We start from the raw sequence: 115,343 nt of genomic DNA on the forward strand, positions 1-115,343 counted from the left end.
GAAATTAGCCTCTTACCTTCTTGATAGACTTGCCGTTTTCGAATGGCGCGTCAACGGTTTGCTGGAAATTAGCCTCTTACCTTCTTGATAGACTTGGCGGAGGGGAACGCTCCAGAAAAGAAAGCTGGAAATTAGCCTCTTACCTTCTTGATAGACTTGAACGGTCTGCTCGAATCGCCGGAGGAGGGCTGGAAATTAGCCTCTTACCTTCTTGATAGACTTGGTCGAGCCAAAGCGTCAACGGAGCGTCTGCTGGAAATTAGCCTCTTACCTTCTTGATAGACTTGTTCCTGTAGGCCATCGTTGGGGCCGTAGGCTGGAAATTAGCCTCTTACCTTCTTGATAGACTTGGTCCTTGAGCTTGATGAGCGCGGTCATGGCTGGAAATTAGCCTCTTACCTTCTTGATAGACTTGTCGAAGTTAAGCCATCGTTTCAGCGTGTGCTGGAAATTAGCCTCTTACCTTCTTGATAGACTTGGAAAGGCTTATGGAGGCGCGCACGCTCAGCTGGAAATTAGCCTCTTACCTTCTTGATAGACTTGCAACGGCCGACGGTAAGGCCATGCGGGTGCTGGAAATTAGCCTCTTACCTTCTTGATAGACTTGTACAGGGCACCTACAACGAAAGTCCCTTGCTGGAAATTAGCCTCTTACCTTCTTGATAGACTTGCGAGCGACCTATGATAGGTTGCACGGAAGCTGGAAATTAGCCTCTTACCTTCTTGATAGACTTGTGCTCGCATGGAATTCGACCTTGACGAAGCTGGAAATTAGCCTCTTACCTTCTTGATAGACTTGTTTCGCGAGGATCAGCTTCTCGTCGTCCGCTGGAAATTAGCCTCTTACCTTCTTGATAGACTTGTCCACGGTCACCTGCCCCGTGTGCGCCAGCTGGAAATTAGCCTCTTACCTTCTTGATAGACTTGTGGGTGTCATGTCCGGCTGCGGCTCACCAGCTGGAAATTAGCCTCTTACCTTCTTGATAGACTTGTGGGAGAAAACCGAAAGCTGGAACTGCGGCTGGAAATTAGCCTCTTACCTTCTTGATAGACTTGGGATCATCTGGCCGGTATCCTCATGCACGCTGGAAATTAGCCTCTTACCTTCTTGATAGACTTGGCCTCCTTAGGCAATGCGAAATACGAGTGCTGGAAATTAGCCTCTTACCTTCTTGATAGACTTGGTCAGCAGCCACCGCCAGCCCTGCACGAGCTGGAAATTAGCCTCTTACCTTCTTGATAGACTTGTCAGCAGTATCATCTCGCGCCTCATGTAAGCTGGAAATTAGCCTCTTACCTTCTTGATAGACTTGGCAAAACGCACGTACACCGTGCAGTCCGGCTGGAAATTAGCCTCTTACCTTCTTGATAGACTTGCAGCAATATCATTTCGCTCCTCACGTAAGCTGGAAATTAGCCTCTTACCTTCTTGATAGACTTGATTAGCCTACAAGAAGGTAAGAATTCCAACGATTTTGGGCAAAAGATAATCAAAAAGTGTAAATACGTCTGGTGCTTCAGTATTATGCTGCGGAACATTATTGACATACCTTAAAGATTGTGCCCATTGATGATCGCTGATATGAAGCACTCTCACCTTTCCGCCTGATGGCAAATGCTTTTTAATCATGTTGATCGTTGATCTGTTACCGGATTGGGTGGGTGTGTATCTCGCATACACTGAGAACTGCACCATCATGTATCCCATGTCAAGAAGCAAGTTCCGAAACACGGTCGCTTCATGTCTCTCGCTCTTAGTCCCGACAGGAAGGTCGAACATCACTAGGCACCACATGCCACCACTATCCTCATCCTTCTTCATCATCCGCTCCAAAAACTGGCACAGATAGGGCACGCTGCTTGGATTCGCAGTACAAGCCAAATTGTTGAGCAAAATCATTGATCGAACTTGGAATGGTCAGCCCTGCATTGAATTGTGCGTTTACTGCATGCACAAGAGCCGCCTTGCTCTCTTGATTAAGCGTAGAATCTTGAATATCTAAGTTAGCGATTTGTGCATCGATTGCTGGCCTATATGGTTCAATCAAATCATCTGCTAAACAGAAGTAATTCGCACGATTATGATGATTGACCCCAAATGTCGGAGACAGTCCGGCTGAGAAAATTGCTTTTACAACAAAGCCTCGCAAAACTGCATATGCATAATCAAATTGCGAATTTCGTCCCTCTCCAGCGCCTGGTTTACGATGAAAATCCTCGCTCTCATCGAAAAGATACTGCCAATACTTCCTGGCTGCTTGACCTTCAACATTGGTGCTGTCACCAGAATGAACAGTTTTCGCAAGTTCTCTGAGCTCATTACCTCCTGAACGTTCACAGATATCAAGGCAGTGCGCTTGACCTCGTATTTTTGCCTTAACTATTTGCATCCACGCATTCTTCTGCCTTGGCAAGCTCATTGAAACCTGAGCATGTTGCCTGCGTGACACAAAAGTCGGCGTATTTCCCCAGCTGTGCATTGCCCCAACTGGAACTCCCCGCCAGTCGCAGAGCATAGTGCTGATACCATGCTCTGCGAATTCGAACAATAATGCGGTTGAGCATGTAGCATGCTGCCCCAGCAAAATCACCGCAATCTGGGTCAATGGGATTTGCGCGGGTTCCTCATTATCAGGGCAGACAAGCAAGCGCCCGCGAACGTACCGCAATCTGCCATGCATTTGTGTGCAGTCAATAACTCGCCAAGCGCTTTGCATGTCATACTCCTTCTAGTCGAAGCCCCAGCAAACAGACATATGTTTTTAGAGGTATATCGTTTCTCTCCGAACACATTCCGTCGGACCACACGCATCTTGTACTTGGAAGCAGTGCCAACCGCCATTCTCCAGCCTTTATCAAAAATGCTCTCAACGTCATGCAAGATAGAAGCGTCCACAGGATGTGCTTCTTTGATCCTGTCCATTCCCTCTTGAGAGAGAATAGATGGGCGAAGCCTGATTTTGGTGGGCTCCATCAGACCTGCTACTACCCATTTATTGACTACATCCGGAGAAACAGACAGCTCATGTTCGAAGAAATTCTTGAATGATGCAATCGCATTGTTACCTTGATCGTTGAATTCAACTTCAATCTCATCGCCAACAACGAGATATCCCCTGTATTCGGCGCGTCCGGACAAGATTGCATCTACCACCTTTTTATCGGCATATCGCATAGAAACCGACTGAACCGGTAACTGGCACGTGAATAGATCATCATGTGCAGCACGGAGCAAATCAGCTTGGAATACGCGAATCATTCCGTAGAAATATGTGCGAATGCCCTTCTTGTTTTCCTTGTAACATTTGTAGATTCGTGCATGATGGATGGCGCTTCCTATGTCGGCAGAACCGTTCTGCACGGCGATCTGGGCACTGCTCCCGCTGAAGAACGTGATATTGTCATGAGCGGAGTAGCGAATTCCATTGACACTAATCTCACGATTCTCAGATGCAGGAAGACCATCTGCTGCAGAATAGTCCGGCAGTCTGGTCAGCGCACAATACAATGCTGGAGTTGATGCCTTGTTGATGGTCTCCACACTGATGGCGCTCCCTAAAAGCACTCTATCGAGCGGTCTGATCGTCGCATCGTGAGCGATGGAGTTACCGAGTGAATAGCGTTGTGCATGAATCACTGGAATTCGATCGTTATCCAACGCATCATTGAGCAAGTCCAACAGCTTGTACATTGAATCCAACCATTTCGCGTAGGCCGCATACCCAGCGTTATGTTCTGCGGGATAGTCTCTCCACGCAATTTCATCAGGTTCAATATAGCCAACGGCATTCTGTGATGCGCGAAGATTCCTTCGAATCTGCAACGTTTGCGCTGCTCCCTGCGTCATCATCGCTATCACTGCGGCATCAATAGCGTGATGCCTGCGGTCAAGACGCGTCTTATAGCTTGCGCCAGCAAAATGAATTTGACCGTCAATTCCCGACGCTTTACGCGCTTCCGAGGTGAGGCTTCCTTGGTACACTCTCACCTTCGTTGAACCTTCTGTGCTCTCCGTGCCATGTCCCTCGTAGCGAGAGGAATTGTAATACCAGTCAATACGCCTATGGAGTTCATCTGCCATCCATGCGACGGATTCGATGGAACGGTTATCGATTGGCTCATCCCATTCCGTCTGGCTCAATCTTCTAATCACACCCTGTTCGAAGTTCCTTGCTTCGCGACCATTCATCTCGCCGGAATCAATGTTGAACATCCTGACACGACTAATGGCATCGCTCAGTGACACACCTCGCTGTTTCGCTGAATCGGTTCGCGCCCACGCTGCGAACGGCGTGTTCGATTTCATTTGATTGCACAGTTTGCAGACCGCTGCGAAATTGTCCCGCGTGTTCGTGGAACCAACTCCCTTGCGTGGGACGATGTGATCCATTTCGCAGGTGCTAAGCGTAATCGTTCTACCACAGTACAAGCATTGTCCGTTCTGTCGGGTTATCGCTTCCAAACGGCGAATGCTGTCTTCACGAATCTTATCGAGGCCGAACTCGTCTTTCAAACGTTCTGCCTGCTGATCACGATATTTCTTCCGTCTTTCAAGCGTCTTCTCATAGTCGCGCTTGTCTTTACGAGCCGAAGGAATTGAAGCGAACCCATTGCGCACATGTTCGATTTGCACGGCAACGGGAGCTCCCATCGTTTTGCGCAGCCATAAGGAATCGATCCACGATCTTCAGCACCCTATCTACCGAGGCATTCCCTAAAGGTGCACCTATAGCGGGCTGCGGCGGACGCCAATTATCATCGACGTTAAACAGGACCTTGCGAGCGGCATGTAGATCATCATCTGTGGTAAGCATGCGCTCAGTCAGTTTATTCAATGTGTCAGTTGAATAAGCAGCCCGGCCAGCAGGCAGATCAATTGTGTCCAACTTACTTAGAGCGCTATCGTCCAAACTCTCGATGAAATCAACTGCTGCAACGAAGGTCTGATCATCCTTTTATCGTCGATATCGACTGAATTTGACAGCAACGCGATCATTGCTTCTCGCGCGGAATCATCACTGTGATTCCACCAATCCAACAAACTCTTCCGAAGTTTTGAGTCACTCAGTCCGGCAATACGTTGTACAGAAGTCAGCTGTGGCGGGCGGCTTGTGACGCGTTCCTCACCGTCAGCAGTGAGAGATCCCACACCCTTGAGCTGGTTGCGAGATATACCAAGATCAGAGCAAATATCTGCCCACGTCAGATCTTTCTCGACCGCCTGTGAAGCAAGTCGGTCATAGATTCTCTGTTTCTCTTCGACTGTAAGCAAGCGTTCCTCGCCGTTCTCATTAACACGGAGATTCACAATCATGCTGGCGATACGATACCTCTGGAAAGCCAATGAAGCTTTCATCGCCCTGGACTTCGCCGGTGCAAGAGGATCCCTCCCCACATGTTTCTCCGCTGATCCCCGTGGAGACTTCGCGTCGAACACCCTAAACATCAATTCACGAGCCACATCATCAGGAACATGCTGCTGCTCGAAGATAGTGCGGAGCTCATATGCATAATCCGCTTGCATGAGCCTTGTCGAAATAAGTCCCGGACGATCACCTAATTTGCGACTGCCTGTTGAAGTGCGAATCCTCATAGCAGGACCGCTGCTCTCTGCCAGCACCGCATCAATGATCTGCGCTGGAGTGGCAGCATCCGGAATATATTCTCCACCTAAAACGCGTATCGCGTTGTCTCTCAGTTGCTGGTACTGGTCAGATTCTGGTGCTGCGACATTCAGCAGAGACTCCACGCGCGTATATGGATTTCTCCAACCACGATGGCGCGCAATATGTCGGTAAGCAATCGAGATAGCGCATTTACGCTCATTATCATCTTCGATGAAACCGCTTGCAGCTAGTGCACGGATCTTCCACACGTCGAAACCGTGAAGCGAAGACTCATTCACGATAGGGAAGCCGAGCTTCGTCAGAGTCTTGTCCAAGCGTTCCAGGCGAGCCTTCCTCCGTCTGCGCATACGCCGCGTACGGCGAGCTATACCTGCCTGCGACCTACGTGAATCACCTGTCTTCTGAGTATTTGGATCCACTCCCCCATCATGGATCTCGCTCGCTGCCTTCAGAATACGAATCGGCATACCCTGCTCATCAATCTCAATGGCAGCAAATCCAAGCGAATTCAAACCAACATCAAAACCCACATTATAACGACGTTGTTTCATTTCCCCTCCTTTGGAAAAACTAATGTCAAGTATATAGCTTTTAGGGCACTTACAAACCAAAACGGGTAAAAATACCGAATGCTGGTCTGACACAGTTCAGATAAAGAAAAACGGGGAAGCCGAAGCTTCCCCTGCGGAAAATTTCCGTTAGCATTCAAGATGGCTATCGAGTCCATCCTTACTGGAAATTAGCAATCACCATCATACGCCAATATTTGATTTTCGCAAAATGCACTCGCTACGCCTGAAATACCTCCGACCACTTCGCATCTCCCGGCACATCGGCCATTACGCCCTCGAGTCCCAAGAACTCGCGCCAGAACTCCAGCGAGTTTCCGTAAGGTTCTGCTGCGTCACCATGCGCGTTCAACGTGGCCTTCGCCGCGAACACGTCGGCCTCCCCGATGCCGTCGAAGTAGTCGGCGAGCTGCGCCAGTCGTGCGGGGTCGTAGAACAATGCCCCAACGATCTCCATGAGCCGTTGCGCGCGCTCGATCGGCAGCGAATCCCAGTGCCGCATCTCAATGAAGTTCTTGAGTCGCACGTCATTGAAGTGTGTGGAGAGGATGTGCGCCACCTCGTAGTCGTTGAGCTCGCGGTCAGGGTACACATCGTCGGCGGTTTCGCGGAACGCCGCGAACTCCTTCCGTTCCACCGGCAGACCCGCCGCCTCAGGCGTGTGCGTGAGGTCCGCGAACATGAGCGGCGTGCCCAGCACACCCACCGCGTAATCCTCCCAGCCGAACCCATCCTCGTAGAGTCCCGGAATCAAGTTCGTGCGCTGGCAATCCAGGAAATTCCACATGCGCTGGCGTCGCAGTGGCATATGGTTCACTTCGCCTTCGAAAAACGGCGTATTACGGAAGAAATAGTTGATGATTGGCCCGACCGCGCTCCCCAACCTCAGCTTCTCAATCGCGTCCTGCTCGTTCGCATAGTCGATGCTCACCTGCGTAGACGCCGACGCGCGCATCATGCACGGCCCGTACTGCCCGATGTGCCCGAGGTACTCGTTCATCGCCGCATATCTGCGCTTCGGATTGATCGGAATATCCAGCGCGCACGACTTCGGCTGATACCCGTAATTGACCAAGCGGAACCCGAGCTCGTCGAGAATCGGATCGATCTCACGCCGAAACTGCTCGTAGATCGCACCGAGCTCACTGCTGTTGCGCACAACACCGATCGACGTTTCGATCTGCCCGCCCGGCTCCAGAGAAATACCGATGCCGTCGCGCGCGAGTCCGACGAGCTGGTCGTCCTGCCAATATTCGCGCGACTCGTCATAATACTCACGCAACCTCAGCATCAGCGTTTCGATACCGTTCGCTTCGCCATACGTCACCGCCGTGTCATCACTGTTATGCACGGGCAGATGCTCGATTTCCACACCGAACCCGTCACGTGATTCCGGCTTGGCCCCCTGCTCGAAGAAATTGACAAGGCTGCGAACATGCTTGGCGTTTGGCTTGGCGAGCATGTGCGCGTACGAAGTTCGTGCTGATGTCATAACTGCTCATAGTAACGCGCGCGGCGGGAAACATGTCGGGACTGTTCTAGAAAAAGCTGATAATCCGCACAAAATTCAGCTTTCAACGCACGTTTTGCTCTGCCGGCGTATGCCAATACTCTTTTGCCGCACAACCACTATACAAAAGAGTCCAAGCTACGACTTGCAGCTTGGACTCATAAAACCGGTTATGTAGCCGATTACGCGGCGATCTCCTCCGAGCTCGCCGACTCAGGCATCTCGGAAGAACGTGCTGCCTTCTTGGCGGCGGCGATCATCAGCTTGATGCGGTTGAGCTGGTTCGCTTCGCTCGCGCCGGGGTCATAGTCGATCGACACGATGTTGGCCTGCGGGTAGAGACGGCGAATCTTGCCGAACATGCCGCGGCCGGTCACGTGGTTCGGCAGGCAGGCGAACGGCTGCGCGCAGATCACATTCGGGCAGCCGGATTCGATCAGCTCGATGATCTCTCCGGTCAGAAGCCAGCCTTCGCCAGCTTGCACGCCAATTGATGTGACGGTGGACGCCTTCTCGACGAGCTTCTCCATCGGCAAGTCCTGCTCGAACTTGCCATGACTCGACGCGATGGCCTTGCGCACCGGCGCCATGTATGCGTTGAGTCCGGCTTTGAACGCGCCGTACATGAGTTTGCTGCGCCCCATGCCGAGGTTGTGTGCGTTCCAGTCGTTGATGTACGGGCGCGTGGTCATGAATTCCATGATGCCCGGCACCACAGCTTCGCAATCCTGCGACTCGATCACATCGACCACATGATTGTTCGCGTCAGGCTGGTATTTCACCAGAATCTCACCGACGACGCCGACACGCACCTTGCGCGGAACATCACGCAGCGGCAGCGCATCGAACGCTTCGACTATCTTCGCGACGAGCTTGCTGTATGTCCAGTGAGACTTGCCGTAATACTTCTTCGCCGTCGCCGAATTGCCGTGGTTGAGCAGCGTTTCGCGCACGATCGCATCCCAGCGCTCATACAGCGCGTTCGCGGAGCCCGGCACTTGCTCGTACGGGCGCACGCGATACAGGCACTTCATCAGCAAATCGCCGATGATCAGAGCCTTCGCCGCACGGTGCAACATCGGCAGCGTTGGCGTGAAGCCGGGGTTGTCAACGAGTCCCTGCGTGGAGATGGCGAGCACCGGAATCTGCGGGTATCCGGCGTCGATCAGCGCCTTGCGAATCAGACCGAAGTAGTTCGTCGCGCGGCACATGCCGCCGGTCTGAGTGATCGCGAGCGCCGTGTGATCGGCGTCATATCTGCCGGATTTGATCGCTTCGACGAGCTGGCCGACGGTCATGATCGCCGGGTAGCAGGCGTCGTTGTTCACATATTTGAGACCGGTTTCCACGTCGGTTTTGCTCGCGTGCTTGAGAATCTCGAACTTGTAGCCGGAACCGCAGATCGCCGCCTCAACCAGACTGAAGTGGATCGGGCTCATCTGCGGCGCGACGATCGTGTAGTCACGCATATTCTTGCCGAACGGCACGCGGTTCGCGTAGTTCGACATCGTGGCCGTCTGCTTGCGCGCATGCTTGGTGTTCTTCGCATTCTTCTGCGCGTTCTTCGACGTGCGCATCACCGCGTCGAGCATGGCCTGACGCCCTGGCGTCGGCGCCATGCTGCCGGTACGGCGGAACGACTGCGTGTTCTGAGACTGCACGTCCGCGGATTGAGCGGTTTCAATCTGCGCGGACTTCGCAATTTCGGTCGGCTCTTGCTGCGCGCGCTTCTTCGTGTTACGCTCGCGCTCCTCAACGGCGGCCTTGAGCGAGCGCAGGCGAATCTTCGCCGCACCCAAATTAGACACTTCGTCGATTTTGAGCATGGTATACACGTCTGCTTTGTCGGCGAGGATTTCACTCACCTGATCGGTGGTGATCGCGTCGAGTCCGCAGCCGAAGGAGTTGAGCTGCACTAGTTCGAGTCCCGGGTACTGCGAGACGAAGTTCGCCGCTTGGTAGAGTCGCGAGTGGTACGCCCACTGGTTCGTGACGCGCAACGGCAGCGTCGTCTTCAGCTTGCGGTCTTCGACGTGGCGGAATCCCTGGTTGTTCTTCGCACGCGGGTCTTCCTCCCCCTCGCTCAGGTATTCGGTGAGGTTGAGTTTTCCTTCGGATCGATCCAGCTGACGGAGTCTTCGGAAAGAACGACCATGCCGAGCGCGCAGATGGTCTCCGGAATACCGTGGTTGATCTCCGGGTCCACATGGTAGGGGCGGCCTGCTAGCACGATACCGCGGCTGTTATGTTCCTTCATATAGGCAAGCGCGCGCAGACCTTCCATCTGCACGTCGTGCTTGAACACTTTGTCTTCCGCATATGCCGCTTCGACTGCGGTCTGCGCTTCCTCACGCGTGACACCCGCCCACGCGAACTCCTCGGCGATGCGGTCGACCATGAGATCGTGCTTGGCGAGGTTGAAGTACGGGTGGATGTAGCGCACGCCGTCTTCGCGCAATTCGGGCATGTTCGCGCCGACGACTATCGGGTAGTTCGCGACGATCGGGCAGTTGAAATGATTGTCAGCGCCGGGCACGAGGTTGTCTTCGTACGAGACGCACGGGTAGAAAATCGTGTCGATTCCCTTGTTGAGCAGCCACTTGATGTGCCCGTGCACGAGTTTCGCCGGGTAGCAGATGTTCTCGGAGGCGATCGACTCGATGCCGGTTTCGAACAGTTCGTGGCTGGAGCGGCCGGAGATCACGACCTTGAAGCCGAGCGACGTGAGCAATGTGAACCAGAACGGGTAGTTCTCATACATATTGAGCACGCGCGGAATGCCGATCGTGCCGCGCGTCGCCTTCTTGTCGGTGAGTCGGCGGTACGCGAACGCGCGCTTGTATTTGAAGTCGTAGAGATTCGGGCGGTCGGAACGCTTGCGTTTCGCGTCGCCGCCGCGTTCGCAACGGTTGCCGGTGACGTAGCGCGAACCATCGTGGAACGTGGTGATCGTGAGCTTGCAGTGGTTCTGGCACAGTTTGCACACGTCACGTTCGGTGGTCATCGACAGGTCGTCGAGTTCCTGACCGTGCAGGATGCTCGACACGGTGTGCGTCACGCCGTCGATGACGGCGGTGTGTGCGGCGGAGGTTTCGCCGTCTCCGTCGGTGTCGTCCGCCACATCGTCGTAGTGCATGCGCGCGGTGAGCGCCGCGCCGTATGCGCCCATGAGTCCGGCGATGTTCGGGCGCGTCACTTCGCGTTCGGTGAGCAGTTCGAAGGCGCGCAGTACGGCGTCGTTGAGGAACGTGCCGCCCTGCACCACCACGGTGTCGCCGAGTTCGCCGGAGTCGCGCAACTTGATCACCTTGTAGAGCGCGTTGCGCACGACCGAATAGCACAGGCCGGCGGCGATGTCTTCGATGCTCGCGCCCTCTTTCTGCGCTTGCTTGACCGACGAGTTCATGAACACCGTGCAGCGGGAGCCGAGGTCCACCGGATGAGTGGAGTTGAGCGCGGCCTGCGTGAACTCCTCGATGGTGAGTCCCATCGACTGCGCGAAGGTCTGCAGGAAGGAGCCGCAGCCGGACGAGCAGGCTTCGTTGACGGCGATCGAATCGATCACGCCGTCGTTGATTGCCAGGTACTTCATGTCTTGGCCACCGATGTCGATGACTGCGGTGACGCCCGGGCTCACCATTTCCGCACCACGGTAGTGGGCCATCGTTTCCACAACGCCTTCGTCGAGGTGCAGGCCGGTGGTGATGAGGCCCTCGCCATAGCCGGTCGCGCAGGCACGCGCGATCCACGCGCCTTCGGGGAGTTCGGATTGGATCTTGCGCACGATGTCAATGGCGGCGGTCAGCGGCGAGCCGTCGTTCGTAGCATAGGAGCTCCAGACGATTTCGCGATCGTCGTTGACGAGCGTTGCCTTAATCGTGGTGGAGCCGGCGTCGATGCCGAGGAAATGCGGGCCTTGCGCACCGTCGAGCGTGCCGATGTGCACGTGCTCGCGGTGGTGGCGGGCGTTGAAGTCGGCGCGATCCTGCTCGGTGTCGAACAGCGGCGGCATCGTGTGCGTGTTCGCGGGCAGATTGCTCAGGTCTTCGAGATCGGCGATGATCTCACGGCACGGGCGTGCCGGTGCGAGGTTCTCGCCCTCCCACTGGTCGGGTTCGCCGGCGATCAGCGCGGCACCGTAGGCGACGTAGAGGTGCGCGTCCTTCGGCGTGATGAACTCGTCCACCTTGCCGTCGAGCGCACGGTGGAACGCCTCACGCAACTCCGACATGAAGAACAGCGGGCCACCGAGGAACACGACGGTGCCGTGAATCGGACGGCCGGAAGCCAAGCCCGCGATCGTCTGCGTGGCGACTGCGGTAAAGATGGAGGCCGCGAGATCGGGCTTCGCCGCACCATCGTTGATGAGCGGCTGCAGATCGGTTTTCGCGAACACACCGCAACGCGAGGCGATCGGATACAGCGTCTTGTATTCCTTCGCCATATCGTTGAGGCCGGCGGCGTCGGTGTCGAGCAGCGTGGACATCTGGTCGATGAACGCGCCCGTGCCACCTGCGCACGAACCGTTCATGCGCTGTTCCGGGGTCGGCTTCAAGTATGTGATCTTCGCATCCTCGCCACCGAGTTCGATGATGACGTCCGCCTGCGGAATCTGCTCGTCGATGGCGCGGGTTTCCGCAATCACCTCCTGCACGAATGGCACGTGGATGCTGTCGGCGAGCGCGAGGCCACCGGATCCGGTGATCGTCAGGTTCACCGGCTCGTCTTCGCGGCCGAGGTCTTTGAGCGTCTTCTCGATGTCTTGCAGCAGGCCTTCCATCGTCGTGCGCACGTTGGCGTGGTGGCGGCGGTAGTCGGCGAACAGCGGCGAGCTCAGATCGTCGGAATCATCGAGTACCACGGCTTTGACGGTGGTCGAGCCGATGTCAAGGCCGATGCGCAGCGTGTGCTGCTTCGGTGTGGTCTGGGATGCAGTGTCTGCTAAGACGGCGGAATCAGCCGTCTGTGCCGGTGGATCAATACTGGTATGACCGTCCGTCAGATAACCGTTGTTCGACATTGCATCGGATGCCGTGTGGCTCATCAGTACCTCGTTCATTCCATCGATTCTCGGGCTTGTTCACCTTACGCCCGTAACGTCTTTCAGCATGTTTATTCACCAGTCGGTGAATCAGCTCATAATCTCTTCAGTTTAATGAATACGCAGTACGTTTGCAATGGGTTTCGTGTGAATTTGCTAACGTTGCGCATCACTTGCTCATTATGCGTACAATACCTATGAATCTTTATGCATTACCGTGCATACAAATGCTATTGTTTTACCCAATTTCACGAAAGGACACCACATGTTCATCGCACTGAACATCGCAGCCGTATTCGCACTACTCGCCGGATGCCTTCACGGGTACATTTTCATTCTCGAATCCTGGCACTGGACGGAACCGCAAACGCGCGCCGTATTCTCTATCAGCTCCGAGCAGGAGGCCGAGAACACGAAAGAGATGGCATTCAATCAGGGCTTCTACAACATGTTCCTTGGCATCATGGCAATGGCTGGCGCCATCGTGTTCTGGTGCGGCGCACATACCGTCGGCGTCACGTTGATGACGGCGGGCACCGCCTCAATGTTTGGCGCCGCCACGGTGCTGTTCGCCGGCTCGCCGGATAAGCGTAGCGCCGCCATCAAGCAGGGTGCTCTCCCCCTCGTTGCGCTTGTGGCTCTGGCAGTGGCGTGGGCTCTCGCCTAGCACATCGATTTACGGCACCAAAGGAATCCACAATCCAGATTCCTTGTCACATCTGCAGTTGCAACCGCAGCAACGACAACGAAGCCTACCCTTCAACGTCACTTCTGCGGGGCATACCGCAAAAATGATAAATTTTCAATATCCTAAGGTTATACAAGGCGCGCAACACATTCCTGTGGCGTTAGAGCCGGGACTTGTGACGCACGAAACGCAGCTGCGTCACGCGTCACAATCACGTCACAGTGCAGCTTCTCTGCCATTGCGCGAATAAGACCATCTTCGAAATCTGGCTCGTTTGAATCCACGGCAGTGTTCGCATACGACACCAGCATCGGCTGCACATCGAACAACTCAAGCAGACCGGCGACGGACTGCTGGGCGAATGGCTCACCATAGCGTTTGGCGAGAATGTAGTAGGCGTCGTTCAACGATGACACAGATGCCAGCGTCGCCACATCGTTGTTCACGCAGGCGCGAAGCAGGGTCAGGCAGTCATCGTGAAACGGTTGGCGCGCGCTGTCGCAGAAATCGAGCAGCACATTGGTGTCAAGCAGAACTTGCATGGCTATGCCTCGAATCGGCTGAATCGTTCGTCGCGAGACTCGGCCAGCAACGCTTCGTCGGACCGGTCATCGAGAACAGGCGGCACGGGACGGTTCGCGAACGCCTCCAACTGCGCGATGCGCCGCCGTTTCTCCTCGTTTTCTATCAGTTCCAACGTCTGCCGTTCGAACAGCGGCAGTTCACCTGTACGTGCGAGATAGTCGGTCAGATCACGAATCAGATCGGAATATGTGCGTCCGTGCTTTTTCAGCACACGTTCGGCCTCGCGTTTGCGCTCGCTGTCAACGCGAGCTGTAATCATCGCACTGCTCATCGCAACCTCTTTTCTACCAAACCACTGTGTATTACGTGTAATACACAGTGTAGCAAAAGGAAGACTGCTTGAGAATACCGACGCGTCGCATGGAACAAGATCGAGGTTATGCTAGATCAGCTGGCGTCACCTTCGCCGGCGGCACGCTCCTTGCCGTAGATTTCCGGGATGAAGCGCTCCTGATCGTGCAATTTCGCCCAGATCACCGGCTTGCCTTGCTTGAACGACTCCGGTACGTCGAGGATGCGCTGGTTTCGAGAACCACGGAACTGGAGCAGCGAGTCATGTTCATCCTTGAGGTAGCGGCCGTCTACGAGGATGTCGATTTCGTGCAACAGGTCGAGCTTGTCTTGCGTCTCCCCTTCGCGCATCAGTTCTTCCCAGGTGTAGCCGGTCCAGCACCAGATGTCTTTGGTGTGGCCGAAGCGTTCGTGGATCTTACGCGCAAGAGGTAGCAGCACGCCGGTGTTGAGCAGCGGTTCGCCGCCGAGGAACGTGATGCCTTGCACGAAGCTTTGGCTCAGATCGTCCATGATCTGCGCTTCGAGTTTCTCGGTGTATGGGTGCCCGGCCTGGAAATCCCAGATCGACGAGTTGTAGCATTCGACGCAGTGGAACGGGCAGCCGGAGACGTAGATGGAGCAGCGGATGCCTTCGCCGTCGGTCATCAGGAATCGCTTGTAGTCGGCGATCATGTTGTGGCTCATCTTGTTCGTCCACTGACCGGCACGCGGATTGTTCGACAATGGCGATGGAATCGAAGGCCCACGATTCGTCTCCCCCGCCGCGAAATCATGCAGCTTCGGAGCAGGCTTCACTTTTTGCGCCGTCGACTGCTCTGACTGTTGCGGCTCCCCTGTTGCTCGCCAAATCGATTCCTGCTGATGTTCCACCCTGTGCTCCTCTTCACTCAATGCCGTCATCTTACCCGTTCGCCACAATCCCTGCAGGCGAACCGTGGCGCGGCAAGCCACATACGTTTGTCAGTTTTGACGTTTCTGGTTGCTGTTTTGCCGTTCCTACCAAACATTTTGACGTTTTACCGCTTTTCCAGCTGAAAAGTATGCATAAACAGCAAAAGCATTGGCAAAAACGTCAAAACAGCATATTTTTGACGTTTTCACAGATAGATTTGACGTTTTATACGGTTCAATAGCCAAAATGTGGGTATAAACGTCAAAAGCTGTAGTTAAAACGGCAAAACCGCAAAAGCCCGTTAGCACAAATGCCGACAAACACGACGGAGGGCAGGCACGAAGCCTGCCCTCTGCGATGTTTGCGATAGTTCAGCTCAAGCTCACTTGGTCTCTTCGAACCATTCGCGGGTCTCGCCGTCTTTGAGCGTCACGTGACCGGTTTCGCCAGCCATGTGCTTGACGCGGTGGGCGATCTCCTCGTGACGGCCGTGCACCATCGGGCGCTGCACCGGGTTGCCGAGGTAGCCGCAGGTGCGCTTGGTCACGTTGCACTTGTCGGGATCGGAATTGCCGCACTCAGGGCACTTGAAGCCCTCTTCGGTCGGTTCGAAGTCGCCTTCGAAACCGCAGACGAAGCAGTGGTCGATCGGGGTATTCGTGCCGAGGTAGCCGATGCCGATGTTGTAGGCGTAATCCCACACGGCTTCGAGCGCCTTCGGGTTGGCCTGCAGGCACGGGAACTCGCAGTAGTTGATGAAGCCGCCCGATGCGTAATACGGGAAGTCCTTCTCGTAGTCGAGCTTCTCCATCGGAGTCGGCTGCAGCCACACCGGGTAGTGGAAGGAGTTGGTGTAGAAGTCGTGGTCGGTCACGCCTTCGACCTTGCCGAACTTCTTGCGATCCATGCGGTTGAAGCGGTCGGTCAGCGATTCGGCTGGCGTGGAGTAGACGGAGTAGTGGTAGCCTTCAGCCTTGCTCCATTCCTTGCACAGCTCGTTCATGCGCTTGACGATGCTCAGTGCGAAGTCCTTGCCCTGTGGATCCCAGCCGTGGTCGCGCATCCAGTTCTTGCCGTAGAACACGCTGGTGGCCTCATACAGGCCGATGTAGCCGAGCGACACGGTGGCGCGCTCGTTACGGAACAGCTGGTCGACGTTCTCGTTCGGCTCCAAGCGGCCGAATGCGCCGTAGCGGAACAGCGTCGGGGCGTTCACCGGCGTGGCCTGCTTGCAGCGCATGATGCGGAACTGCAGTGCCTGGTGAGCCACTTCCATGCGCTCGTCGAAGATCTTCCAGAAGCGATCGACATCGCCGTGCGATTCAAGGGCGATGCGCGGAATGTTGACTGTGACGACGCCGAGGTTCATGCGGCCGTCTTCAACATCCTTGCCGGTCTTCGGGTCGATCCAGCCCTGCAGGAAGGAACGGCAACCCATCGGGGCCTTGAACGAACCGGTGATCTTGACGATGTTCTCGTAGAACACCACATCTGGGTACATGCGCTTGGTGGCGCACTCCAGTGCCAGCTGCTTCAGGTCGTAGTTCGGATCGCCCGGGTCGGCGTTCACGCCATGCTTGATGGTGAACACGAGCTTCGGGAAGATGGCCGTGTGGCGTTCCTTGCCGAGACCGCGGATGCGGTTGAGCAGAATGGAACGCTGGATCTCACGGGCGAACCAGCTGGTGCCCAAGCCGAAGCCGACGGTGACGAACGGGGTCTGGCCGTTGGAGACGCGGTTCGAATTGATCTGATATTCCATCGTCTGCATGGCGTCGTAGATGGCCTTGCGCGTCATGATCTTCGAATAGACCTCGCGCAGCTGCTCGAGTTCAGGAACATCGGTGTGGAACGGCTCGTCTGCCGGAAGCGGGTCGCGGTTCTCGAAGTGGAGCCAACGCGGTTCCTGCTCCTTGAGGCCACGCACCATGTCGCGCGCCACTTCAACAGGGGTCGAATCTGGAATCATCGCGTGTGCCATGTCGAGATTCTTCACATAGTCGCGCTTGGCGAACTCCTCGAGCATTTCATCTGCGCGATTCACCGTCTGGCCGCCGTACTGGGCGCCGGCGATGTCTTTGATGATCTGCGTGATCTGCGTCGACGCGGTGCCGATCGACTTCGGCGAATCCATCATCGCGTTGCCCAGCGCGAAGCCGTGGCGCAGCATGTCGCCAAAATCAGGCAGCGAGCAGTTGTTCATCGAGGTGAACGGCGAATAATCGGCGTCGTGGAAGTGGATGTCGCCCTTCATATGCGCGTTCGACACGGCGTCGGGCAGCATCGAGAACGCGGACGCCTTGGAAACCGCGCCGGCGAGCAGATCGCGCTGCGTGGCATACACGTTGGAGTCCTTGTTCGCGTTCTCGCGCACCAGCGACTCGTCGCGGTTTACCAGGCGGCTCACAGCCTCGTTGATGTCGGTGGCCTTTGCACGCTGAATGTCTTTGTTCAGGCGGTAGTTCGTGTATGTGCGCGCCACGTCATACAGATGATCTTCAATCAGCGCGTGCTCAACCAGATTCTGGATGTCTTCGATCTTCGCAGGGCCGTTGTAACGCTCGCGAATCTCGCCCTCGATCTGGTTGGCGATGTCGAGGATCATGCGCTCCTCCTGCGGGCCAACCTCCTTGTCGAGATCCGAGAACGCGGACTTCACGGCGACCACAATGTTGATCGGGTCGAAGTCAACGATGCGACCATCACGCTTCTCGACGAGCACCTTGCCGCCGAGAACTTCGCTGCCGTCGTCAGTGACACGCTGAGTCAGTGTGTCACCCAGAACCTGAGCTTCCATTGCTACCTCCAGAACGCTTTCGCTTGTGTACTATAGACGAGGTTCACACACGCGCCGAAGCGGTCTGCAACCTCATTGCTCATACGAGCTTACGACAAGACCACACCCTACATCTAGTACGAAACGCCGTGCCAAACTCCTATATCTCGTGTTTTCGTTGGAATGGCGCATAAAAGAAAAAGCTGTGAGATTTATCACTGAAAGTTATTTTCGCCGTTCGCGCAGACGTCCAGACCATCATCAAACACCCGTCAATCGGCGCGAATCGCCGAGTTCTCAAGGCGGCACCTCCCGACACGCCGTCAGGGGTGCTTTACTATGTCGGCGAACTGATGGAATCTAGACACATGGTTTGGAATAACAGCTACCAATCGGGATATCAGCAGGGTCCCATGCAGGCCGGTGGAACACCGAGTTCCTCCGGTTCTCCAGGTGCGCCTGCCGCACGCGAACTCCCCCGCATGGCGTCAGACACGACGGCGGAGAACCCGTGGCCGGTGAGCATGGTGAGCCAGAAGTTCCATAGCGCCGTGGAACGTTGGCCCGCACTGTGGGTTGAGGGGCAGATCACCGAGATCAACACGCGCCGCGCCTCGTCCGCGTATTTGACGTTGCGAGACAACAACCAAGACATCGCGATGAGCGTCAACGGCTTCGGCGCATTCGCGAATATGGCACGCGAGTTCAAGCAGGGCGACCGCGTGGTGATTCATGGCAAAGCCGACCTGTGGATGAAGGCGACTCGCCTGAGTTTACGCGGAGACATGATTAAACGCGTTGGCGCGGGCAACCTGCAGGAGCAGATCAACGAACTGCGCATGAAGCTCAAAGGCGAAGGACTCTTCGACGCTGAGAACAAAGTGCCGCTGCCCGAGTTTCCGAAGAACATCGGTCTGATCTGCGGCCCCGGCGCACGCGCCGAAGGTGACGTGGTGATGAACGTGAACCTGCGCTGGCCGGGCGTCCGCTTCACGATCGCGCACGCGTATGTGCAAGGTGAAAAATGCCCTCCGAGCGTGATCGCGGCCATTGAAAAGCTTGACGCCGACCCCAACGTCGATGTGATCATCGTCGCGCGCGGCGGCGGCAGCTTCGAAGATCTGCTCGGATTCTCCGACGAAGGCGTGGTGCGCGCAACTGCTGCCTGCGTAACGCCGATCATCTCTGCAATCGGGCACGAAGACGATTGGACGCTCATCGACCTCGCCGCCGACGTACGCGCCTCCACCCCCACCGACGCGGCGAAGCGCGTAGTGCCGGACGTGCGCGAGCAACAGCAGCTGATCGCCGAGGGCATCAACCGCATGCGCACGTTCATCTCGAACCGCGTAGGCAATGAGGAACGACTTATCGAAGGCTATGTGAACCGCCCGTCGCTCACGCAACCGCAAACCATGCTGCTGGCTTACGAACGCGACATCGACGATGCCGTGCGTGCCATGCGCATTGGACTCACCCGCATTGTCGACGAAGAGCAGTCGCGCATCGAACGACTCTCTGCTACATTGCGCGCATTGAGCCCGCAGTCCACGCTCGATCGCGGCTATGCGGTGCTGCAAAACGCCAACGGCGATATCGTCGACTCCGCTTCACAGGTGAATGTCGGCGATGAACTGACCCTCACGCTGAAACGCGGCAAGGTCGTGGCGCAGGCGCAGGCCGTGCACAACGAATAAGTAATTCAGAAACGTTTTGTAAAGGAACATTGATATGGCAGACGAAAATATCGACATCACCGAAGTTGATGAAACGACGGCAAACACCAACGATGAGAACAACGAGAACGCGCCGCAGGCGCAGGTTGCGTCAAGCCTGAGCAAAGAGGAGCGCGAGCGCATCGCCAGCCTGCCATATGAGCAGGCGCGCGACGAACTCATCCAAGCGGTGCGCGCATTGGAGAACGGCGGCTTGAATCTCGAGGATTCGATGAAGCAGTGGGAGCTCGGCGAGGCGTTGGCCCAGCGTGCGCAGTCTCTGCTCGGTGACATTCGTGCGAAACTCGACGCCGCGCAGCAGGCGCAAGCGCAGACCGCGAACACTGCGGGTACGCAGTCCAATCTCGAGCAGTGACGTTCACATACAGTCTCAACTGAATCTATAGTAAGTGGCGAGGTCAGTTTCCTTCTGGCCTCGCCACTTGCGTTGTGCCGACTATATGCCGTATACACGTGACACCAATAATCAGCATTACCCCCAGTATCCCTTGGTACGTTATGTCTAATTGGAAAATACGCGCGCAACTTGGAAAACGGCATTCTAATTGGAAATTACGCGTGATATTTGGAAAATACGTCACTTTTTCGGCGTAAAACTGGATTTTTCTACAACTAGAGCGCGTATTTTCCAAATACGGCGCGCGTTTTCCAATTAGACATAACGTATTAGACATAACGAACCAAAAATTGGAACGGAATGGAGCCGGACGATTACCGGCACAGGAAGGAGGGATGATCACAGTCACACGAAGAGACTATTCCCGCAAGCGTGCCGATGCGCTAGTGCATGAAAATGCCAGTGCAGAAAGCAACTTCACCGCCAAGCCAGTCTACCGTTCCGTTATTTGAGGGCGGAGACGTCGACGGTGGCGAGGAGCGCTTTGTGGTCTGAGCCCGGAATCGTCAACGCGTTCACCTGCCCCACCGTCACGCCTTTGCTGGTGACGATGTGGTCGATGCCCGCGAATGCCGGCATGTATTTGCGGTCGGCGGGCCAGGTGAACACGAGTCCATGCCCGCTTTCTTCAGCCGCGTCTTGGAAGCGTGTGCCAAGCAGGTCACGGAACACCGCGTGATCCCACGTCGCGTTGAAGTCTCCCATAAGAATGTAGTTCGTGTCAGGGTGATCGTAGATCTGCTTGATCTCAGCGATCGACTGACTCCACTTGTTGAACCGCCCGTTCGTGGGCGACTGCGTGTGCACGGAGATGAAACGCACTGGAATCTCGCCGTTATCGAACCCTACCGTGCCGCCGGGCATGAACGAGGCGATCGAATCGACATCTGTTTTCGAAGTGTCTTCCAGCGGCAGCATTGAATACAGCGCGTTGCCGAACGTGCCATCTGCACTAGAAATCTGGGAGTATGGCAAGATCTGCTTGATCCCAGCCTCGTCAAGTTTCGTGATGAAATCGTCGGTCGTCTCCTGCAACGCGAGCACTTCGACGTGGTTGGAGCGCACGGCACGCACGATGGCCGTGGGATCAGCCTGACCTTTATACACATTGCAGGTCATGAGTCGCGCCACCGCATCGTTCGCATCGGTGTCGGGCAACGACTGCGTAGACAGTGCCTCATTGCTCAGCGCTGGCCCATTGTGGTAGAACGGCAGCTGCCAACACACTTGAATCACCATGCACACGCCTGCCACGATCGCCGTCACCCAGCGCTTGGAAAGCATCGCCAGCAACAGTGCGATAAGCGACAGGATCGCAAACCATGGCATCGCCGCCAGCACAACAGACACATATGGCAGAGTCTGCAATTCAACTGGAAGCAGGCGCGCCACGCACGCGAGCAGCGAGGCGAGCGTGAGAATTCCGGCGAACGCTCCTAAGACTCTGTGTTTGCGTACAACTGCCATATTCCTCCTCTATGCCCCACTCGCACAAGTGTAGGCAAAATACTGTGCTCAGCCTAGCGGCAGCATGGCACAGCGCGGTTTCCGCGGGGCGTGCGGCAGCGCAATATTCTGCGCCGCCGTGTTGCGCCGCCCACATCTGTTGTATACTAGCTAATTGTTGCCCTGGTAGCTCAGTGGATAGAGCACCGCTCTCCTAAAGCGGGTGTCGCGCGTTCGAATCGCGTCTGGGGCACTTTTTAATGCCCGAATACATGCCCGAGCAGTCCACGGAACGAGGATACGAAACAAACTCGCTGCCGCATGCGCTAGAGTCTAAGAAAACTAGAATCTCAGAAAACACCGGCGTTGAAAATACTTACGAATTATTTACTCACTGCCGGCGAACCGCGTGGAAAGGGCAGACATGACTGGCGAGGCACATTGCGGATCCGTGAGCGCACTGACGTTGGGGCTTCCCCGTTCCTGCGCGATTCCCGAGGCGAAGGGCACACTGCCCAAAGGACTGTTCGCGCGCACGCCGCTTTCCGCGAAAACTAAGCAGCATTTGGCGCATGCAATCGATTCGATTACGATGCTCGCACTGCTGCGCCCCGCGAACACCGGCGTCACACTTGGCAAGCGAGTGCCTGAAATATTGGTGATGGGTCTACGGCTTGCCGACGGCACGCATGATGTTCCCGCCGATATCGTCGAACTCATCGACGCGCAACGCAAGTCGGGCATCGTATTCGTGTGCGTGAGAACCGCGGAATTTGAAGGAACTACGCGTGAAGAATCTTGCTTCGTGATTCGCCGGCCGATGAGTGCGCGAGCCGGTCACGCGCCGACGTTCCTCCAATTCTGCAGCGACTGGATTCCCGCAGGCGAGGCGACACTGGAGATTGGCGGCACGACAACCGATGAACTATGGGATTGCCTGTGCTCGCAAGTTATTTTCGGCACCGCTGATTACATGGATCTCGACGTGCGTATTGTGCGCGCCGGCGAGATCACTGTGTTGCGCGCGCAGATCGCGAAACTCGAGGCCGCGCATCAGCGCGCGAAAACACAGGATCAGCGCAACGAGGCGCACGCCAAGCTACGCAAGGCACGCCAGCAGCTTGAATCCCTCGAGCAGATGGGCTCGAACGATTAAAGGCAACTCCGGAGTGCCAAGAATGGGTACGGGAGATCAACTACGTTTTGAGTATCCTGCTTACGAGGAGACATTATCGGGCAGATTCACGTATAACGATGTTGGTATTTCAACGTTTTCCGGCGATTGTACTTGCCGAATACACCGTTAATGTCTCCTCGTAAGCGGAATACCGCCGTACCAGCATTCGGAGCGGTCACGCGCGCAGAGAGCTCATAAAATCACCCAAGCGCGCCAAGCCGACTTCGAGATCAGCCATCGATGCGGCGTAGGAAAGTCGCACGTGCGTCGAACCAGTCGCAGGCCCGAAATCACTGCCAGGGGTCAGCGCCACGTGAGCCTCGTGCAGGGCGCGTTCGCAGAACGTCTGCGAATCCAAGCCGGTGGAGCTGATATTGAAATACGCGTAGAACGCGCCGTTCGGAGCCACTTCCAACGGCAGGCCGATGTTCGCGAGTCCAGACACCACGAACGCGCGGCGTTCCAATAATTCCTGACGGCGCTCCTCGCAGATGCGCAACGATTCGGGCGTGAAGCATGCCAACGCCGCGTATTGCGACGGCGTGTGCGCACCGAGGAAGAAGTTCGTCGCCAAATTGTCGACGGCGTTCAACGCGAACTCCGGCACGACCATCCAGCCCAAACGCCAGCCCGTCATGCCGAAGAACTTCGAGAAACTGCCGCACACGATCGCGTCCGGGTCGACGGCGAGCACCGACTGCACGCGCGAGCCGTCTTCTTCCACGTCTGCCAAATCCAAATATGTTTCGTCCACAATCCGCCACGCGCCATGCTGTTTCGCATATGCGCACACGTCCGCGAGAGTGTCGGGCAGAATCGTCGTGCCGGTCGGGTTCGACGGCGAAGTGATCATCACCGCGCGAGTGCGTTCGCTCCAATATTCTTCCACCAACTGTTTGTTCAAGTGGAAGCGTGTGGCCGCACTCGTCGGCACGTCGACGACCACGCCGCCGAAGGAGCGCACAAGTTCGCGATTCGACGGGTATGAGGGGTCGGCGAGAATCACTTCGCTCCCCTCGTCCACGCTGAGTGCGGTGGCCAGTAGCAGCGCCGCCGAGCCGCCTTCTGTGATCACGATGCGTTCCGGATCCACGTCAAGCCCATGCTCGGTGCGGTAGAACCGGCTGATCGCCTCGCGCAGTTCGCGCAAACCCAGTGACGCGGAGTATGGCAGCGGCCTGCCGTCATAGAGGTCACGCATCGCCAGGCGCACAGGTTCCGGAGCGCCGAAATCCGGTTGCCCCAGACTCAGTTTGATCACATTGACGCCCTGCGCGATCATGCGGCTCGCCTCATTGCTGATGCGCATGCCTTGGAACGGTTTGACCAGCGCCGCACGTTTCGCGAACGCCGGATGCTTGCTCACCGCTGTGGTATCTGCGCGATTGGTGTTCTGCTTGTTATCCGTCATAATTCACCACTTCCCCTACCTGCCGCTGCCATTGTTCAGCGTTTCCATCGTATGCGTTGTGTTCGATTGCTGCGACTCAATATCCAGATTCTCAACGCGCTCCCATCAATGCCAATCAGTCCGCGTGGGTGTCGAGAATCTGCGCGAGCAAATGCTCGAGTGTGCTTTCGCGCGTCTTCTTGCCGAGCTCGCACTCCCACACGTCGATCACGTGCCACCCCATGGCGCGCAGCTGCTCGTGCTGCTGGCGGTCGCGTTCGCGGTTGCGCAGTAATTTGGTTTGCCAAAACTCCACGTTCGACTTCGGCATCGAGTGATGCGAGCAGTTCTCGTGCATGTGCCAGAAGCAGCCGTTGACGAACACGATCGTGTGGTATTTCGGCAGCACGATATCGGGGTGACCGGGGTAACGCTTGTCGTTTTTGCGAAAACGCAAGCCGTGCGCGAACAAGTAGCTGCGCACCATCTTCTCAATCGACGTGTCTTTGCCCCGAATGCGCGACATTGTGTAGCTACGCGTGCCACGAGCATATTTCGCTTGCGTTTTCGTCACGCCCTCATTATCGCTCATGCGGATCGCGCGCCAGCGCGTCGCCCGCCTCCTCACATAGTGGGCAGTATTCGCTGCGCGCATACCGTTTCGCGGACGATTTCGCACGCGCGACACAATAAGATACAACAATGTGATTCAAGGGCCAGGCATAAGGAGGAAACGTGAGCAAATCCGAACGCCACACCCAACCGGTGTATTACAACGAGTTGTATGACATTGAGGATTTCATCGACTCGAGTTGCCTGAACAACGAAGATCTGCAGGCGCCAACGTTTTTATGGGACTCCTCCATCTGCGAAAGCTCCCGTCAGGATGACGCGCAGCGGTTGAGCACGCCGGTGGCTCCGGCCAATGAAGCGGAAAGCGTGATGACGCTGTCGATGCAATGGTATTTCGACTCGCTCGCCGCCGTCGTGCCCGGTGCCACGCGCACGAGCGATGGCATTGAGATGCCGATTCGCGAGATGCCGACGTTCCGCATCGATTCGCAGGCTCTCGCCGGAGTCAGCAGTGTGGTGGGCAACGCGGTGGCGAGTAATCATTGGCTCGACGCAGTGAATAATCTGGCACGCGCGCTCGAAGTAACCGCTGATTTTCTCAACAATTGTGCGGATCGCGACAACGAGGGACTCGATTTTCTCAAAGACGTGATCATGCAGGTGCAGGTCTACATGGATTCGGTGGCTCGCAACGCCGACCCAGACACCGCTGCGCAAGCATTGCGGCGCATCACCGACGTCGCCTGCAGCAAGTATTTCCATTTGAACGCGACGAAGATGGTCGAATTGCTCGCCTGCGCGTTGAGTTTCGCATATTACGATGACACGCGCGTGTTCGCATACGAGTCGCTCGACCGTGCCGTGGCATACATGCGCGCGAATATGGATGAGATCGAGCATTATGATATGCCCGCTGATCCGGATACCGCGCGGGGGCACGGCAGTGCAGCCGGCATGAGCAACGCGGACAGCGCGAACAATGAGGAACTCGATCGCATCAACGAACAGTTCGAAGAGATGATGGCTGAGGAGTTCGATTCCGACGACAATCTCGACATGCTGCTCTCCGGCACGCTGCCAGCCGATTCCGCGCTGAACCTGACACTTGATCCGGTGGAATTCAACCGGCATCTGCACCAGCTCGCCCGCGAACAGTTCGAGCAGGCCGTGCTGTTCTTGCAGCACGATCTGGCGCGCATCAGTCACGAAGACGCCGAGGCTGACGAGCTGCTGCGCGCGCATATCGATATGGAGCCGTTCGCAGACATGCTCGCGTTGCGGCTCATTAGCACGCAGCGGTTCGACGATCTGCTGGAGTTGGCGAACACGATCGAGCATGATCACCCGAACCAGCTGATGATGCTGTTTCCCGAAACGTTGGTGCCCTACCAGTGGGATTCGATCCGCGAAATCGCGTTGCAGGGACTCGACAGACGCGAGGATCTCAAGCACATGTATCGCGAACGCATAATCGAGGCATATGATCCGTCTGACACTCGTGCGCTGACCAACTTGCGCGCGTTGTGCGAGGATGATTGGGATGAGCAGGTGCGCGAGATCGTTCGCGAATACGCGGACGGCAACGACCGCTACGCGCGCAACATGATCTACGAGCAGATGATGATCGCCGAAGACTTGGTGGATGAGGCGCAACGCTACGTTCGGAACTTCCCCGAAGCCAAGGAAGACTTGGCGCTCCTCCTCTGGTAGCCCACCACTTTTTCGACCAATATATATTGGTCGAAAGGCTCGTAGAAATCAGCTAGAACGTGCGGCGTCCCACATGCTTGCCGCCCACTCCCGAACGGCCGGCGGCACCCCACGGGCCTTCGTTGTGTTCGCGCAACCAATGCAGATGGTTGCGCATGGCGACGAGCATGATATGCGAATCCTCCAAGCCGAGATGCCGTTCATGGCTGCTTGGGTTTAACGCACCCTGCCGTTTCGCGTAGGCATCCAACGTGTTGTCGCCGTATGGATGCTGCTCGCTCGCCACCGACTCCTCGTCCCAGAACCGGCTCATCGGCAACGTGTCGATTATCGTGATGTTGCCGTCGCGGTAGGCTTCCGCGTACCCAGCGACGTTCGCCATGAAATACTTGTGCTCGAATGTGGCGTTGTGGGCGACGTATGGTTGCTTGACGAGTCTCGCCAGCAATGCGCTTTGCATCACGCCCCACTCATCGAACAGCGGCTCGTTCGCGCGCTTCGATACGTCGATTCCTGTCAGTTGCAGAATAAAGGGATTGCCCAGCACAGCTGCGCGCGCAGGCACGCCGAACGAGAGGCGCGACTGGTCATAGGCTCCGTCTGCGGCATAGTCGGCTTCCGCGTAGATGTTGTTGACCTGCGCATCCTGCGGCTGCGGGGAACTCATGTTCATACGTTCGAATCCGACGTCGAGAATATAGTCTCGCCAAGCGTTCGTGCCGGTGGTCTCGATGTCGATGCCGAGCACTTCGTCCACGTCGCGCCCCGGCAAGTATGCCTCACGCCAATCATGCGAGGACTTCGAACGCGCAGGTTTCACAACTTGTTTCACATCGGGTTTCTCAGCCAGCACGGAGTCGTCGCTGAACGCCGACAAACTCGCCTGCTGCATCATCTGTGAGCCGCTCGAACGCTGGCGCATCAACTGTTTGCGCCGTTGCGAACGCTCCTGTGAGAGCTGCGCGCTGCGATCTTCAATGTCGCGCGCATGCTCGTCTTCGATGCCGTGCAGCACAACGACGGCAGTTCCGTGATCGAATCGTCGTTCCACCGTCCACAAGTGGTCTCGCACGCCGCGCTCGATCAGCAGCGCGATCTCGTCGTTCAATCTGCGATTCGCATAGGCGAGCGCGCGTGCCAAACGAAATGAGCTGATGTTCCTGTCGAAGTCGCCCATGAACACGCTTGTCATATCGGCGAGCATCGCTTCGATGCGGTCGCGTATTGCGTAGTCGCGCGCCAGCAGTTCGTGCACGTCCACGTTGTCGTGCAGCAGGTCGAGCCCCGCGCCTGCACCCACTCCCCCGGCGAGGTTCAGCGCACGCACCCAATCCCAGTCGATGGGCTTGCCATCGGCGTCATGCGCCATCACCGCAGCCCATTGCCCGGTGTCTTGCAGGCTGTCTGCCAGCCAAGTCAGCTCCGTAGTCATTCCTCCATCGTAGGTCAGCGTCTACGCAAACAGCAACGGTGCACATACTGCTGTGGATAACTTCGCGAGTATATGCACCGTTGTGGATGACTTGTGTAAATTATTGAAATCCGCGAATTATTACAGCTCGAACCCGAGCTCTTTCGCCGCCTCGGTGGGCACTGGATCTTCGCACCAGAAGTCCTCGAGATTTTCGACGGTGGTGAGCGAGCGGATCTCCGCCTTGTCGATGTAGAGTTCACCGCTCAGATGGTCGGTTTCGTGCTGGAAGATGCGCGCCGGCCACCCGTGCAGACGCTCCTCGTGCTGGTTGCCGTTCTCATCGTGCCAGTGGGCGATGATATCAAGGTAGCGTTTGCGCACCGCTTGATACCCGTCGAAACTCAGGCACCCCTCATAGAACGATGCGGTCTGCTCGCTCGCCGGCTTATAGACCGGATTGATGATCGCATGGAACGGGAATTCCGCGATTTCACGCGGATCATCGTCGCCATCGGCGTGATCTTCGACGACGGCGATCGCCAGATTCAAACCGATCTGCGGCCCCGCCAAACCGACGCCCGGCGCTTCGAGCATCGTTTTGCGCATCGTTTCGATGAGCTTGTGCAGTGTGCGCTTGCTGAGCTGCCCGTCGTAGGCCACGCATTTCGCGCGCAACACCGGTTCACCCGCTTCGACGATCGGCAGCACGCCGTCTTGCGCGGTTTTAAGGAGTCGTTCGACATCGGCGTTGAGCTCAACGTCGATGCGGCTGTTCTTTCCAAACATGAAGGGTATTCGCCTTTCCGATTACAGTGCGAGTTCGTCGGCGACGATCTTCGCAAGTCGTGCGGTCACTTCGTCAGCCTGCTCCTGTGTGGCGGCCTCCGCCATCACGCGCACGAGCGGCTCGGTGCCGGATGGGCGCAGCAGCACGCGGCCGGTGTCGCCGAGCAGCTCCTCTTCGCGGGCCACGGCGTCGAGCACCACCTTGTTGGTTTTCGCCGCCATTTTGTTGACATTCGGAACGTTGATGAGTTGCTGTGGCAACTGCGGGAAGTCGGCAGCCAGCTCCTTGAGCGTGCGGCCGGATTTGACGACCTCATTGCACAACGTGAGTGCGGTGAGCGTGCCATCGCCGGTCGTCGCGAATTCGCGGTTGATCACGTGGCCGGACTGTTCACCACCCAGGCTGTAGTCTCCACGCAGCATCTCTTCGAGCACGTAACGGTCTCCGACGTTCGTCTGCACGGTAGTGATGCCCATGTCTTTAAGCGCGAGCTTCAACCCGAGGTTGCTCATGACAGTGACGACGAGCGTATTGTGGTTGAGCTTTCCTTCACGCTTCTTCGCACGGGCGAGAATGCCCATGATCTGATCGCCGTTGACCATCGTGCCATCGGCATCAGCGGCAAGGCAACGGTCCGCGTCACCGTCGAAAGCCACACCGAGGTCGGCGTTCGACGCCTTGACCATCGCCTGCATCTGCTCAGGATGCGTGGAACCGGCGTTCTTGTTGATGTTGTAGCCATCCGGGCTCGCGTTGATGACGATCACGTCAGCGCCAGCGCGACGCAACGCTTCAGGGGCAACCACCGACGTCGCACCGTTCGCGCAGTCGGCCACCACTTTGAGTCCCTTCAACGGCTGTTCGGTGCCCTCGGGGCGATCGCAGCGACCAGATGGTCAATATACAGGTTCGTGGCGGTGGTGGTGTCGTGGCTGATGCGGCCGACGCCTGCACCGGTTGGGCGCTCCCAATCCTGACCGAGCACCGCCTCGATCTCGTCTTCCTTAGTGTCTGGCAACTTGAAGCCGCCGCGCGCGAAGAACTTGATGCCGTTGTCGGGCATCGGGTTGTGCGAAGCGGAGATCACCGCACCCATCTCGACGTTGAGCACGCTCGTCAGGAACGCCACGCCAGGAGTCGGAATGATGCCGGCGTCGATCACGTCGAAACCGCCTGCGCTCATGCCGGCTGCCAGTGCGTGCGACAGAAAATCGCCGGAAACACGCGTATCGCGACCGATAAGCGCACGGCGACGGCTCGATTCATGCCCCTCATCGTCTCCCAGAACGCGTACGGCCGCATCTCCCAGATCCAATGCAAGCTGGGCTGTCAGATCTCGATTCGCCAGACCGCGAACGCCATCGGTTCCAAACATACGTGGCATAGTACCCTCTATTCACCAATACAAGCGATAACTTTCAACTGTTTCAGTCTACGCCACAACGTGTTTCTTCGCAGAACGGATGCCGCGAAACGCACTCGCTTCGCGGCATCAGACCAGCCAATCAGCTTATTCTGCTCTCCGGCACCATCGTCTTCAGCTTGCCTGCTGGCAGGTAGTGATCTTCATAGACGCGCCGGCCCACTTCACCGGAGCCATTGACATCGGCCATCAGATAGTCGGTTTCCGGCGCCTCACCCTCTGGGTCATCCCATGTGACGTCTACGACCTTATAGCCGTTCCCCACATTCACCAGGTTCCATGCGTGCGATCTCGTACTACCACTGTCGCCAGTGGTATCGCCTATGAGCCCTACCACGTACCATGAATCGATGCCCGCTTGCTGCAGCAGCAGTTGGTACGCCTGCGCATACCCGGCGCATACCGTCTTATTGCCCATATCGGCTTTCCCATCGGCGGACAGCAGCACCAGAACACTCGAATCCACCGCCTGTCCTATATACCTGCCGGATTCCTTCGCATCGTAATCGTAATCCACCAGATTGGCGAGCGCATCGTGGTAATACTTCACTTGATCAGCCGGATTCGATGGAGCACTCTTCTGGTAACGATGCACCAGATCCATCACCCCATCACGGGTTTTCTTGAACGCATCGACGGTCTTCAGTTCGTCGACGATTGAATTATATTGCACACCTAGCAGCACTTTGCTGCCATCCACGTGAATATCCGGCGATGTCTGGGAACCGCAGAGCAGAGGATTCTGGAACACTGCCTCCCGGTATGCATCTTGAACAAGCGTGTCAGCCTCGTTGACGTTCACGTATGCCGACACGTCCATCACTCGGTGACCCACCAGCAGGTTGGCAGCTATGTATTTCACTAACTCGTTGGATCCACTGACCTTGATGCCGGGAAGTTCCTTGTCGATGTCTGGCATACTGGTAGCCACCGTGTTGTTCTTCGTCACCTCATGCCAGTCCACGTTCTTGTCAGGAGTGTATGGCGTCAGATCACTCGTCTTGGGCCATGAAGCCACCACTTGGGCGGTGGCTTGATCCACCGACTTTTGGGCATCTTCAAGGCTGCTCCATTCGGCGTGCCTGAAACCGACCACGCCGCTGAGAATGGTGCCTTTCACCGTATATGGCACCTCCCAGAACGTTATGACCTGAGTGTCAGGGTTTCCGTATGCTTGGGCTTTGCTGAAGTCTAAGACCTTGAGGCCCTGCGTCAGGCTTCCATCCGCCATGCTCACGTATTTGGTCAGGTGTTCCTTCACCGTATCGTGGCTCATTGGAGTCGTCTTGGAATATCCGCTCTCGGGAGTGAACGACGCGACCGGGATCTGCGACAGCAAACTATTGATGTTCAGATATGCCAGGGGCGCATACTCGGCTTTCTTATCTCCCGAGGCTTCCTTGACGGCACGAACGATGATGGAAACGTCTTTGACCGTATTCCTGTCGGCAACATAGTCCGCAACCATGTCTTCGGTTATGCTCTGATCTCCACCCTTGGCTCGCAGTCGATTGTTGTAGACGTTTTCTGCGTTGACCGACGAATCCACCAATATTCCGCTGCGGAACATCTTGTTTTGGTAGAACGTGCTTTCCTCGTCCGCGGAACTTTCGGCTTCGGTGAAATCGGCTTTCGTCTCCTTCGTTATACGCATGGTGGTCACATATGTGTCTCCGTCACCTTTTTCGGAAAGGTCGCGAGCCTGCAAAAACACTTGGTACGATGACGCCCCTTGAACCGGGTTCCACGACACGTGCAGGAATCCCTTGTCGTCAATTTTGGCGGATATTCCGGTGGCTGCGGGCAGCGACACATCGTCCTTGACCGTGAAATAGGTGACCTTGGGTTTGTCGAGTTTCTTGTTGTGCTTATCCACGTATTGCACGTGGTAGTAGCCGCCGCTCCCGAAGAAGCGATAAAGCTCATAATGCTCCTCGTCGGGGCGGTTTCAAGAACCGTCGTATTCCAGCGTCATATCTGGATTATGGAAATAGATCTGACTCTTCAGCGTGAGGTCATCGGTGGGTCTGCTCGCATCCGCGTATAGACCGGCGCCGCCTCTGGTGTCATCGTTATACACAGTCGGGTATTCGTTGGTCAATGCGGCATCAATGAACACACGTCCGGCTTCATGCACGTTGTCTCTGTTCGATCCCTCCGGAACCGGGAAACACGTCCACCAATCCAGATTGAACCGCGGCGCCTGCACATCATATTCGCCCGTCATCAGCACGCTCGGGTAGTGGAAGTCCCCATAAATGCCCTTGTCGTTGTCGGCTTTGCGCGCGAACCAGTACCATGCGCCGCCGCCTGCCAACACCACTGCCAGCACTGCCGCGATGATCACGACGAGCTTCTTCGGCACGCGATGCACTGCTGCTTGTACCGCCATGCCCGCCCGCGATTTCTTGCGCACACGCTTCGGCTTCACCGCACCGTTACGCGGAGTGCCGGCAGTAGCATACATGCCCATTGGCTGAGGCTGCTGCATGGAAGAAGCCGGAGACGCCGGAGGAGCCGCCCACTGACGACCATCCCAATACCCCATTGCCCCGGTTTGCGGATGCCTGTACCATCCGGCCGGAGGCAACGGCTGCGAAATCGGCTGCTGTAGTTGCGCTGATTGCTGATATATCGGTTGGGATTGCTGCGGCTGAGATTGCTGATGTGATGCCGACGGCGTATTGGGGTCATGTGGCGTAGATGGTTGCGTCATTGATGTTCCTTGCTCTGTCTCTCCTTGCGTCGCATCGTAAGATTTAGCAAATCTACAATGATACGAAGTATCTTTTCTGCGACATATAGCACAGTATTGTCTATCTTTGTTGCATAGACTTTCATTCTCGCGCATAGCGATGCAGACCGAATAATATAGACAGATATATTATTTATGTCTAATTAGGAATATCTCAATAGACCGTAATGCCAATGGAACTACTACAGAAATAACAACGGCGTGGGGGTTCGGCAATCAGCTGATTGCCGAACCCCCACGCCGTGCTTGCTCAGTGACGAAATATCAGTGTGTTACTGCGCGTCTTGCACTTCGGCGTCGAGCGCCGCGTTGAAGTCGCGCACCATGCGTGCGCGGTGCGACGATTCGACGTTCGCCTTCACCATGCGCTGCAACGCATTGTCGGCGTCCTTGTGCTCGGCGAGCCACTTGTCGCCGGCCTCGACGAGCTTGGCCGGATCCGCGTACACCGGGTAGAGGTCGCCGATAAGCGTCTCAGACATGTGGAAGGTCTTGTTCTTCCAGATCCAGTCCACAGCCTCGAAATACTGGTCGACGTACTGGTCCGCCAGTGCGCTGTCACGCGTCGACGAGAAGCCGCGAGCCACCTCTTCGAGCTGGCTGTTCGTCAGATCGTCGTTGTGCAGAGCCTGATCGAACGCCCAATCCTTCGCCTCCTTGCTGTGCAGCGAAGCGCGCGTGCCAACTGCGAACTCGCGATTCTCGGTCGTGTCGCGACGCTTGAGTTCGGCGTCGATGTCAGCCTGCTCGATCGCGTTCACCGAGGCAAGCGCGTGCATGATCGACCAGCGGAAGTTGTTGTCGAGCTCCAAGCCTTCGAACACGAGCGAGCCGCTGAGCAGTGCGCGCACATTGTCTGCGAACTCGGAGTCACCCTCAACACCGTAGGTGAGGTAGGCGCTCACCAGCTGGAACTGTTCGTCGGAGCCCGCCTTCGCCTGCTTTGCGAGCGTGAGCAGTTCGCCTGCCACGTGCTTGGCGATTTCGGTGCGGCGCGCCGGGTCGGTGTAGTGCCACACGGTGTTCGAGAGCATGGCGAGCGCGTAACGGAACGTCGTCGACTCGGTTTCGGTGGCGAGCATCTTCAGCGTCGTGTCGATGAAGTCGGTGGCGGCGAGTTCGCCGTCACGAGTCATGTCCCACAGCGACAGCCAGATCACCGCGCGGGTCAGCGCGTCGTCGAAACGATAGAGATTCGCCATCGCGAACGCCAGACTCGCGTCGTCGAAACGCAGCTTCGTGTAGGTCAAATCATCGTCGTTGGCGAGCAGCAGCGCCGGCATTGCCTTGCCTGCCGCCTCGGTGACGGCGGTGTGCTCGCCGTCCACGTCGAGTTCGATGCGGTCGGTGCGCACGATCTTGCCGGTGTTCGCATCTTCGTTGTAGAAGCCGACCGCCAAGCGGTGCGGGCGCAGCACCGGGTGCTCGTTCGGCGCGGTCTGGTCGAGCGTGAGCGAGGAGATCGTGCCGTCTTCAGCCACGTCAACCTGCGTGGTGATCGTGTTGATGCCAGCCTCTTCGAGCCACTTCTTGCTCCACGTCTTCAAGTCGCGGCCGGAGGTCTGCTCGAGTTCGGCGAGCAGATCGTCGAGCGTCGCGTTCGAGTATGCGTGGCGGTTCAGGTAGTGGTTGATGCCCTCGAAGAACTTGTCGCGACCCACGTAGGCGACGAGCTGCTTCAGCACGGAAGCGCCCTTCGCGTAGGTGATGCCGTCGAAGTTCACATAGGTGTCGTTGAGGTCGTTGATCGGCGCGACGATCGGATGCGTCGTGCTCAACTGGTCTTGAGCCAGCGCCCAGCTCTTCTCGCCGGAGCAGAACGTCGCCCAGGCGTCCTTCCAATCGGTCGCCTCGGCGGTGGCGAGCGTCGACGTGAACTCGGCGAACGACTCGTTGAGCCACAGGTCGTTCCACCACTTCATCGTCACATAGTCACCGAACCACATGTGCGCGAGCTCGTGCAGCACCGTCACCACGCGTCGTTCGGCGAGCGCGTCGGTCACCTTCGACTCGAACACATAGGAGTCGCGGATCGTGACCATGCCGATGTTCTCCATCGCGCCGGCGTTGTATTCGGGCACGTAGATCTGGTCGTACTTCGCGTACGGGTACGGCACGCCCCACGTCTTCGCGTAGAACGCGAAGCCTTTCTTCGTGATGTCGAACAGGTAGTCGACGTCTTTGGCGAACGCGTCTTTGAGTGCCTGGCGGCAGTATTGCGCCATCGGCACCGTGCGGCCGTCTTCGTTCTCGTAGGTCGTGTGCCAGCCGGCGTATGGGCCTGCGCAGATCGCGGTCAGGTAGGAGCTCATCGTCGGCGTCGTGGCGAAGTGCCACAGTTTCGTGCTTTCCGCCGGCTTATCGGCGAGCGTGCCGTCTGCGGTCAGGTCGGTGAGGTCTTCGGTCGCCTCGACCGGCATGTTCGACAGCACGGTCCACGACTGCGCGGCCTTGACGTTGAATGTGAACGTCGCCTTCAAGTCGGGCTGGTCGAACACGGCGTAGACTCGGCGCGCGTCCGGCACTTCGAACTGCGAGTAGAGATACACGTTGCCGTCGGAGGGGTCGACGCTGCGGTGCAGGCCCTCGCCGGTGGTCGAATAGCGGCACAGCGCCTTGACCGTGACCTCGTTGTGCTCCTTGAGATTGTTCAGGTCGATGCGATCGTCGTCGTAGACTTCGCTCGGGTCGACGCTTTCGCCGTTCACGGTGACTTCGAGCACGCGGTCGGCGATCAGGTCGAGGAACGAGCTTTCGCCGGCGTGCGAGTCGAAGCGGATCGTTGACGTGGAGATGAAGGTGGTCGGTCCTTGCGTCAGATCAAGATCGACGACGTATTCGATCGGTGCGTCGATGACTGCTTTGCGCTCCTGCGCTTCCACACGGGTCAGATTTGCTCCCGGCATGGCAACTCCTTCTGTCTGTTTGTATTCGTATTATTTCGCCGACTGTTCGAGATTGTTCATGTCGGCGGCGATGTCGGCTACGACCGGCACGATCATGGGCTTGCGCTTGAGTTCGCGCGACACCCAGCTGCCCAGCGTGCGACGCATGATCTGCTGGAGCTTATGCGTGTCTTTCGTGCCCGTCATCATCGCGTCGCGCAACTGCTCGACGATCTGGTGACGCACCTTCTCGAACTCGCTTTCGTCTTCGGCGACCGCGTTCAGGTAGATCTTCGGGCCGGAGATCACTTCGGCGGCGTCGGTGTCGACGACGGCGAAGCACGAGACGAAGCCTTCGGAGCCGAGAATACGACGCTTCTCGAGTTCCTCGTCGGTCAGCTCGCCGACCGAATCGCCGTCCACGTAGATGTAGCCGCATGGAACGGAACCGACGATCGCGGCCTTGCCGTGGTAGAGGTCGATCACGTCGCCGTCTTCGGCAAGCACCACGTTCTCCGGTTCGATGCCCGTCTTCACCGCGATCAAGCCGTTGGCCACCAGGTGACGGTTCTCGCCGTGGATCGGCATCGCGTTCTTCGGCTTGACGATGTTATACATGTAGAGCAGTTCGCCCTCGTTGCAGTGACCGGAGACGTGCACGGCGGCGTTGTCGCGGTTGACGACGCGCGCACCGAGCTGCACGAGCTTGTTGATCACCTTGTAGACGCCGTGCTCGTTGCCAGGGATCAGCGAGCTGGCGAGAATGACCGTGTCGAACTCGTTGATCGTGATGTCGCGGTGGTTGCCGTCTGCGATGCGGCCGAGCGCGGCCATCGGCTCGCCCTGCGAACCCGTGCACATATACACGAGCTTGTTATCGGGGTAATCCTTGGCTTCCTTGACGTCGATCACCGTGTCTTCAGGCAGGTGCAGGTAGCCCAAGTCGGCGGCGATCGCCATGTTGCGCACCATCGAACGACCGACGAACACGACCTTGCGGCCGTACTTGTGCGCGGCGTCGACCACCTGCTGCACGCGGTGCACGTGGCTGGAGAAGCTGGCGACGATGATCTTGCGCGTCGCCGTGGCGAACACCTGGTCGAGCACCGGGCCGATCGAGGTTTCCGGCTTCACGAAGCCGGGCACCTCGGCGTTCGTGGAATCCATCATCAGCAGGTCGATGCCCTGTTCGCCAAGCTTGCCGAACTCCACCAGATCGGTGATGCGGTGGTCGAGCGGCAGCTGGTCGAGCTTGATGTCGCCGGTGTCGATGAGCGAGCCGGCTGGCGTGCGTACGCACACGGCGAGCGCGTCTGGAATCGAATGGGTCACCGACACGAATTCGAGGTTGAACGGGCCGACCTTGAGCTTGTCGCGGCCTTCCACGTGCGTCATCACCGGGTCGATGTGGTGCTCCTTGCACTTGGCTTCCACGAAGCCGAGCGTGAGCTTCGAACCGATCAGTGGAATGTCGGGGCGCATCTTGAGCAGGTATGGCACGCCGCCGATGTGGTCTTCGTGGCCGTGCGTGAGCACGAGCGCGTCAACCTTGTCGAGACGGTCTTTGATGTAGTTGAAATCGGGCAAAATCAAGTCGACGCCCGGCTGCTCCTCTTCAGGGAAGAGCACGCCGCAGTCGATGAGCAGAATGTGACCGTTGTATTCGATCACGTTCATGTTGCGACCGATTTCACCGAGACCGCCCAATGGCACGATGCGCATCGAACCCTTGCGGTATTTCGGCGGAGCCACGCGAGTGGAGTCCTGGGTGTCGCTCGTGGCGAGCGGCTTGTTCACGTTGATCGATTTCTTCACGCGGCTTGACGTGCGCGTGGACCTCGTGGACTTGCCACGCGTGGCTTTCGCCGTTTTCGTTGACTTGCGTTTCGAGGCGGCCGAAGCCTTCGCGCCTTTTGCGGCGCGTTTTCGGCCTGTTGTTTTCGTTTCTTCTGTTGTTGCCATGCTACTTTCTCTTCGCATTTGTTGGTGCCGCTGCCTTTGCATGCGGCGAGGAAAATAAGAGCGGCAGGCCACCCCGTTCGGAGTCGGCCTGCCAGCGGTGTTCACGCTTATTCGGGGAGAAGCCCCGCGGCGCGCAGACCATCGCGAACAACGTCCAGTTGTTCGCTGTTCGGCCCTACGTTCGGCAAACGCATCTTCGTGCATTCCATGACGCCGCGAACCTTCATCGCGGCTTTGGCCATCACCGCTTGGAAGCCTGTGCCGTTCATCGCTTCGATCGCCGGTGCGATGCGGTTGGCGAGCGCCTGTGCTTTGGCGACGTCGCCGCAGTCGAACGCTTCGGCGAGTTCACGCATCGGCGCCGCGGCCGCATGCGCGACCACCGAGATGACTCCGACCGCGCCGATCGACAGGAACGGCAGGAACAACGCGTCGTCGCCCGAATACCAGGTCAATCCGGTTTCCATGCGCTTGCGCACAGCTCCGGCGATGTCGCCGGTGGCGTCTTTGACGGCCGTCACATGGTCGAGTTCAGCCAAGTGCACGTAGGTGTCGAGTTTGATGTGCACGCCGGTGCGTCCTGGCACGTCGTAGATAATAATCGGTTTGCTCGCCGACTCGTTCACCGCCTGATAATGGCAGAAAATGCCTTCCTGCGACGGGCGGGAATAATACGGGCACACAACCAGCACCGCGTCGGCGCCGGCCTCCTGCGTCTGCTCGACCATGCGCACGGTGTGCGCGGTGTCGTTCGAGCCGGCGCCGGAGATGATCGGCACATCTACTACTTCGCGAACGGCCTTGACGAGATCGACCTTCTCGTCCATATGCGTGGTCGGCGATTCACCCGTGGTGCCGTTGACCACAAGTCCATCAGCACCGTCGGCAACGAGTTGCTTGGCCACTTTCTGAGCCATGTCGAAATCCACATCGCCGTTTTCTTTCATCGGCGTGATCATTGCTGGCAACACGCGGCCGAATGGGGCCGGATCAAGAAGATGCATTGTACCGTCACTCATAATTGCAACGGTACTTGCTAGTTCGGACGCATATTGCGCATGTCTTGCACTGCGCCATAACTTTGCGACCAATAGTTATATTGGTCGCAAAGCGCGCGCTTTCGCAGATCAGAGCGCGAGGAAGTTGTCGAGTCCCACGGTCAGTCCGGGGTATGCGTGCGAGGCGATCTTGCGCACGGCGAGCAGCACGCCGGGCATGAAAGAAACGCGGTCGAAGCTGTCGGCGCGAATCACCAACTGTTCGCCTGCATTGCCCAGCAGCACTTCTTCGTGGGCGTTCAATCCGCGCAGACGCACGGCGTGCACGTGCACACCGTCGATCACCTGACCGCGTGAGCCACCGTCAGTCTGCGTGTTATCCGGCATCGCTTCCATGCCAGCAGCCGCGCGCGCCTCGCCGATCGCGTGCGCGGTGTGGATGGCGGTGCCGCTCGGAGCGTCCACCTTGTCGGGGTGATGCAATTCGATCACTTCGGCGGATTCGAAGTACGGGGCGGCGATACGCGCGAACACGTCGGCGAGCACCGCGGAAATCGCGAAGTTCGGCGCGATGAACACGCTCTGCTCGCGGCCGTGCGTTTCGCGAACCTCGATAAGCGCCTTGCGCACCTGGTCGAGCTTCTCATCGGTCCAGCCGGTGGTGCCCACCACCACGTTGACGCCCTGCTTGATGAGCGTCAGCACATTGTTCAGACTCACCGCGGGCACGGTGAACTCAACCACGACATCGGTGTTCTCCGGCGTGATCTGCGTCAGATCGTCGCCGGCATCCAACGCGAGCGCCAACTGCGTGTCTTCGGCGTCTTCCACAGCCTTGACCACGTGCGAGCCCATGCGTCCCTTTGCGCCGACCACCGAAACTCGAATCATATGCATCCTCCTCGAACTACTACACTCCGTCAGCTCAACCGGCTGCGCGGGAATACTATTCCGACGCCCAGTCTAGTTTCCGATCCGCCGATGTTGTGTAAATATGCAGCGAGCTCAGTTGGCGGAGGGGTTCTTGCGGGAGACGATATACCAGCCGAGGATGGCGAACGGTATCGCGGCGAGCGTGTACATCCACGTGGTCATCACGCCGGCGTGCGCGTCGATGTGGTCGATCACCATGCCGCCGAGCAGCGAGCCGAGCGCGGCGCCGATCTGACCGGCGGTGGTGAGCCACGACAATCCTTCGGTCAGCTGGTGTTCGGGCACGACTTCGCGCACGATCAGGTTGCCGGTGGCGAACAGCGGCGAAACGACCAAGCCGGCGAGCAATTCGACGGCACCGAGCACGAAATACCAGTCCATCGTCACGCGCATCAGAGCGAAGCCGACGACGAGAATGCTCAGGCAGATCAACATGCGGCGCCAATGCGAGCCGCGATGCTGGCGGGAGCCGAAATACAGCGCGCCGATGCACGAGCCGATCGCGATCATCGCCAGCTGCAGGCCGAGGAACTTGTCGAGATGATCGGCTTCCATCGCGGCGGTCATCGACACGTCGAAGGTCGTGAAGCTCATGTTGAAGCAGATGAACGAAAGCATAAGCGGCAGAATGCCGGCGCACAGCAACACATTGCGCTGCTTGGCGGGCGTGCGGAATCCGCCAATCCCTGATGCTTGCGCTCGACACCGGCTTTCTGCCCGGCTTTCGTCGTACCGTCTTCATTGCGAGCGAAGCCGTCGCGCGCCATCAGCACGTCTTCGTCATCGCTGGCAACCGCAACGGTTTGCACGGTCTGCAACACCGGCGGCTGCGTGCTTTTGAGCGAGAAGAATATCGTGCCACCGATCGCGCAGGCCGCGGTGGGCACGAACAGCTGCGAAACCGGGTGCACCGAAGTGGCGAGCGTGGCGGCGAGAATCGGGCCGAAGATGAACACGATCTCGTCGATGGCCGACTCCAGCGCATACGCCGTGTTGAGCAGATCCATGTTGCCAGTGCGTTCGAGCAGATACGTCCAGCGAGTGCGCACGAGCGCGCCGAACGAGAACTGCGTGGCACCCATCAGCACGGCGAGCACGAACAGCAGCGGAATCGGCACGCGCGCCAACGCCGCGAATGCGAATCCGAGCATGATGATCACCTGGATCGTCAGAGCCACGCGACCCACGCGGTATTGCCCGAAGCGGTCGAACAGCCTCGCATAGAACGGTGTGACGGCGGCTACCGCGAAAATATAGGCGGCGCTCATCGCGCCGGCGATAGTCCAATTGTTGTAGAGGTGGTTCAACGCGAGCACGATGCCCAGGCTCATCATCGACATCGGCAGGCGTGCGAGCGCAGCCGACGCGCAGAATGCCTTCGCGCCCGGCAAACGGAACATGCGCGCGTACGGAGAGCCACCCTTCTTCTTCGGTTGCTGAGTGCGAGCCGAGGTGTTGGAGGGTTGCGGACTCATTTGGCCGGCGTCTCCTGCACTGCAGCCGGCACATCGCCTCGATAGACGAACATGTCGTAGTTGAGACGGTAGATCTGATCGTCGTCTTCGGGGTGATCGGCGTGCAGGCGTTCCGCCACGCGTTTGAGTCCGTGGTATTCGTAATACATGTAGTCGCAGGTCGTGTCGGTGTGCAGGAAGAACGAGTGTACGCCTTCCTTGCGCAGCTCGTGCATGAGCGCCTTCCACAGTTTGCCGCCCACGCCCATGCCCTGCGTGGCGGGATTCACCATGTAGAGCAGCAGTTCGGCCTGCGTGTTCCTCTCGACCTCGCTGTCTCGTTCCATCTGCTGTTCGCCCTCGTGGAACGGGCCGTCGTAGAAATCGACGCGAGTTTGCCCATCGGGTCTTCGCTGATGAACTGCGCGGTTTCGCGAGCCATGTCGGAGGCTTCGGGGAACAGCAGGCGCTGGCCTTCGACGCGCGCGAACGTCGTGCCCGCGAACGTGCCATCCGCGGTGAACGCCATGTTCGCGAACGTGGCGCGAGACATGTAGCCGAGCGTCAAATATTTCGCCATCTCCAAGCCCATCGGCGTGTGCTTGAGCGGCTCTTCCTGCGGCCAGATCTCGTTGAACACGCGAGACAGCTCGGGCAGGTCGTTCAACGTGGCCTGACGGAACGTGAGTTGAGATGCCGACGCTTGCGTGGTGCCGAGCGCATCATTCATTCGTAACACTCCTTGCTCTATGTGCTGTGTGTTGCCGTATGCGCCCGCCCGCATAGTGCGGCTGCCGAGGAGTCGACGCGCGAAGCGGCGGTGACGTGCGTTTCCCCGTCACCGAACATCCGCGTCGCGCGCAATGAGCGATGCGAGATCCGTGATCTGCGCTGTTTCTTGCACTGGAAGCGTTCGACTCGACTCGGCGCCAATACCTGTTCGATATTATCTACCAGTGTAGATTCCACCAGATTCGCACGTATTGTCGAATTGCGTGGATCTTCAGTCGTTGTCGGAGGATTCCGGCACTCCCCTGCGCATTTCGTCGATGATCTCTCGCTCGGTTTTGCGCGGCGCGACGATCAGCGCCTGCTGTGGCTCCGGCTCGCTCACATAGAACAGCGCGGCGTCGATGCGTTCCATCGGCACGCCCGTCTGTTTCGACCAGAAATACCGATACATGTCGAGCTGTGCGAGCTTGTCTGCACGTTGCTTGGCGTTGTGTGGCCGCGCACCGGTTTTCCAGTCGATCACCGTGTAGGCGATGTTTCCGTCGGCTGGATCGATGCCTCCGTAGAACACCGCGTCGAGCTTCGCGTCGACGCGTTTGCCGATTCCGGTGACGAACGTCGACACCGCTTGTTCGACTGCCGCCGGCTCGCGATTCGGCCACGCGGATTCGAGGAATCGTTGCTGCCAGACTGTCAGATTGCTCGGCTTGCCGTCGTGTTCGGCCTCTTTGCTGGCTTGTTCTCGCACGCGCTGTGCCATCGCTGTGCGGCTCACCGTGGATTCCGGATCTCGCTCCGCTTGCAGGTAGCGCTGCGCCCACTCGTGGAACCGCGTGCCCGCCTGCGCTTCGACCGAACTGATCTGCGGCACTGGGCGGATGATTTCCAATGCGAATTCGGTGGCGTTCTCGCCTTTCGACGCGTTGCGCTGCAAGCCGGTGGTGGTCAGGCGAGCGTTGGCATCGAGCAGACGTTGCCCGCGTTTTCTCACAGCCGCTTCGATCTGCTGAGGCGTCATGTCTTCTCGGATCAGCGTCTCGTTCTCGGCGACGAGTAGGCGCGCACGCTGCAGCAACGACGATTGTGCGGCGCGCGGCGCTTCGTGCCGTGGCTCGGCTGTGTCGCCGCTCGCCGTTAGGCGTTTCAGCACGTTGCTGACACCCTTGTTCAACGCGGAGCGCACGTCGTCGCTCAGTTTTCCCGGCCATGGCAGATCAGCCGTTCCGCTGATCTCCTCGACCGGTTCGTTCCATGCCGCGTCGACTATATTCGCTTTGAATTCGTCGGCATGTTCCCCGATGATCACGCCTTCCGGAGTTTTCTCTCCGCGCGCACGCAACGACAGCGCCGCGTCAGTGTCTACCGCGGCGTTTTCTTGATGCTGTGACGGCTGATTGTCGAAGGATTGCAAAATGATGCGCTGCGAGAATTCCTCGGAGCTCTCTGATTCCGCGTCACTGGACTTCACTGGCAATGTGCAGAGCGCATCGTTCAATTCCACCCAGAAATTCGACGCGTTCTTCGGCCAACCGGTTTCCGGCGTGATGCGGCTCAATGTGGGGCGCCTACTGTAGGTGACGAGTGCATCGTGCTTGGCGCGCGTCAACGCCACATACATCAGGCGACGCTCATCGGCGTGCAGGGCACGGCCACGCTCCTCGCGTTGCGAGAGCGCCCAATCCTTGCGTTCACCCGGATCCATCGATTCGATGCCGAAATTGCGCAGTTCCTCACGGATCTGGCCGAATGCCTCGTCTTCCAACCCCAGCACATCGTCAATGCCTTGCAATGCGGCGATCGGCGTGCTGGGCTGGCTCGTTTCATCGGAATCCGGATTGTCCGTTGGCTGCCAGTTGGGGAATTTCGGCAGAATGTTCGCGTCCACTCGAATCGGCACAGGCACGGCCTGGGGTTGTTCCAGCCAACTGTGCGCACTTTCGCGGTACAGCGGCGGTTCCCAATCCGAGGTAGAGCCCTGCGCCTCGCCGGTGCTGATGCTCAGGTAGTCTCCCTGGTTCGACGGGAAGTCGCGCTCCTCGACGCCCACCACTGCCACGGCATCCCATTCCAAACCCTTGGATTGGTGCACCGTCATCAGAATGACGTCGGCAGGCTCATCGCTCATATCCATGCTCACTTCAGGCATGTCTTTGCTGCTCGCGCCACCGATGTAGGCCAAATATCCTCGTAACGTCGGGTGTTGCTGTTGTGCGATCTCACTCACATAGGTGTTCACCGTTTCAAGCAGCGCGTCGATAGGGGCATGGGCAACATCCTGCGGCACGGAACGCGCATCGGCAAGACTGCCGGCGAGCAGCATGTCGACGTCGAGGTTCAGGGCCTCCACTGCGGTGCGGATCACTTGGGCGATCGGCTGATACATCGCATCCTGCACCTGATGCATCGCCGTCACCGCCTGCCGCACACCGAGCAGACCTTCCTCACTCAAATGGGCCTGTTGCAGCTGGTCTTCCACGTCATCGCGCAGCAGCATGTCGATCAAATACACCATGTTCGGCGCATTCTGCGCATATTTGCGGATAAGTGGCACGCGTTCCTTCACCGGGGTGTTCTCGTCGGCGAGACCGGCTTCGACGAGCGCACGAAACCGGTATTCGGCGTTGAGGGCGTTCGCCCTGTCGCTCAACCGTTTGAGGTCGGCAGCACCCAGCGCGTATCGTGGCGTGGCAAGCAATCGCAGCAACGATTCCGAATCGCGGTGGTCGCTCACCACACGCAGCAACGACAACGTGTCTTGAATCTCCGGCCGGTCGAGCAAGGCAGACAAACCGACCGTTTGCACGCGCAGATACCGGCCGTTAGCCAACTCCACCTGCTTGAGTGCATCCTCATAGGCGGCCATTGCGGTTTTCCCACGGAACAGCACAGCTACGTGTGGATCCTGCCGGCCAGCGGCATCATGAGCACCGTAGCGTTCCACGCTGTGTTTCACGAATCGGCATACGGCGTCGATCTCCTGACCGCGCGTCTGGAACCCGAGCACACCCAGCGTGCCCTCATCCACACCGCCTTCGATGTTGCGCAGCTCCTCCACCCGCACTTCGCGCGCATTGGCACTGCTGGAACGTTTCTCTATGCGACGCAGCACTTTCGTGAGATTATTCGCCGCTTGCAGCACGATTCTTGAATTGCGGCGCGTACGCGTGATCGACATCGGCTCAGTGTTTTCGGCATATGGAAGTCGTCTATGAACATGCGGAATGCGCCTGGGCTAGCGCCTCGCCACGCGTAAATCGACTGGTAGGGGTCACCGACGGCGCTCACCGCTGCCGCATGATCTCCCTGTTGCGCGGGATCCGCATAGAACAGTGCGGATAATAATGCAGACTGCGTGGTAGACGTGTCTTGGAACTCGTCGAGCAGCACATGCGTGTATTGACGACGGTAGCGTGCGCCGATCGACGGGAAACGCGACACCAATTGGTAGGCGGCGATCACAAAATCGCTGTATTCGGCCATGTGCCGACGTTTTTCTCAGCCGCATACATGCGCACCAGTGAGAGCAGCAGATCGCGTTTCATGGCCACCATGTAGAGCTGGCTTGCACAACTGATCGCATCCAGTTGCATCGCCTCTTCGAGATTGGCTGCGTCTTCGGCGGTTTCCTGATAGGTTTCCCCTTTCTTCTCCTTGCGCATACGCTTGGTGTTCACCGCTCGTGCCGCCTTCGACGTGCTTGCGCCGGGATCCCCGGGATCGGCGCGCAGCACTTCCTCCTCACTGACGTTCAGCAGTTCGAGGATGCGCGCGCGGAACGCGAGATCCCATTCGTGAACGCGGTCGATGGCCTCTTCGAACGTGGTGCAACCGTCACCGATCATCGAATTCGCGATGTTGTTCGACAGCGCATACACGTTGTTGACTATCGAGTTGAACGATCCGGCGTCGAATCCGGCGCGCATGATGTCGTCGATGTGAGCGCCCACTACGGCGGTGATGATCTGCCGGGCACCCACTTCGCTCAATGGCTGGGTTTGCTGGTCGAAGCCGACGAGCAGACCGTATTGGCGCACGATCGATTGGAAGAACGCGTCGTATGTGCGCACGTCCGGTTTCATGAACGCGACGCGGCGCATATGTTCGGCGTCGCCCGGGTTGGAGCGCATGCGCTCGCGCGCGTCGTCGATAACCGCTTGCGAGACGCGCGACAACAGTTCGCCCGCCGCCTTTTTCGTGAAGGTGAGGCCGAGAATATGCTCCGGCGGCACGCCTTCGTGGATCAGTTGAACCACGCGCTCGGTCATCGTGAATGTTTTGCCCGACCCCGCGCCGGCGACGACGATCACGTTGGCGTCGGAGGGCGCCTCGATGATCTTACGCTGCTCGTCACTCGGCGTCTTCTTCTCGCTCATTGCATCCCCCTGTTCCGCTCTGTATATGTTTCCGTATGCGTATTCACTGCGCTTGTTCCGCTGTGCCAAGTTGCGTTTCGAACACGGTGGCCATCTCCTCGGCGCAGGCGGGCAGATCGGCCCATGCGTGCAATGCTGCATGTGCGCGGCCGTGGGATGCGCGATGATGGTTTGCGCGCGCGACGCCGCAGCCGCATAGAACACACGCGAGATCATCGACAACGCCCACAATGTCATCTCGTTGCTCGAGGCGAGCAGATGCTGCCACACCTCGTCGCGCACGCCTTCCGGAGTTTCCTGCGGCACGTTTGACGCGTCGAACAGTTTCTCCAGTTTCCGCACTGACGGTCTCGCGATGAACGGCATGCGGGTTATCGCACCGTCGACGATCAGCGCCGGCTGGTGGTACGATTCGACTCGCGTTCGCGTTCCCGCCGGCGCTGCCTGATCTTTCACATAGAACAGACCGGAACGGCTGATGCCCGGGATTGAGCTGACGATATTGTTCGGCTCGCGGTCAGTATTGAAGGCGACACCCAGCTGGTAGCAGACGAGCTGCAAATCATTGAACTGCTCGCCCATCTTGTGTGAATAGCCGGTTTTATAGTCGATGATGCGCCATGCCGTGCCGCCTTCAGGCATTGCGCGTTCTTCGATGCGGTCGATGCTGCCCGTCAGCTGGATGATCTGATCGTCGGCCAGGTCGAGCGGCCACCCTTGCATCAGTGTGCCGAGTATCGCGCGCATCTCGTCGACGCTCACCTTGTATTCGTCTGCCTCACCGCGATTGTATGCGTCGGTGATATCCGCCAGCGTGAACCGCCCACGGAACGTCTGCTCGGCAAACGACTGCTGTAGCTCACACGAGTCGTCTCCCAAGTATCCGGGTTCGTTCGAATACACGAAATAATGTGCGACGTGGAGCAGCATGCTCTGAGCTTCGGCGTCGCGCTGATAGGCCTGATAGCGTTCGGAGGCGTCTTGGATGCTCTGCGGGTCCATGCGGTTGGGCGCATAGTATTCGTTGAACATCTTCAACGTGAGCACCCGCACCACTTCGTCGCACCATTCGCCTGTATGCTCGCCGCTCTCCGGCAATGGGAAGAATCCCTCATACACGCTTGGCAGATCCCAATGATGCGCAGTGGCATATTGGGCTGCCCCGTGCACGAGCGTGCCGAAGTTCTGCGCTACGCCGCTCGGTGTTGGACCGCTGAATTCTCGTTCCATGCGCGAGCAGACGGCGCACGCCCACAGGTTATCGACTTGGGAGGGCAGCAGGTTGATCACCTGCTGGCGATTCTGCGCGAACGGGTCTGCCGGCTGTGTGTGAGCTGCCGCAATTGCGGACTGTGAACTGTGCGCTCGGTGATGTTGAACGCTGGCAGCGCTTCTCTTGCTCGCACTGGCAACGCTCGCAGAGCCTGGTGCGTCCTGCATGAACGGCCAATTGCGCGGATCGGCTTGGGCGATGCCATGTGAAGCGAGTTCGGAAAGCGCCGCCACCGCATCATTGAACTCTCCGCTGGTTTCGCTGGCATGCATGAGCGTCATGCGCGCGAGTGCGATCACACCGCGAATGCTGGCGTCAAGTGACTCGTCGCCATACAGATATCGGCGTTCGGTTCCATCACTGTCAGCTGTTTGTTCAACGCTCTGTTGCGTGCGGTCGAAGTATTCGGGCAGGTAGGCGTAGAGGAAGTCAGATGGCGTCATATCGTCGTTGACGCTGGCACTGACGAACACCTGCCCACTGGCACGGGTCAACGCCACCAGCCAGCTTTTCTGCTCGTTGGCAAGCACTTGTTCCAGTTGACGGTTGCCTTGGCGGTCTTCCTCTTCACGCGCCACACCGTGCATGATCAGATCGATGAGGTCTTCACCGCCGAACATCGTGTTGCGTGCCGCCAGATTCGGCCATACGCCCTGCTGCACCGATGGAATCCACACCTGCTTCCATGCTCGACCGCTTGTGCCTGCCGGGGTGGTTAACGTCACGGCTTGATCCACCGGCGCGGTTTTTGCCAACGAGTCGGCTTCGATCTGCAGTTGGCGCACCTGATCTATGAACGCGTTGATCGTGGGGGCATTCTCTTCGGATTGCGTGTAGGACTGCGCATAGCCGAACAATCGCATCGCCACGTCAAGACGATCGTTGGCGGCCCTGCCCGCAGGGGAATCGAAAATGGCTTCGGCACGCCATGCCGGTGCGACGTTGGTCGCCTGCCATGCCGCGTCCAATGCGAATTGCGGTGCTTGCGACGGCAGCGTGCGCAAGGAGGCGGCGAGCGCGCCCACCACCTGCCAGAGTCTGATGAACCCTTGCGTGTCGTCGTCAGCCGTCCCACACAGGTGTTCGAGCACCGTCAGCAGCGTGTCATCGTCACCCTGGGCGAGCAGCAGATACAGCGCATCCGTGCCGAACGGCAGGTCGTCGCCGGTTTTCTCCGTGTCGTCGAGCAGCGAATCGTCGATGACGATTGCGGACTCCCGCTCACGTTCGGCATGCGCCTTACGTACGGCGTCCGCCAAGGCGTTCCACTGGCGTTCCAGATCGGCGAGCGCGCTCGTCTGATCGGTCGCCGCATCGTCGGTGCCGTTACCGGTATCGACGTCGAAATGCATTGTGAACCCCGAGGATTCCTCTGCTGTTTCTGCTGGCTCCGGCGGCTGTTCGACGTCTGTTTTCGTGACTTTCGCCAATGCTTCCAGCGACAGCATGGCCGCGTTCACCGTGTCAAGGCGCAACGGGCGGGTCGGCTTGTGCTTATGCTTCACCTGCTGCGTGAGGTTCATACTGGGCGTGTTCGCCGGGTCGATGAGCAAGCTGTCCGCTATCTGCTGCACGCGTGAACGCACGTATTTCGCGGCGCTCGCCAACGTCATCGAACGGGTTTCCAGCCGTGCGTTGCGCAACTGTGCGAGTTCGATCAGCGCGAAGAGTCCGCGCACGAATGGTTCGTCGGCCAACGCTCTGGTCACTGACGAGTAGCGAACCGGAATGTTGTTGCTGCGCAGCGCTTCGCCGAATCGCCGCACGTCGGCGTTGTCGTGGCAGATAACCGCCATGTCGTTCCAATTCGTGGCGTCATCATCGAGATAGTTGGTGGTGATCTGCCACACGATGTCGTCGAGTTCGGCGGTGGCATTGCGGTACAGCCGGCCTTGCAGCGAACCGTCGTGGATTCGTGCGTCGTCTGCCTCCAATGGTTGCAATGACGCCGACCCCGCCACCGCGGGCAGTTTGCCGGGGCGGTTCGGCAGCGCCTCGTCACTGTGCTCGGGCGTGGCGATCGACAGGCTCACGCGTGAGGCCACGATGTCGCGATACGTGACCGGATCGGGCGTGGGCGCCGGCAAGCGCAGTTGCGTGGCGGCGAACACGCCGTTCGGGTCGAGGAAGCGTTCGAACAGGTATTCGGGGTATGAGCCGCGGAAGCTTTGCAACGCCTCATCAGGGTTGCCGATCAGCAGCAATCGCGCTCCACGTGCACGCAACGCGGAGAGGAACGCCAAGCCGGATAGCGTGAGATCTTGCACATCGTCCACGATCAGCACTGTTGGCAGATCGTCGTCGCCGTCACCGTCACGCAGCGCGTGCATGGCCGCGAGCGGCAGATATGAGGGGTCGAGACGGTATTCGCCGTGGTAGCGTTCGCCGATCAGATCGATGTATTCGTGCCGCAACGCCAAGGCGAGGCGCCACTGCAACGAGAGCCGCACTCCCGCAGGCCCTTCGGATTCAACCTGCGTGCATGCCACGCGGCGAATCCAATCCACCGCATCGCCTTGTTCGTCTAGATTGCCGTTCAACCGCAGCAACGCGCCGATCTCGTCGAGTCTGGCGAGCATGTCGCGCGCCTGAGCCACAAAATCCGCGTTCACATTCGCCGCGATATTCTCCACGTTCCAATCCGCGTCTGCATCACTGGCCGCATCGAGCACGATCGTCGCCCAATCCAGCGGGCGTTGATTCTCCTGCCCGTTCAACTCAGCCGCCTTCACGTCTGCGGGCGTGGCAGCGTCTTCGAAATATGCAGCCAGTAATCGGCAGGTCTCGCAGGAGCCGGATTCGCCTTCACGCCAATGCTTCACATGCACTGCGATCACATGATGCAGCAGCGCGTCTTGCTCGGCACCGTTGATGAGACGCGGATGGCTGCGCCCTGCGCGCTCACGAGCGTCATCGAGAATCTGGAAGGCGAGCGCGTTCAGCGTGGTCGCCGGTCTCATGCGCGTGCTTGAACCGAGCGTGCGAATAATCTCGTCGGAATACACGTCGGCGACGCGTCTGTTCGGCACGATCATCACGGCAGCCGTCTCACCGAGCCGTTGCATCGCCCGTAACGTCGAATGCACGGCGAGCGTGGTCTTACCCGAACGCGGAGCCCCCGAAACCAGCAGCGTCGCCGGTTCGCCGGCGTCGAGCATGCCGTCCACAGCGGCGCACACTGCGGTGTCGGCAATGTGCGCAGCGTCAATATTGTGGGCACTGCCAGCAGTGCGCGCAGTAAGCATATCCCCCATGTTCGCCCGTCCTCCTCGCCGAAATCAACAACGCAGCCAAGTCTACGTTCGCGCTGTGAGGCAGTCAACATGCCGGAGGTTCGCGAAAAATTTTTCCAGTATCGTTGGCACAACCTTGCACGGAAAGGAGGCTGGGCATGACGAACGTTTCACCGCCGCACATCGACGGCTACCACCATCTGCGCACGCTCGGCCGCGGATCCACCGCAACCGTGCACCTCTACCGGCAGGAAGGCACTGGCAGGCACGTCGCCGTCAAAGTCAGTGCTGGGCCCGCCGATTCCGCCACGGTCAACGCGTTCCGCGCCGAAGCGAACGCGATGACCAGACTCTCCGGCCACCCGTACGTTCTCGCCACCTATGGCATGGGCGTGAGCGACGACGGCCGCGACTACATCATGCTCGAATACGCGCCCGGAGGCACGCTCAGCAACGCGTTGCGCACGCGCACGCTCGATGTGCAGGAGATGCTTGCACTCGGCGTCAAATTGGCCAGCGCGCTCGCCACCGCGCATCGTGCGGGCATTGTGCACCGCGATATCAAAACCAGCAATGTGCTGTTCACCGCACGCAATGCGCCGGCGCTCGCGGACTTCGGCGTTGCCGCCGGCGCGTATGACCACATGAGCACCGGCTATTCGCTGCCATGGGCGTCGCCTGAGACGCTGCGCAGCGAGGGCGGAGGCAGCGAGCAGGCAGACGTCTATTCGCTGGCTGCGGTGCTGTATGCCTCGCTCGTGGGCATGTCGCCGTTTGAATACGGGTATCACCCGCGCACTGCGCAGCAGTTAACTGACAGCATCCTGCTGAAACCGTTGCCGCCGATCGCGCGAGCCGATGTACCGCGGAGCGTGTATCTCATATTGGCTGCGGCGATGAACCGTGACGCTGACCTGCGTCCGTCCGCATTCGCGTTCGCGCGCGAACTGCAGCGCGCGCAAATCGAATTGTATGGGAGCGTCACGCCGCTTCGCGTGGATGACGCCGACCCGTATCCGGCGAATATTTCGCGCATACGGCGAGAACGTCAAGCAGTGCTTGCACGCAACGCAGTCGGCGAGAGGAATCGGCGACATACCCGCTCCGGCAAACAGGGCAAACGTACGCTGGCAGTGCTCGCAATGATTGCGGCACCGGCTGTTCTCGTTGTGCTGTTCGCAGCGTGCATCGTGCCGAATGCCGACTCCGCGCATTCGGGCACGTCTATCGTCACCGATTCATTGCCCATGCCAACCGACCGGAGCATGGAAGATTCACTCACTGACGCTGGCGCTGTGCCGCCTGTGCAACGGCTGGCCGGCACGTATGTGAGCGCTACGACCGTGCGCTTCACTTGGACGAATCCGAGCCCGCGAAACGGCGACGCATACATGTGGTCGTTGGAATCGGACTCGTCCGCGCATACCACGCACGCCACTGAACTGACAGTGCACGCGGGCAATGACGCCCGCACGTGCATTCAGGTGAGCATTGTGCGCGTTGACCGCACGGTGTCGGAACCGTCTAGTGCGTGCGCCGTTCCATAACACATTCACGTTGACGCCGTTGCCATAACGGTGTTGACACGAAATAAGGAGGAGGCTATGGGGGAGCTTCCACAGCAACCGTCGCCGCACAGACCCGGTGCGAAGCGTTGGCTGCTGCCAGTGCTGATGCTGGCGGCTGTGTTTGCGATCACGTGCGGCGCGATACTCGTGCACGTAGTGTCGCGCAAACAGGTGCGGCTTGACGACGGCACGGTGTGGGTCACGTCGCAGGCGGATCAGAAGGCTGCCAGATACAATGTGCGGCTGCGCGAAGCGAACGCCGCCGTGAGCGCACAGTCTGCGAATTTCGATGTCGCTCAACACGATGACGTGATGTTGCTGAGCGAACAGCAGCGCACGGCATCTGTTGAGCAATCGTCGGTGACGATATCTGATGGCGTGCGAACCAATGCATCGATGCGCGCATATGCCGGCGCGGGTATTGCCGTGATATTCGATTCCAGCACCGGCAAAGTATGGGTTGGTGATTCCGATGATGTAGCTGCCATCTCTCCTGCCGGCACCGATCCGAATATGGATCTTGGCGCGGGCGGCATGGTTGCCGTCGCTCATGACGGCACTGTGTTCGGATTCGATGGCCGGAACGCGAAGGTGCACCGGCTGGATGGCTCTTCCACTTCGCCGAAAGAAGTGTGCACGTTGAATCATGGCGAGCGCGTGCACGCTGATTCGTTCACTGTGATCGACGGAGAGCCGGTGATTTCCTCCGGTAATACTGTGTTCTATGGCGATACCAGTGTTGCGGTGGATGGTGTGGACACGCTGATATTGCAGGAGCCGCCGAGTGATGGCGAGCAGCATGGCTGGGTGGCGGCGAGCGCAGACGGCGTTTTCGTCTCGTTGAAGTTGGATGGTTCCGCAACACCGCGGGTGCATGATACCGGCGGTACGGGTGCTGCGACGGCGCCGGTGTCGGTGAACGGTTGCGTGCATGCAGTGTGGGCGCAAAGCGCACGGAACTATCTTCATACCTGTTCGGCGCAGGAGTCTGCGCTGTTTCAGGATCTGCAATCGGTGGCATCGACCTCCGATCTGCGGTTGCGCGTCAATCATCGGCAGGTGGTGGTGAACGACGTCGCCAATGGCGATATCTGGGATCCAGCCAGCTCCACCGAAGTGATTCGTATTCAGTGGCATGCGCTCGACACCGATGCGAACGAAAGCGAAAGCGAACAGCACGACAGCACGAGTGCGCGGCATGAGTTCGCACAGCATTGTTCGCTGGATTCCGCTTCGATCAGGGCTGTGAATGATGAGTTCAGCATGCGGGTCGGAGCGCATATGGTGCTCGATCCGCTTCGCAACGATGAGCAGAGTGATTGTTCGGTTCTGCGCATCGCTGCTATACGTGGGGTCGATGACGGTCTGATCGCCGTTGCGTCGATTTATGACGGTCGTTTTCTGCAGGTGAATGCCATCAAAGCCGGGCGCGCCACATTCACCTATGAGATCACTGACGGGCATGGGCAGTCATCGTATGCCACGGTGGTCGTGACGGTGAGCGATGACTCGCGCAACCGCTCCCCCGAGCAAACGGAGAAACCTGAGAGCATCGACGTTGAGCAGGGTGCGATCTACACGGTGAACGCGCTCGGTGGATTCACGGATCCGGATGGTGACCCGCTCACGCTAACGGGCGCTGTGGTTGCCAACACCGATGCGGCGACCGTGTCCACGCGTGCGGATGGCCGGCTCGTGTTCAACGCCGGTTCGATGACCCAGGGGCGTGCCATCGTGAATGTCAGCGTGTCTGACGGCATGAGCGTTGGCGAGGGCACGATCTATTTCACCGTGCGCCCGGCGAACACGCTTTCCGTTTCCATCGATCCGGTGAGCAGAACGGCTGTTCCGAATACGCCGATCACCGTCTATCTTTCCGATGCCGTGCATGCCACGAGCATGAACGCACCCCAGCTCACACAGGTGGATGCCCCTGAACGCACGTCGGCCACCATGCTTTCCACAGACTTGGCGTTCACATTCCAGGCTACGGATGCCGGCACGTATCTTGTGCCATACACGGTCGAACAGGGTTCGGTGGCGGCCACGGGGCTGGTTCGCATTGACGTGCAAGCTCAACAACAAGAAAAAGCCGCTCCAATAGCGGTCACCGATGCGGCATTGCTCAGCGCCGATGGCACTGCGATCGTGGAGCCTTTGGGCAATGACATTGATCCGATGGGTGGAGTGCTGTCGGTGAGGACTGTGCAGACTCCTGCCGATTCGGGCATCGCTGTCGGCATTGCGGCCAACAAACGCGTGTATATCACGGCTCGTTCGCTTCCTGATTCGCCGGTGAGCCTGACCTATGCAGTGGCCAACGAAATGGGCGCGTCAACCGGCACGATTGTTGTACAGCCTCCGGTTACGTTTTCGAACTCGTCGGTGTTGAGAGCCGGTGACATCAATGCTTCTGTGCGCACTGGCGGCATTGTGTCGGTTTCGGTGTTGGATCATATAACGCCGAAAGGCGACACCGCAGTGGCACTGGATAGCGAACTGCTCACTGATGCGCAGGCGTTCTCAGGGCTGGCATTCGTTTCCGCCGACGCCGTGCGCTATCAGGCACCATCAGTGGAAGGTGACTTCCCGCTTACCTACACCGTCACCGATGCTTCTGGCAACCAAGCCTCCGGCACGATCACGTTCCATGTACACACATCGAGTGCCGAAACGAAGGCTGCCCCTCGCCCTGCAGATGTCGAAGCTCAGGTGGCGGCGGGGCGCACAATACGCATTCCGATCGCGCTCACTGGCATCGATGACGATGGCGACGACATACAGCTGCTTGGTTTGGGCAATACCGCCCCGAGTTTGGGGCGTGTGACGGAAACCGGAGCCGATTACCTGCTGTATGAGGCGTATGCGGATTCCGCTGGAACAGATACGTTCAGTTACGCCGTTGAAGATTGGACCGGCCGTCGCGCTCAGGCACACGTGCGCGTAGGCATTGTTGGGAATGCCGCGAGTTCAACGGTGTTGGCTCGTGACGATGCGGTTTCGTTGCGTCCGAACACTGCTGTGTCGATTCCGGTGCTGCTCAACGACATCTCATCTGACGGTGACGAGCTGGCATTGAGTAGCGACTTGGAATGCCAAGGCATCGAGCATGCGGAGGTTCATGGCTCTGCCATCGTGTTGACGGCGCCCGCACAGGCCGGCACCGCCTACGTCGTGTATACGGCACGCAATGCTGCGGGCATATGCGACCACGCCCTGTTGAAGGTAAGCGTGGATCCGGATGCGCCGATTCAGCCGCCCATAGCCTACGATTACCGTGTTCCAGCGAGCGCGACGATCGACAAGCGAACGGTGAATGTAGACGTGGCGGAGTGGATTGCGAATCCTTCCGGCAACTCCGATGAGTTGAGTGTGAGCGTCGACCCATCGGCTGCGGATCATGCTCGCGTCATCGGTCGGAGCACATTGTCGATCGACTTGACCGACGAAACGCAGTTCATTCCATACACGGTGTCGAACGTGAAGCACCATGTGTCGTCGACGGCATTTATCCAAGTGCCAGCTTACGGGGTGTTTGCGCCGATGCTGCGGCCGAAAGCACCGGAGTTGAGGGTGCATGCCGGCGAGTCGATAACGATTCCGATCGCCGACTATGTGCGTGTGGGTGCCGGCAAAACGCCGCGCATCGATCGCGGGGAATCGGTGAGTGCCACAAAATCGGCGGATTCCGACCATATTGTCGATGATTCGACTGTGCGGTTCACGGCTGTTAAGGACTATTCCGGCCCGGCGTCGATCACGTTCACCGTGGCTGATGGCATACGTGGATCGCAACGGATCGTGAATTCCGCGGTGCTCACTCTGCCCATCACAGTGGTGGGCAGCACGAATGCCGCTCCGATGTTCTCGTCGACGTCGATTGATGTGGCAGCTGGCGAAACCGTGACGATCGATGTGAACGCGTTGCTGCACGCCGATTCAACGGGCAACGCATCATACCGGTTCTTTGGCGGCACTGCTTCAACGCCGTTCACCTCGTCTCTCAGCGAGAGTGGCATACTCACCGTTGTGGCTGACGCCACAGCCACTGCGGGTGTCACGCAATCCATTCCGCTCAGCGTCGATTATGGCAATGGTGTTGTGCAGGCAGGCGTCACCGTGCGAACCGTCGCTTCCACTCGCCCATTGGCCAGAATCCAAGAGCGAACCGTGCCGTTGAAGCCCGGCGAATCCACGGATCTGCATGTGCTCGACGGCGCATACAATCCGTTCGACGCCCCGTTGAACATCGTGTCTGCCGCAGGCGATTATCCAAGCGAGCTGAGCGTACGAGTTGACGGCGATATCGTGCATGTGACGGCAGCGACCGGAGCTGCAGCAATAACGCATCATCTGACGGTCGTCGTGCAAGATGCCACGGAAAACGAGCATCGTCGCGCTAGAGCCACATTCACCATACCGATACAAGACGTGCCTGAGCCACCGTTGCTGCTCCCCACCGCCGTTGAAGCGCAAGATGAAGCTGTGACGCTGGGTTGGATGCCGGGTGATGCCAATGGCTCACCGATCAGCGAATACCAAGTGTTGTGGAATGGTGGAGACTCACATGGCGAACAGTCGTGCGGCATCGCCACCAATTGCCGTGTCACTGGCTTGACGAATGGGATCACCTACTCGTTGGCCGTCAAAGCCCGCAATGCCATTGGCTGGTCGCAAGATTCCGCATCGGTGACGGCTAAACCCGATCGCATGCCGACCGCACCACGAAACGTGCAGGTGGCTGGCGGGTATCGCACACTGACCGTGACGTGGAGCGAACCCGCGTATGAGGGCTCACGCCCCACATCGTATGTTGTGCATGCGAGTGCCTCGAATGGCTGGAGCGGCACGACAACCGTGGAACAAGCGCTGTCGGCAACCATCGACGTTCCGAATGCCAGTATCAGCGACAGCGCCCGATTCACCGCCACTGTTGCCGCCCGCAACGAGTTAGGCGAAGGCGAAGCAAGTGCCACGGCTGAAACCCGCGACGTATGGGGTGATCCTGATCCGCCGACTGTGCTGATCACGCAGAACGGCGACCATGTTGACGGTATCGTGACTCTGGGCGACATGCGCAATGCCGGCTGTGCCACCGTCACGCTATCCGATGGTGAAGCCTCATGCTCCGCACTCGAGTTCTCAGTGCCGATCGAGAAGTATTTCGCCGATGTGCAAGTGCGAGCAACGGTGAAAGCGCGGAAACAGCCGTCGCATGAAGCGAATGGCGTGTCGAACACCATCACGCTCAACGCCACGATCGCCGTGCCGAATGCGACCGTACGAGTTGAGAGCGGCAACAAATGCGTGGCTTCGTGGAGCGTGGGCGAAGGCAAAGCGGATGGCGTGCATCTGCGGTTCGGCTCCGCTGAACCACAAGACCAATCCGTGAGCGGCACGGCCTCGGTCACACTCAACCCATGGCAATCCTGCCCCACCGCCGAAGTCACCGCACACTTCCAAGGCCATATGGGAGAGCCTGTGCGTGCAACGTATGCCTACCAGTACCGGGTGAATCCGGTGATCGACGAGAGCAAAGTGCATGTCAGCCGTTCCGCCACCAATAGCAATGCGCTCGTCATGCATGCCGAGGCCGACGCATTCGAAACCTATGGTCAGGAAGCAGCCATCAGCGTGATGCTGAGCGACGGCCGCGCAATCGATTGGAAGCCGAACGCCGACATTCCGATGAGCAACCTGAAAGACGGCACGCGTTGGCGGGTGCAGGTGTGCTTCACGGCTGACCCGAACTACCGGAGCGTCACCGAATGGCACACCATCGAACCGGCCTCGATCCGCGTTTCACCGTCGAGCGTATGGCTCGACTCGCAGCGCAACCCATCAGTAACCGCTGTGCCGGCAATGACGCCAGCACATGCTGCCATCAGCCCACAGATCGTGAGGAGCACATATGACCAGCGATAACCGTCAATCAGCCATAGACGAGAGCACGATACTGCGCCGACCCGCTCGTCGCGACGTTGGCCGCAGTACCGACATCGATGCCACATGCCTGTCTGCATTCCCGTCGCCAGCCAAGCCCAAGCCGGAGCCAGCACTATCTCATAGTGCCCCAGCAGATCGGCAGTCCGACAATGCGATCGCAGGATTCCGTGACACGTTCAATGCGATCGTCAGCAATATGGCACAAGTAGTCGTAGACAGCCCCGATCCGATTCGCCTGTGCGTCACCGCAATGATTGTCGGCGGGCATGTGCTGCTCGAAGACAATCCGGGAACCGGCAAAACACAGCTTGCACGTGCACTTGCGCAATCCATTGACGCCTCGTTCAAGCGCATCCAGTTCACGCCTGACCTGTTGCCGTCAGACGTCGTGGGCATCACGTTCTACGATCAGCGCAGTGGAGAGTTCACATTCCGCCCAGGCCCTGTGTTCGCGTCGATCGTGCTCGCCGACGAGATCAACCGTGCATCGCCGAAAACGCAGTCCGCACTGTTGGAGGTCATGGAGGAACAGCATGTCACGGTAGATGGCGTTGAACATGCCGTGCCGCAACCGTTCACCGTGATCGCCACGCAGAATCCGGTCGAACAGGCAGGCACGTATGCACTGCCTGAAGCGCAAATGGATCGTTTTCTCATCGCCACACCTATCGGCTACCCGTCACGCAACCAGAGCATCAGCATTCTCAGGGAAGCGAACGTCAACGACCGCGCTTCCGCCATCGGAAGCGTTGCATCCGGGCGGGATGTGCTCGACATGCGAGGCATTGCCGAAAGCGTGCATATCAGTGACTCGATCTACGAATACATCATGCGCATCGTGGAGCAGACGCGGGCCAGCGAGTTTGTGAACGTCGGCGTATCGATGCGCGGTGCGCTCGCATTGACCCGTTGCACGCAAGTGTGGGCGGCGGCCGACAGCCGCACATACGTGATCCCCGATGATGTCAAGGCATTGGCTGTGCCTGTGCTCGCACATCGTTTGATGCTTACGCCGGATGCCATGTTCGCCGGTCGCACGCAACGAGACGTCATGGCATCGATTCTCGCCGACGTGCCTGTTCCGGGAGCCTGACATGAACAATTCGATTTCGCGCTATGTTCGGCAACGCTCACGTGGGCACATTCTGCAGAATGTGCGACAAGCAGCTTCCACAGTCTCACCTCTTGGCTGGTCGACGCTCATTGCGGCGATGCTCACGGCGGCATTGTTTGTCGCCTGGCAGTGGGTGGAAATGCTCGCGTGCGCGATCGTGTTCGCGGTGACGTTCACCACCGCCGTTGTGCTGTCGTTCGGCAATACCGCATTGGAGGCGACGCTCGACGTAGCGAGCACGCGTGCCCATATCGGGCAGACCGTCAATGTGCAGGCAGTCGTGAGCAATCCGAACACCCGGCCAACGGCGAGCGCAGCAGCCGACCTGCCGATCACGCAATCTGCCGTCATTCCCAGTGATTCAACCACCATGCATAAGCATTTCCATGTGCCGAGTCTGGTCGCCCGGCAATCTACCCTCATCACAGTGCAACTATGCGCAGATCGGCGCGCGATCATCACAATCGGTCCGCTCAGTGTGCGCAGAGGTGACCCGTTCGGTCTTATGCGCCGCGAGCAACGTCTCACTGAATCTCTCACCCTGTATGTTCACCCGCAGATCTGCGTGCTGCATGGCAGGCAGTCTGGTATTCCGCGTGATTTCGAGGGAACGCCGAGTCGCGATGTGGTGGATGACGATCTTGATTTTCATGGTCTGCGTCAATACGAGTACGGCGATGATGTGCGCAATGTGCACTGGGCGAGCACGGCGAAAACCGGCACTCTGATGTTGAGCCGGTTCGTGGCGACGCGACGCAGTGACTCGTCGCTTGTTCTCGACACCGACATGCAAGGTTACACGAGCGCCGATCAGTTCGAGACTGCGGTCAGTGTGTTCGCATCCATCGGCGTGCACTGGTTGACTGAACACCGCACCGTGTTCACGCAAGCCGGCGGTTTGCGCGCACGACCGCGAACCCCAACCGAGTTCCTCGACGCGTGCTGTGGCATCAAGCTGAGTGAACATCGCACAACGGATCTCGCGCGCGAAGCAATGCATCGCAGTCCACGCACATCGCTGTTGTGCTTCGTCATCTCTCCCGCGTGGTCTATCGACGATGTGAGGCGACTCGCGGTTGCGACGCCCATGTCGGCGCAGTGCATCATTGTGCAACTGAGTTCCACAGGCGAACGTGGCGTGCGCATGCTGCCTGAGTGCGCGCTCGTCACGATCGGCTCGCTTGAAGATATTCCGCATATATCGGGAGTGCTGCAATGAACGCCATGCCTCTCATCTCGCCAATCGCAGCACGCGCACACGCTACGCATACGAACACTGTGCGCGCAACCATGTCGCGCACGAATACAACGCGCACCTATGCCGTGTCCCTTACCGTCACCAGCCTCATCGTGTTGCTGGGCACTGCGAATCTCATCGACGTGTATGACACGGTGACGCTGTGGCTGCTGGCTGCAGCACCGGCCACGGTTATCGGCACGCTCATCGCGGCGATGGGCATGCGTGAACAGCTGCGCGGCTGGTGGCAGCTGCTTGCGCTCGCCGTTGCTCAATGCATCGTCGGGCCGCTTATTGCACTGCCGCACACCGCGATCTTCCACGTGGTTCCTTCTTTGGCAACGCTCAGCGAAGGTTGGCACGCCACGTTCAGCTCGTTCAAACTCATCGTTGCGATGACGCCACCGATCGGCTCCACAACCGGATCGTTGATGGCGGTGTGGAGCATCTGCATGTGGTCGAGCGTGCTCGCCGGCACGTTCGCCATATTCCCGAACCCCAGATTCTGCATACTCAGCGTGGTCATCGGCATCGCCGACTGCGCCCTCTGCGCATTGCTCGGCACGCAGAACGCATCTCATCGCACGCTGCTCGGGGTGGCGCTCGCGATCCTCATACTGTGGTGGTTGTCGTGGCGCTGGCAGCTACTGGAATACTCGCATTTGCTCAGCGCAACGCTCATCCTGCTGCTCGCCGCAGTGATCGCATTCGGGTACTGTTCGACGGTACATGTGCAGCGAGTAATACTGCGTGATTATTACGATCCGCCGTTGAGTTTGCAGCAGTATTCGAGTCCGCTCGCCGCCATGCGCGCCTATATCAAGGAGCATAAGGAACACGATCTGCTCACCGTGCACAATCTGCCGGCAGGAGCGAGTGTGCGTCTCGCCGTCATGGACTGCTATGACGGCAATGTGTGGAATCTCACCGACGGGCAGTCACATGCCAGTTCCGGTCATTACGTGCGCGCGGGCACGACGATCACACCGACCGAAGAACAACATGGCGGCGAGATATTCCAAGCATCGTTCACCGTGCACGACGGTATGCGTGATTACTGGCTGCCACTCGCAGGAGCAGCAACACAAGTCGCATTCGAAGGCGAGCATGATCGGTCGCGAGATGATTTCTTCTACAATAAGCCTGCCAATTCAGGCATTGTGACCTCCGGCATTCATGCCGGACTCAGCTACAGCGAAACCGGCATGCTCGCCGCACGGCCGAGCGACGGGCAGATCCGCCATGCGAATGCTGCACATATTGAGCAGGCGGCAATAGCTGACATGCCCGACGCTGTGTCTTCCATGGCACTCGCACTGGCAGGCGGGCAGAGCACGGCTGGGGCGCAAGCGCTCGCCTTGGCACACGGTTTGCGCGAACACGGCTGGTTTTCGCATGGTCTGGCGAATGATTACCCGTCGAATTCCGGTCACGGAAACTACCGCCTAGCACAACTGTTGGGTGGGACTGTGATGGTGGGTGACAGCGAGCAGTACGCTTCGGCCATGGCGTTGATGGCACGCTCGCTTGGCTTGCCAAGCCGCGTGGTGCTGGGATTCGTGCCGAAAGACGGCGACGGTGATCCCACTGAATCGCGTACCGAGCGCACGGCCGACGGGCAGACAACGGTCACGTTCACCGGCAACGACATCTGCGCTTGGGTGGAAATCCTGCTGGAAGACTACGGGTAGGTGGCTTTCTACCCGACGCCGCAAGAGACGAAAGTGCCTGACGAGAACGAAAACTTAACGCCGCCGAATCCCGAATCACTGGTGCGCCAACCACCACCGCCGCTCATGGATCCGTTGCGAGATGAACAGCGGCCCGCCAATGGTTCCAATGTTTCCGGCGAAGATGCCGAAGCGCCGACCACTCCATCCGCGTGGCAGATCGTCGCGCGGGTGCTGCACACGATCGCAGTGGTTGGTTCGCCTCTGTGGGCAGCACTGCTGATCTGCAGAACCATACTCGCGTTGAAAGCCGCACAACTGGCTCACATGCGCTCGCATGGCAGTGCGAATATGCGCGTGGAGTCTGGGTGGAGGTCGATCACACTGCTCGCCAGGCAAAGCGGCGTGCAGATTATCGGCACGCGTCGCGAGCAAAGTGCCGCTATTGCACGAACTTTGAATATCGACGAGCATATAGTGCAACAGGCTGCATATATGGCGGATTACGCTGCGTTCTCGGGAGAATCGCTGAGCGACGCCGATGCGAATGCATATTGGAAGTCGGCAGATGCCATACGCGAGGGAATATTGCGCGCACTGCCCGTGCAGCAACGCGTCCGCGCGCGTCTTGATCTGCGGGGTGTGTTTCATACTGTGCGGCATACCAATTCGTGGCGCCACCTAGTGCGCCGCCAGCTGAATAATGCTACGATGACGGCTAGTGCACCCCTGTGTCAGCGCCATCGACGACGAGGAGCTGCACAGCACAAATAACACGAGCAAGTCGCCATAAAGAGAGCAGGCATCATGGTTGATTATCAGTTGGCCGTCGCAGCCGTGCAAGATCCGAACGCCGACCCGATACTCTTGGCAAAATCGCATATGAAAATCCTGAGTTCGGAGCGAATGTAGCGGTGAATCCTCGAGCATACCCCGGTCTCAAACGCTGGCTTGCAGAATTCGGTGATGAGCGTGCGCGCACCACGCTCGCGCAAATGGGCATCATCAACACCGCCGGACCGGTGGTCGACCGGTATGAGGAGGCTGGTACTCCTGATAATTCCAGTAATCTTGCTACGAACTCCACTGTGAAACCTGCTGTGAAACAATCAGTGGAGCAGTCGTCAGAGCAAGCGGAGCAGGAATCTCAACCATCCACCGACGATGTGAACCAACTGTTCAACGTGTTCGCGCAAGAGTCACAGCAATTGCAGAACAATACTCAGCAGGAGTCGAGTCCGCAATACACGCCTGAGCTTGCGCTGAACACCTCGGATCCGGCGATCATGCACGACATCGCGCAATATGCGCCACAGTTGCATGTCTATTTGGCGCAGAACCCATATATCTACCCTGAGTTGCTCAACTGGTTGGCGTCGCTCAACGAGCCACAGGTCACTGCCGTCATTCAGCAACGTCAGCGGTGATCACGAATTCGGATCTTCGCTCACATCGATGGTGAAGAACTGGTCACCAATACGAATGGTGGCCGGCACGTGCAGTTCTTCCGGTTTCCCCTGCTGCACGCGAATATCTTCGCCATGCTCAGTCAGGAATGTGCCGTTAAGCGAGCCCATGTCTTCGAGCCACAACGTGCCATGTTCGCCGAAGCTGATCGCGCAATGATCGCGAGACACCGTTTTCGTCGGATCGAGCAACCGCACCGATTTCGAGCCTTCGGGAATGCTATGCGACGGCTTGCGCCCGAGCAACGTGTTCATGTCGATGGCGATCTGCTGATGAGTCACATCATTCGTCAGCGTGTAGTTGCGGTGGGGTTCGTGCACGAATGCCGTCGACAGCACTGTGCCATCCCACTCATCACTGCCTTGTGCGCCAGATTCGGCCACATATTCGTCTGGCTCGCCATGCTCAATATGCAGGTCTTGCAGATGCTGATGTGACGAGTTGGCAGACACCTGATCCAGTTCCTGCGTGCCGGTCGACGAAAGATCCACAGCGGCACTGCCATTCTCAGCGTTAGTGCTGGTAGACGTTGGCTGTTGAAGCGTTTGCGGAGTGATGACTGGTTTGCGTTCATCAATCGGAGTGCTGGTCACAACGTCGTCGTCATACCAGCCGGGCTCAGGAGCAGGCGGATACGGTATTTGCGCATACTCAAGTTCTAGCACACATCCTCCTCCCCTCCTTCCCTCCCCCTCAATCTTTGCGATCTCTCCTCTCCCTCTCCCCTCTCCGCTCTCCGCTTTTCCCTCAATCCTGCGTGGCCATCCCCGCTCCCTCCATTACTGGCCGTGCAAGCAATAGCACATAGATCGCAAGAGGTCTCGCTTGGGGGTGGCCGGAAATACTCGCTTCGTCAGGGGTATTCGTTCTCGCGGCGTGCCGTCGCTCGAGGCGAATGTTCCTCAGCGAGCATTTCCGGCCACCCCCAAGCACACGCAAACCTACTCGTCCACATATATTCGATTGCGCTCCAGTATGGGCGGTGATGCCTGCTGAGGAATATTCGCCTCGAGCCTCACGAAGTGCGGCGAGCACGAATACCCCTGACGAAGCAGGTATCACCGCCCACACTTGAGCGAAACCCTCTACGCATATCTATAAGGATCAAGGGAAAGACTCGGGCGGAAAAGGGCATAGAGGCAGAGCGCAAAAAGGAGGGAGGGAAAGAAAAAGGCCACGGAAATCCGTGGCCTTTTTCAGATAGATGAATTACTTCAGTTCATCTGGGTTGATCTGGAAGTCATTGCCGAAATCGACAGGATTGTCATTGTCGTCAATGAAATCGTCTGGATTGAAATCGTCTCCCAGCTTGAGATCACCGAAATCGATGTTCGAGAAGTCAACGTCGCCGAGATCGCCGTCGTTGAAGTCTCCACCCAAGTTGTCGTCGTTCAAACCGAAGTTCGGGTAGATCGTGTCGCGGATCGCCTTGTCTGGCTCGACGGTCGCGTTGCGGTAACGAGCCAAGCCGGTGCCGGCCGGGATCAGCTTACCGATGATCACGTTCTCCTTGAGACCCTTCAGGTCATCTTCCTTCTCGTTCAGGGCGGCTTCAGTGAGCACACGAGTCGTCTCCTGGAACGATGCGGCAGACAGCCAGGAATCGGTTGCGAGCGAAGCTTTGGTGATGCCCATGAGCTCCGGACGGCCAGCGGCTGGACGGCCACCGGCTGCAACGGTCTTCTTGTTCTGCTCACGGAAGCGAGCACGATCGACGAGTTCGCCCGGCAGCAGGTCGGTGTCGCCGGAGTCGATCACGGTCACACGGCGCAGCATCTGGTGAACGATGACTTCGATGTGCTTGTCGTGAATATCGACGCCCTGCGAACGATACACGTCGTGCACTTCGTTGACGATGTTCATCTGAGCCGCACGAGGTCCGAGGATGCGAAGGATCTTCTTCGGGTCGACGGAGCCTTCAACCAGCTGGGTGCCTGGCTCGACGTGCTGGCCATCCTTAACGAGCATTGGAGCGCGGCGGGTCACCTGGTAGGTGATCGCGTCGAGCGTCTCGTCGTCTGGCTGCAGAATCACTTCGCGGCCACGCTCGGTGTCTTGCACCTTGATCGTTCCTGCGAACTCCGAGATCGGAGCCTCGCCCTTTGGCGTACGGGCTTCGAACAACTCGGTGACACGAGGAAGACCCTGCGTGATATCGGATGCCGAAGCGACGCCACCGGAGTGGAACGAACGCAGCGTGAGCTGGGTACCAGGTTCGCCGATCGACTGGGCTGCGACGATGCCGATGGCTTCACCGACGTCGACGAGCTTGTTCGTGGCCAGCGACCAGCCATAGCACTTCGAGCACACACCACGCTTGGATTCGCAGGTGAGCACGGAGCGGCCGATGACTTCTTCAACGCCGTGGGCAACCATGTCGTTGAGCACGTCCATCGACATTGCGTCGCCAGCGTGGTAGAGCACGGTCTTGCCGTCTGCTGGGTCGATCACGTCTTGCGCGAGCAGACGCGAGTATGGGCCACCGTCAGCGGCCTTGACGAGCACGAGGTTGCCGTTTTCGTCGCGTTCCGCAACCTTCATCGGCAAGCCGTGGGTGGTGCCGCAATCCTCTTCGCGAACGATGATCTCCTGGGAGACGTCGACGAGACGACGGGTCAGGTAACCGGATTCTGCGGTACGCAGTGCGGTATCGGCCAGACCCTTACGTGCGCCGTGCTGCGAGATGAAGTACTCGAGCACTGACAGGCCTTCGCGGTAGTTCGACTTGACCGGACGAGGAATGATCTCGCCCTTCGGGTTTGCCACCAGACCACGCATACCGGCGATCTGACGGATCTGCATCCAGTTGCCACGTGCGCCGGACTGCACCATGATGTTCACATTGTTGTCGTCATGGAAGTTCTCACGCATGGCCTCAGCAACCTTGTCGGTGCACTCGGTCCACAGGTTGATGAGCTCCTGACGGCGCTCCTCTTCCGTGAGCAAACCGAGGTCGTACTGGTTGTTGACCTTCGCGGCCTGTGCCTCGTAGCCCTTGATGATCTCTTCACGATCAGGCGGGGCGACGATGTCGGAGAACGCCATCGTGACGCCAGACCAAGGAGCACGGGTGAAGCCGAGATCCTTCAACGCGTCGAGCGTTGCAGCCACCTGCTGCGTCGAGTAGCGCGTGGCGATGTCGTCGACGATCGTCGACAGCTTGCCCTTCGGCACTTGCTCGTTGATGTATGGGTAGTCCACCGGCAACGTGTCGTTAAACAGGATGCGGCCAAGGGAGGTTGCGAACAGCACGGAACCATCCGTGAAGCGCTCTTCCTTCACCACATCTGGGCTGCCCGGCTCAGGGTCGACCACGGTGAGCTCGCCCGGCTCCCAGTCCTTCGGCAGAACGAAGTCCTGCGGCAGGCGGATGAGCACCTTGGCCTGCATGTCGATCTCGTGCTTGTCGAGCGCCATCTGCGCTTCTTCGAGCGACGAGAAGATGCGGCCCTGGCCCTTGGCGCCGTCGATGACAGTCGAGAGGTAGTACAGACCCAGAATCATATCCTGAGATGGCATCGTCACGGTGTGACCGTCTGCCGGCTTCAGAATGTTGTCGGAAGCCATCATCAGCGAGCGGGCCTCAGCCTGTGCTTCGGCAGACAGCGGCAGGTGGACTGCCATCTGATCACCATCGAAGTCGGCGTTGAACGCGGCGCAAGCCAGTGGCGGCAAGTGGATTGCCTTACCTTCGACGAGAATCGGCTCGAAGGCCTGAATGCCCAGACGGTGCAGCGTAGGTGCACGGTTGAGCAGCACCGGATGCTCGGAGATTACCTCTTCGAGCACGCCCCACACTTCGGAGTCGCCACGGTCGACGAGACGCTTTGCGCTCTTCATGTTCTGCGCATAGTTGAGGTCGACGAGGCGCTTGATGACGAACGGCTTGAACAGCTCGAGTGCCATCGGCTTCGGCAAACCGCACTGATGCATGCGCAGCGACGGGCCGACGACGATCACGGAACGGCCGGAGTAGTCGACGCGCTTACCGAGCAGGTTCTGGCGGAAGCGGCCCTGCTTGCCCTTGAGCATGTCGCTCAGGGACTTGAGTGGGCGGTTCGATGCGCCGGTGACCGGACGGCCACGGCGACCGTTGTCGAACAGCGAATCGACTGCTTCCTGCAGCATGCGCTTCTCGTTGTTGAGCATGATCTCAGGAGCGCCGAGCTCGATGAGTCGCTTCAAACGGTTGTTGCGGTTGATCACGCGACGGTAGAGGTCGTTGAGATCGGAGGTCGCGAAGCGTCCACCGTCGAGCTGCACCATCGGGCGCAGATCCGGCGGGATGACCGGGATCACGTCGAGCACCATGGCCTCCGGCTTGTTGCCGGTGGTCAGGAAGGCGTTGACGACCTTGAGGCGCTTCAGGGCACGGGCCTTGCGCTGGCCGGTGCCGGTTTCGATCTCTTCGCGCAGCTCCTTGGCTGCACCTTCGAGGTCGAAGTCCTGCAGGCGCTTCTTGATCGCTTCGGCGCCCATGCAGCCTTCGAAGTAGTCGCCGTAGCGATCTTCCATTTCACGCCACAGGTCGACGTCCGACTCCATGTCGCCAGGCTTCAGGTTCTTGAACTTGTCGAACACGGCAGCCAGACGCTTGATCTGATCGTCGTAACGCTGGCGGATGGCCGCCATATCGCGTTCTGCACCGTTGCGCAGCTTCGTCTTGGCGCTGCCCTTGACCTCGCCATCGGCTTCGAGCTCAGCCAAGTCTGCCTCGAGCTTCTTGGCGCGCTCCTCGATCTCGTTGTTGCGGCGACGCTCGAGGTTGGCGACTTCGTGATCGAACTCATCCTGCAGATCCGGAAGATCCTGATGACGCTCTTCCTCGTTCACCGAGGTGACCATGTAGGAGGCGAAATAGATGACCTTCTCAAGGTCCTTCGGCGGAATGCCGAGCAGGTAGCCCAAGCGGCTTGGCACACCCTTGAAGAACCAGATGTGCGTCACCGGAGCCGCGAGCTCGATGTGGCCCATGCGCTCACGGCGCACGCGGCTGCGGGTCACTTCAACGCCGCAGCGTTCGCACACGATGCCCTTGAAGCGCACTCGCTTGTATTTGCCGCAGGCGCATTCCCAGTCGCGGGTAGGTCCGAAGATCTGCTCACCGAACAGACCGTCTTTCTCAGGCTTCAACGTACGGTAGTTGATGGTCTCCGGCTTCTTGACCTCGCCATAGCTCCAACCGCGAATGTCGTCGGCGGTGGCCAGGCCAATCTTCAGTTTGTCAAATGCGTTGACGTCCAGCACTTATTTGTCCTGTCTGTAAAATTCGTTGTATTTTCCAAAGACACGCTGTTGGCGGTGAAGCCGAATCAGCGATATTCCGGTTCGTCAGCAACCTGATCGGCCTTCGCGGCGGCGTCCGGGCGGGCACCGATGTTGAAGCCGAGGTCGTTGGAGGAAGACACAGGATCGTCGTCTTCGTCTTTCATGTCGATGGCGACGCCTTCGGCGTTGAGCACTTCGACATTGAGCGACAGCGACTGCATTTCCTTGAGCAGCACCTTGAACGATTCAGGGATGCCCGCAGGCGGCAGGTTATCGCCCTTGACGATGGCGCCGTAGACGCGCACGCGGCCGTCGACGTCATCGGACTTCGTGGTCATCATCTCGTGCAGCGTGTAGGCAGCACCGTAGGCTTCGAGGGCCCACACTTCCATCTCGCCGAAGCGCTGGCCGCCGAACTGGGCCTTGCCGCCCAATGGCTGCTGCGTGATCATCGAGTATGGACCGGTGGAACGCGCGTGGATCTTGTCGTCGACCAAGTGGTGCAGCTTGAGCATGTACATGTAGCCCACCGAAATCGGCTTCGGGAACGGTTCGCCGGTACGACCGTCGAACAGCGTCGCCTTGCCGTTGTCGCCGACAAGCTTGTTGCCGTCGCGATCGGTCAGCGTGGTCGAGAGCAGGCCCTTGAGCACGTCCTGACGCACACCGTCGAACACAGGCGTTGCCACTGGAGTGCCCGGTTCGCCCTTTTCGGCGCCCTTCGGGACCATCTTCTTCCAAGCGGCTTCCATGTCGGGGTCGAGCGAGATGTCCCAGCCCGCGTGAGCGATCCAGCCCAAGTGGAGCTCGAGCACCTGGCCGAGGTTCATTCGGGAAGGCACGCCCAGGGGGTTGAGCATGATGTCGATCGGGGTGCCGTCGGCGAGGAATGGCATGTCTTCTTCCGGCAGGATGCGGGAGATGACGCCCTTGTTGCCGTGGCGACCCGAGAGCTTGTCGCCCTGCGTGATCTTGCGGTGCTGTGCGATGTAGACGCGAATCATCTGGTTCACGCCGTTCGGCAGCTCGTCGCCGTCTTCTTCGGCGTCTTCGCGGGTGATCTCCTTGACGGCGATCACGGTGCCGGTCTCGCCGTGAGGCACGCGCAGCGAGGTGTCACGCACTTCGCGGCTCTTCTCACCGAAGATGGCGCGCAGCAGGCGCTCTTCCGGCGTCAGCTCGGTTTCGCCCTTCGGCGTCACCTTGCCAACGAGAATGTCGCCGGCTTCAACTTCGGCGCCGATGCGGATGATGCCACGCTCGTCGAGGTTCGCCACCGCGTCTTCGCCGACGTTCGGCAGATCGCGAGTGATCTCTTCGGCGCCCAGCTTGGTTTCACGGGCGTCGATCTCGTATTCCTCGATGTGGATCGAAGAGAGCGTGTCGTCTTGCACCAGTCGCTGCGAGATGATCACAGCATCCTCGTAGTTGTAGCCGTTCCAAGGCATGAAGGCGACCAGCAGGTTCTTACCGAGGGCCATTTCGCCCTTTTCGGTTGCCGGGCCGTCAGCCAGCACGGTGCCTTCTTCAACGCGTTCGCCGTCGTGGATGAGCGGCACCTGGTTGTAGCAGGTCGTCTGGTTCGAACGCTGGAACTTGGCCAGCTTGTAGGAGCTCGTGGTGCCATCGTCGTTCATCACGCGAATGATGTCGGCGGAAACGTAGGTCACGACGCCTGGCTTCTCAGCGAGAATCACGTCGCCGGAGTCGACGGCTGCACGCCATTCGGCGCCGGTGCCCACGAGCGGACGCTCGGACTTGATGAGCGGCACGGCCTGACGCTGCATGTTCGTACCCATCAATGCACGGTGGCCTTCATCGTGCTCGAGGAACGGAATGAGCGAAGCGCCGACAGACACCATCTGGCGTGGGGACACATCCATGTAGTCGACCATCTCGACCGGAACGTCTTCCGCTTCGCCGGCGGCGTCACGCACGAGGGCTTCCTTCTCAACGAAGTTGCCGTTCTCGTCGAGCTTCTGGTTGGCCTGGGCGATCACGTGCTCGACCTCGCGGTCAGCCGTCATGTAAACCACTTCGTCGGTCACGTGGCCGTTCTCAACCTTGCGGTACGGCGTCTCGATGAAGCCGAACGGGTTGATGCGGCCGAAAGTGGCCAGCGAGCCGATCAGACCGATGTTCGGGCCTTCAGGAGACTCGATCGGGCACATACGACCGAAGTGAGACGGGTGCACGTCGCGCACTTCCATCGAAGCGCGGTCGCGGGAAAGGCCGCCAGGGCCGAGTGCGGAGAGACGACGCTTGTTCGTCACGCCTGCCAGCGGGTTGTTCTGATCCATGAACTGCGAGAGCTGGGAAGTGCCGAAGAACTCCTTGATCGTCGCGTTCACCGGACGAATGTTGATCAGCGACTGCGGCGTGATGGCCTCGGCATCCTGCGTGGTCATACGCTCACGCACCACGCGCTCCATGCGGGAGAGGCCGGTGCGCAGCTGGTTCTGGATCAGCTCGCCGACCTGACGGATGCGGCGGTTGCCGAAGTGGTCGATGTCGTCGACGTCAACGCGCAGTTCAACGTCTTCGCCGTCGCGCTTGCCCGGGAAGGTAGCATCGCCGGCGTGCAGCGTCACCAAATACTTGATCGTGGCGATGATGTCTTCGCGGCTCAGGCTGCGATCGTTGTAGTCCTTTTCAAGACCGAGCTTGCGGTTAATCTTGTAGCGGCCAACGCGAGCCAGGTCATAGCGCTTCGTGTTGAAGTAGAAGGAATCGAGCAGCGTGCGGCCGGCTTCCGGAGTCGGGGCGTCGGCTGGGCGAATCTTGCGGTACAGATCGACGAGGGCATCGTCTTCGTTGTCGATCGTCTCTTTTCAAGGGCGTCGAGCACGAGCGGGTAGTCCTTGAACGAGTCGCGGATCTCGCTGCGGGTCATGCCGATTGCCATCAGGAACACGATGGCGGACTGCTTGCGCTTGCGATCCACACGCACGCCGAGGAAGTCACGCTTGTCGATCTCGAACTCGAGCCATGCGCCACGGCTCGGGATGATCTTCGCGCCGAAGATCTCCTTGTCGGAGGTGCGATCTGGCTGACGGTCGAAATAGACGCCCGGGGAACGCACGAGCTGCGAAACGATGACGCGCTCGGTGCCGCCGATGATGAAGGTGCCGTGAGGCGTCTGCAGCGGGAAGTCACCCATGAACACGGTCTGCGACTTGATTTCGCCGGTTTCGCCGTTTTCGAACTCCGCGTTCACATACAGCGGCGCGGAATAGGTGTAGTCCTTCTCCTTGCATTCCTGCACGGTATGGCGTGGCTCTTCAAAATACGGATCGGAGAACGTCAGGCTCATCGTCTGAGCAAAGTTCTCGATCGGGGAAATCTCATGGAAGACTTCATCAAGACCGGAGACGTGCGGAACGGTGTTCGCACCGGTCGCCTCATCTTCAACAACGCGCTTCTTCCAGCGTTCGTTGCCGACGAGCCAGTCGAAACTGTCGGTTTGCACACCGAGCAGGTATGGCACATCAATGGGTTCTTTGATGGAGCCGAAATTCACACGATCCGACGCCTTGTGCAAATCAATGTCATGCTGGTCGGCGCGTGCGGTAACGGAAGTGGTATTCGTCGTAGTCTCAGACAATGGACGTTCCTTAATCGCTCACTTTTTCGGGGTTATTCTTCAGGGAAGCGCGAGCGGGGCCGCCATATGCCTACTCACGGGCGCTTCGTCATGGTAGAGTGCCCGCTATATGACATTCTATACGCAAAGACAATAAACTAGCAGAATCAACAGAAAATCTCAACTTATATTCCGCAACAGCGTGTCGAACTCAACGTCGAGATTATAATGCGCCGCTGTTCAATACATTACTCCACAGTGATCGTCTGCGGCTGACTCTGCACTTTCGCGTTGTCTTTCAAACTCAGTTGCGCAACATATGTGCCGCGATCCACCTTCGGCAACTGGTCGTCGGCGGCGCAGCTCTCACCTGTACGATTCGTGTTCCACGTGACCTTCTGCTCGTCACTCACGCCGGAGAAGAACAAGCGCGGGCGATATGTGGCCTCGCACAAATCCGAACGCCACACCACGTCATTGCCTGATTTGATCGTCAGCACAAGCGAATCGGCGGCCGTGTTGATGCGGCAGCCCGCGGGATCACTGCCGGAATATGTCACTTTCTCCGTGAACGTGAGCGATCCGCCGATCCCGACCGACGTCGCGTCTGGCACGAGCTGCAAATCCACGTCTTGCGCTGTGCATGTTTTCACCTTGCTTTTCTGCGCGGGAGTCGGCGCCGCGGTGCGAGTCAGCGCTGGCGCTGCGCTGGAGCGCGCGTCGTGCACGTTCACCGCGCCGCGCACCAGCGAATACACGGTGAACACGCACATCGCCAGCACCACCACCAGTGCGGAGAAAAGATGATTCGCCTGCGCCGGTACATGCGCTTGCGCTCTTTCGCGCTCATGCGTTTCGTGCCACCTGTTTTGCGTGCGGCAGGGCGGCGTGGCGATTGTGGTGAAGTCATACATTCAGTGTAGCGAGAGCGTTATAAATGATTACTCCGCGTCACCGCACTGTGCCGCACGTGCTATAACAGCAAAACACCGTGCTGCAACGGCGAAATAATCTGCCAAAACAGCAAATCTAATACGCCTCAGCTGCCCCGCCAGTTAATTTTGCCGTTTTATCAACTGGTTTCGCCGTTTTAACTCACAAAATGCCATATTTATGTGTCTAAACAGCAAAATTCTAAGTAAAAACGGCAAAACCAAATTGCAGAACGGCGAAATCACAGGCCCCGGTCACCGACGAGCCTGTGTTGCTGTTTTAGCAGATTATTTTGCCGTTTTATCAACTGGTTTTGCCGTTCCGACTCACAAAACAGCTGATTTTTGTGTATAAACGGCAAAACTTGACGCAAAAACAGCAAAACAGCAAATACTAAAAGCTCACGCTGGCAAACGCATATCGTGCCCGTTGACGATTTCGATCAATCCGTCTTCGTCGAGCGACGCGATGCAGCGGTCGAGCTGCGCGGCATCATCGCATAATTTCTGCGCGTCTTTGTATTGCAGCGTCTGCCCGGTCGGCAGCGCGCGCAATGCCTGCATGATCTTGCCGCGCACCTGCCTGTCGGTGCCCGCGAATTTTTGGCGCGGACGCGTGCGTCGCTCCCCCAAGCCCGGCATACCGGCTTTCACGAACGCGCACTGTGCTCGCAGCGGGCACTGCTCGCACAACGGCTGTTTTGCAGTGCACACAATCGCGCCGAGCTCCATAACCGCCTGATTCCAGACCGCCGACTCGCCCGCCGCTTTCGGCAGCACCACCCACGCGAGCGCGCGCTCAAGAGGCGTGCACGATCCGCCGAGTGACTCGATGCCCAAGAATGCGCGGCTGAGCACGCGCCGAATATTCGTGTCGATCACCGCGACTCGCTTGCCGAACGCAAAACTGAGCACTGCGCTGGCCGTGTAGTCGCCGATGCCGGGCAGTGCGAGCAGTTCGTCGTAATCACTGGGCAAGCGGTCGTCGTATTGTGCCGCCACTTGCTGCGCGCACTCCTGCAAACGCAAGGCTCTGCGCGGGTAGCCGAGTCTGCCCCACGCGCGAATCACATCCGCTTTATCTGCCTGCGCGAGCGCTGCGGCGTCGGGCCATTGCGCCATCCACGCGTTCCAATATGGCACGACGCGGCTCATCTGCGTTTGCTGACTCATCACTTCGCACACGAGCACTCCCCACGGCGTCGTGGATTCGTTGCGCCACGGCAGATCTCGCGCATTATTCGCCCACCACGCTTGCAATGCGAGTCGTGCCGACTGCGCGCTCTGCTCGAGCTCGCGCGCGCGGCTTTCGCCCACTATCTGCACCGGCGTGGGTTTTTGGAAGAAGTTCGCGGAGAAGTCATAGCAGCATCGTACCGCACGCCACTTTTTCTTACATACCTCTTTCACACCGTCCACCATGACCGCCGTGTCGTTCCCTCTGCCTGCCGCATCGCCCGCCGTCAGCTCCCCATGCCTCTTCTTCGCAGTCCACTTCGCTCAATCGTTCTGCCGTTATGTCTAATTGGAGTTTTGGGCACTCTATTTGGAAATTACACGCGCAGTTTTACCAAATAGACATAACGTAACGAAGGCCGACGCACCTTGCACCCCAGATTTTGCGCCTTACACATGACTCATATATACGGGTCGCTGAAAAGTCGACGGCTGTCGGTTGAGCGCAATATGGTGTGAGCATGGCAGACAACGAGAACGCCGCGCCGGAAGAGCGCGTTGAGAAAATGTTTGAATACGGCTACCGCAAGTCGAATTATGGCCCCGACGAACTGGTGACCGACGCGCACGGCAATCCGATTTCGGTGGTCGACGCCATGCTGAGCGCGCGCGAGGCTGCGAATACGCCCACGTCGACGCCGCACCTGTGCTACTACTCGCCGCGCATTCCCGGCAACACCGGCTCCGCGATCCGCCTGTGCGCGGTGACCGGCACCATTCTGCACCTGATCGAACCGCTCGGGTTCAATTTACGCGACACGAAGCTGCGCCGCGCCGGACTCGACTACCACGATATGGCGCACGTCGTGCTGCACCCGAACTTCGAGGATCTCGTCGAGTCGATGCCGAATTCGCGCATTATCGCGTTCACCGCGCACGCCACGAAGCTGTATACCGAGGTTGAATACAAGCCGACCGATATTCTGCTGTTCGGCCCCGAGCCGGGCAATATTCCCGACCCGATGGATATTATGGCAGGCCCGCACGTTGCGGAACAGGTGCGCTTGCCGATGCGCCCAAGTCTGCGCAGTCTGAACCTGACGAACTGCGCGTCGATCGCCATCTATGAGGCGTGGCGTCAGCTCGGATTCCAAGGCGGCGAATAGAGACGAAAATGCCCTCCACGATTGAAGGATCGTGGAGGGCAAACGATTGTAGCGCAGCCTAGTTCTTGAAGCTGTGGATTGGTGCTGGGATGCGGCCGCCGCGCGTCACAAACGCTTCGCATGACGCGGTGTTGACCGGCATGATCGGCGCATAGCCCATCAAGCCACCGAAGTTGGCCATCTCACCGACGCCCTTGCCGACGACTGGAATGACGCGCACGGCGGTGGTCTTCTGGTTGACCATGCCGATGGCGGCTTCGTCGGCGATGATGCCGGAGATCGTGGAGGCCGAAGTGTCGCCTGGAATTGCGATCATATCAAGGCCAACCGAGCATACGCAGGTCATCGCTTCGAGTTTTTCGATCGTCAGGCAACCGGACTTCGCCGCATCGATCATGTTCTTGTCTTCCGACACCGGAATGAACGCGCCGGAAAGCCCGCCGACGTAGGAGGACGCCATGATGCCGCCCTTCTTCACCTGGTCGTTGAGCATCGCCAGTGCAGCCGTAGTGCCGGGAGCGCCCACCTGTGCCAAGCCGATTTTCTCGAGCACTTCGCCAACGGAATCGCCAACGGCCGGCGTAGGAGCCAGCGACAGATCGATGATGCCGAACGGAACGCCGAGGCGCTTCGAAGCCTCCTGAGCCACGAGCTGGCCGACGCGCGTGATCTTGAACGCCGTGCGCTTGATCGTTTCGCACAGGAACTCGAAATCCTTGCCTTTGGCGGCGTCGAGCGCGCTGGAAACCACGCCCGGGCCGGAAACGCCCACGTTGATCACAGCATCGCCCTCGGTCACGCCGTGGAAGCCGCCCGCCATGAACGGGTTGTCGTCAGGCGCATTGCAGAACGCCACGAATTTGACGCATCCATACGAGTCGATGTCAGCGGTCGCTTCGGCGATCTCTTTGATGATGTGGCCGAGCAGTTCCACCGAGTTCATGTCGATGCCGGTTTTCGTGGATCCCACGTTCACCGACGAGCACACGATATCGGTTTCGCTCAACGCTGCGGGAAGCGAACGAATAAGCAGTTCTTCAGCTGGCGTCATCGACTTCGAGACGAGCGCGGAGTAGCCGCCGATCAGATCGACGCCCACGGTTTTCGCCGCACGGTCGAGTGCGTGCGCGATCTGCACGAAGTCGGCGGAGGTTTTGCAGCAGCTCGCGCCGACGAGCGAGATCGGCGTCACGGTGATGCGCTTGTTGACGATCGGAATACCGAAATCACGTTCGATCGCCTCGCCCGTGGAGACCAGATCCTTGGCATACGTAGTGATCTTGTTGTAGATCTTCTCGCACGTCTCCTGCACGTCGGTTGTCGCGCAGTCAACCAGGCTGATGCCCATCGTGATTGTGCGCACGTCGAGCTTCTCTTGCTCGATCATCTGGTTCGTCTCGTGGACTTCCAAGATATTCAGCATAAATTGTCCTTTGTGAAAATACACCTGCGATGTGCAACGGTTGATTCGCGCGAATCAGACGCGGTGCATCTTCGTGAAGATTTCCTCGCGCTGGCAGCGGATGCGCACGCCGATGTCTTCGCCGAGCGAGTCGAGATCTTCGACGATCGTTTCGAACGACACGTCTGCCTGCGAGTAGTCGACGATCATCATCATGTTGAAGAATCCGTCGATGATAGTCTGCGAGATGTCGAGCACGTTCGTGTGGTGATTCGACAGATATGTGCACACGCGAGCGATGATGCCGACGGTGTCTTGACCGACGACGGTGATGATTGCCTTGTTCATGGAACTCCCTGCTTTTCTACCCCGCCGCACACGCGACGAGTGCCGACTCACTTAAGTATATGAAGAGCCGATGCCAACCGCCGTGTTCTTCCGCATATCAGAACGCGCGCCCGCACACTGCTTGCTGTGCAATATTTTCAAATTATTATTGCTTGGCACTGTGTCGCCCGGCTTGCACGCGCCGCTTTCTGCGGCGGCTGTGCACGACGATGAACACCATACTGCCGGCGACGCCGAGAATAACCAGTGCTGTGATCAGCACGTCGCTCATGATCGCCTGCTCCGGATTGACTTCGACTTCTTTCGAATTTTCCGGCGTGGGGATTCTGTGCGCGGTCAGAATGAGTCGGTGAGAGTTGACACCGTATGGCGTGCAGGTGATCAGGCTCACCAAATCTCGTCCCTCCTGAATCGCCAACGGTTTGACGTTCGTCGGCAGCACCACTTGGCGCTCTTCGACTTCGTAGGTGAGCACTTGGTCATACACGGTTATCGAGAATTTATCTCCCTCTTTCATGCCATCTATGCCAGTGAACAGCTGCGCGGACGGCAGACCCGTGTGCCCGGTGATCACCGCGTGCGTTGACTCGCCGCCGATCGGGAAGCTCGACCCCTCATAGTGACCGGCTGCGATCTGCAGCACCGCTTCGTCGGTGCCGTGGTAGATCGGCAGGCGCGCGTGAATCGCAGGAATTGAAATATAGCCCATGATTCCGGTGCCCGACACGTCGAGAATCGAATTGTATTCTTTTTCTCCTCCGCATTGGGCAGGAATCGCCCGTTTCCTTGCCCTACCAGTGACGCGTTGTAGTTCGCCGCCTTCTCGAGTTGTGCTTCGCGGTCTTCCTTCGGAGTGTCGGCAACCTGCTGCGTATAGCCTGCGATCGCACGGCTCGCCACGTGCCGATTCCACGCATCGGCGACCGTTGGGTACACGATGAGCCCGACGCCGACGATCAGCATGATGATCATGAACGTGAGCATCGCCGCGAATTTGCTCTTCGACATCTTCGCGCCCGCGGTTTTTCGCTGTGATTTCATCCGCACACCATTCCGCTGTTTTGCCAATACGAATTACTTACTTAGTTATTAGACAGATTACCGACCAATATATATATTGGTCGGTTCTTGTGTAGTGAGCGCAGGCAACTGTTCCGCACTGGCGCCCCATACAGATGGGTCTCTGCGGTCGGTCAGCGCAGAGGCTCGCCCGCACGCTCGTATGAGCGGCGCGCGATCGCCATATGCGCGAGCATCGCCAGCACTACGACCGCGAAGCCGAGCGTCATCCACCGCGTCACTCCCCGCCCACCGGCACCTGGCAACGTCACCGCTGGGTCGTCGGGGATGATCGGGTCGTTCGAAACCGGCAACGTGTCGCCAGTGGCCAGCTGGAGGAACTGTCGGGCATCAACCGTGTTGGCTGTGTGCTGAAGCGGATTCGAGCGGATCATGAAATAGATCGCACGCTCGGGCGTACGGTATCCACTTAACGCCTTCGTTTCCACCAGAGCATATGGAACATCGAACTTCAGAGGTTGCCCATTAGGCGTTCCATTATCAGCAAGATCTGCTGTGATATGTATCACGCCTTGCTCATTACTCGTGTAGTTGCCCACCGTCTTCCAGCCGCTGCTTGTTTGCTCCTGCAGCGCAAACGTGACTCCCTTCAATAGTTTGTTCATGTCTCCTGACTCGTATTTATACAAATACATAGCCGGACTGCTGCCGTTGCCTCCGGCGGAACTGGTGATCGCCACCGAATCGCTCTGCTCCGTCGAGAATCCGTTGATGCTCGCCGTATTCGAGAAATTCACCGAGCTCGACGAACCGGACGAGAATACCGATGCGCTGTAAGTGATGCGAAGATGCCTGCCATTCGGCACGGTGAACGTGTAGGTGCCGTCAGCCTCACTTATCGTGATCTCCGACGTGATATCCATGCCGCTCGCCACATCTCTCACAACAATTGTGTTGAGTTTCATGCGCAGATTGCTCGACATCGTGTCGCGAACATCGACGGTATCATCGTCACCGATTTGCAATGCCTTTGGATTGATGTCAAGTGTGAAATCCAATTTGCTGTTTTGCGCGCTCAATCCTGACGTGTTGACGCTTTTGCTCATCGGCTTGCTCTCGTAATGGAACTCCGCGGACGCATTGTTCGTGCCCCACGACGCATCGTTGTGGAAGTTCAGTATGCCGGTCGCCGAGTTCACAGCCTCTTGGTCAATGCTTTGCAGATACTCCGCCGTCGGCGTTAGCGCATACATCACGCCGAAATGAGTGACATAATCAGTGTCTGACCATTTGTCTGGCTCAGGCAAATTAATCGTCGCACCGGTGTCAGTCTGGCTAAAATACTGCGCGTAGTTTTCCGCAGTAAACACATTGCCCTTGTCTGTCTGCACGTCGAACTTGTTCTCTGACTCGGAGTACCGGAACGTGAGTGCACTCTTCATGCGGGAGGGGAAATTTCCATCTGTGAAGTTGAAATCCTGCGGCGTAACCAACCGGAACTTGTCGGTGTCGAACGTGTCGATCACCTGTGCACCATTCGCGGGGTATGACTGCTTGTCGAACATCACGCGGAAATACCAAACCGGCACATTTTTGCCATCTTTCGTGGTCAACGTATTGGGCAGGTACGTCGGCCCACTCACTGTGCCCGCGTCTTTATCTGACACGGTTTTCGCAATCGCACGATTTGCCTGCGGCTTGAGCCTCACTGTCGCGCTCGACTCGCCCATTGACGCGTTGTTCGCCTGTGCGCTCGCCGTGTTCTTGTGCTCGGCGTACCAATCCTCACTGCCGGAGTTCTGCACCCAATGCTGGTTATTCACCGTCACCAACGTGACGCGCAGCACGCCTTCCGCGCTGATCTTCGCAAGGCCTGCCTCGGTCAGCACAATACTGGCGATAATGCTGTCATCACTCGGTTTAGTGTGGTCGTTGGTTCTGAAACTCACATTAACGGTGTAGTCATCGGTTGGTGACAGCACCTGCTCCGCACCGTTGTTTGCAGTGAACGCAACGCGAATATTTTGTTTCGCTTTGTCAATATCAGTAGTCGTGTCTTCGCGAATAGGGTTGTCCACCTGCATACCGTCGAGGTAGTCACTGTAGTGCCTTTCCGTTGCATTGACATACTGCATCGGCAACGTGTCGGTCACCGTCAGCGACTCGTAGCCACCCTCCGGCGTCTTCACATCGATGTTCCACCGCGTTTTCTCCGCGGTGCTCGCTGCGGTGTCCACGCTTTTGGTCAGCGCGTTCTCCGGGAACGTCGGCTTGCTTGGCGTATCTCCGGAATCGCCGCCATCACCGGAATCCTGGCTCGGCATATACACTTCGGTGGTGGCACTGTGATATTTCGACGACGCCGTGTTAACCACGGTGTTCCCCTCGATCCCCTCTTTCACCTTCGTACTGTAAGTGATTCGGTATTGAAACGCGCCATCGCTGGCGGGCACCTGATATTCCCACTTCTTGTCGACGTTCAGATTATGCACGCCGACTTCGGCCCAGCTCAGTTTGCGCGGACTCTCCGCCAGCTCGTTGCCGTTCTGATCGAACACCTGCACGCTGATGCCATCGCCCGCAAACACCATATTCTCGCGCGTTTTCTCAGTTTTCCAGTCATCGCCGGGCTTGACCATATCGTCACTGATCACCGAGCCGGCGAGCGAATGCTGGCGCTGCTCGTTCACGTTCACAGTCCAGTTCACCGTATGCCAACCCTCAACGGCGGCTTCGGCACTGCCGGACTTGTTCACATACGAGTTAAACTGCGGTTTCGGCATCCACGTGCTGCCCTCACCAGGATTCGACTTGTCTGCGCTCGCGTTGGCAACGTTGAGATACTGTTCGGCCACCGCATCGGCGTTCCCGTTATTGTTCACGAGCGCCTGCCAATATGCGTCCTCGCTGAATGAAGCGGCGTATGTGAAGCGAATCGTCTCATCTTGCTTGATCTGCGAGATCGTGCAGTCGAACGAATTCTGCGTCGTCGAGCACGAGTCGGCGTCACGGCGCGGATCCCATTGCAAACTGCTCTGGTCGAAGGTGAGCACGTCACCTTGTGGCATTGTGTCGAGCACGCGCACGTCGAAGCTCGTGCCGTCCATCGACTTCACTTCAACCGTGTAATACACCTTGCCTTCGGAAGCGTTAATCGACGCATACTTATTGACGTTGAGCGTCGGCTTACGCAACGTGTCGAGTTCGAAACTCATGTCGACGCCCTGCCCGAACGGGTTCTTCTCGGTCAATTGCGACATCGTGAACTGCATGTTCAGATTGAGCTCGATGTTCGCGGCGCTCTCCAAGCTCGCGAAATCTGCATGATTCTTGTTGAAATCGATCAGTATTTTGTAACGATCAGAGTTGTCGATGCGCACGAATTTGTAGGTGTTGCCGTCGATTTCATACAATTTACCGCCGTCATTGATGCTCACCGTGAACGTTTTGACTTCGTTCTCTTGCGGCGACAACGGCAGGAATCCAGCGGGCATGTCGTAGAACATCGTGTTGCGCACATCGAACTGCAAATCATTGTGTTCCGCCCAATGGAACGTGATCGAAGCGGTTTGCCCCTCGAAATATGAGTATGATCCGTTTTCGTTTTTGGTCAGCCCCGCGATGGTGATGCCGCCCGTGCCTTTGTTGGTATTGAGGAATTGGCTCAGATCGGCGGATTTTTCAGATCGTGGCGTTTGAGATACTGCGGGCTGTGCTGCAACGGAAATAGGCGTGAATGCGGTGGCTATGGCGATCACCACCGCCACCACCATGAGTATGCCGCGGCGCACGCTTGTGCGCATTGCGGAACGAACGTCTAGTCTTGTCATCACACCTACCGTCACAGCACCGGCTGCCTGTGCTTCTGCTGATTTGTGCGCCGCCGTTTGCGATCAATATTTGCAATCAATCCAAATGTAGTGACGGCGTTCTCGAAAGCACAGGGTGTTGCGAGATGTTTTACGAAGTCTCAACAATCCGGTTTCACGTTTGCTTATGCAAACTCATATCACTTGCAACGCCAGTGTTTGCGAGCGTCTGCGAGTGATGCGCGCCTGCACTATTGGCAACACATAGCAATGTGCAGGTATTGCGTTCTTTGCAATACCTGCACATTGTTCAGCGGTAGATGTTCTGCGTGCTATGCGCTACTGCACGCGGTGCGCACTCTGCGCCGCATATGCGGGCAGTGCGCGCGGTGCGTTGAATCCGCGGCGCTCGAATTCGTCGGCGATGCATTGCGCGATGCGCTGGCTCTCGCCCTGGTTCACCAGTGCGATGATCGAGCCGCCGAAGCCGCCGCCGGTCATGCGTGCGCCGAGCGCGCCCTCGTCACGAGCCACGTCCACGGCGATGTCGAGTTCCGGCACGGTGACTTCGTAATCGTCGCGCAGCGAGTCGTGCGATGCGTTGAACAGGTCTCCGGCGGTCTGCATGTCACCTTCGGCGAAGGCTTCGATGAAGTCGTCGACGCGGCCGATCTCAGTGATCACGTGACGCACTCGCTTGCGCATCGTGTCGTCGTCGAGACGTTCGAGCACGCCTTCGAGCGCGGTCGCCGGGTCTGCCTGCGCGTTCACCAGATCGGCGACTTCGCGCAGATTGTCGGCACCGAGCAGTTCGGCGGCTTCTTCGCAGGTGGCGCGACGCTGAGCGTACTGGCCGTCGTTGAGCTGGTGTGGGGCGCGGGTGTCGAGCACGAGCAGCTCGAGTCCGTGATTGCTCAAATCGAACGCCTCTTGCTGTGCGCTCTCCTCGGCGGTCAAACCCGGGCGGAAGTCCAAGCGAATCGCGTGATCCGGCGTGCAGCGCATCGACGCGCTTTGATCCAAGCCGCCGGTGGAGGCGCCCGCCATGTCGTTTTCCGACGTGATGGCTGCGTTGATCAGCGTGATGCGGCCGGCGTCGGTGGCGCCGAAGCCGAGATCGTATGCGCCGTCGAGCGCGAGTGCCGTCGAGCAGGTCATGGCTGCCGACGAGCTCAGGCCTGAGCCGAATGGCACGCATGTGCTGAATGCGGCGTCGAAGCCCTGCACGTCGTGGCCGGCTTCGCGCAACGCCCATGCCACGCCCACCGGGTAGGCGGCCCAGCCGTCGATGCCACCGGCTTCCAAACCGTTGAGATCGGCGGTCTGCACGTCGTTTTCGTTGATGTCAGACACCACGCGCACTTGCGTGTCGGTGCGTGGCGACAATGCGATGTAGGTGCGATGGGGCAATGCGATCGGCAGGCAAAGGCCGCCGTTGTAGTCGGTGTGTTCACCGATCAGATTCACGCGCCCCGGTGCAGCCCACACGCCTGCAGGTTTCGTGCCGTACGTGCGTTCGAACAGGGCGGTCACCTTTGCCGCGCCCTCGGCGTCGCTCATCGCGTTCACGATGTCAACCTGTGTCATGGTAAACCCTTTCTACGTTGTCGCCGTCAGTCTTCGCTGATGTCGATCGGGCCGAGCTCGTGGAAGCGGTTGGCGATGAGCTCCGGCGTGGTGTCGGAAACCCATGCGGCCATGCCCGATTCGGAGCCGGCGAGATACTTGATCTTGTTGGCAGCGCGACGGAACGAGAAGAACTGCAGGTTCAGGCGGTAGTTCTCGCGGCGTGCATCGCGCACAGGAGCCTGATGCCATGCGGAGATGTATGGCAGGTCCATGCCCTTGCCGTCACCCTTGTCGAAGAAGCGGTTGCCGCGTTTGAGCAGCGTCGAATACATCTGGGCGAGGTCCCAGCGTTCCTGATCGTTCAGCTGGTCGAGCGTCAGCACGTCGCGCACAGGAGCCACATGCACCTCAAGAGGCCAGCGTGCCGCGGCTGGAACGTAGGCGACCCAGCTGTGGTTGCGCATCACGACGCGTTCCTTCGCCTCGAGTTCCGCGTTCATCAAATCCTTGAGCAGGTTGCCACCGGTCTTCTCGAAGTAGGCTTGCGTGTGCTGGAGTTCGGTTTCGAGCTTCGGAGCGATGAACGGATAGGCGTAGATCTGGCCGTGCGGGTGAGCCAGCGAGACGCCGATCTCTTCGCCGTGGTTCTCGAACGGGAACACCTGCTCGATGCCGTCGATCGTGCTGAGTTCGGCGGTGCGGAAGGCCCATGCCTCCACGACGGTGCGCAGCCTCTTCACGCTCAAGTCAGCTGGAAGCCCGTTCTCGTCTGGGTCGAAGCAGATCACTTCGCAACGGCCTGCGGCTGGGCGCTCCTCCCACAGCGGGTTGCCGTCGACGTAGCTGATCTTGTTGATGTCGACGCCCGGCACCTGCACCATTGACGGGAAGCGGTTTTCGAACACCACCACATCGTAATCGGTGTCTGGCACTTCGCCGTCCTGATACGGGTCGCCCGGCTTGCGTGCGGCAAGCGGATTGCCTTTGGCGGTCGCGCCGGCGCCCGCGGTGATCGGGCGGTTCATGCGTGCGGTGGCCATTGGAATCCAGTCGCCGGTCAGCGGATCGCGACGCATCTGCGGAGCCGCGTATTCCACTTCCACGCCTTCGGCATTGATGTGAGGCGCGAAGCGGTACGCCAGATCGCGCGGATCCTTCAGCTCACGGGTCTTCTTGCCCGAAACGTAGTCGTCTTCATCGTCGATATAGAAAAATCGCGTCCATCAGACAACGTTGTCGGCGTGATGCGCAAATGCTTCTGTGCATAGTCACCAGGCTCATAATGCGCGAATTCAGTCATGCTACTCACTTTCTTCATTGTCGGTTTCAGTGCTATGAGCCAAAACCAGCTCTTTGACCAAATCCCTTGTTTTCATCGCCGAATCCGGGTCGAGCCCGTCATCGGTGATCACCGTATCCACTTGCTCGAAACGTGCGAACAGCGACAGCGATGTGCTGCTCCATTTCGTGTGGTCGGTAAGAATAATCGTTTTGTCGGCGATGTCCATCATCGCCATGTCAGTGGCCGCTTCCAGCGAGTTCGGCATCAGGAATCCGCGCGGCATCGACACGGAATGGGTGCCCAAGAACACGGTGTTCACACGCAGCGAGGCGATCACTTTGTCTGCGATCGGCCCGACGAGCGAATTCGAACGCGTGATCACGCCGCCTGTGACGATCACCTCGACGTCTTTCGACTCCAGCGCCTGCACAAGTTCGGCCACCGGAATCGAATTGGTGAGAATGGTGATGCCGTTCGCATTCTGCGATTCGAGCAGATGCTGCGCGAACACGTACGCGGTGGTGCCGCCGCCGATCGCGATCACATCGCCCGGAGACACATATTTGATGGCCTCCTGCGCGATCGCGTCTTTCAGCCCGATGTCCATTTGCGATTTCACCGAGAACAGCGGTTCGCTGAGCAACGTGCTGGTCGAGACGGCTCCGCCGTGAACACGGCGAAGCAACCCTTTGTCTGCCAACTCGGCGATGTCCCTGCGAATCGTCATCGCCGAGACGCCCAGCTCTTTCGACAAAGCGGTGATGCGCACCGCGCCGCGTGTGCGAAGGCGCCCCAAAATCAAATGTTGGCGTTGCGAAGAAATCATATGAACATTATCGCACATCAACTCTCAAAGAACAACTTCAACCGAACATTTCGGCGTGTTTTTCTCTCAACTTCGCACAAAAAGCGCAAATACAGTGAAAATACGTGCGTTAATCGCGGTCGACGTATTCCTCGGATTTCTCCGGATCCTGCGCGGCGATGCCCGCATCTTCGCGAATAAGCTGCTCGGGCAACGCGAGTTCTTCCGCCACGCGATTTTCGACTCGCCTGTTATTGCGCGTCACATCGTTGCGCATGCGCGCGAAGCCCCACTGCGTCACCTTCTGCATCGCCTCGCGCACGATCGCCCTGTCCATCTTCGAATCGCCGCGCGTGCGGTCTGGGAACACGATCGGAATCTCAGCGACGGCGCCGCCTGCGGCGATAACACGGCGGGTCATATCGATCTGGAACACGTAGCCGTTCGCATCGATGCCCTCAAGGTCGACTTTGCGCAGGATCGACGCGCGGTATGCGCGGAAACCAGACGTCATGTCTCGCACTTTGAGACCAAGCATAAAACGCGCGTACTGCGAGCCTGCGCGCGAAATCATGTCGCGATACCACGGCCAGTCGCGCGTCGTGCCGCCAGGCACGCGCCGCGACCCCAGCACCAGGTCAAACCGCGGATTCGCCTCGAGCATGTCGATCAACGCGCGCAGATCCTGCGCCCTGTGCGAGCCGTCCATGTCCATCTCGCACACGATGTCGTAATGGTGAGCGAGCGCCCACTCGAATCCTTGAATATATGCGGTGCCCAGCCCGAGTTTGCGTTCACGGTGCAACGTGTAGACGTGCGAGTCGATCGAGCAGTCGTTGAGTCGGTCCGCTATCTTCAGATCCGCCGTGCTCACATGCTGGTCCGAATACAGAGACGAATCGCTGTCGTCGGCGGCAAAGGAGACGTCGTAGATGTCGGCGTTCCCGTTCGCCTCGACACTCAAATCCTGCGACAGCAGTGTTACGCGAGAGATCACGTCGGCGAGAGTGCCCGTGCCGTCCGGCGAATTATCGTCGACGATCAGCACGTCGATGTTCGGGTTGCGCAAGAAAATCTCACTCAGCGTCGGTTCAAGATTGTCACGTTCGTTATACGTTGGCATCACCACGCACACACGCTGCATATGTCCTCCCACCGTCGGCCTGTATGTTCGAGCGTAGTCTTCGGCACGCATTTGCGCTCGCGCACCGCCGAATCCACTGCATTGTTCGGCGGCACATGTTCAATGGCACAATTCGCGCAACAATGGCACAATGGAGATTATGACTTACGTTTCTCAAAATAGTCTGCATGACTCCGTCAACAAGGCAACGACCGACTTGTTCACGTTCGCATACAAGCACGTTGTCAAACCAGATTTCGTGTTCAACCACACCCCCGATGTCGCGCATGACGACATGATCAAGTTCTGCCATGTCACCGGCAGGATTCCTCCGCTCATGTGGCTGTTGCGCGAGATGCTCGACTACACCGACCCGATTCTCGAGACGAACGTGATGGGCGTCAACTTCACGAATCCGTTCGGATTGTCGGCGGGACTCGACAAGAACTGCGAGATGGTGAAGCTGCTCGACAACGCCGGCTTCGGCTTCGAGACGATCGGCTCCACGACGTCGCGCCCGTGCGCAGGCAATCCGCGCCCGTGGTTCCACCGTTTGCCTGAATATGATTCGATGATGGTGCATGTCGGCTTGGCCAACGACGGCTCCGACGTGGTGATCGAACGTGCTGAAGATGCTTGGCGTCGCACGAAGACGATGCAGGTGAGCGTGTCGATCGCACGCACGAACGACGATCAGGTGGGCGATCTCGACGAGGGCATCGAGGATTATTGCATTTCGATGCGCCGCGCGGCAGGACGCACCGCGATGGTGGAGGTGAATATCTCGTGCCCGAACACCACGGTGGGCGAACCGTTCACCGACTCCCCCGCCAATCTCGACAAGCTGTTCACCGAACTCGACAAAATTGACCGTCCGCAGCCGACGCTCGTGAAGATGCCGTTGAACAAGCCATGGCCGCAGTTCAAGGAGTTCCTCGATGTGCTGGCCGAGCACAATGTGCAGGGCGTGACGATTGCGAATCTGCAGAAGGATCGCACCGGACTCGACATTCCCGCGAGCTGGCTCGGCGGACTCTCCGGTGGCCCATGCACGGTGGCGAGCACCGAACTCGTGCGCCGCACCTACCGCGAATATGGTGACCGTTTCGCGATCGCCGGCGTCGGCGGAGTGTTCACGCCGGAGCAGGCCTACGCGAAGATTCGCGCAGGCTCGTCGCTCGTCATGTTCATTTCGTCGCTGATGTATCGCGGCCCACAGCAGATCACGGTGCTCAAACGCGGATTGGCGCAGCTGCTTCGCCGCGACGGTTTCGACAATGTGGCCGACGCGGTGGGCATCGACGCCTAGCTCTCCCCCTCCCCTCCTCGTCGAGGGCTGCAAGGACCACCGGCAGGCAAGACGAGGAGGGTTGGAGGGAAAAGGGATAAGGAGGCTACTTGGAGGATTTATGCCAAGCACCGCGCACATATTGCGGCGGGTATGGCAGGATGTCGGTTGGCTCACCGAGTTTGAAGCCTGCACGCAGAGGCCAGTAAGGTTCGCGGAGGGCTGCACGCCCGATCTCCACTGCGTCGGCCTCGCCCTTGGCCACGATTTCGGCGGCCTGCTTCGGCTTCGTGATGAGGCCTACAGCGGTCACCGGCACATCGGCCTTCTTGCGAATCTGCTTCGCGAATGGCACCTGGTAGTTCGGCTTCACCGGAATCTTCACATTCGGCAGAATACCGCCGGTCGACACGTCGACCAGATCGACGCCGTGCTGCTTAAGCACTTTGGCGAGCTCGACGCTCTGGTTCACATCCCAGCCGCCTTCAGCCCAGTCCGTGGCCGAAATGCGCACGAACAACGGCATATCGTCGCGAATAACCGAGCGGATAGCGTCTGCCACTTCAACGACGATGCGCATACGATTCTCCAGTGAGCCGCCATATTCGTCGTCACGGGTGTTGACGAGCGGGTCGAGGAATTCGGAGAGCAGGTAGCCATGTGCGGCGTGAATCTCGATCACGTCGAAGCCAGCCTGCATTGCACGCCATGCAGCATCGCGGAACCGGTTGACGATCTCGTGAATCTCGTCCACACTCAGCGCGCGTGGCGTCGGAAGCCCCTCAAAGGCGATGTCGCTCGGCGCGACCGTCTGCCAGCCACCCTTCTCCGGTGGCACATAGCCCGTCTTCGTGCGCAGCGAGAAGCAGTCGGTGGAGCCTTTGCGCCCTGCATGGTTCAGCTGGATGCCGGCAACGGCACCCGCTTTCTTCACGCCGTCAACGATCCAGCGGTAGGAGTCGATCTGGGCGTCGTCCCACAGCCCGAGGTCGCACGGTGAGATGCGGCCTTCGGGAGCGACCGCCGTCGCTTCGAAGATGATCAGACCGAATCCGCCCATTGCGCGCGACACATAGTGCTGGTAATGGAAGTTGGTCGGCCTGCCATCCATGTCGAACACCGAATAGGTGTCCATAGGCGGCATCCAAATGCGATTGCGGGCGGTGACACCTCGTAGCGTCATCGGTGTGAACAGTGTTGGTTTGTCTTCGGTTTTGCGCTTTGTCTTGCTCATACCCGCACCTTAACACATTGCGTGAGGCTTTGAGCACCATGCGTCACAAAGTTCAAATCTCATAAACGAAATCGCCCTCCCCGCACATCGGCTGGGAGGGCGATTCGTTTATCAACAGATCAGCGCGTTGTCTGCGTGTTGGTGCTGTTGTTGTTCGTAGTGGTGTTGTTGTTCGTCGTCGTACCGTTCGTTGTGCTGGTACTCGTACTGCCACCCATGTATTTGGCCACAGGTTGTCCGTAGTCGTTATCCATCGGCAGCTGCTTCTTGTCGGCGTAGATGTTCATCGCGTCTTTGAAGGCAGGCGCGGCGATTGTGGAACCATCCCAGTAGCCGTGGTAGTTGCCGTTGATGGCGATGTTCTCGATCGGGTGGTTCGTAGGATCCTGCACGTCGCCGACGAGCACGAACGTGGCGATCTGGTTCGGAATGAATCCGCCAGTGGTCACATACATGTTCTCGTTCGTACCGGTTTTCGCGAACGTCTTGCGCCCGTTGGCGAGCTGAGCCGCACCACCTGCACCGTCAGCTCTCACGACGCCTTGGTTCATCGCGTAGGCCAACGTTTGAATGATGTCTTTGTCAACGGCCTGATGGCAGTTGGCCTTCGGCACCTCAAGCTCCTTGCCGTCGGCGTTCGTGACCTTCTTCATCGCGATTGGCGTGCACTCCACACCGTTCGTGGCATAGGTGGCGAACACGTTCGCCATCGTCAATGGCGACACGGAGGTCGTACCACCGATCAACAGCGCCGGGTGCATCGAAATATCGCTGTACACGTCTTCCTGACCGATCTTCGCATTGTGGTAGCCCACGGCCTTCGCCGCATCAGCCACCGCGCACAAGCCGATCTTCGCGCCCATGGCGGCCATCGTCGTGTTGTGCGAACGCACCAAGCCGAGGAATGGGCTTTCCGGTGACGTCGTGCCGTTCGTCAATGCGTTGGTCACATGCCAGTTGTCAGTGCCGCCTGTGTAGCCGTTGCAGTTGAACTGGCTGGTCAGGTAGTCGGTTGGCGCCGCGAGCATCTCGTTGATCGAACGGCCCTTCTGCATCCATGCGATCAAGTTGATCGGCTTCCACGACGAACCGATCGCGAAGCCCTGGCCACCGCCGTCAACCTGATCAACGGCATAGTTCATCGAAGCCTTCGTCTGGTCTGTGGCCGCCGCATCGGTTGCATCGTAAGTGCGGTTGAGGCCGAAGCCAAGCACTTCGCCGGTGCCGGGCTTGACCGACGCCATCACGATTTCCATGCCACTGGAATCGTTGGCGGGAATGGTCGCGTTCGCCGTGTCCATCAACGCGTTGCTCGCATCGAGGTCGAGCGTCGTGACGATCTGCAGACCGCCCTCCTGCAGCAGCTTCTCACGCTCTTTCGCGGTCTTGCCGAATTCCGAGGAGTTCTCGATCTTGTGCACCACGTAGTCGCAGAAGAAGCCGGCGTTGTATTTCGCCGCCATACAGCCACGAGCCACAGTGGTGATGTGCAGCGTGTCTTTCAGCGGCGTATTCACCGCATCCTGATACTCCTTCTGCGTGATGAACCCTTGGTTCTTCATCAGTTCGAGCACAATGTTGCGCTGCTTCTCGGCCTCCGGCTGATTCTCTTCAATCGAAGGATCGTATTTCGACGGATTCTTCGTGATCATCGCGATCGTTGCAGCCTGCACGATGTTGAGCTTGTCGGCGGTCGTGTTGAAGTAGCGTTCCGCGGCGGCCTGCACGCCATACAGCGAATTCGAGCCGAACTGCGCGATGTTCAGGTAGCCCTGCAGAATCTCCTGCTTCGAATACTTCTTCTCCATCTGCACGGCGATCAGCATCTCGCGCATCTTACGCGCGATCGTGTCTTCCGTAGCATGGTATTCGGCGATCGGGTCGTCGTTCTCACGCGCCTGCGTTGCGAGCACGTTCTTCACATACTGCTGAGTCAGCGACGAACCGCCCTGCTGATCGCCGCCCTTCATGTATGTCTGTATGAATGCGCGCAGCACGCCCTGCACGTCGACGCCGGAGTGCTCCCAGAAGCGGCGGTCTTCGCGAGCGACGACCGCCTGCATCATCGGCTTTGAAATATCTTTCAGCGGCACGACTTCGCGGTTCTGCGCGTAGAACTCGGCGATAACCGTCTTGCCGTCGTTCGCATACATCGTGGATTTCTGCGGAAGATTCGTCACGTCGAAGTCGATGCCTTCAACCTGCATCGACGGGCTGACGGCCTTCGCAATCTGATTTGCCCCCATCACAGCGGGCAGGAAAAGCGCGCTCAAGGTCACGCCACCGCCGAGACATAGCGTAATAAAAGCTAGGGCGAGCGCGAGTATGCGCGCACCCGTCAGGTTCTTCTTCTTTTTGGGCATGGTTCTTATTCTATTGTTCCCGCTCTACCACGGAGCGTACTGTTTACAACACATTCGAGAAAGTCTCAAACAACGCTCAGTTGGTGTTCAGCAAGCATTCAAGTTCACATGCATATCACCGCGCGTACGCGTCGGTGTATGAGCGGCGACCATTCTATCGCATGCGCACAGCTCGCACAATACTCTTCAAAGAATTGTCAACAAGTGCAAACTGTGGAGCTCACGAACTCTCACAAACTCGCGTCAGCGCTGCGATCTGCGAATAAGCGCGCCCGGCTGGTAAATAATGATCGTTCTGCCTTCGCGCGCAATCCACCCTCTGTTCGCGAAGTCGGTCAGCGCCTTGTTCACCGTTTCGCGTGACGAGCCGACGAGCTGCGCCATCTCTTCCTGCGTCAGGTCGTGCGGCACCTGCAGACCGGCTTCCACCGGTTCACCGAAGCGCGACGCGAGGTTGAGCAGTGTCTTGGCAAGGCGTCCGGGTACGTCGGTGAACACGAGGTCGGCGATGTGCTCGTTGTTCGCGCGCATGCGGTTCGCCAGCACCTGCAGCATATCAACCGCGACGCGCGGGTATTTGTCAAGCCATGCGAACAGCGCGTCGTGGTCGAGCCACACCACTTGCGTGTCATTCACCATGGCGACGGCGTTCGCGGTGCGCGGGCCTCCCTCGGGGTCGAACACCGGAATCTCGCCCAATAATTCGCCGCGGGTCTGAATGCTGAGCAGCTGCACGCGCTTATCTGCGGACTGCCGTGTGAGTTTGACTCGCCCGGATTGAATGACATACATGCGCTGGTCGGTGTCGCCTTCGGTGAAAATGTATTCGCCTTTGTCGAAGACCTCGTGGCGCAGGTATGGGATGAGTTCCTTGGCTTGCTGTGGCGAAACCTGCTTGAACAACGCGGTTTCGAGCAGCGGGTTGCGCTGCGTCGCGTCTTGCTCATTCTCGGAGGTTTGCCCCATCGCCATTCCTTTCGATCGCCGAGTCAATACTCTAGAAACCTTAGTCGAAATGCTCAGCTTGCGCTAATCACCTCGCCCGCGTGAACATCGTCGGCACGCGCAGAATATGTTGCAGAATATATTGCAAACACTAGTGTTTCGCGCTGAACTCGCGCGCGGTGCGTTCCATTTGATTCACGATTCGCTCGCGCGACCAACTCGTCTGCGTGTTCATAGGATCCACGCGTTTGCTCGCTGATTTCACCGCTTTGTCTGACATCTTCTCCGCCGACACGCGCAGCACTTTCGACATTTTCTCGGTGTCGATGCCGTACGCCAGCGTGTCGTGGTGCAGCAGGCAACCCGGGTCGCCGGCGAAGCGACGCTCCGCAGCGCCGCCGATTTTGCCACGATCCGACGCGATGTCATTGAGTCCTGCATAGTGGGCGCTGATGCCGCAATCGGCGAGCGCTTTGATCAGCCACGCGTCGCACAGTTGGAAGCTTTGGCGCGCATCGAGTCCGTCGACGAAGCTCAACGGCGCATACAGCGAGAACGTGATCGTGTTCGCCGGTTCGATGAACATTGCGCCGCCGCCGGTGTCTCGGCGCACAATCTGAATTCCCTGCTCGCGCGCATATTCGAGATTCACTTCGTCTGCGATCGACTGGTATTTGCCGCACACCACCGCCGGCGCAGCCCAGTTCCAGAACCGCAGTGTGGGTGGTCGCTGCCCCGCAGCCACTTGCTCGGCCCACACTTTGTCTACGCGCATCTCTTCGGCGGGCATGCGCGGAATGTCCACGAATACTTCGAGTGAGAGCTGTGACCAGCGCCGAGCTATTTCTTCCGCGGAGATGAGCTGTTCGGCGCGCGCCGTGCCGGTTTGCGCGCGCTCGACTTGTTGTTTCACGCGCGTTTCACGAATCTGTTCGAAGGCTCGCTCCTGCTCGCGCGCATGCTCATTGGTCGTGCCGCTCAGCAACGCGCGCATAAAAGCCAACGCGATGGCTTCGCCGTTCACGCCGACGAGCACATCTGCCAGCACTGCGGTGAGACGATCTGCGAGCCGGCGATAATACGCGAAATATTCGTCGGCCTGCCAGTTCTCCCAGTCGCGCGGCAGATCCGCCAGCTGTTCGTTCAGTATCTGCTGTGCGCGGTCGAGCACTTCGCTCGACTCTTCCTCAAGGAAGAAGTCGCCGTCGATTATCGCCTGTGACTCATGGTGGTCGTGCTGCTGCACCGTCACGCGCACGAGTTTGCCGCCTGGAATTTTGACCTCGCCCTGCCCATACCGCGTATTCGGGCCAACATAGCTGTTGTTCACGCTGCTCACGCCTGTCAATATAGCATTCTCTTGTGTGAGTTCTCGCAAACAAAAGGCCGGCAGATGACTGTCGGCCCTATGCTTCGCGCATTACTTCAGTATTACTTCATTTGCGAAGTATTCTGCGCAATCAGTCCGCGAGTTCGACTCCGCGCGCATCGCGATGATGCTCGGTGCCGTAGTCGGCGGTCAGGATCTGAATGGCTTCGACGATCGACCAGATGAGCACGGCGATCGCGCCGATGCCGAAGGTCAGGCACGTGATCAGTACCTGTGCGATTGCCTTGCTGGTGAAACCGAGATAGAAGTTGTGCAGACCGAAGATGCCGAAGAAGAGGGCGAGCGCCGCCGCCACATATTTGTTGCGCGGAATGTAAGTCGATGGAACCTGCTGATATTGCGGCGCATACTGCGTGTAGCCGCCCTGCGCAGGCGTGTTCGCATACATCGTATTGTTCTGCGCCGCGTACTGGTTCTCCGTGTTCGCGTACGGGTTCGCATACGCATCTGCCTGCGGCATCTGCGCATTGTTGGCGTCATACTGCTGCTCTGGCGCGACGTTCACCGTGTTCTCCGGCGTCGCCGCGGCGTTGGGCTGCGTCGCACCGTTCGCGTTGCCGTACTGCGGCTGCTGCGGCTGGTATGCGTTCGGATCGCTCATGAGTGTTCTCCTTCTCAAGTGCTCTGTTGTGCGTATCTGACGGACTTCGTCTGATTTCAAAATCCTACAGTATGCACACTCTGTTCGCTCGCTTCATCTCGCCGCCGCTATGTCTGATTACTTATTATTCGCGGCAGCGCGGCAAACAAAAAGAGGCCGGAGAACCGACCTCTTTCATGCATTGTGTTGCTAAACGGAACGCTCAGTCAACGTAGACCGGGCCATACTCCGACGGCACGTGCGTCGTGGCGATGTATGGGCCAGCGGTTGGACGAGCATAGGTCTGGAAACCATTGCTGAAGTTGAATGGTGCCTCTTCGTTGCAGTTGCAGCACATAATGTCCTCTTTTCTATTCGCGCTTACGCGCTTGTCGAACATCGGCGAATACCAACATAAGGCATTCGTTCGTCGGGCAATAGTTTACAAGCGAGCCAAGATGTCGCGGCCCACTTCGTCGGTCGAGCGTGGCGTCGAACCGTTTTCGGCGATGTCGAGTTCCACGGCGGCGTCGATGCGCGCGGCGGCATCGTCGAATCCGAGGTGACGCAGCAGCATGGCGGCGGAGAGAATCGCAGCGGTTGGATTGGCGATGCCCTTGCCTGCGATGTCGGGCGCCGAACCGTGGATCGGCTCGAACATCGACGGGTATTCGTTGGAGGCGTTGATGCAACCGGATGCCGAATAGCCCACGCCGCCCACGACTGCGCCAGCTTCGTCAGTGAGGATGTCGCCGAACAGGTTGTCGGTCAGAATCACGTCGAAGCGGGACGGCTCGGTGACCATGTATATCGTCGCCGCGTCGATATGGCAGTAGTCATGCGTGACCTCTGGGTATTCCTCGCCAACCTTGTTGACGATGTTCTGCCACATATCGCCAGCGTTGACGAGCACGTTCTTCTTGTGCACGAGCGTCACATGCTTGCGGCGCTTCATCGCGAGCTCAAATGCGTAGCGCACCACGCGCTCGACGCCATACGCGGTGTTGATCGACACCTCGGTGGCCACCTCATGCTCGGTGCCACGGCGAATCGCGCCGCCCGCACCGCAGTAGAGGCCTTCGGTGCCTTCGCGCACCACTACGAAGTCGATCTCACCCGGATTCGCCAATGGCGACGTGACTCCCGGGTAGAGCTTCGACGGGCGCAAGTTCACATATTGGTCAAGCGCGAATCGCAATTTGAGCAGCAAACCACGTTCCAGAATTCCGGCCTTGATGCGCGGGTCGCCCACCGCTCCGAGCAGAATCGCATCGGTGCCCTTGATGCGTTCGAGGTCTTCGTCAGGAAGAATCTCGCCGTCACGCAGATAGCGTTCCGCACCGAGATCGAAGTTCTCGTAATCGAATGCCGCAACGCCTTCTGTGGCCTTTTCCAAAGCCCGCTGTGCCCAAGGCGTCACTTCCTTGCCGATGCCGTCGCCTGGAATGACGGCGATTGTGTATTGCTGTGCAGTTTCTGTCATACGAAGCAGACTACCCGCGCTCACATGGCCGAAAAGTGCGCCGTTCAATTCTTGGACAATCGCCATCTAATATTTCACATATTGAGACCATCCATGAACACACGCCATTTTGCCGTCCCATCCACCTTTGCCAGCCCATCCACTTTTGCCGTTTACGCACCCAGATTCGCCGTTTCTACACAGTTTTTCACCAAAATATATGCAAAAACGTCAAAACCAGGTTCCACAACGGCAAAACCAGCACACTTTTGCCGTTAATACATCTGGATTTGCCGTTAATACATAGGTTTTAACCAAATTATGTGCCAAAACAGCAAAACCGGATTCCAGAACGGCAAAACCAAATTCCAAAACAGCAAAAGGGTGCTGAGCCGGCAATGACAATGCCAAAACAGCAAAGCTAAGTGTCAGAACAGCAAAACCATCCGTCAGAACGGCAAAACCAGCACGCTTTTGCCGTTCTGACACCTAGATTTGACGTTAACGCAGCTAGTTTTGCCGTTAACACACACAAATCAGCTGATTTCCATGCGAAAACGGCAAAACAAAGCGACAAAACAGCAAATCAGCGGGTGAGGCCCATGCAGGAGAGCACCCAGGCGTTCTCGGAACAGATTTGCCGCCACTGCTTGTAGCGCCCGCTGATGCCACCATGCCCGGCTTCGTTTTCGATGCGGATGATCGCATCCAGCCCCGCCGACTGCAATCTCGCCACCCACTTCAGAGGTTCGACCACCATGACGCGTGAATCGTTCATCGATGTGGTGATGAAGATCTTCGGGAACGCGGTCACTTCACGGCCGTCGGGCCAATGCGCAACTGTGGAACCGGATTCGCTCTTGCTCACCGATGGAAGCGGCGCGTTCTCGTATGGCGAATACGACTTCATGTAGCGATACGTTGCCGCATCGTGCAGCGGATCTCCCCACTCGTCCCATTCGGTCACGGTGAGCGGCAGCGACGGATCGAGGATCGTCGTCAACGCATCGACGAATGGCACGTCGGCTTCAATGCCTGCGAAGCGGTCAGGTGCCATGTTCGCGACGGCGCCCATCAGCAGGCCTCCTGCCGAACCGCCGTTCGCCACCGTGCGCGCGACGTCTGCCATGCCGCAATCCTGCACTGCACGGGTCACGTCGATGAAGTCTTCGAATGTATGCTTCTTGTTGAGCCTGCGCCCCATCTCATACCACGCACGCCCCATTTCGCCGCCTCCACGCACATGCGGCACCACGTAGAGCACCCCACGGTCGAGCATGCTCAGGCGAGACACCGAGAATCCCGGGTCCGAGCTGATCTCGTACGCCCCGTAGCCGATCACGAACGTCGGCATGTTGGTGTGCGGCACATCACGCCGGTAGACGAGCGACGCCGGCACTTGCTCACCGTCGCGTGCCGTCACCCAAATGCGACGCTCCACGTAGTTGCGCGCATCGAAGTCACCGAGCACTTTGGCGCGGCGCAGCAACACGTCTTCGCCGGTGTTCGGGTCGAGTTCACGCAGTTCACCCGGGCGCGTGTAGCTCGTCACCATGTAGCGCATGCGAGGTGCTTCATAACTCGGGTTGCCCGCCGTGCCGATCGAATAGAGTCGCGCGGCGCTTCCCGCGAATCCCTGCAGGCAATGCGGATTGATCGCTTCATCAGCATTGTTCGCATCGTGCTTCGCGCGCACGTCCCAATCGCCGTCGAGTTCGGGCACTGCGACTTCACTGAACTGCCACGGGCGATTGTTCAGGAAGTCTTGCGTCGCCTGCTTTTTCGACATGACCGCCAAATGCGTCAAACCATCTGCGCGATACGACAACGCGACGAAATGCTTATGCAAGGCGATGCCCTCGATGGCGAGGCCGCGTGCTCCCTGCAGAATCTCCGGGTTACGCGGATCGCTGTATGGCGTACCGACCGGCAGCTGCGATGCACCCGCGATAACCGCGTCGCCGTCTTCGCTGCCATATGGCGAACCGGAAGCGATGCACACGCCGTCACCGATCGCGTACGGCGCGGCATACTTACTCATGTCGATGACGTCGATTTCGAAATTCGGATTGTTCGCATTGTGGTAGACGATCGCTACCGGCAGATCGCCGCCATCCGCGCCAGCTCCCTCGAACGTGGCGAAACTGACGTCATATTCCAAGCCCTCATGCCGTGGAATGAACGGCGTGAACTCGCCTTCGGGGTCGCTCACCGGCAGCATGAGCACTTCGCTCGTCGTTTTCGAACCGGTGCCGATCACCAGATGTTTCTCATCGAAGGAGACGCCGATGCCCACCCAGAACTTCTCGTCGAGTTCGCGATACACTTCAACGTCGTCGCTCACCGGCGTACCGACTTTGTGGCGTTTGATCAGATACGGGCGCTGCGCTTCGTCGAGCAGTGTGTAGAACACGTAGCGTGCATCCGGCGTGAAGCATGCGCCGCAGATGCCGTTCAGCTCGTCGGGCAGCATTTCGCCGGTGTTGATGTTGCGGATGCGGAAATCGTAGCGTTCGTCGCCGCTGGTGTCGACGCCGAACAGCAGCCATTGGCCGTCTTTGCTGATATCCATGCCGCCGATCTGGAAGAAGTCGTGACCTTCGGCTTCCACGTTCGCGTCGATCACGACTTGCTCGCCGGGGATTTCGCCCGGCGCGTCATCGGCGTTGATCTGCGGCGACGTCCAATCGGCCGGATCGCTCACCTTCATGCGGCATTGCGTGCCGTATTGCTTGCCCTCTTGCGTGCGCGCGTAATACCAGTAGCCGTCCATGCGCGTCGGCACCGACATATCGGTTTCCTGAATATGCGATTTGAACTCGTCGAACAGCGTGTCTGTCAGCCCGTTCAACGGTGCCATGCGCGCGTCCGTGTATGCATTCTCCTCACGCACGAACTGCTGCACGTCGCTGGACTGCTTGTTACGCAGCCATTCAAAGGGGTCGATGAAAACGTCGTTATGAAACACTCGCTCGTGTGGCACTTGCTTGGCCACCGGCGGCTTCGGGAAAGATTGCGATTTGCTCATTTGGGCGAAATTATACGCGCCCGATCGAATCGACACGACCACCTAGCTGCTGTTAAACAGCAGCACAATTCGATCGGATGCGATCAGACGAATTGCTGCAAATACGGCAGCATCGTCTTCATGATGTTCGCGCCGGTCGTGCCGGTGAACACCGGCACATCGGTCACTGGAATCGGCTGGGTCGTCGAGAATCCCGACACCGTGCCGAAACTGCCGGATGATTCGCGCGGAGACAGCTGGCGGATGCCGATGGCGAGGATGCGCCCTGGGTAACGCTTCGCGATCTGCGCGTAGGTGGTGGGGTCTTTCTGCCCGTCGTCGCCGATCAGAATGAACTTCATGTCGGAGAAGTCTTCCATCAGCTGTTCGGCGTATTCGAGCTTGTGCTGCACGCCGGATGGCACGAAGGTCTTTGGTCGTGGGTCGAGGTCGCGCAGCAGCAGCGCACCGTCGGGGAACCCGTAGTCGATCAGGAAGTTGCGGATCGAGCTCTCCACGTTCCACGGCGACGTCGACAGGTAGAAGAACGGAGCGCCTGGGAACATGGCCTGAATCTTGTTGAACATCACGGCCATGCCCGGCACCGAGGCGCGCTTGTGCGGGCTCAGGAACAGCATGTTGTAGGCGCCTTCCACAAGGTCGGCACCTGCGTCACCATAACCGTGTCGTCGACGTCGGAGATCACGCCCACTTTCGCCGTGCTCGGAATCGTGAACAGTTCGGCCTGCACCGGCTTGCGATGCTTGACGGTGCAGCTGAACGTGTGCACGCCGGGGTCGAGATGATGCTCGGCGAGCAGGTCGAGGTAGCCGGACGAATCGGAGACGGAATAGTCCATCGTCACCGTTTTCGTCGGATCCATGCGGTCATAGACTTCCATCGTGCCGACCTGCACCGTTTTGAGTGCCACGCCGTCGATGTCGATGCGCACCGGCTCGCCCGGCGACGGCACTTCGAGCATGGCGTGGATGCCGCGCATAGGCGTGTGGGGCTTCGCATGCTCGGGCGCATAGATAGTGCGGCACACCAGTCGCGAATACTCCTGCGTGCCATAGCCCACATATGGTTTCACCGATGGATACCAGTTGAGCTGCTTGGCCATCACCGTCGACATCTTGATCCAGATGCCGAATACGAACGTGATCGATTTGCGCAGCACGCGTTTGATCGAACTGATCAGACGCGGATTGCGTGTCAGCGAGCGAATCGAGCGCGGCTGCGCGTTCGAGGCCGACAGCGATCCCAACGGCACTGCGACCGTGGGCATGTCGTCGCTCGACGTCGCCGCCGACGTGGTGCGCAATGCGACGGCCGGCGCGTGCCACGTTTGCTCCGGCGCCTCTTCGATTTCGCTGTCGGCGGCTCCGGCGACCACGCGCGGCTCGATCTGCTGCTCCTGCTGCTCCACCGCCAGATCGGATTGCGGCGCGAGTTCGCTCTCGCCCGCTCGCTTCGCTTGCTCGCGTTCCACCTGCGCCAACGCGTTCTCGAGGATACGCTTGGTGTTCTTCAGCTCGCGTTCCGACCTGTCTCGATATGGCATGCCGTCTCTCCCACGCTCTCTCTGATCAGTGATCAGTGATTCTGTGATCTATGATTCCGTGATCTATTATTCGCTACTTCTGTTGTGCGATGAACTGCGAATATTCGTGCGCTGTGAGCATATCTGGCTCGTCATCGTCGAGTTCGATTTTGACGATCCACCCTTCGCCATATGGGTCGTCGTTGATGACCGCGCCATCATCTTCGGTTTCGGTGTTCACATAGCGCACCACACCGGCGACGGGGCTGATCATCGGCTCGACCGCTTTCGCGGACTCGATCTGCACGATTTCGTCGCCCGCTTCGACGCGGGTGCCGACTTCCGGCAGATCTACGAACACGATGTTGCCCATCTTATTCGCCGCGAATTCGGTGATGCCCAACGTAGCCGGAGTCACCGAGTCGTCGAGCCACACATGGTCATGCGAATACTGCAGAAAATCAGGCACATCGAGCTGTGCATTCTGTTGCGAGTCCGCCATAGTATCCTCCAAAAATTATTCGTGGTATTCGTCACTTCAGATCAATCGATCTGACGCCCGTACCATTCCTCGATCATAACGCGCGCGATTGTCGCTTTGCCCGGCACTTCGATTTCGCCGGTGACCATCAGGTCGGTGAATTCGTCGCGCGTCACCCACCGTGCCGCGTTCACTTCGTCGCCGTCCACGTGAATGTTGTTGCTCAACGCCTGCGCTTTGAAGCCCATCATCAGCGAGAACGGGAACGGCCACGGCTGCGAGCCCAAGTATTTCACTTCGCCGATGCGAATGCCCGTCTCTTCCTCGGTTTCTCTGCGGCACGCGTGTTCGAGGTTCTCGCCCGCCTCCACAAAACCGGCTGAGATGGAGAACAGGTTGCCTTTCCATGTGCGGTTGTGCTGCAACAGCAGGCGGTCTTTCGAATCGACGACCGTGCAGATGATCGCCGGTTCCACGCGCGGGAACAGAATGCGATTATTGTCGCCGCCGTTCGTGCAACGCTGCGCCCAGCCCGACATCGCGGTTTCGGTCGGGTATCCGCACGATGGGCAATGATGCTGGGAGTTCTGCCAGTTGGCGAGCGAGAGCATCGTGACCGCCTGGCCGACTTCGCGTGAGCTGGCATGCGGTGCGAAGGCGCGCAGATCAACCCAGTCGAATCGCGTGATGGCCTGCTCGAGCACGCTCGATTCCTGTGAGGACTCGCGCGAATCGAGATCATCTTCGAACGCCGCATCTACCGTGCCGCCTGATTGTTGCGCGCGTTCCATCGCCGAGCTCATCTGCGGGCCTTCGGGCAGTGCGCTCAAGTCGATGGCGACCGCGTGCTCGTCGTGTGCGCCACGGTAGCAACCCAGATACATGGCGATGACGCCTTTCGGCGCAGAACGCAGCGCGCGAGCCGCATACGAGCCCGGCAACGCAGCCAAACGCATGCGCGAGTTCGACAATTGCAGCAGATTGTGCTGGCCGAACGGCACCGCTACCCTACCGTTGCGGCACAGCAGCACGCGTGTGGACGGCAGTTGCAACGTCTGCTCGATGAGCTGAGGATCGTCTCGACGATCCACCTGATAGTCGATGTCTCCCTGCACAAGCGGCAGATATGGCAATGCTTGGGTCAAGGCAAGTGGTGCGAACATCGTCACTCCTTCGCAATCACATCGGCGGTGGCGGCGCTCGGGTCGGCTGCGGCTGCAGCCGGTACGCGGGCGACGAGATCATGCAGTGCGCGGGCCACCGTTTCGGGGTGCTCCCATGCGCTGAAATGACCGCAATTCTCGATTTGCGTCATCACCACGGTCGTATTCGTCATCTGCTCGGCGAGCGGTCTCATCACCGCCGGCGAGCTCGACGGATCTTCCTCACCGCAGATCACAGCCGCAGGAGCGGTGATCTTGGCGAATTGATCGTTTAAATCGGGGCGCGCGGCCGCCATGTGCTCACGCCATGCGATGCCGTTCGGTTGCTGTTCGCGAATCCACTCGCTGAACTGGTTGATGTAGGCGTCTGATTTCTTGATGCTCGAATCGCCCTCATGCACATCGACGAAGAACATCACAGGATCACAGGTCTGCTTCTTCACGCATTCCTCGGCAATGGCGATGCGTGAAGCGTGCGCCTTGGCGGAATCGGCGTCACCCTTCGTGTCGAGCAGCGCCAAGCCAGCCACCGTTTCGGGGTGGCGGCGCTGAATGTCAAGCGCCACGTAACCGCCCATCGACAGCCCAGCCCAGATCGCCTGACTGTAACCAGCATCTTGAACAAGCTGCACATAAGCGTCGGCGATCAAATCCAAACCGTCAGGCAGCGAGCCGTCGGCGTTCTCGCGGCCACTGCGTGCGGCGTCGGGCACAGGGCTCTGCCCAGCACCCGGCATGTCGGCGCCCAAATCGGGTATTGCACCAACTCCTGTGCGTCACTGAGCTCCATAAGCACCATTGCGCAACGCTGCCACATGCGCGAATCCACGGGAAAACCATGAATGAGCACCAGCGGAATCCCCTGCCCCTCGCGCAGCACGTGGTTCGCAATAATCGGCAAATCAGCCGTCATACTTTCTCTTCCTCTCCCCTGCACAATCAATCACAGAAATTCAGTCGAAATCAATCACAGATTCATCCACGCCAGCGCCTGCCGCACAATCGTGTCGTGCCCGTCGTTCATCTGCGCCAAGAACTCGTTCAGCTTGTCGCCGTGCGTATCAACCCACTCCACGTCGAGCGTCTCATCCTGCGGCTTGCAATCACCGGCGATCGCGATCACATAGCACAGTGCAATCGCATGCTGGCGCGAATCGTAATACGGCGAAACCCCGGGAGTCGGGAAGAACTCGGCAACGGTGAACGGCGTCAGCGTCTGCGGCAGCACCGGCAGCGCGAGCTCGCCGAGATCGCGCGAAATATTGCGGGCGATCGCCTCACGAATCGACTCGTGGTAGAGCACGCGGCCGGCGACCAGCGCGCGCTCGACGATCGACTGGTCGTTCGCCACGCGCAGCAGCGAACCGATCTGCGTCACGCGCCCGAAGTCATCGACACGCACCGGCACTATCTCCACATACGGAATCGGCACAAGCCCGCGCAAACGCTGTATTTCATCGGCGTCAAGCCAGCCGGGAGGATTGTTCCCCGTGCCACGCGTGATGTCTTCGGGCGTGATGTGGTCGAACTCGCCACGTGAACGCCCCGCATCGAAATCGTCGTCATCGGGCACTTCATCATTCAAGACTCGCATATAAGTATTATGTCTCGCCTTGCCAACGAATACTCACCGCGCGTTGCCCTGCGCGCAACACAGCACGCGCGCCGAAGAGCGGAAAGTTACACCGCAAGCGTATTCGCACAATATGCGGAACAAAACAGCGAACTTCGTGTTGTATGTCAGTAGGACGCGCTGACCCGAGTCCACATTTCCCCGGACGTAAGGAGCACAATATGGCAGTTCAAGAAATGACTTCCGCGGATTTCGAGCAAGCAGTCACCGGCAACGAGCTGGCACTGTTCGATTTCTACGCAACATGGTGCGGCCCGTGCAAGGCATTCGGCCCGATTTTCGACAAGGCATCTGACGCGAATCCCGACATGTTCTTCGGCAGAATCGACATCGACAAGAACCAGGATCTCGCGAACGCCGCGAACATCCAGGCGGTGCCGACGCTGATGATCGTGAAGAAAGGCCACGTGATCTATCAGGAAGCCGGCGCTCTGCGCGCGGCTGACTTGGACGATCTCATCTCGCAGGCGAAGGCGCTCGACGTTGACGCGGCGCTCGCCGAAGCCAAGGCAGACGGTGCTGATCAGAACGAATTGCTCGAAGAACAGGAACAATAATTAAGTAATACTTCTCTCCTCCATGAATACGAGGCGCATGCTACGGCATGCGCCTCTTTTGTTTTCTTTTCGCGAAAATATTGAAATATATGCCAACACGAACGGCACATGCGCGTCAATAGGCGCGCTGGTATGCGCCTTTCTGCGCCAATAGATGAATGTGTGGACGTGGTGACACATTCACGGTTCCTGTGGCAAAACAGCCGCAACCGGCGTATACTTGCGAACAGTATGTGTTGAAGACGCCCGGTCTGGCACACCGCACACATACCACGCTATGTTTTGTCTAGGTAGTTTGAGTAGCGAAGGCATCAGCATTATCCGCGAATACTTAGGAGAAGAATGGCACACCATAGCAAGCACACCGCACCTACGCTGCGCTCGTTGAGCAAGCGCCAGTGGATTCGCATCTCCGCTGCCATCGCGTCGGTGAGTCTTGTAGTGGCCGGAGTCGTTGCGACCCGCAGTATCTACTCATCTCAAACTCAGGCCGGGCCAACGGCGACTTCGACCGCATATTCCATCACCGACGAACACGCAGCCTCCCGTGGCAATGCGCGTGAAGCGTTGAACGACTCCAACACGTCGTATGTCAACGTGAAGATCAACGGTGAGTCGCGCGTCGTGCTTGGCCAGGATTTCACCAACGTGAAGTCTGTGCTCGACGCCGGCGACATCACGCTCGAACCGGGCGACGAAGTGTCTCCGTCGCTCACCAGCAAGGTCACCGAATCCACGACGATCACGATCACTCGCAAGGGTGCGAAGGTTGAGACTGAAGAGTCGAAGATTCCATTCAACACCGTGAAGAAAGAGGATCCTTCACTGCCAAAGGGCACTGAGAAGGTGCAGACCGAAGGACAGGAAGGCATTCTCGAGAAGACGAATCTCGTCACTCGTTCTGGCGACAAGGTGATCTCGTCGAACACGTTCGCCTCTTATGTGAAGAAGGCGCCTGTTGAAAAGGTGATCCTCGTCGGCACTGGCTCCACCGAGTCGAGCTCGTCCAGCAGCTCGAGCTCCTCCAGCTCATCTTCCGCCGCTTCCAGCATCGGCACCACGACTCCTGTCGGCGACATGCAGCAGTGGGCGCACGACTACCTGCTTTCGAATGGCTACAGCGAGGCGGACTTCACCGCCACCGTCTACATCATCAGCCACGAGTCCGGCTGGAATGTGAGCGCCACGAACCCGAGCTCCGGTGCATACGGCCTTCCACAGGCTCTGCCGGGCAACAAGATGTCTTCGCACGGCTCCGACTGGCAGTCGAATTACCAGACGCAGCTCAAGTGGTTCTGGGACTACTGCAAGGGCCGCTACGGTTCGATTCAGGGTGCATACAGCTACTGGCTGGCAAATCACTGCTACTGATCTCTGCTAGCAGATAATCACTCTGATTGGGGAGTCATCCACTGTGGTGACTCCCCAATTTCGTATATGCCACCAAAATTTGAGTTATGCGAGCAACAATATTTCATTCTTCTGAACAAAATAAATGGGGTGTGACATAATCACACCCCAATATCTGCAAGCACTGAGTCGTTGCGCGTTACCTGCGTTTCAGTCGTTGGAAGCGGCCTTCTGACCCTTCTTGCGACCGCGCTTCTTCATCACGCCCTGCTCGGCAGTACCCAAGTTGAACACCAGCATATTGTCGCTGGCAATCCACGTACCCTTGAGCTGAGCGTAGGCTTCCTGATCGTCAGCGACTTCCGGGAAATCAAAATAAGGTTCCATGGCATCGAGCACGAACTGCATGCTCAACGTGACCGATGCGGTGGTCTTACCCGGCACGAAGAACGGGATGGCGTTCGGATTGCTTTCCTCGCAAGGCTTGAACGCGAACTGCTTGCTGCTTGGGTTGATGAGGAATTCAATGAATTCCGGACGGCCGAGCTCCAGCACCGCGTTCTTGTTGAGACGCACATATTTGCGCGTGACGGTGAGAACGGAACGGCCAGAGGCGGTGTTTGGGCTAACGACTTCGAATCCCTGAAGAGACGACATATACAAACTTCCTTACGTCGACAAGCGGGCATTTATTTTCTTTACTTACTAAATCAACAAAATTTAGCTACTTGTATAACATAACATAATGTGCGAATTATTCTACACAAGATTCCTATTTTGTTTAAAATATCACGTATTTTGCAGTTAACAGTTCAAGTTTTATGCTCAAGCTAAAACAGTTATATATTTCTCTGGTTTTTGTATAAAAACGGCTGTGGCCGCACGCAATATTTCTGCGTGCGGCCACAGCCGGTTGCTATGCCATTGTTGGCGTATTCGTTGTATTTGCTAGTTTGCGGGGCAGGAATTCATGTATTGCACATGCGTGTCTTCAGTGCCCATTGGCGTTTGATCGATCTTCAACTGCGAAGTTGCGTACTTCGTGGTTGTAACATCGAACGAATAGGTCACTGTCTGCTCTGGGCGGATTTGAGCCAGAGATTGATACATGATCTCTGCATACAACGAGTCCATCTGTGGTGTTGAAGCAGTGCCCTCCACCTTGAAGTTGGAAATCTCACCGCCCAATGGCGGGAAGAAGAGTATCTTCTCAACACCCGTTCCCTCGTTGTATGAAAGCTCACCGGTGAGATAGTTCGGCAGTTTTTCGACTTCCTCGTCCGTCAAAGTATTGTGCAACGTGTATTCCACATGATACTTGTATGGCGCACTGTCAGTACAGATCTGCGTGACCTTCGTGGAACGCTGAATATACCAGCCGATCTTCGATGGGTTCTGTTCTGTCAGATAGATGCCAACTGCAGGTTTCGCCTTATCAGTTGGTGTGGTAGCCGACAGACCCGAATCTTTGAGAAGTTTTTCCAGTGATTCATTAAACGAATACATGGAGAAATGACGTTGATGAGATAGCGAGATCACATCTTTTGCAAGGGTCGCAATGGTTTTCATATCCATCTGAGACATTAACTTGCTTACGCATTCCTTGGCAACGATGCCGAAATATGCATCAGACTCATCGAGATAGTCCTTGTACACCGTGTTCATCAGAAACTCGGCAGTATTGCTGCCGGTAAGCACAGTTCCATTTGGTAGCTTGATGTCTCCGGTAGCTTTCACTAACGCCTGAACCATAACGGGATCAGCCAAGATAACACCATCAAGCTCCGTGTTCTCACCCCAAGGAGTCTTGTCCCAAATCGTTTTAAATGCCTCAGCAGTGCTTTGCGTGGATGGATAGTTGGCAAGGTCGCGAACATCATACGACATATAGAGCGGGCCTTCAGCCCTGAAGATTCTGTTCGAATCCGCATCAATATCTGCCACACCGTACTGTACATAATCTGGGTTGGAGCGGAAATCACCTATAGTGAATTTGCCTCTATCGAGGGTGAGCGTGCCAATAGCGCCAATCAGCCCACCCGACATACGCATTTCCGCCGGAGTCATAGCCATAATGGCATATGTTTGAGGTGAATAATACCCCAAATATGACGGCAGCTCTTTAGCAACATCTTCAACCTGCTGAAGAGTGTTATCGGCAGTGCTCACCATGCCTTTGGCTTGGTTGACCAAGTTCCGCACAATTCCGATAGAAGGCTCTTCAAGATCGTTGATGCGATTAAGCTGCTTCATCAAATTGCTATTGGCGGTTGCCAAAGCCGGCAGCTCTTCGGTTATTGGCTCGATATTAATGCTGCCGTCAGAGAGCAACTTTGATTGCATAAGTTTTGTGGCGATATTAGCGTATTCAGGCGCATTCTGCTTCACTATGTCATCGACGATCTGTGTGAGATTCTGCGCAACACGAATATTGCTGCCGACGCCTGGCCATGACGCCACGAAACTCCACAGCCTATTGTGCGTAATCTCGTTTGCCTGCTTCGTGTTCTCCTGCATCTGAGAGATCGCGTCCGACATGTTGCTCAGATTGCCGCCTTTAACGGCATCTTTCACCACGGCAATGGCTTTTTCCTCATGGTTCTTCACCATGATGGCCTGAGTACCGAGTGTGCCGAAGAAACCGATGATCACAGCAAAATGGCAATAAGAATCCATCCCCACCAATGGATGCGTTTATACCACGCTCTCTTCACAGCTGCATGCTTTTTCTCATTGCCTTCGGCAGTCTCAGACTTCTGCACTTCTGTCTGGGCCATACCCGACCTTTCGTTTCAGGAATCATGGGGATCAGGAACTATGATCACTTAAGAATAGTGTTTAACTCGTACAACGAGTGTAGTACCCCTGCCTGAATCGGCAAATGCCTCAAATCGGATCTCCACAATTTTACCTGCATTGTGCACGGTATTTTTGTTCTGTTACCGCTTTCGACGGCCGCCACCATTGTTGGTTATCGATATACCATCGTATAGTCTCACGCAAACCTGCTTCAAAGTTCGTGTGCATTGGTTTCCACTTCAACTCAGTACGCAGTTTTGTTGCATCAATCGCATACCTGCGATCATGCCCTGGGCGATCTTTTACCCATTCAAAGGCGTCTTCCGGCTGCCCCATTTCGCACAGAATAGCACGCATCACCGTGAGGTTATTCCGCTCACCATTAGCGCCAATTAAATACGATTCGCCGCTCCGTCCCCTAGTGAGTATGGCCCATACCGCACTCGAGTGATCATCGGTGTGTACCCAATCGCGCACGTTAAGTCCATCACCGTACAGTTTTGGCCGAAGCCCATCAATGACATTGGTGATTTGCCGGGGTATGAACTTCTCAACATGCTGATATGGACCGTAGTTATTTGAGCAGTTTGAGATGGTGGTGCGTAAACCATAAGTACGATGCCAAGACTGCACCAACATATCTGAACTTGCCTTTGATGCAGAATAAGGACTCGACGGACGATATGGTGAATGTTCAGTGAATCGCGCAGGGTCATCAAGTGCGAGATCTCCATACACTTCATCAGTGCTTATATGGTGAAAACGCACATCATACATGCGCGCTGCCTCTAGCAGATGAAATGTTCCTTCGACATTGGTCCTTATGAATGGTGCTGGATCTACGATTGCATTGTCATTATGCGACTCTGCGGCAAAATGTACAATTGCATCGTGCTCAGGCACTACCCGGTCAAGTAGTTCGTCATCACAAATATCACCGTGCACGAAATCCACGTTGTGAGAGAGTAATGAACTGATATTCTCTAGATTCCCGGCATAGGTGAGCGCATCAAGCACGGTGATATGCACTTCTGGGTGATTGCGATGCACATAATGCACAAAATTGGAACCGACGAAGCCGCATCCTCCGGTCACAAGAATATTACTGAACATCAGGCTGTGCTCCATTCACTTATGTGCAAGCGCAGTAACAACCGACCAAGCGGCCAAAGTGAGTCCATCGTGTATCATGCCCTGTTGAATCATCTGCTCGAACACCGGCACCGACACCCAGTGCAATACGCTCAATTCCCAATCAGTCTGCGCCGATGGATTATTCTCACAATCCAGCGTCACCACTGCAATGCGATCACGTAACATACCGGTATCAGCATGCACAATCTGACGAATGTGAGCTTCTGACACAGCCACAACTATGCCGGTTTCCTCTCGGAATTCGCGTACGGCAGTTTCTTCAACTGCTTCACCTTGCTCACCCATGCCTCGGGGAAATTCCCACTCCCACATCGTCAACGACGGTCGCCAGTGACGGCCCAAAAGAATATACGCAGCATCTCCAATATGGTGATATGCCACACAAATGGCACCGGTCTTTCCTTGCTTTACCGACGCAACATGAAATTGCACATGCTGACCCGAGGCTTTAACTTTAGCCTCGATTTTTCCACTGTGTAGTCGGCACCGCCTTCTTCACGATACACTACCCGCTCATTCAAGACTTGCAGAGGTGATGCTCCTGATGGTTCTGCTTCAATCTGCTCTATGCAGTTAATATAGTCAATCATCAGTGATCACAGGCTCCTGTACAAGCTTAATTCTTATTAAGACTGACAATAGTTTTTTCCGAAGATTTTGCTCTAAAATACCATTGCAATACTTCATTTATTGTCGGCAATAAGTTCACAAAAAGATTACCGCAATAATAATACTAATGGGCATAGTGCTACTAGTCAGCAAACCAGAATCCACGATCGCTGAAACGACTGCCGCTATGGCTACTATCAAAGCTGAGATACCCAAATTTTTCTGCTGATCTTTAAAGGTTTTTCTTCAGTATCATCGCCAACTGCATATGAGATATCCCTCGTGGCATGCTTCTGCTCTCTTGCGCTGCTGTGACTATCGCATGCCCTCCACTGCGCAATAGTGCCACGATGCGCATAGCAGAAGTCAGCAAACGTCCCATCAGGCATTTCACCCAGTGCAATGGTGATTTCTCCGTCGAAGGATAACGAATGGCCTGGTTCTTGATTATCTTTGGAGTACTGCTCTACGAAAGAATTCTTGGTAGCACGCACAGTGATCAAATCAGCTTGAAGCAACTCTGCTACTGCAAGATCATAGATGTACTGATACCAATCCTCAAGATAATCATGTAACTTCAAATTATCGTTAGAAAGTCTATTTGCAAACCTCAATTGACGAATCTTTTTGAATGCATCGGTTCGTTTGAGACATTCTCCTATAGCATGTACCTCAGCAACTTCTTGATCGTTAAGTCTCCAGTTCTTTCGGAGCTGCCTGTCTAAAGTATCACAGCTAAGTCCATAATGGCCTATAAAAGATCCCCCAAAAGATCTTTTTCATCGTTAGATGTTTTATCATGCGGATGTTCCTGATCTTCATATGCAACCAACCCACTATTCACTGCTTGAACCCATGAGCGCAATTGGTCAGTCAGAAAAGTGAATAATTGCACTGACCATTCTGTCTCATCTGCCGCTACTGTTGCAGCGTAGTGGGCAAATGCGTCAGCAATAATTGAACAAATGTCATCCGTCCCTTGATCGAAGTGCTCAAGACGTCGTGTGAGATATAGGTTATACTGCCCCATCTTCTCGATACCGGATCGCGTTACATGCAGTCCAGACATTGAATAATACATAGGATTCAGTGTGTAGACACCATATTCCTGCTGCGTGAAGAAAAACGACTTCATGCAGTGCTCAAGATCAGCTGCACGGCCTGAGATCACCAGCACTGCGTTGTCTTTGCTGAAATTCCCCAACATGTCATTGATGCGCTGAGGTCCCAAAGAGAGGAAAAATATTCCATCGAGCAATTGGTTATATGGAATCACAATGTTTTCCGCATACAGATACGCAGAACGCATGATTCCCGCGAATCTATTGGCATATTCAGGGTACAACGATAGCAAACGCTCGTTTTTCTCTGCATCAAGATCCCTGCAATATGCTCTCATGCATGATTGCACCTCATTATTGCTTAATCGTGTCTGTTTACCCGGAACTTGCTCGTCATCATTCGCGCAAGTTATTTCTGGAAGCGTCTGGGTTAGTGTGCTCTCAAAAGCAAAGTTATTGCGATGCCATTCATGTTGGGTGATGTCAGCCCAGGTTCGGCTCTGCTCCAATGAGTCAAGGTTGGCAATAACGACCCTGTTAATCTTTTGATTTGCCTGCGTCTTCTCGCTCTTTCCTCGCATCGCCGCCCCTGTCAGCCGATCACTTGCTCCGCTAAGAACTTGGGCTCAGCGAAACTGAGCCCGTCAGGAATCTCACTGTTTTCAGTGTAAAGCATGCCTGCCACAGATACATTCATATCGTTTGCCAGGTCTGCAAGCGCGTCAAGTTCCTCGTATGAGGTTTGCTGGCGTCCAGCAACGCCGATGAGATCTGCACCAACCTGTGCAGCAGTCAATCCATCGGCTGGCGATGCTGTAACCAGCATCACATAGTCATAGTCTGCAGTCACGGCCGACAAGAACTTTACCAGTGCTTCGTTCATGAGATCCATTGCATTCAGTGGTACAGGACCAGCTGCGATAGCATCCACTGCCTTGCCATTCATATTCACATGCTGAATGCTGTCGTGCACACTCAAACGTTGCGCCAGCACGTCAGTGAACCCTTGCGCTTCACGCAGTTGCAGCACAGGTGCCAATTCATTGTGCTCAAATGTGGCGTCAACGAGTAGCACACTGCCACTGTCTGCCAGAGTACATGCAATACCTCTGGCTATTTCACAGGTAGTGTGTACCAATGCACTATCACCTATTGGCGTAAACGCAAAGCAACGACTATGCGTTTCCACATATGGAGATGATACCATGAGACGACTGCTGATGAGTTCAAAACTCTTCATCTTGGATTCATCTGCCGTGTTTGCAACTTCGCCTATCACCGGCACATCAATATGCATTTCGAGGTCTTTGCGATTCTTCACGCGACGGGAGCATGCATCTTGAATCAATTCGGCAGTAATGCCTAGCAATAAGCCCAACAGAGCTCCACCAAGTACCATGAATTTATTTTTGATCCACGCATCAGCGCAGCGTCTTCTGCCTTTTGAATCGTTTGCGCCTGCAGTGCATACTGGGACTGCGCGGATTGCTGACGAATCAGTTTACCATAGGAGGCACTGACTGCATTTGCGATCTGCACCGCGGAATCAGCGTCGCTCTCAGAAGCCGCGACGCTAAGAATCGAAGTATCTTGTGTATTCGCCACTGATATCGTATTTGCAAGCTGGCTCGTGCTCATACTGAGGTGCAACTCATCAATAACCGGCTGCAGCACGCTTGAGCTTTTGCACACATCTTGAGCATTCGACGCTTGCAATCTCAAATATGCCGTTGAATTAGTTGTGATCAAAGGACCTGAATAACCGTCCGCGCCCGAGTCACTTGTATTTTCTGACACCGACAGCAATACCTTGGTCTCAGCAACATAACTGAACGACTCACCGCGCTGCATAAACATGGCCAGTCCAGTAACCACAGCAAAAACCACAAGACCCGTGATCCAATGGGCACGGAGAATATGCCAGAAACCGCGTAGAGTTACACCACTGTCTTTTTCGTCTCTAACCAATTGACTGTATTGCTGTGCCATAACACACCTCTAGTAGATCCATCAACTCCATCTAGTTCCATCTGCCACGTACATTATCACGGAACAAAGTGACATAAAACCAAGCAGCAAACCGATTCTACGCAAAAGAGGAATATACAACTAATTACATGAAGTTGATGCTTCAAGCGTACCTGTTCAACTACGGCATTATAAATGTCAAGATATACTGTCAAATATAGTAGAATTTGAGTTTATATTGTACATCACACAGTTTTAAGGCGATTATGCAGTCTTCATCAGCGATACCAACATTTAGCGTTGTTATTCCAGTCCATAACGTCGAGACGTACTTGCCGCGACTCTTTACAACATTACGCAATCAGAACCTCGAACAGACAGAGATCATTTTCGTTGATGACGGTTCCACAGATCGTTCTCCGCAACTGCTGGATGAGGTCGCCAATGAAGAGCATTTCGTAGTGCTCCATCAAAACAACCAAGGTGTTGCAACGGCGCGCAATAATGCGGTAGCACACGCTAATGGCGACTACCTGTGCTTCATCGACCCTGATGACAATGTGAGTGATGGTTATTTTGCAACGTTGCGGGAAACCGCCGCGCGCACGCATGCCGATCTTCTGCTCACCGATTGGTGGAAGATGAAGGATGACGGCATCGAGCGTAAAGAGATCAGCATGCTGAGCGATGCCGATAATCTTGATGCGCACGCTGTGCTCAACACCATTTTGCATACTGATACGATTATCGGGTCACTGTGGGCCAAAGCTTTCGCACGGCACTTGTTCACCAACAATCCATTCCCCCCACAACGCACATGCTCTGATTTCGTGCCGTGCGTCACTGCCATCGCGAATGCCCGCACCGTGGCATATGCATCTGGAATTCATTACGAATACACTTCGTCGCGCCCAGATAGTCTGCAAAACAGCCAAAGCGAGCAAGACGTGCGTGATTCCGTGCTGGTGCATCAGCAGTTCTCACACCTTCTGCAAGAAAAATTCCCCGATCTCATGCCCTCTGCAGAACTCGACATGCTAGGAAGCCGCATGCAAGCGTGTATTCACACGTGCCGTTCCGCAAAAATCTCTCCGAAGAGACGCAAACACGTGTTTTATGAGTATCAGCGCGGGCTATTCTCGCATATTCCTCAAGTATGGCACGAGCACATGGGTAGCAGAAAAGATCGTGTGCTGTATACGATTATCTCGCTTGGATATGTCCCCGCTCAGGCTGCTCTCAAGACACGCGCACATATCGCCAGAGCACGGCACTAGTTTGGAAGAAGGAACTGTGAACGCGCTAGATCAACTCTCTTATATCCGCAAGAACTACTCCACCAGACTTGCCATGACCAAAGCAATGACTACCGTTGCTGCTCAATTGGGTAAGTTCACGCATTTCTACCCTGCGGCATTGTATGACTACTCTTCCAATATCGTAGAGAAGCAATTGCTCTCAAAGTACGGCGACTTTCTCTCTACATGGATCATGGCGCACCCTGAAGAAACAGCAACACCATTTACCACACAGGCTCCTCATGCATGGATGTGTTGGCTGCAGGGGGAAGATGATCTACCGCCATTGCTACAACGTATCACCAATGTGCAAAACATATGCTTGAAGACTATCAATAT

General features: G+C 57.6%; 77 protein-coding genes, 1 tRNA gene, 9 pseudogenes and 1 CRISPR repeat array (2 of these 88 only partly in view). Of the genes and pseudogenes, 20 read left to right on the plus strand and 67 right to left on the minus strand.

The annotated features are described in order from the left end of the window. The first annotated feature begins 60 nt into the window (after nt 1-60). A CRISPR array of direct repeats spans nt 61-1,441; the repeat unit is 36 nt; unit sequence GCTGGAAATTAGCCTCTTACCTTCTTGATAGACTTG. Between the two features lie 6 nt (nt 1,442-1,447). From cas2 to GSD1FS_RS05445, 8 genes and pseudogenes are all read right to left on the minus strand, one after another. Then, on the minus strand, nt 1,448-1,822 hold the full coding sequence (cas2, locus tag GSD1FS_RS05425; protein WP_155588821.1) for a CRISPR-associated endonuclease Cas2: 375 nt from the start codon (nt 1,820-1,822) through the stop codon (nt 1,448-1,450). Continuing rightward, nucleotides 1,809-2,717 (minus strand): type II CRISPR-associated endonuclease Cas1, encoded by a 909-nt coding sequence (gene cas1, locus GSD1FS_RS05430; RefSeq protein ID WP_155588740.1) that lies wholly within the window; start codon nt 2,715-2,717, stop codon nt 1,809-1,811. The genes cas2 and cas1 overlap by 14 nt, the downstream gene beginning before the upstream one ends. Next, nucleotides 2,603-4,633 carry an HNH endonuclease gene (locus GSD1FS_RS09785; RefSeq protein ID WP_343030213.1) on the minus strand — a complete coding sequence of 677 codons (2,031 nt, stop codon included), beginning with the start codon at nt 4,631-4,633 and terminating at the stop codon, nt 2,603-2,605. Before GSD1FS_RS09785 ends, cas1 begins: the two co-directional genes overlap by 115 nt. After that, complete coding sequence (locus GSD1FS_RS09790; RefSeq protein WP_343030214.1) at nt 4,581-4,910, minus strand: hypothetical protein; 330 nt, start codon at nt 4,908-4,910, stop codon at nt 4,581-4,583. The genes GSD1FS_RS09785 and GSD1FS_RS09790 overlap by 53 nt, the downstream gene beginning before the upstream one ends. Next, nucleotides 4,892-6,178: a type II CRISPR RNA-guided endonuclease Cas9 gene (cas9, locus tag GSD1FS_RS09795; RefSeq protein ID WP_246165875.1), complete on the minus strand. Its 1,287-nt coding sequence runs from the start codon at nt 6,176-6,178 to the stop codon at nt 4,892-4,894. The genes GSD1FS_RS09790 and cas9 overlap by 19 nt, the downstream gene beginning before the upstream one ends. Nucleotides 6,179-6,416: 238 nt before the next feature. Continuing rightward, nucleotides 6,417-7,688, minus strand: coding sequence for a glutamate-cysteine ligase family protein (locus tag GSD1FS_RS05440; protein WP_155588741.1), 1,272 nt, complete (start codon nt 7,686-7,688; stop codon nt 6,417-6,419). Nucleotides 7,689-7,888: 200 nt separating this feature from the next. Beyond that, a pseudogene (locus tag GSD1FS_RS10415) lies at nt 7,889-9,343 on the minus strand (activase); the annotation flags it as partial. 99 nt (nt 9,344-9,442) lie between these two features. Continuing rightward, a pseudogene (locus tag GSD1FS_RS05445) lies at nt 9,443-12,609 on the minus strand (acyl-CoA dehydratase activase-related protein); the annotation flags it as partial. A 403-nt stretch (nt 12,610-13,012) separates the two neighbouring features. Here GSD1FS_RS05445 and GSD1FS_RS05450 point away from each other — a divergent pair. Beyond that, nucleotides 13,013-13,414, plus strand: a complete 402-nt coding sequence (locus tag GSD1FS_RS05450) for a DUF1304 domain-containing protein (RefSeq protein ID WP_155588742.1) — start codon at nt 13,013-13,015, stop codon at nt 13,412-13,414. A gap of 149 nt (nt 13,415-13,563) precedes the next feature. On the opposite strand, the gene GSD1FS_RS05455 is transcribed toward GSD1FS_RS05450, so the two are convergent. From GSD1FS_RS05455 to nrdD, 4 genes are all read right to left on the minus strand, one after another. After that, nucleotides 13,564-13,977, minus strand: a complete 414-nt coding sequence (locus GSD1FS_RS05455; RefSeq protein ID WP_155588743.1) for a type II toxin-antitoxin system VapC family toxin — start codon at nt 13,975-13,977, stop codon at nt 13,564-13,566. A gap of 2 nt (nt 13,978-13,979) precedes the next feature. After that, nucleotides 13,980-14,291: a type II toxin-antitoxin system RelB/DinJ family antitoxin gene (locus GSD1FS_RS05460; RefSeq protein WP_155588744.1), complete on the minus strand. Its 312-nt coding sequence runs from the start codon at nt 14,289-14,291 to the stop codon at nt 13,980-13,982. Between the two features lie 116 nt (nt 14,292-14,407). Continuing rightward, entirely contained in the window at nt 14,408-15,214 is an 807-nt protein-coding gene (gene nrdG / locus GSD1FS_RS05465) for an anaerobic ribonucleoside-triphosphate reductase activating protein (RefSeq protein WP_246165878.1), read from the minus strand. A gap of 374 nt (nt 15,215-15,588) precedes the next feature. Next, entirely contained in the window at nt 15,589-18,003 is a 2,415-nt protein-coding gene (gene nrdD, locus GSD1FS_RS05470) for an anaerobic ribonucleoside-triphosphate reductase (RefSeq protein ID WP_155588745.1), read from the minus strand. Nucleotides 18,004-18,350: 347 nt separating this feature from the next. Between nrdD and xseA the strand changes: the two genes are divergently transcribed. Together xseA and GSD1FS_RS05480 are read left to right on the plus strand one after the other, a co-directional pair. Then, nucleotides 18,351-19,679, plus strand: coding sequence for an exodeoxyribonuclease VII large subunit (gene xseA, locus GSD1FS_RS05475; RefSeq protein WP_155588746.1), 1,329 nt, complete (start codon nt 18,351-18,353; stop codon nt 19,677-19,679). 34 nt (nt 19,680-19,713) lie between these two features. Next, nucleotides 19,714-20,073 carry an exodeoxyribonuclease VII small subunit gene (locus tag GSD1FS_RS05480; protein WP_155588747.1) on the plus strand — a complete coding sequence of 120 codons (360 nt, stop codon included), beginning with the start codon at nt 19,714-19,716 and terminating at the stop codon, nt 20,071-20,073. 486 nt (nt 20,074-20,559) lie between these two features. On the opposite strand, the gene GSD1FS_RS05485 is transcribed toward GSD1FS_RS05480, so the two are convergent. After that, nucleotides 20,560-21,582 (minus strand): endonuclease/exonuclease/phosphatase family protein, encoded by a 1,023-nt coding sequence (locus GSD1FS_RS05485; RefSeq protein ID WP_155588748.1) that lies wholly within the window; start codon nt 21,580-21,582, stop codon nt 20,560-20,562. Between the two features lie 159 nt (nt 21,583-21,741). Here GSD1FS_RS05485 and GSD1FS_RS05490 point away from each other — a divergent pair. Both GSD1FS_RS05490 and GSD1FS_RS05495 read left to right on the plus strand, forming a co-directional pair. Beyond that, nucleotides 21,742-21,814, plus strand: a tRNA-Arg gene (locus GSD1FS_RS05490). A gap of 171 nt (nt 21,815-21,985) precedes the next feature. Beyond that, nucleotides 21,986-22,717 carry a DUF4391 domain-containing protein gene (locus tag GSD1FS_RS05495; protein WP_155588749.1) on the plus strand — a complete coding sequence of 244 codons (732 nt, stop codon included), beginning with the start codon at nt 21,986-21,988 and terminating at the stop codon, nt 22,715-22,717. A gap of 196 nt (nt 22,718-22,913) precedes the next feature. Here the strand turns inward: GSD1FS_RS05495 and GSD1FS_RS05500 are convergent, their stop codons facing one another. Continuing rightward, nucleotides 22,914-24,149, minus strand: a complete 1,236-nt coding sequence (locus GSD1FS_RS05500) for an aminotransferase class I/II-fold pyridoxal phosphate-dependent enzyme (RefSeq protein ID WP_155588750.1) — start codon at nt 24,147-24,149, stop codon at nt 22,914-22,916. 115 nt (nt 24,150-24,264) lie between these two features. Next, the gene (locus GSD1FS_RS05505) at nt 24,265-24,720 is read right to left on the minus strand and encodes a very short patch repair endonuclease (RefSeq protein WP_155588751.1); all 456 of its coding nucleotides are present in this window, start codon (nt 24,718-24,720) and stop codon (nt 24,265-24,267) included. Between the two features lie 143 nt (nt 24,721-24,863). Here GSD1FS_RS05505 and GSD1FS_RS05510 point away from each other — a divergent pair, with 143 nt between their 5' ends. Continuing rightward, entirely contained in the window at nt 24,864-26,411 is a 1,548-nt protein-coding gene (locus tag GSD1FS_RS05510) for a hypothetical protein (protein WP_343030215.1), read from the plus strand. A 52-nt stretch (nt 26,412-26,463) separates the two neighbouring features. On the opposite strand, the gene GSD1FS_RS05515 is transcribed toward GSD1FS_RS05510, so the two are convergent. From GSD1FS_RS05515 to GSD1FS_RS05575, 16 genes and pseudogenes are all read right to left on the minus strand, one after another. Continuing rightward, entirely contained in the window at nt 26,464-27,843 is a 1,380-nt protein-coding gene (locus GSD1FS_RS05515; RefSeq protein ID WP_155588752.1) for a DNA polymerase III, read from the minus strand. Between the two features lie 120 nt (nt 27,844-27,963). Next, complete coding sequence (locus GSD1FS_RS05520) at nt 27,964-28,611, minus strand: peptide deformylase (protein WP_155588753.1); 648 nt, start codon at nt 28,609-28,611, stop codon at nt 27,964-27,966. A gap of 21 nt (nt 28,612-28,632) precedes the next feature. Then, a pseudogene (gene glmM, locus GSD1FS_RS05525) lies at nt 28,633-29,996 on the minus strand (phosphoglucosamine mutase). A gap of 121 nt (nt 29,997-30,117) precedes the next feature. Further along, nucleotides 30,118-31,911 carry a transglutaminase domain-containing protein gene (locus GSD1FS_RS05530; protein WP_155588754.1) on the minus strand — a complete coding sequence of 598 codons (1,794 nt, stop codon included), beginning with the start codon at nt 31,909-31,911 and terminating at the stop codon, nt 30,118-30,120. Between the two features lie 72 nt (nt 31,912-31,983). Then, entirely contained in the window at nt 31,984-32,751 is a 768-nt protein-coding gene (locus GSD1FS_RS05535; RefSeq protein ID WP_155588755.1) for a hypothetical protein, read from the minus strand. Between the two features lie 311 nt (nt 32,752-33,062). Further along, entirely contained in the window at nt 33,063-35,696 is a 2,634-nt protein-coding gene (gene pepN, locus GSD1FS_RS05540) for an aminopeptidase N (RefSeq protein WP_155588756.1), read from the minus strand. A 30-nt stretch (nt 35,697-35,726) separates the two neighbouring features. Beyond that, complete coding sequence (locus GSD1FS_RS05545; RefSeq protein WP_155588757.1) at nt 35,727-37,637, minus strand: ribonuclease J; 1,911 nt, start codon at nt 37,635-37,637, stop codon at nt 35,727-35,729. Between the two features lie 107 nt (nt 37,638-37,744). After that, on the minus strand, nt 37,745-38,656 hold the full coding sequence (dapA, locus tag GSD1FS_RS05550; protein WP_155588758.1) for a 4-hydroxy-tetrahydrodipicolinate synthase: 912 nt from the start codon (nt 38,654-38,656) through the stop codon (nt 37,745-37,747). A gap of 108 nt (nt 38,657-38,764) precedes the next feature. Then, nucleotides 38,765-39,526 carry a 4-hydroxy-tetrahydrodipicolinate reductase gene (dapB, locus tag GSD1FS_RS05555; RefSeq protein ID WP_155588759.1) on the minus strand — a complete coding sequence of 254 codons (762 nt, stop codon included), beginning with the start codon at nt 39,524-39,526 and terminating at the stop codon, nt 38,765-38,767. Nucleotides 39,527-39,640: 114 nt separating this feature from the next. Next, nucleotides 39,641-41,043: pseudogene (locus GSD1FS_RS10285) on the minus strand (MFS transporter). After that, the gene (locus GSD1FS_RS09810) at nt 41,040-41,369 is read right to left on the minus strand and encodes a GNAT family N-acetyltransferase (RefSeq protein WP_246165885.1); all 330 of its coding nucleotides are present in this window, start codon (nt 41,367-41,369) and stop codon (nt 41,040-41,042) included. The pseudogene GSD1FS_RS10285 and the gene GSD1FS_RS09810 overlap by 4 nt, the downstream one beginning before the upstream one ends. Next, entirely contained in the window at nt 41,309-41,752 is a 444-nt protein-coding gene (locus tag GSD1FS_RS09815) for a hypothetical protein (RefSeq protein ID WP_246165886.1), read from the minus strand. The genes GSD1FS_RS09810 and GSD1FS_RS09815 overlap by 61 nt, the downstream gene beginning before the upstream one ends. Nucleotides 41,753-41,769: 17 nt before the next feature. Beyond that, entirely contained in the window at nt 41,770-41,991 is a 222-nt protein-coding gene (locus GSD1FS_RS09510; protein ID WP_196425038.1) for a hypothetical protein, read from the minus strand. Nucleotides 41,992-42,025: 34 nt separating this feature from the next. After that, nucleotides 42,026-44,929 (minus strand): 3'-5' exonuclease, encoded by a 2,904-nt coding sequence (locus GSD1FS_RS05570; protein ID WP_246165888.1) that lies wholly within the window; start codon nt 44,927-44,929, stop codon nt 42,026-42,028. Continuing rightward, entirely contained in the window at nt 44,848-45,234 is a 387-nt protein-coding gene (locus GSD1FS_RS09820; RefSeq protein ID WP_246165891.1) for a UvrD-helicase domain-containing protein, read from the minus strand. Before GSD1FS_RS09820 ends, GSD1FS_RS05570 begins: the two co-directional genes overlap by 82 nt. After that, nucleotides 45,210-50,654: a UvrD-helicase domain-containing protein gene (locus tag GSD1FS_RS05575; RefSeq protein WP_246165894.1), complete on the minus strand. Its 5,445-nt coding sequence runs from the start codon at nt 50,652-50,654 to the stop codon at nt 45,210-45,212. The genes GSD1FS_RS09820 and GSD1FS_RS05575 overlap by 25 nt, the downstream gene beginning before the upstream one ends. A 137-nt stretch (nt 50,655-50,791) precedes the next feature. Here GSD1FS_RS05575 and GSD1FS_RS05580 point away from each other — a divergent pair, with 137 nt between their 5' ends. The 7 genes and pseudogenes from GSD1FS_RS05580 (at nt 50,792) to GSD1FS_RS05605 (ending at nt 63,595) form a co-directional block, all read left to right on the plus strand. Then, a complete protein-coding gene (locus GSD1FS_RS05580) occupies nt 50,792-52,180 on the plus strand; it encodes a serine/threonine-protein kinase (RefSeq protein WP_155588760.1) in 1,389 nt (462 codons plus the stop codon). A gap of 57 nt (nt 52,181-52,237) precedes the next feature. Beyond that, nucleotides 52,238-58,126: a fibronectin type III domain-containing protein gene (locus tag GSD1FS_RS05585; protein ID WP_155588761.1), complete on the plus strand. Its 5,889-nt coding sequence runs from the start codon at nt 52,238-52,240 to the stop codon at nt 58,124-58,126. Continuing rightward, nucleotides 58,113-59,240 (plus strand): AAA family ATPase, encoded by a 1,128-nt coding sequence (locus GSD1FS_RS05590; RefSeq protein WP_155588762.1) that lies wholly within the window; start codon nt 58,113-58,115, stop codon nt 59,238-59,240. The genes GSD1FS_RS05585 and GSD1FS_RS05590 overlap by 14 nt, the downstream gene beginning before the upstream one ends. Nucleotides 59,241-59,301: 61 nt before the next feature. Next, on the plus strand, nt 59,302-60,480 hold the full coding sequence (locus tag GSD1FS_RS05595) for a DUF58 domain-containing protein (protein WP_343030216.1): 1,179 nt from the start codon (nt 59,302-59,304) through the stop codon (nt 60,478-60,480). After that, nucleotides 60,477-62,189, plus strand: coding sequence for a transglutaminase-like domain-containing protein (locus GSD1FS_RS05600; RefSeq protein ID WP_246165899.1), 1,713 nt, complete (start codon nt 60,477-60,479; stop codon nt 62,187-62,189). The genes GSD1FS_RS05595 and GSD1FS_RS05600 overlap by 4 nt, the downstream gene beginning before the upstream one ends. Next, complete coding sequence (locus GSD1FS_RS09825) at nt 62,190-62,942, plus strand: hypothetical protein (protein WP_246165901.1); 753 nt, start codon at nt 62,190-62,192, stop codon at nt 62,940-62,942. A 33-nt stretch (nt 62,943-62,975) separates the two neighbouring features. Next, nucleotides 62,976-63,595: pseudogene (locus tag GSD1FS_RS05605) on the plus strand (variant leucine-rich repeat-containing protein). Here the strand turns inward: GSD1FS_RS05605 and GSD1FS_RS10290 are convergent. From GSD1FS_RS10290 to GSD1FS_RS05630, 5 genes and pseudogenes are all read right to left on the minus strand, one after another. After that, nucleotides 63,596-64,300 carry an FHA domain-containing protein gene (locus GSD1FS_RS10290; RefSeq protein WP_343030217.1) on the minus strand — a complete coding sequence of 235 codons (705 nt, stop codon included), beginning with the start codon at nt 64,298-64,300 and terminating at the stop codon, nt 63,596-63,598. A 544-nt stretch (nt 64,301-64,844) separates the two neighbouring features. Next, on the minus strand, nt 64,845-68,882 hold the full coding sequence (locus GSD1FS_RS05615; protein WP_343030218.1) for a DNA-directed RNA polymerase subunit beta': 4,038 nt from the start codon (nt 68,880-68,882) through the stop codon (nt 64,845-64,847). Nucleotides 68,883-68,947: 65 nt separating this feature from the next. Further along, nucleotides 68,948-72,507 (minus strand): annotated as a pseudogene (gene rpoB / locus GSD1FS_RS05620) (DNA-directed RNA polymerase subunit beta). Between the two features lie 227 nt (nt 72,508-72,734). Then, nucleotides 72,735-73,400, minus strand: coding sequence for a hypothetical protein (locus GSD1FS_RS05625; protein ID WP_246165903.1), 666 nt, complete (start codon nt 73,398-73,400; stop codon nt 72,735-72,737). A 420-nt stretch (nt 73,401-73,820) separates the two neighbouring features. Beyond that, a complete protein-coding gene (locus GSD1FS_RS05630) occupies nt 73,821-74,840 on the minus strand; it encodes an HhH-GPD family protein (RefSeq protein ID WP_155588764.1) in 1,020 nt (339 codons plus the stop codon). 275 nt (nt 74,841-75,115) lie between these two features. Between GSD1FS_RS05630 and GSD1FS_RS05635 the strand changes: the two genes are divergently transcribed. Further along, the gene (locus GSD1FS_RS05635; protein WP_155588765.1) at nt 75,116-75,760 is read left to right on the plus strand and encodes a tRNA (cytidine(34)-2'-O)-methyltransferase; all 645 of its coding nucleotides are present in this window, start codon (nt 75,116-75,118) and stop codon (nt 75,758-75,760) included. Between the two features lie 58 nt (nt 75,761-75,818). Here the strand turns inward: GSD1FS_RS05635 and GSD1FS_RS05640 are convergent, their stop codons facing one another. The 8 genes and pseudogenes from GSD1FS_RS05640 to GSD1FS_RS05675 form a co-directional block, all read right to left on the minus strand. Next, the gene (locus tag GSD1FS_RS05640; RefSeq protein ID WP_155588766.1) at nt 75,819-77,183 is read right to left on the minus strand and encodes a PFL family protein; all 1,365 of its coding nucleotides are present in this window, start codon (nt 77,181-77,183) and stop codon (nt 75,819-75,821) included. Between the two features lie 54 nt (nt 77,184-77,237). Then, the gene (locus GSD1FS_RS05645; RefSeq protein ID WP_155588767.1) at nt 77,238-77,510 is read right to left on the minus strand and encodes an ACT domain-containing protein; all 273 of its coding nucleotides are present in this window, start codon (nt 77,508-77,510) and stop codon (nt 77,238-77,240) included. Nucleotides 77,511-77,655: 145 nt separating this feature from the next. Further along, entirely contained in the window at nt 77,656-78,219 is a 564-nt protein-coding gene (locus GSD1FS_RS05650) for a class C sortase (protein ID WP_246165906.1), read from the minus strand. Between the two features lie 484 nt (nt 78,220-78,703). After that, the gene (locus GSD1FS_RS05655; RefSeq protein ID WP_155588768.1) at nt 78,704-82,360 is read right to left on the minus strand and encodes a SpaA isopeptide-forming pilin-related protein; all 3,657 of its coding nucleotides are present in this window, start codon (nt 82,358-82,360) and stop codon (nt 78,704-78,706) included. Between the two features lie 318 nt (nt 82,361-82,678). Further along, nucleotides 82,679-83,926: a galactokinase gene (gene galK / locus GSD1FS_RS05660; RefSeq protein ID WP_155588769.1), complete on the minus strand. Its 1,248-nt coding sequence runs from the start codon at nt 83,924-83,926 to the stop codon at nt 82,679-82,681. A 26-nt stretch (nt 83,927-83,952) separates the two neighbouring features. Next, nucleotides 83,953-85,208: pseudogene (galT, locus tag GSD1FS_RS05665) on the minus strand (galactose-1-phosphate uridylyltransferase). A 1-nt stretch (nt 85,209) separates the two neighbouring features. Beyond that, the gene (locus tag GSD1FS_RS05670) at nt 85,210-86,016 is read right to left on the minus strand and encodes a DeoR/GlpR family DNA-binding transcription regulator (protein ID WP_155588770.1); all 807 of its coding nucleotides are present in this window, start codon (nt 86,014-86,016) and stop codon (nt 85,210-85,212) included. Between the two features lie 109 nt (nt 86,017-86,125). Beyond that, on the minus strand, nt 86,126-87,139 hold the full coding sequence (locus tag GSD1FS_RS05675) for a polyprenol monophosphomannose synthase (RefSeq protein ID WP_246165909.1): 1,014 nt from the start codon (nt 87,137-87,139) through the stop codon (nt 86,126-86,128). A gap of 139 nt (nt 87,140-87,278) precedes the next feature. On the opposite strand from GSD1FS_RS05675, the gene GSD1FS_RS05680 reads away from it, so the two are divergent. Then, nucleotides 87,279-88,427, plus strand: a complete 1,149-nt coding sequence (locus GSD1FS_RS05680; protein ID WP_155588771.1) for a quinone-dependent dihydroorotate dehydrogenase — start codon at nt 87,279-87,281, stop codon at nt 88,425-88,427. An 85-nt stretch (nt 88,428-88,512) separates the two neighbouring features. On the opposite strand, the gene GSD1FS_RS05685 is transcribed toward GSD1FS_RS05680, so the two are convergent. The 14 genes and pseudogenes from GSD1FS_RS05685 to GSD1FS_RS05745 form a co-directional block, all read right to left on the minus strand. Further along, nucleotides 88,513-89,640 carry an NADH:flavin oxidoreductase/NADH oxidase gene (locus GSD1FS_RS05685; RefSeq protein WP_155588772.1) on the minus strand — a complete coding sequence of 376 codons (1,128 nt, stop codon included), beginning with the start codon at nt 89,638-89,640 and terminating at the stop codon, nt 88,513-88,515. A gap of 119 nt (nt 89,641-89,759) precedes the next feature. Further along, nucleotides 89,760-92,003: a transglycosylase domain-containing protein gene (locus GSD1FS_RS05690; protein ID WP_155588773.1), complete on the minus strand. Its 2,244-nt coding sequence runs from the start codon at nt 92,001-92,003 to the stop codon at nt 89,760-89,762. A 243-nt stretch (nt 92,004-92,246) separates the two neighbouring features. Beyond that, nucleotides 92,247-92,969 (minus strand): Crp/Fnr family transcriptional regulator, encoded by a 723-nt coding sequence (locus GSD1FS_RS05695; RefSeq protein WP_155588774.1) that lies wholly within the window; start codon nt 92,967-92,969, stop codon nt 92,247-92,249. Between the two features lie 130 nt (nt 92,970-93,099). Continuing rightward, complete coding sequence (locus tag GSD1FS_RS05700; RefSeq protein ID WP_343030219.1) at nt 93,100-94,287, minus strand: lipoate--protein ligase family protein; 1,188 nt, start codon at nt 94,285-94,287, stop codon at nt 93,100-93,102. Between the two features lie 121 nt (nt 94,288-94,408). Further along, nucleotides 94,409-94,939 (minus strand): TM2 domain-containing protein, encoded by a 531-nt coding sequence (locus tag GSD1FS_RS05705; RefSeq protein ID WP_246165912.1) that lies wholly within the window; start codon nt 94,937-94,939, stop codon nt 94,409-94,411. A 202-nt stretch (nt 94,940-95,141) separates the two neighbouring features. Then, nucleotides 95,142-95,276: a hypothetical protein gene (locus GSD1FS_RS10145; protein WP_281349838.1), complete on the minus strand. Its 135-nt coding sequence runs from the start codon at nt 95,274-95,276 to the stop codon at nt 95,142-95,144. Nucleotides 95,277-95,360: 84 nt separating this feature from the next. Continuing rightward, the gene (locus tag GSD1FS_RS05710) at nt 95,361-96,401 is read right to left on the minus strand and encodes a 3-isopropylmalate dehydrogenase (RefSeq protein ID WP_155588776.1); all 1,041 of its coding nucleotides are present in this window, start codon (nt 96,399-96,401) and stop codon (nt 95,361-95,363) included. Nucleotides 96,402-96,611: 210 nt separating this feature from the next. Continuing rightward, nucleotides 96,612-96,869 (minus strand): hypothetical protein, encoded by a 258-nt coding sequence (locus tag GSD1FS_RS05715; protein WP_155588777.1) that lies wholly within the window; start codon nt 96,867-96,869, stop codon nt 96,612-96,614. Between the two features lie 97 nt (nt 96,870-96,966). Then, on the minus strand, nt 96,967-99,408 hold the full coding sequence (locus GSD1FS_RS05720) for a S9 family peptidase (RefSeq protein ID WP_155588778.1): 2,442 nt from the start codon (nt 99,406-99,408) through the stop codon (nt 96,967-96,969). Between the two features lie 83 nt (nt 99,409-99,491). Then, nucleotides 99,492-100,951, minus strand: a pseudogene (locus GSD1FS_RS05725) (App1 family protein phosphatidate phosphatase). 73 nt (nt 100,952-101,024) lie between these two features. After that, on the minus strand, nt 101,025-101,432 hold the full coding sequence (gene gcvH / locus GSD1FS_RS05730) for a glycine cleavage system protein GcvH (protein WP_155588779.1): 408 nt from the start codon (nt 101,430-101,432) through the stop codon (nt 101,025-101,027). 41 nt (nt 101,433-101,473) lie between these two features. Continuing rightward, nucleotides 101,474-102,574 (minus strand): NAD(+) diphosphatase, encoded by a 1,101-nt coding sequence (nudC, locus tag GSD1FS_RS05735; protein ID WP_155588780.1) that lies wholly within the window; start codon nt 102,572-102,574, stop codon nt 101,474-101,476. A gap of 2 nt (nt 102,575-102,576) precedes the next feature. Further along, a pseudogene (locus GSD1FS_RS05740) lies at nt 102,577-103,487 on the minus strand (alpha/beta fold hydrolase). A gap of 54 nt (nt 103,488-103,541) precedes the next feature. Further along, nucleotides 103,542-104,168, minus strand: a complete 627-nt coding sequence (locus tag GSD1FS_RS05745) for a DUF4916 domain-containing protein (RefSeq protein ID WP_155588781.1) — start codon at nt 104,166-104,168, stop codon at nt 103,542-103,544. 200 nt (nt 104,169-104,368) lie between these two features. Here GSD1FS_RS05745 and GSD1FS_RS05750 point away from each other — a divergent pair, with 200 nt between their 5' ends. Both GSD1FS_RS05750 and GSD1FS_RS05755 read left to right on the plus strand, forming a co-directional pair. Then, complete coding sequence (locus GSD1FS_RS05750; protein WP_155588782.1) at nt 104,369-104,764, plus strand: thioredoxin family protein; 396 nt, start codon at nt 104,369-104,371, stop codon at nt 104,762-104,764. A gap of 342 nt (nt 104,765-105,106) precedes the next feature. Next, nucleotides 105,107-106,135 (plus strand): resuscitation-promoting factor, encoded by a 1,029-nt coding sequence (locus tag GSD1FS_RS05755; RefSeq protein WP_155588783.1) that lies wholly within the window; start codon nt 105,107-105,109, stop codon nt 106,133-106,135. 189 nt (nt 106,136-106,324) lie between these two features. Here the strand turns inward: GSD1FS_RS05755 and GSD1FS_RS05760 are convergent, their stop codons facing one another. The 9 genes from GSD1FS_RS05760 to GSD1FS_RS05795 all read right to left on the minus strand — a co-directional run bounded on the left by GSD1FS_RS05760 (nt 106,325) and on the right by GSD1FS_RS05795 (nt 113,727). After that, nucleotides 106,325-106,771, minus strand: coding sequence for a hypothetical protein (locus GSD1FS_RS05760; protein ID WP_155588784.1), 447 nt, complete (start codon nt 106,769-106,771; stop codon nt 106,325-106,327). A 291-nt stretch (nt 106,772-107,062) separates the two neighbouring features. Beyond that, nucleotides 107,063-108,766, minus strand: a complete 1,704-nt coding sequence (locus tag GSD1FS_RS05765; RefSeq protein WP_343030220.1) for a DUF4012 domain-containing protein — start codon at nt 108,764-108,766, stop codon at nt 107,063-107,065. Next, nucleotides 108,763-108,891, minus strand: a complete 129-nt coding sequence (locus GSD1FS_RS10150; protein ID WP_281349839.1) for a hypothetical protein — start codon at nt 108,889-108,891, stop codon at nt 108,763-108,765. The genes GSD1FS_RS05765 and GSD1FS_RS10150 overlap by 4 nt, the downstream gene beginning before the upstream one ends. A gap of 130 nt (nt 108,892-109,021) precedes the next feature. Continuing rightward, nucleotides 109,022-110,041, minus strand: coding sequence for a dTDP-glucose 4,6-dehydratase (gene rfbB, locus GSD1FS_RS05770; RefSeq protein WP_155588785.1), 1,020 nt, complete (start codon nt 110,039-110,041; stop codon nt 109,022-109,024). Beyond that, nucleotides 110,042-110,500 carry an NUDIX domain-containing protein gene (locus GSD1FS_RS05775; RefSeq protein ID WP_155588786.1) on the minus strand — a complete coding sequence of 153 codons (459 nt, stop codon included), beginning with the start codon at nt 110,498-110,500 and terminating at the stop codon, nt 110,042-110,044. It abuts the gene before it with no gap. Nucleotides 110,501-110,874: 374 nt separating this feature from the next. Beyond that, the gene (locus GSD1FS_RS05780; RefSeq protein ID WP_155588787.1) at nt 110,875-111,258 is read right to left on the minus strand and encodes a hypothetical protein; all 384 of its coding nucleotides are present in this window, start codon (nt 111,256-111,258) and stop codon (nt 110,875-110,877) included. Nucleotides 111,259-111,428: 170 nt separating this feature from the next. After that, on the minus strand, nt 111,429-112,319 hold the full coding sequence (locus GSD1FS_RS05785; protein ID WP_155588788.1) for a hypothetical protein: 891 nt from the start codon (nt 112,317-112,319) through the stop codon (nt 111,429-111,431). A gap of 11 nt (nt 112,320-112,330) precedes the next feature. Next, nucleotides 112,331-113,137 carry a tyrosine-protein kinase family protein gene (locus tag GSD1FS_RS05790; protein WP_155588789.1) on the minus strand — a complete coding sequence of 269 codons (807 nt, stop codon included), beginning with the start codon at nt 113,135-113,137 and terminating at the stop codon, nt 112,331-112,333. After that, complete coding sequence (locus GSD1FS_RS05795; protein ID WP_155588790.1) at nt 113,101-113,727, minus strand: YveK family protein; 627 nt, start codon at nt 113,725-113,727, stop codon at nt 113,101-113,103. Before GSD1FS_RS05795 ends, GSD1FS_RS05790 begins: the two co-directional genes overlap by 37 nt. 245 nt (nt 113,728-113,972) lie before the next feature. Between GSD1FS_RS05795 and GSD1FS_RS05800 the strand changes: the two genes are divergently transcribed. Beyond that, complete coding sequence (locus tag GSD1FS_RS05800; protein WP_155588791.1) at nt 113,973-114,983, plus strand: glycosyltransferase family 2 protein; 1,011 nt, start codon at nt 113,973-113,975, stop codon at nt 114,981-114,983. A 1-nt stretch (nt 114,984) separates the two neighbouring features. Beyond that, on the plus strand, nt 114,985-115,343 hold the 5' portion of the coding sequence (locus GSD1FS_RS05805; protein WP_155588792.1) for a capsular polysaccharide synthesis protein. It continues 7 nt past the right edge of the window; only the first 359 of its 366 coding nucleotides appear in the window; the start codon lies at nt 114,985-114,987; its stop codon lies off the right edge, out of view. After that, a protein-coding gene (locus GSD1FS_RS05810; protein WP_155588793.1) for a capsular polysaccharide synthesis protein crosses the window boundary here: on the plus strand, nt 115,323-115,343 show its beginning. 612 nt of this gene lie beyond the right edge of the window; only the first 21 of its 633 coding nucleotides appear in the window; it begins with the start codon at nt 115,323-115,325; its stop codon lies beyond the right edge, outside the window. The genes GSD1FS_RS05805 and GSD1FS_RS05810 overlap by 28 nt, the downstream gene beginning before the upstream one ends.

The organism is Bifidobacterium canis, from assembly GCF_009727065.1.
Lineage (GTDB): Bacteria > Actinomycetota > Actinomycetes > Actinomycetales > Bifidobacteriaceae > Bifidobacterium > Bifidobacterium canis.

What these genes read in the sequence shown, in the direction of transcription:
- GSD1FS_RS05755 (WP_155588783.1), top strand. Translation starts at nt 105,107, where the DNA reads ATGGCACACCATAGCAAGCACACCGCACCTACGCTGCGCTCGTTGAGC.
- nrdD (WP_155588745.1), bottom strand. Translation starts at nt 18,003, where the DNA reads ATGGAAGCTCAGGTTCTGGGTGACACACTGACTCAGCGTGTCACTGAC.
- GSD1FS_RS05635 (WP_155588765.1), top strand. Translation starts at nt 75,116, where the DNA reads ATGGCAGACAACGAGAACGCCGCGCCGGAAGAGCGCGTTGAGAAAATG.
- GSD1FS_RS05535 (WP_155588755.1), bottom strand. Translation starts at nt 32,751, where the DNA reads ATGACGCAACCATCTACGCCACATGACCCCAATACGCCGTCGGCATCA.
- GSD1FS_RS05690 (WP_155588773.1), bottom strand. Translation starts at nt 92,003, where the DNA reads ATGCCCAAAAAGAAGAAGAACCTGACGGGTGCGCGCATACTCGCGCTC.
- dapB (WP_155588759.1), bottom strand. Translation starts at nt 39,526, where the DNA reads ATGATTCGAGTTTCGGTGGTCGGCGCAAAGGGACGCATGGGCTCGCAC.
- nudC (WP_155588780.1), bottom strand. Translation starts at nt 102,574, where the DNA reads ATGTTCGCACCACTTGCCTTGACCCAAGCATTGCCATATCTGCCGCTT.
- pepN (WP_155588756.1), bottom strand. Translation starts at nt 35,696, where the DNA reads ATGCCGGGAGCAAATCTGACCCGTGTGGAAGCGCAGGAGCGCAAAGCA.
- GSD1FS_RS05680 (WP_155588771.1), top strand. Translation starts at nt 87,279, where the DNA reads ATGACTTACGTTTCTCAAAATAGTCTGCATGACTCCGTCAACAAGGCA.
- rfbB (WP_155588785.1), bottom strand. Translation starts at nt 110,041, where the DNA reads ATGGAGCACAGCCTGATGTTCAGTAATATTCTTGTGACCGGAGGATGC.
- GSD1FS_RS05440 (WP_155588741.1), bottom strand. Translation starts at nt 7,688, where the DNA reads ATGACATCAGCACGAACTTCGTACGCGCACATGCTCGCCAAGCCAAAC.
- GSD1FS_RS05545 (WP_155588757.1), bottom strand. Translation starts at nt 37,637, where the DNA reads ATGGCAACAACAGAAGAAACGAAAACAACAGGCCGAAAACGCGCCGCA.
- GSD1FS_RS05720 (WP_155588778.1), bottom strand. Translation starts at nt 99,408, where the DNA reads ATGAGCAAATCGCAATCTTTCCCGAAGCCGCCGGTGGCCAAGCAAGTG.
- xseA (WP_155588746.1), top strand. Translation starts at nt 18,351, where the DNA reads ATGGTTTGGAATAACAGCTACCAATCGGGATATCAGCAGGGTCCCATG.
- GSD1FS_RS10150 (WP_281349839.1), bottom strand. Translation starts at nt 108,891, where the DNA reads ATGGCCCAGACAGAAGTGCAGAAGTCTGAGACTGCCGAAGGCAATGAG.
- GSD1FS_RS09815 (WP_246165886.1), bottom strand. Translation starts at nt 41,752, where the DNA reads ATGAATGATGCGCTCGGCACCACGCAAGCGTCGGCATCTCAACTCACG.
- GSD1FS_RS05520 (WP_155588753.1), bottom strand. Translation starts at nt 28,611, where the DNA reads ATGTTTGGAAAGAACAGCCGCATCGACGTTGAGCTCAACGCCGATGTC.
- GSD1FS_RS05750 (WP_155588782.1), top strand. Translation starts at nt 104,369, where the DNA reads ATGGCAGTTCAAGAAATGACTTCCGCGGATTTCGAGCAAGCAGTCACC.
- GSD1FS_RS05655 (WP_155588768.1), bottom strand. Translation starts at nt 82,360, where the DNA reads ATGACAAGACTAGACGTTCGTTCCGCAATGCGCACAAGCGTGCGCCGC.
- GSD1FS_RS05575 (WP_246165894.1), bottom strand. Translation starts at nt 50,654, where the DNA reads ATGGGGGATATGCTTACTGCGCGCACTGCTGGCAGTGCCCACAATATT.
- GSD1FS_RS05685 (WP_155588772.1), bottom strand. Translation starts at nt 89,640, where the DNA reads ATGAGCAAGACAAAGCGCAAAACCGAAGACAAACCAACACTGTTCACA.
- cas1 (WP_155588740.1), bottom strand. Translation starts at nt 2,717, where the DNA reads ATGCAAAGCGCTTGGCGAGTTATTGACTGCACACAAATGCATGGCAGA.
- GSD1FS_RS05585 (WP_155588761.1), top strand. Translation starts at nt 52,238, where the DNA reads ATGGGGGAGCTTCCACAGCAACCGTCGCCGCACAGACCCGGTGCGAAG.
- galK (WP_155588769.1), bottom strand. Translation starts at nt 83,926, where the DNA reads ATGACACAGGTTGACATCGTGAACGCGATGAGCGACGCCGAGGGCGCG.
- GSD1FS_RS05570 (WP_246165888.1), bottom strand. Translation starts at nt 44,929, where the DNA reads ATGTCGATCACGCGTACGCGCCGCAATTCAAGAATCGTGCTGCAAGCG.
- GSD1FS_RS05650 (WP_246165906.1), bottom strand. Translation starts at nt 78,219, where the DNA reads ATGGGCTATATTTCAATTCCTGCGATTCACGCGCGCCTGCCGATCTAC.
- GSD1FS_RS05795 (WP_155588790.1), bottom strand. Translation starts at nt 113,727, where the DNA reads ATGGCACAGCAATACAGTCAATTGGTTAGAGACGAAAAAGACAGTGGT.
- GSD1FS_RS05785 (WP_155588788.1), bottom strand. Translation starts at nt 112,319, where the DNA reads ATGCGAGGAAAGAGCGAGAAGACGCAGGCAAATCAAAAGATTAACAGG.
- GSD1FS_RS10145 (WP_281349838.1), bottom strand. Translation starts at nt 95,276, where the DNA reads ATGTGCTGCAACTGCAACGAAGAGGCACCATTCAACTTCAGCAATGGT.
- GSD1FS_RS05800 (WP_155588791.1), top strand. Translation starts at nt 113,973, where the DNA reads ATGCAGTCTTCATCAGCGATACCAACATTTAGCGTTGTTATTCCAGTC.
- GSD1FS_RS05450 (WP_155588742.1), top strand. Translation starts at nt 13,013, where the DNA reads ATGTTCATCGCACTGAACATCGCAGCCGTATTCGCACTACTCGCCGGA.
- cas9 (WP_246165875.1), bottom strand. Translation starts at nt 6,178, where the DNA reads ATGAAACAACGTCGTTATAATGTGGGTTTTGATGTTGGTTTGAATTCG.
- GSD1FS_RS05675 (WP_246165909.1), bottom strand. Translation starts at nt 87,139, where the DNA reads ATGCAGCGTGTGTGCGTGGTGATGCCAACGTATAACGAACGTGACAAT.
- GSD1FS_RS05480 (WP_155588747.1), top strand. Translation starts at nt 19,714, where the DNA reads ATGGCAGACGAAAATATCGACATCACCGAAGTTGATGAAACGACGGCA.
- GSD1FS_RS05630 (WP_155588764.1), bottom strand. Translation starts at nt 74,840, where the DNA reads ATGGTGGACGGTGTGAAAGAGGTATGTAAGAAAAAGTGGCGTGCGGTA.
- GSD1FS_RS05705 (WP_246165912.1), bottom strand. Translation starts at nt 94,939, where the DNA reads ATGAGCGATCCGAACGCATACCAGCCGCAGCAGCCGCAGTACGGCAAC.
- GSD1FS_RS05590 (WP_155588762.1), top strand. Translation starts at nt 58,113, where the DNA reads ATGACCAGCGATAACCGTCAATCAGCCATAGACGAGAGCACGATACTG.
- GSD1FS_RS05745 (WP_155588781.1), bottom strand. Translation starts at nt 104,168, where the DNA reads ATGCGAGTCTTGAATGATGAAGTGCCCGATGACGACGATTTCGATGCG.
- GSD1FS_RS05455 (WP_155588743.1), bottom strand. Translation starts at nt 13,977, where the DNA reads ATGCAAGTTCTGCTTGACACCAATGTGCTGCTCGATTTCTGCGACAGC.
- GSD1FS_RS05790 (WP_155588789.1), bottom strand. Translation starts at nt 113,137, where the DNA reads ATGGTACTTGGTGGAGCTCTGTTGGGCTTATTGCTAGGCATTACTGCC.
- dapA (WP_155588758.1), bottom strand. Translation starts at nt 38,656, where the DNA reads ATGAGTGACGGTACAATGCATCTTCTTGATCCGGCCCCATTCGGCCGC.
- GSD1FS_RS09820 (WP_246165891.1), bottom strand. Translation starts at nt 45,234, where the DNA reads ATGGCCGAATACAGCGATTTTGTGATCGCCGCCTACCAATTGGTGTCG.
- GSD1FS_RS05485 (WP_155588748.1), bottom strand. Translation starts at nt 21,582, where the DNA reads ATGGCAGTTGTACGCAAACACAGAGTCTTAGGAGCGTTCGCCGGAATT.
- GSD1FS_RS05600 (WP_246165899.1), top strand. Translation starts at nt 60,477, where the DNA reads ATGAACGCCATGCCTCTCATCTCGCCAATCGCAGCACGCGCACACGCT.
- GSD1FS_RS05460 (WP_155588744.1), bottom strand. Translation starts at nt 14,291, where the DNA reads ATGAGCAGTGCGATGATTACAGCTCGCGTTGACAGCGAGCGCAAACGC.
- GSD1FS_RS05670 (WP_155588770.1), bottom strand. Translation starts at nt 86,016, where the DNA reads ATGATTTCTTCGCAACGCCAACATTTGATTTTGGGGCGCCTTCGCACA.
- GSD1FS_RS05645 (WP_155588767.1), bottom strand. Translation starts at nt 77,510, where the DNA reads ATGAACAAGGCAATCATCACCGTCGTCGGTCAAGACACCGTCGGCATC.
- GSD1FS_RS05505 (WP_155588751.1), bottom strand. Translation starts at nt 24,720, where the DNA reads ATGAGCGATAATGAGGGCGTGACGAAAACGCAAGCGAAATATGCTCGT.
- GSD1FS_RS05640 (WP_155588766.1), bottom strand. Translation starts at nt 77,183, where the DNA reads ATGCTGAATATCTTGGAAGTCCACGAGACGAACCAGATGATCGAGCAA.
- GSD1FS_RS05710 (WP_155588776.1), bottom strand. Translation starts at nt 96,401, where the DNA reads ATGACAGAAACTGCACAGCAATACACAATCGCCGTCATTCCAGGCGAC.
- GSD1FS_RS05495 (WP_155588749.1), top strand. Translation starts at nt 21,986, where the DNA reads ATGACTGGCGAGGCACATTGCGGATCCGTGAGCGCACTGACGTTGGGG.
- GSD1FS_RS05580 (WP_155588760.1), top strand. Translation starts at nt 50,792, where the DNA reads ATGACGAACGTTTCACCGCCGCACATCGACGGCTACCACCATCTGCGC.
- nrdG (WP_246165878.1), bottom strand. Translation starts at nt 15,214, where the DNA reads ATGACGGCATTGAGTGAAGAGGAGCACAGGGTGGAACATCAGCAGGAA.
- GSD1FS_RS05760 (WP_155588784.1), bottom strand. Translation starts at nt 106,771, where the DNA reads ATGTCGTCTCTTCAGGGATTCGAAGTCGTTAGCCCAAACACCGCCTCT.
- GSD1FS_RS05500 (WP_155588750.1), bottom strand. Translation starts at nt 24,149, where the DNA reads ATGACGGATAACAAGCAGAACACCAATCGCGCAGATACCACAGCGGTG.
- GSD1FS_RS05625 (WP_246165903.1), bottom strand. Translation starts at nt 73,400, where the DNA reads ATGTATGACTTCACCACAATCGCCACGCCGCCCTGCCGCACGCAAAAC.
- GSD1FS_RS05515 (WP_155588752.1), bottom strand. Translation starts at nt 27,843, where the DNA reads ATGACTACGGAGCTGACTTGGCTGGCAGACAGCCTGCAAGACACCGGG.
- GSD1FS_RS05695 (WP_155588774.1), bottom strand. Translation starts at nt 92,969, where the DNA reads ATGGGGCAAACCTCCGAGAATGAGCAAGACGCGACGCAGCGCAACCCG.
- GSD1FS_RS09810 (WP_246165885.1), bottom strand. Translation starts at nt 41,369, where the DNA reads ATGGAACGAGACAGCGAGGTCGAGAGGAACACGCAGGCCGAACTGCTG.
- cas2 (WP_155588821.1), bottom strand. Translation starts at nt 1,822, where the DNA reads ATGAAGAAGGATGAGGATAGTGGTGGCATGTGGTGCCTAGTGATGTTC.
- gcvH (WP_155588779.1), bottom strand. Translation starts at nt 101,432, where the DNA reads ATGGCGGACTCGCAACAGAATGCACAGCTCGATGTGCCTGATTTTCTG.